We start from the raw sequence: 115,343 nt of genomic DNA, 5'->3' as shown, positions 1-115,343 counted from the left end.
TCTTCATTAAACAGTTGAACCCTATCCTGATCAAAATTATGAATTAAATTTCTTAGTTCCCCTATTTGAGGTAATCTAGTATCTGAAAAAATTTGATATGGTAATTTGTAATCCGGTATTGGATAATAAAATTTTGATTTCTCTAACCCTACATCTTTTAATATATTTAATAATTCATTCTTAGAAAATGTGCGTACCCTATTACTATCATAATACCCTTCTAATGAATCGAAAAATTTCCCTGTATGATCTTCACGTGCTCCTGCCCAATACTTTAAACCAAATCTATTTTCAATAGCTATAAATAATTTTCCATTTGGTTTCAATAAACTTTTTACATAAGTAAGTAATTCATGAAATGGTTTATTTGACTCTGAAAATGAAGGGGCATATTCCAAAACACCAATTAGTGTAATATAGTCGAATTTATGTTCGAATTCTATTTGGTTAAAATCACCAACAATAATTTCTACATTATCACAATCTTGATTTCGATATGAATTAATTAAAGAACGTCTTTTAGATAATTCTACACATGTTACATGTCCCGTTAATTTTGCTAATGTACTAGTTATTGCACCACATCCAGCCCCTATTTCTAAAACCTTACTATTTTTATCGAATGGGTACCATTCTATTATATTTCCTCGGTCTTTAGATAAATGATATAAAATTGGCCATCTCGAGTCATTCTCTAATATTTCATTATAATCTTGATTATTTTTAACTATCTCTAAAAGTTCATTTTCAATGTCTCCATCACTATAAAGATCTTGACCACTATAATAATTTAAATTTAATTTTACTTTTCCAATTTCCTCAATCACAATATCACCTATTTATTTAGTAGTAATTTCGACTTTCGAGTTAGGGTCAAAAAAACCTACTGTATTTTTCGATGAAACAACTTGAAATGCAATAACATCATACAATCTGTGATACACAACAAATTCTCCCTTTTGAAAACCTGTACATCCAAATGAAAGTAAATAATTCCCTCCCTGTAACGTTACTTGCTGTTCGAAACTTACTTCAATAATTTGTCCAGCTTTAACTTCTTTTGATGAAGCATTTTCTATCATTGTATTAGTTCCTGTGATTTCTGTTCCTTTTAAATCTTTAATTGTATAGGCAAAAATAGGATTTTCAATCGTTTCTTTAAATTGAACTCTCATTTTTATCGTACAACTTACATCTTTATTAATTGCAGATGTAAGTTCCTTGTAATCATCAAAGATGCCATAATCTATGATTTCAGCAGAATCATTACCATAATTCAACATTTCTGCATTTAGTGGATAAAAATCTTTCCACTCTTTATGTGAAGTAGAAGTTGTCTCTATAATACCTTCTTTTCCTTTATGCAAATTCACTACAACTTTTTTATAAATATCAACAGCTTCTTTAGCAGGATATATACCTAGCGAATTTCCTTGGTTTAAAACTAGAACATTATCACAATATTTAATTACACTACCTAAATCATGAGTTACTAACAATATTGTCTTTCCTTGATTACGGAACTCATCAATTTTTTTGTAACATTTAATTTGGAAAAACATATCGCCTACAGCAAGCGCTTCATCAACAATTAATATGTCAGCATCGACATTAATAGCCACAGCAAAAGCTAGTCGAACATACATACCACTTGAATAGGTTTTTACCGGTTGGTCAATAAAATCGCCAATATCTGCAAATTGTTCGATTTCAGCAAATCTTATATCCATTTCTTCTTTTGAAACCCCTAAAATTGAACCATTTAAATATACATTTTCTCGACCTGTATATTCTGGGTTGAATCCGCTCCCTAATTCTAATAAGGCTGCGACACGACCATTTACTATTACTTCACCCTCAGTTGGAGTTAAAGTATCTGCTAGCATTTGTAGTAATGTACTTTTACCTGAACCATTTTGACCTACTATGCCAAAAGTTTGACCTTTCTTTACATCGAAACTAATATCATTTAATGCATTAAACTCCCGATAATATTTTTTTTCACCAAAAGATAAGCTTTGTTTTAATCGATCTATCGGTTTTCCATATATTTGATATTCTTTAGATATTTTTCTTACGCTAATTGCAATATTATTATTACTAGAGGACATCTGCAAAACCCTTTCTTGTCTTTTTAAACCAAATATATCCACTTAATGCAAAGAGAATACCTAAAATGGTTCCAATAATTACCCAATCCCAATGAGGGAATTGTCCCCAAATTATCGTACGTCTTGCATCTTCTACAACATATGTAATTGGGTTTAACAAATAAACAAAATGAAATTCTTTTGGAATTACTGAAATAGGATAAAATATTGGACTCATAAACATTAAGGCAGGAAGTACCAATGCAATTAGTTGACCTACATCCTTTATATAAACTCCTAATGAAGAAAGAAACCAAGATAAGCCTAATGTAAATAAAATTAAAGGTAAAATAACTATAGGAAATAACAAAGCTGTAAAGTTAAAAGTCCCCATTAATACAAATAATGCAACAATTAATACTAAATAACTAATAAACGCTTGAAATAGTGCAGACCCTACCGCAACAATCGGCATGATTTCTAAAGGAAAAACAACCTTTTTCACATAATTCGGATTAGAAGTAATTAAAAAAGGCGATTTAGATATTACCTCTGAAAAAATATTAAAAACTAATAACCCAGCAAGTAACAATAAAGCAAATTCTACTTTACTTGTTTCTTCACCAGTTCCCCATTTCGCTTGGAAAACTACACTAAAAACAAATGTATAAATCACTAACATCATTAACGGAGTTATAAGAGACCATAAGATTCCTAAATAAGAGCCTTTATATCTATTTGATATCTCTCTTCTAGTAAATTGATTTATTAAAGACCTTTGAGTAAACATATATTTAATTTGTGATATAACAGACTTTATCATCTTTTGAACTCCTTGATAACATATCATTAGATTTGGCATATATAGAAATAAAGAATATATAGGAATCCCATTACAACACTATTTTATAGCATTTTTCATACTCCTTAATAATCTCTTCCATTACTGAAATATATTATTTAAAATGGGTAGACGCTTTAACGTTCTACCCATTAAAAATAATTTTCAAATTATTTTTAAACTATTTTTTCTTTTTCATTAATTGTTGAAATTCCAATTAAAAGACCGGCAACTATCCACAGTGGGGCTGCTGTACCAGGTAATGTATCATTAAATAGTGCTTGGAATAAAAATGCTAACCATGTAACACACAAAATGACACCAAAATCATATGTTGATTTATACCGAATAATAGCCTTCAAACTTCCAAAAACAGTAAACGAAATAATACTCATAAAACCAATAAACCCTAAAAAGCCCGTTCCATAAAGAGTACCTACATACATATTATGCGGCTTGTCTACTATAACTGTCTCTGTTTCTAAATTTGCCCTAGCATCAATGTTGTAATGAGGGAAATTATAAATAAGGGTATCTAATCCATATCCAAACAGGGGACGATCCATCGTTAAATTTAAAACATTCTCCCAAATATATACACGTCCAGAACCAGCACCGACACCCGTTTCAGGAATCACCGGCAATTCAAACTGTTTCTCCGCTGCATATGCTGTTGTGCCTGATAGTATTGAATTATTCCAATCATAATTTTGTGATGTAGAGGAAACTACATTTTCTACAGAGTATGGATTTTCAGAAATAAAGAAGCCTAATGTTTCATCCCAAATTTTCGGGTTTTTCACCGCTAAAGCATGCAAACTTATTGCACTAACTATACAAAAAACGGCTAATAATGAAATTGCCATTGTTTTCTTTTTCGATTTAACTAAAAGCCATAAAACAAATGGTATACAGCATAAAATTGTTAAAAAACCACTAGTAGATAACGCCATAAATACAATTAAAATCGCAGAAAAAGCGAATAATAGATTTACTATTCTACGTGTAGTATTTGTGTCTATTACAACCCAAGTAAGGTACATCATAACAAGAATTGCAAACGTTCCACTCATATAATTCCCGTGGTTTAACGTTCCCAGCAATACCGATCCTTCACTTAAATTTGCTCCTTCAGGTAAAAATAATGTAACTAACTTTTTTGCCCATGCATTTTGCAGCAAATCTTTACCGAAAAAGTTTAAAGTTATAATACATAAATTAATAAAAACAAAAGGATAAGTTGCGTATACTACATATTGAACAGCTTTCTTCGGATACTCAATATTCATCGCAATGAAGAATATTGCTAGATAGCATAACCAACTAATTGCACCATCTGAACGGTTGTATAAACCATTTAGTGCGATTGAAATATTCGGTGAAAAAATTGTCGACAATACAATCGCTACAGCAAATGCACCAATCGCATAATTCAATTTTGTTTTACGAATTTCACCATTCATAAACAAAATTTTCGATAAGAACATTAAACCTGCTATTACAGTAATAGTTAGTAATATTAGTGCCTTATAATATGTAAAGAGATCCCCTTTTACTCCACCAGTTAAGGCACCTAAATTTGTAATAAGCGGTGATTGTACTTCAATAACACTTGCCATCACGATTAATGGCACAAAGCCTATTACAATAAGAAGCAATCCAAAAATCCACTTATCCACGGATTTTTGTGATTGTAAATCTTCCTCTACATCATGATAAGCTACCTTTTCGTAGAACTTGCTCATTATTATGTACCTTCCTTTATTGCGGATTTTCGATTTGCGCTAGTAATGAAGCAACATGCTCTTGATAATTTGGCATTTCCTCTAATGTCCATGCCGATTCTTGACATCTCAGGAGTACAGTTTTTGCATCCTCATATCTTTCAGCAGCTACAAATACCTCGCCTAATTGGATCATGAACATCGCATCTTCAGCCTTATAAGGATTAATATCTAGCGTTTTTTGCATATATATTGCTGCCTGCTTTGCATCACCCTTATTAACAGAAATGATCGCCGCTAAATAATTTGCAATCTCCGAACTCGGCTCAGCCTTTAAAACCTGAGAAATGGCTTCCCATGCCCCTTCATAATTACCATCTGTTTGTAATTGTACGGCCTGACTATATAGTGCCTCATTCGTTGCAAATTCTTGGTCCTGCTTGCTAGCCATAACATTCGCCACAATCAGACCAACTACGACAAATGCCACCACGCCGGACAATATATATTTTCGTATTGGTTCAGTAAATGTCATCTAACTCTACCTTCCTTAATTTACGTCTTTTTTTCACATATGGTTATTATACTATAAATCGGCAAATACATGTAGGGTGACTTCTATATTAAGGATGGAAACATTACATATATAACACCAATCATTACATTCTATTCATAATATAGTTAATTGGCAACAAAAAAACTCGCAAAGAATATCTCCCCACGAGTAATATTTCATTCAGTTCATAACGAATCTTTAATATCAACAACTTCATAACATCCACGATTATTCTAATTCCTTGCTTAAAATCTATTACCAATGACCACCTACAATATTAAAAGTTCCTAAACGAATGATGTGCTGCTCACTTTGAATGGCTATGCTTGAGTAATGTCATCTCCCACACCAAATTCAGCTGTTTAACCCGATTCATCTCTGTAGTCTAATGACAAAGAAATAGAGTTTGAAGTATGCTCTTTTGAAATTATATTTCTAGGTAAACCTAAGTTCATACTATAAATATGGTGTAAGAGCGAGCTTATACATATGCACTGAAACATTTCAATTACTCTCCTTAGAATGCCCTGTCTTTCATCAAATGTCATGGCAATGAACTATTTGTAGGTATACAAAAAAACTAATCTGCACATCCATGCAAATCAGCTAAGCTATAATCAATCTATAAACAATCCACAACACCTGCTCCCCGTCACCTCACGCTTCGAACGCTACTAATCTTCCTTTAATAACACGGCAATTTGTTACAAAATAGGTTCCCATTCACATCTTACTCCCTTTGTATCAATTACACACTCCAATTTTGCAAGTTGACCTTCAATTGGATCTAAACCAATTGCTACAAAGAAACGATACGTTCTTATAGGATGCACATTCACAGCATACAAAATTTCTCCGTTTCAGTCCGAATATCCTCCCGCCACATCTTCCGTTCTTGCACAATATATTGAAGCATATAATTTTTATCCTCATTTTTCTTCATAACAAATGCCGTAATCATTGTCCCTAAATATGTAGAACTAAATACATTTCCAACGATTTTCAAATACATCCCAAACATTATATAAGCTCCCCTATATTACATACTATCAACTATATATACGTAGAGTTTTCAAATAAGAATTTCATTTACACTATATATCACTAAGCAATTACCGATATTGAGGCAGTAAACATATACTTCTCCAATATTTCGAACATGCAATATTCAAGTTGAAATTTCTGCGCTAGTATAACTAAAAAAGACTGTGACAAACCTAGTTAAACTAGATTTGTCAACAGTCAATATTAAATCGGTCGTTTTATAATCTATAAGATTAGTATTTACGAGCAAATGTTAAGCTTGAAGTTGTAGTAGGTGCATAAGTAGCTGTGTACTCACGACCGTCAACAACTAAAGTAACTACTTTGCCAGCTGTTAATGCTGGTGATAAAGTGAATGTTACAGTATCAGTAGATGTAACAGTTCCTGTTGTACCATTTACTGTAGCTAGGTTGATATTATTAGTACCAGCAGTAAATGTAATTGCAACCGTGTCACCAGAAGTTGTTGTTACTGTTGCAGCTTTTACTTGTGCGTTTTCAACAACTGCTGTTGGTACTGTGTAACCAGAAATTTGAGAAACTGGTTGAATTACTGATGCAGTAGCAATAGTAACACGAGTGATGATTGGAGCCACTCCAGCTGCATATTTAACAGTATTATCAGAATTTAAAATTTGGTTATTAGAAACAACTACGCCAGATACATACGCAACTAATTCCCCGATACGAGATTGAGCACCTGCAAAGTTAATGCGTTCATTTTTAAATAAATGAACATTCGCATTAGAGAAGTCTGAACCTACTAAATTAAATGTTTGTTGTGCATTTGTGTGAACATACGCATTACCATTTAATGTTAGATTATCAGCTGTGAATTTTTGTACGTTGATTTGACCTTGGTAGTTAGCGTTAGTACCGCCACCGCCAACATCAATTGAACCGTGTAACACTAAGTCTTTAAGAGTCACGTTGTCGTTGTTTACAACAACTTTTACTGGTAACTCTGATCCTGGTGTTGATGAACCAATTGTTTTACCATGGAAATTATAAGTTGCATTTAAATTAGTTAGGTAAATAGCTGCACCTGATTTAAATCCAATATGAGATTGACCTGCAGCTACACCCATTCTTACTGTTGTTGGGTTAGAGTCTTTAGCAAGAGTAAACGTTACTTCTGTATCAACTAAATTCGAACCTTGTACAGCATTATTGTGGCCTTCAAATGTTGACTCAGAAATAATAGTTCCTGCTTGGTTAAAGAATTGTGAATTTGATTCATAAGGTACATCTTTAACAGTTACACCATCATTTAATAATAATAATAAACGGTTATTAACTGTGTCTGTTGCAATTACGCGACCAGTGTATGGTACACCTGGTTGGATACCTTCAACGTTATTTAAGTTGAATACCGCAGAAGCTGTTAAGTTTTGTGGTAATGATGGAACATTAGCAGCACTAGCAGTTGCTGTTACTGTTGTACCACGAGTTGCTTTTACATATAATGTTGCGCGACCGTTAATGTCTGCATCAACAGTTAATAGACCAGTATTTGAGCTACCCATGTTGATATAACCACCTGGGATTGGTGTTGCACCCGGAAGTAATTTACCATCAGCACCTACTGAACTTGCTGCATATACTTCTGCACCAGCAAATGTAGATTGGAACTGGAATACTACACGTAAGTTAGATTGGTTGTAAGTGTTATATGGTTTTTTGTTTTGATCCACTGTTTGATATGTGAATGCAGCTAAGTCACCAACACTTACATTTTGAGCATCTTTACCATCTACAGTTAAGATAGCTGATTGTACAACTGCGTCACCGAAGTATGCGATGCCACCAACTTGTTGTAAATCATTTTTATCTAAACCAGCTTTGTCACCCGTTTCAGAGAATACAGTTGGTGTTGCGTATGCATCTTTTGCACCGATTAATGTAAATGCTACTTCACCTTTTGAATCTGTTGCAAGGTTTACAACATATTTTTCAGATTTGCTAGCATCATTTGTTAGAAGGTGAATTGAGTTAGCGTTTTTATCCACTAAGTACACAGCACTACCAGCTGCTCTTAAACCAGAACCGACATCTACAGAAACACGTACTTGTGTACCAGTTGGTGCAAGGTTACCCTTCTCATCTTTTAATACTGCTTTATAGTCACGACCACCAGTATTTACTAATGCATCCGCTAATTGAGCAGAAGCTGATTTTCCATTAGCAATATTGTAATAAGTGTGTACTGATTTTGTACCAGAGAATGCAGGGAAGTCACCAGTTGGGTTTCCTACTGTACCACGTACAAGAACGAAGCCAGTTGGCACTGTTTCACCAGTACGTAATGGGTTAGCTTGGTTGATGTAGCTTGCACCTGTTGGAAGTGTTGTACCTCTAGTAATCCAAGTAAGATTGTTTGCTGCATCACGAATTAAAATGCTATTAGATGTTGCATTTTCATATGTGTATGATGTAGCTGAACCTGCTGTAGCATATGCAGCTGCAAATTCAGTTCCAATAGAATCTAAAGCTAATTGTAAGTTTTGGATTTTACCGAATGCTAATTTTGGAGCTTCTGCAAATAATTCAGTTGTATTGAAGCGACCACGGTTACCTGTTGCATTTTGTGGATTTTCTTTGTTATCTACAAATACAACCGGTGTTACTTCAGCATTGTTACCTGTTAATGTAACGATTGCTTCACCGTTTTTATCAACTGCAACTTTTACAACTTTGATGCCTTGGCTTTGATCACCTAAAGAAGTTGTGAATTGTCCTGGGTAACCTAAGTTTCTGCCATTACCATCAATTACATCTACAGTTTTTACTGCTTTATCAGGTGTTACATCAATATTTTCTTTAAAAGCAATATTTACGTAATTACCTGCTGGGTATACTTGACCATTTTCAGTGAATGCAGCAGTATAGCCTTCTGTATGGTATAGAGCAGCTTTGATTTTATATTGCTTTTTAGCACCATTATTTACTGAGTTACCTGTAGTTACTTCAGAAATCGTTAATGGTTTAATAGATGCCCAGTATACTTTTGCAAATGAACGTACTGATGCTTTACCAGTTGCGTATGCTTGCACTTCATCAGATGAAGCGATTTGTTGGCTAGTTTGTGCATAACGAGTGTAAGAGTAAGTAGCGATACCCTCTTCATTAGTTGTTGCTTCAGCAATGATTGGTGCGTTTAATGTACCAGTGCTATTATCATTATAGTTATTGATAATGTTAAATGTAACTGGAATACCAGCTTTAGATTGACCTTCAGCTACAGTAACTTTTGCTTGTACAGTTACTTGGTTACCAACAACATCTTGTTGAGATTTTTGAACTACATCAATAGCAGTTGGGATTACAGCTGCTAAACCTTTGAACGAACCGATTTTTTCGTCATTTAAAGTTACAGTGTATTCTACATCAGCTGTTTGAGCAGATGTTGTTAATACAACAACTTTTTTGTTTGATTGTTTTACAGCTGCGTTGCTGATTTCTAAACCTTCAATAGCGAAGTCAAGAGCTTTAATATCAGTAACCTCTTCGTCAAATGTTACTTCAACAGTTGTGTTATTGATAGCTTTAACTGCAGCATCAACTTCAGCATTAATTACGTTTTCGATTGTACGGTGTAAGAATGAAGCGAATTGACCGCGAGTTACGCTGTCAGCTGGACGGAAGTTAGATACGTTAGTAATTTCAGCGTATTCTAATGCTACGATCGCGTTACGTTGCTCTGCAGAGAAAGCTTTGTCAAGGTCAGAAATTTCAGTAACGTGACCTGCTTCTTTGTATTCTGCTACTAGATCTACACCTGCGATTTCTTCAATAGCACGTACAATAACAACTGCCATTTGTTGACGTTGCATGTTTTGTGTGTAGTTTAATTTACCGTTTGAACCATTGAATACGCCTGCATCTTTAGCAAGTGCAGCATATTGCACTAGTTCTTCTTCAGCTGTTAGAGCTAAATCACTGAAGCGTTGTTCAGTTTTCCAGTCAGCTGGGATTTCTTGGCCTTGTGCTTCTAACCAACGACCTAACATTTTTACCACTTGTCCGCGGTTGATTGTTTGGTTTGGTTTGAATGTGCCGTCAGAGTATCCGTTAATGATACCTGCTTCAGATAGTGCGTTGATTGCTACTGCGTGGTCGCTGCCAGCAACGTCCTTGAATTCAGCTGCAGATGCAACTGGTACGATTGCAGATGCTACTAAAGTAGCTGTTGCAGCCGTTGCTACGAATTTTTTGTATTTCTTTGGTTGGTTAGCCATTGAAAAATTTCCTCCTCTTAAGTTCAAAAATTATGTTTACTCTACATAGTCATGCAGTAAATAAACAACTACACATAAAAGTATAGTTGTATCTCCAAAAGTTGTCAATCACATTTTAGGAAACTTCCATAAAATTTTCCGGAAAATATAGGATATCAACTCTCTTAATCTATTGTCGGCTATATATGAGTTTTTTTCAAGTATATTCATGTATTTTCTTTAACAAATTTTAGTTTACATTATTTTCTTTAATTATTTTTTCTCTTTACACACGAAAAAAGCTCAAGCATATATATGCTTGAGCTTTTTTCGCTTGGGCTACCAACCGTTTTTTCCTTGCAGGGAATTCTATTATTTCATAGAGGAAATTCCTATACACCTACAGTCTAACACTTTCCATTTCAAACAACAATACAATTTTTTAACTTTATTGCCGTTTTTTTCTTGATACTTCAAGTAAAAATAGTGGTAGTGCCATTTGACGCTTGATACGCTTAGGTTCTTTCAATAATCGATAAAACCATTCGAGGCCAAACTTTTGGAAAATTTCTGGTGCGCGTTTAACTGTTCCTGCTAATACATCAAACGATCCGCCGACACCTTGGTAAATTGTTGGGTGCAAATGATCGCGATTTGCGTTAATCCAGTTCTCTTGCTTTGGACTCCCCATTGCAACAAACAGTAAATCAGGCTTTGCTTCGTTAATACGATTAATGACCACCTGCTCGTCCTTTTCATAGCCGTCCTGTGTGCCGACTATTTTAATAGAAGGAAATAATGATTCAAGCTTTGCTTTTGCCGCATCTGCTACACCCGGCTTCCCTCCGTAAAGGAAAATCGGTTTACCTCGTTTGGCTGCTTCCTCGCAAAGTTTCATCATCATATCGACGCCCGTCACGCGTTCACGAATTTGCCCTTTTTGAATTTTTGAAGCGAGGATGACACCGATACCATCTGGAATTTGAAATTCCGCTTCGTTTAAGAGCTTTTTCAACGCTGGGTCTTCTTTTGCTTTAATGATTTTTTCAGGATTGATGGCCACAACGAGTGCTTTTTCTTTTTTCTCTATGCGCTCAAATGCCATGTCCATTAATTCGTCATAGCCTTCCGTGTTGACGTTGATGCCAAGTACTGTTTCTTTCATCCGTTTTTCGCATCCCCAAGTAAGTGGAACTCGAAGCCAGCTTGCTCCCAGTTTTCACGGCTTAGGCAGTTTTTCGTATCGAAGACGATTTTTGACTTCGTTTGGATTTCTGTTGCGTTAAGCGTTTTGAATTCATTATGATCCGTTAACACGACAATGATATCCGCATCTTTAGTTGCTTCCTCTAAGCTTTGCGTTTGTGTTACGTGTTTGTTTTCTTTTATGTGTGGATCGTAAGAAATCACATCTAAGCCTAGATTTTGTAGTTCATCTATGACAATTGTAGATGGACTTTCACGCATATCATCAACGTTCCCTTTGAAAGCTAGTCCAAGAACAGCAACCTTGCCACCTGCAATTTTGTTTTGATTTAAGATGGCTTGCGTTTTTTGTGCTGTGTAACTTGGCATACTGTCATTTGTATTACGGGCCATATGAATAATTTGTGCTTGCTCACCACCAAGTTCAACTAGGAACCAAGGGTCAACAGCGATACAGTGACCACCTACACCCGGTCCTGGGAAATGTACATTCACACGTGGGTGATAGTTTGCAAATTTAATGGCTTCCCAAATGTTAACGTCTAGTTTCTCAGCCATTTTTGCAAGCTCATTGGCAAATGCAATATTGACATCACGGTATGTGTTTTCCATTACTTTAACAAGTTCAGCAGTTGTCGCATCTGTTAAGTGAATTGTCCCTTTTACAAACGTTTCATATAGTTCCTTTGTTAACTCTGATGATTTTGCATCAATACCACCGACAATACGGTCGTTGTTCACCAATTCTTCAAAAACGCGACCTGGGATAACACGTTCTGGTGAATGTGATACAAACAGGTCAACACCGAATTCAAGGTTTGCTTTAATAAGCTCTGGTAGCATTACGTGCTCGACTGTTTTCGGTGGTACTGTTGATTCAAGAATCACGAGGTTTCCTTTTTTTACATAAGGTACGATTGATGCAGTCGCTTGACGTACATATTCTAAGTTCGCTGTATTGTCGGGATTGATCGGTGATGGTACAGCAACAATAAATACGTCCGCTTCTTGCGGTGTCGTTGATGCTGTTAGAAATCCTTCATCTACTGCTTTATTTAAACGCTCTTGCAAGCCTGTCTCTTCAATATGAAGCTTTTTCTCTTGAATACTTCTCACTGCTGCAGGGTTTACATCCACGCCGTGTACCTTTAGGCCATGATTGGCGAACATTACTGCCGTTGGTAAACCGATATAGCCAAGCCCAATAACACAAATTGATTTAGTCATCATCTATACTTCCTTTCGTTTCAAAAACGAGTTGATATTTTATGTGAGTGTTTCGAATGCAATCGCATTTGTTCTGCATTATAGTATACCTCTTTCAGGTGAAACTGTGAATAAATTTGTTGTTTCGTGGATTTAATCAGCGATTTTTTGGGGTCTATCGGCTATATTCGGACTTCTATCAGCGATTCTCCGGGGGCTATCAGCTATGTTTGGAGTTCTATCAGCGATTCTCCGGGGGCTATCAGCTATGTTTAGACTTCTATCAGCGATTCTCCGGTGGCCATCGGCTATCTTCACACTTCCTGTATAGACCCGATAAATTGTACTGCGTGTATTTGCCTGAGCCGCTTCGTGTCACACAAGATTTTTGCAAAATACGCTTCGCCACATCCTGACTGTCGATGTTCAAAAAGTAGCGACAGTCTTTATTCGTTATCGTATCACCAACGAGCATATAGTAATCCCGCAGTGCTCGCACATGCGCGTGTGAGCATACATACTGACATCGAGTGCAAATCCATCCCCTTTTCAGCTTTTGCATACCGTATTGACCACAATTTTCGCAGTAAATCCCTTTTTGCAGGTTCGCCACTTCGATATCATAGTATTCACAAAGTGGAAAAGGCGCCCGATCCCTTATATGTGACAAAATCATGTGCGTGATGTCGTTTACCGATTGCTGATATCTTCCCACAGAAAGTTTATGAAAATACAGCGGCAATTCCTTTGCCATCAAAATCGGTAAACCCTCACCCTCCCGATGAATAGTTACATTATTAAAAGGAAAAACAATAGCGCCATATATCGGCATTGAGATATGGTGTGCATCAAGAAACTGTTGCATTGCCAGTATATACTGCTCAAGTTGCACTTCTGGATGAGTAAACACAGCCGTGTCCCCTTTTTCCGTTGTGCGAATTACCTGGCGAGGATTGTTTTTGAAACGAACTTGCCCTCGAATGTTTTTGATTTCTAATAGGATGACTCCATTTGGTGTAATAACGAGAATATCGATTTGCATAGGGAGCGCTGTGGGAAGTATGACATTGTGAAGTACGTGGAAGTCATGAAGCGTTGAGAATTTTTGTAGCTCTTGCATGATGTAACGTTCGCCGAAATCACCCGCTTCTTTTATTTTCAATTCTTTCTGAAGTCTTTCGAACTGCGGATGTGTTGGGTGTAAACGCGCGATAAGTGCTTGTAGCCCTAGTATGAATGGTGATGAAGTGAACGGTTTGTCAATCAATATCATTTCTCCTTTTTCATTAACTATAGCAAGGATTGACATTGAATAAAACAGGTTGATTAATATTAAAAATTTGTCCATTTTCTCTATTACTTATGATAGAGATATTTCTAAATCATCAGCAATTATACACCTCTCGTTAGCAAAAAAAGAGGAAACTCCAAATAATATTGGGCTTCCTCACCTTCTTCCACTATCCAGTAACTTTAAAATGGCCTGTGCCTGTTGCATGTGCATTGCTAGTACATATTGACTCGCCTGCATTAAAATTTGTGCCTTCACCATACTCATCATTTCCTTCGCGATGTCGGCATCACGAATACGGGATTCCGCCTCCGTTAAATTTTCTGCGGTATTCATAGTTGCATTGTATGCATGCTCCAAACGATTTTGATAAGCACCTAGTCGCGATCGTTCTGTGGATACAAGCCCTAATGCCTTGTCCATTGTACCAATTGCTTTGTCTGCATCTTCTCGTGTAGCAATAGATATAGTATCATCAAGACCGAGTGCCCCTGCCCCCATATCATTAATGTACATCTCAATTGTCTGTCCAGCATTTGCACCAGCTTGAATTTTAAGTCCATCCGTTCCATAATCACCATTCAACAATTTCTTTGTGTTGAACTCCGTATCTCTTGATGTACGTTGGATTTCTTTTTTTAACTCCTGGAATTCAAGATTTAGCAGTTCACGGTCACTATCTGTTAACGTATCATTTGAAGCTTGAATCGCCAACTCACGCATCCGCTGTATCATGGCATGTGTTTCGTTGAGAGCACCTTCTGCTGTTTGCATAAGTGAAATGCCATCTTGAATATTTTTTGCCGCCATATTCAGCCCGCGAATCTGCGCTCGCATCTTTTCAGAAATAGCAAGACCTGCTGGATCATCCGCTGCACTATTAATACGGTAGCCTGACGAAATTCGTAGTAGCGACTTATTCATCGTATTGTAATGCCGATTCATATTACTTAAAATAGACATCCCTGTTGCCGACCATTTCCCAAGCATCTTCCCACTTCCTTAGACTTTATTATTTTTGTTTATATCGGCGCTCTCGATAACTATTACATACTTTTTTATCAATTTTTAACAGTTTTCCCGCACTTATAACTGATATTTCAACGTTCGTCAGCTTTTTTCAGCTCTCATTATCGCGATTTCAGCGTTCAACTGCTTTTTTCAGCTCTCATAACCGCCATTTCAGCGTTCAATTGCTTTTTTCAGCTCTCATATCTGTTTTTCTCCTAATCTATCTAAAAAAACAACTAAGAAGTTAAATAAAAGCACCCTATTTTTCTAATTAGAAAATGGGTGCTTGTTAGATTTGGTGTGTATTCAATTTTAGAATCCTCCGAGTTGCATGTTCTTTTGTGTTAGTATCTCGTAAAATAGTGCTTCATCATAATTCGATAGTGCTCGGTCAATCAGATAGTCAAAGTTTTTTTCTTCAATTTCCGCCAGAAGCTGGTCAATTTCGTACACAGGTACAGAGGACAGGACCGGTTCAGGTAGCTTTGGTGTAGCACTTTCAAGTATTGGTAATAGGTGTTCATGAACGTTTGTAATCAGTAATAGTTGGTAGAGAGGCAATCGAATAAACCGATTTCCTTTTTGAAATACGAATACTTCCGATAGGTTTTCGATTTGTTGCGAATGTAAATTGATGATCATCTCCTTCCCTTCAATCGGAATAAAGTGAAAAATTTCATCATCTTTTAATATGGAAAAGTATTGATAGGCAAAGACTAGACGCAACTTATCTCCTGTTACTTTTGTATAGAACGGTTTCATATATTGGACATGCATCATTTTTCATCCCTCCTAGTAATCTGATTATTCAGATTTTAACACATAAAAAAATATTTGTTAACTAGCTTTTCCCCTATTTACATCTTTCTAATCATTCGGCTTATCATGCGCGGGTTTTAAACGTATAATGGAGAGACAGTCTTTTTTTTGGAGGAGAGGTTTTGGCTTTGTCTATTTCACAATTGGCTAAGGAACATCAACAATTTATATTTACAAAATTGAAGGAGGCTGAGCAGCATCTACATCCCTCCTCTACGGAAGACGAGGAGCTCGTGCGTCGTGCTGTTTTTTCAGTACGTAATAAATCAGTTGCATTTGAGCGATTTAATCCTACAACTTCTACATTATATGCAGTCGTGCAGGATGTAAGACCAGCTTCGTTAGAAATTGATTTTGCTCGTGAAACTTTAACTTGTAGCTGCCCGCAGACAAATTGGTGTCGACACAAACTCGGTACATTGCTGGCACTTTATCAATATCTCGATTCTGTGCAAAATTGGTCAGGGGCATGGCGAGCACAAAAATCTGTACAATTGAAAACTCTTGCAGATGAACGTAGTCCTGAGAGTTGGCAAAGAATGGCGGATGAAGTGATGAAACGTTTGCTTCCGCCTGGTCGTGTACTTGAAGGGTACGGATTATCTGCTATTCGAACAGATGCATTAGAACGTCTTCGCCGGCACATGCCATTTGAGCGGGAATGGCAACCACTTTATAAATTATTTATGGAATTGACAATACTTAATACGATTTGGCGTCATTTAAATGAAACAGCCGGTCATTCTTTGGATACACCTTATATGAAATATTTTATAGAACAATGCATACACGGAATAGAGGATACATTTAGTGAATTCAATGCCCGCTCTCGGCTCTTTGCAACGGATCCTTTTTATGATGCACTGCAACAAATTGTACGTTCCCTACTAGTGGAGCGACAAGGGCTTTTTGCAAACCGTCTACAAATTTATATGCTCCTTTGGGCGGTGCTTTTTTACGAAAAACCGCGCCGTGAACAAGAACTAGCAGCAATACTAGCGTTAGAGGATGAAAATGCTGATGTATCTTTTCATGCGATTAAGCTCATGTTTTATGTATTGTTGCAAAAAGAAAATTTATTAATAGAAAGTATAACGAATTCATCTGTTGAAAATATGTATGACCTGTTTGAGCTTGCTACTTTTGCAAAACGTGCGGGTGAATCCTCTTCGCTTACAACGATTTTACGTGCGATGCTACCATTACTCGGTCCCTTTTTACAAGAGGTTGTACCAGTTACACAGCGGGCTCAATATGTACGAAATTTGCAGATGCTTTATGAAGAAATCGTATTAAATGAAGACGAAGAAGCTTCATTGTACAGTGCATTTGGTATGTATGGGCTACAGCCATTTTCGTTCTTCCTTATAAAAAAGGAACGTTATGAGGAATGGGCTGCCTTGCATCAAGTAAATTTATCTTCACTTTCTTATTTAGAAATGTGCGGGTTAAAAGATGTCATTAAAGAAGCCCCGAATACAGTCCTCCCCCTTTATCACGTATATGCGATGGCAGAGGTGGAACAAAAATCGCGCATGAATTATAAACAAGCAGTACGTATTTGGAAAAGTATGCGCAATGCTGCAAAACGTGCTGGTAAAACGTCTTATTTTGAAACATATATGCAAGCAATTCGTGGAGAATTTAAACGACTACGTGCTCTACAGGAAGAAATCGAGAAAGGAAATTTAGTATGACAACTTTAAGTAATGCCCCATCCTCGTTTATGAAAAAAATCAAACTCCATATCGAGGCAGTACGTGATGGCTATTTTGCGGTGCAGGGCTTTACAGCTGGTGGCGTACCGCTTGAGGCTGGTTCACTCATTTCTTCGCTTTTTTTCAAATACGAAGCGAATATTTACGGCTTGCTCGCTAATCGTACGGACTTATCTGTAGAAGTATCTACTGCTGAATTACTCGATATCTTTTCGATTCGCTATCAACATCCATTTATCGAATGGGCTGGTATGGATGAGAACAGTAACGCGTTATTAGAGCGTGTTGCGACATTGCAACAGCATTGGCAAGAGCCATCGCTTTGGGATCACGCTGTTATTGCTGATGATTTTTCATCACTATCATTTGATATTGAAAACATTGATAATGACTTACTTGAAACGGCCGTGTCACAAAAGTTCATGTCTGCAGGACTTTTCATATCAGATATACCGAAGCTACTGCCATTTTTCAAGCGCGGTGGTTGGCCGCTAGAGCAAGATAGACAGTCTGGGAACGTTAACGTATCACTTCGCTTAAGTGAGCCCGAGCCGGATTCTGACGTTTGGCTTCTTGAAACGGTACTCAGCTCTGCGACGACCAAAACCTATTGGACTCCTGCTGTACGGAAACGTATGTTACCGATACAAGAGGTATTACCTGCGAAATGGCAGGATGCCGCTCCAGACATCGAAATGCAACAGGCTCAAATTGTAGAATTACTGTCCATAGAGGATGTCCGTAGTGATCAGTTTATTTACCTGACGCTTGAAGATTTAGAAGTACGCGCATTTTTGCGTGAAGATTTAGCCAGACTTCAAGCACTTGGCTATGATGTTGTACTACCTGCTTGGTTAAAAGATTTGAAGCAGTCCAAGATGCATGTGCGTGTAAGTACTGGCAATGTTTCGACCAAAAAAGTGGCTGGACTCGATGATATTTTGACTTTTAAATGGCAATTTTCAATGAATGGCGAAACCATTTCAGCCGAGCAATTTAAAAAGCTGGTCGATGAAAAGCGTGAATTTATCCGTATTGGTACGGAGTGGTTCCGTGTCGATGCCAATTGGATGCAGGAAATGCGTGCGCTCATGCAAGAAGCTGAGGATGAGAGCTGGACGGTGCGCGAATTATTATTCCGTGAACTACCAGAGGATTTATCGCTTCCACTTGAAGAGGAAGATGCGGATGATGCAATGCGCGATGATCCTCTATTTGCCTTTGAATTACAAAAATCACTAAAATCTTATCTGGATCAATTACAAGAGAAAAAAGGCTTACCAACTGTTCCAACGCCCGCTTCTCTACAAGCGGAACTGCGACCTTACCAGCAGGAGGGATTTGAGTGGCTTGTCTTTATGCGTGAACAAAGCTTTGGTGCCTGCTTAGCCGATGATATGGGACTTGGCAAAACAGTGCAGCTTATTTCGTATTTACTTCATGTATATGAGACATCTGATGCAACACAGCCAACAATCATTATTTGCCCAACATCTGTACTTGGCAACTGGCAGAAGGAATTAGCTCGTTTTGCACCATCTTTATCGGTTTATACACATTATCAAGCAAATCGAGCAAAGGGTGCGGATTTCACACAGGTTATCGAGCGAAAGATGCCACAGGTCATACTCTCAACATATGGAACCGTGTCACAAGATACTGAGTTTTTGCAGGAGATTGACTGGACGGCAGTTGTACTCGATGAAGCTCAAAACATAAAAAATATGCAAACATTACAATCTCGTGCGATTCGCAAATTACAAGGTACACATCATATTGCTTTAACAGGTACACCTGTTGAAAATCGTTTATCTGAGTTATGGGCCATTTTTGATTTTATTCATAAAGGCTATTTAGGCAGCTTCGGACGCTTTAACGAAGAATTTATTTTGCCAATCGAACGCGATGAATCTGAAAACCATAAGCAAAAATTACGTGCTAAGATTCAGCCATTTTTACTACGCCGAACGAAGCGAGATCCGCATTTACAGCTTAATTTACCAGATAAACAGGAATCTAATGCGTACTGTCCATTAACAGCAGAGCAAGCATCATTATATGAAGGTTATATTTTAGAAACACTCGACCAATTAGAGACATTAACAGGCTTTCAGAAAAAAGGTCGTGTGCTAAAAATGCTAAGTAAGCTTAAACAATTATGTAATCACCCGGCCTTATATTTAAAGGAGCCGTTTGAGGATGCTGCTTCTATGCTCACACGCTCTGTAAAATTAGAGCGTATTGTACAGATGGCAGCTGAAATTGTGGACAATGGCGAACAGTGTCTGATTTTCACCCAATATATCGGGATGGGGCAACTGCTACAACATTGCTTTAGTGAATTGTACAATGTGGATGCGCCGTTTTTAACCGGTGCGATGCCAAAAGCACAGCGTGACCGATTGGTGGAGGCTTTTCAGGCGGGTGAGTTTCCAATTTTCATCTTGTCGTTAAAAGCTGGTGGTACTGGTCTTAACTTAACTGCTGCAAACCATGTATTACACGCCGATCGTTGGTGGAATCCTGCTGTCGAAAATCAAGCGACAGATAGAGCCTATCGAATCGGGCAAACCCAATTTGTACAAGTGCATAAATTCGTAACAATTGGCACAATTGAAGAAAAAATCGATAAAATGCTGGCGCAGAAATCTTTATTGTCAGAAGAATTGATTCAATCAAGCCAGTGGTTAACCGAACTCAATGATCATGAGCTTCGCGATTTAATGACTCTCGATTACAATGTAACAACTTAAAGGATATGCGCCAAGATATGAACAATCTTGGCGCTCTTTTAGTTGGCAATTTTTTGGAACAATGCTTCTTCTTCCTACTTACTTCATTTTAATATTTAGTTGTGAGAAATGCTCATCGCTGTGCGGTCTTCAGCAATGATGATGTTATTTTTGAAGCATCATTCCCTTCATTTAGTGTCATTACGGTTCAAGTTTCATCATCTACAATAGGAGAGTGGCGGATCAGAAAATTGTAATACTTGCTCCGTATGTATAGCATAGACAGCTATACTACTGGTAAATTAACTTCCTCCTGTGGCAGTACAAAGTCCTTTAAGTAATCGTGATCATTTCGCACTGATTGTGGCGGCAATACTGCATTGTCACTATCACGTGGCTTTAACTTGTAAAATCGGACATCTTCTACAACGACTTCGGTAATGTATACTTTTGCACTTTCTTCGTTGACAAATGATCGAGATTGGATCCTTCCATTTACACCAATTAACGACCCTTTTCCACAATATTTTACGATATGCTCTGCCAGTCTTCCCCATACTGTACAAAGAATAAAATCAGCTTCAATTTCGCCTCGGCTGTTTTTAAAATTGCGGTTAATGGCTAACGAAAAATGTGATTGTACACGTTTGCCGGAAAGTTCCCGTAACACAGGATCTTTCGTTAATCTCCCAACTAGTCCAACTTGATTTATACTATTCACCTCCCTTGCTTCTGATTAATCTCATCGTACAAGATAACCTTAAGATATGGCAAAAGTCGATTTTTAAAAATTCCCTACTTTTTCCTCAAGTAAAATATCAATTTGATGCATTTTATTTTTTAAAATTACGACAATAAGTTAATCAAACTTCATTCAACTGTAGGATGCAAAGCACTTTTGCGAAATATTAAATTTCGTATTTTTGGGTAATTACCCAAACATGTGCTTAACTTAAAAGAAAACTTACTATAAGTATAAGCACATGGAACGGAAGGCGGCGACTCCTGCGGGATAAGCGTGAATCTTGAGACCCCGCACGAAGCGCAGCGAAGGAGGAGGCTCAAGCCACGCCCGCGGAAAGCGTCCGCCTGAAGTGGAATGTGCTGCCAAGTACAGATTTTGGTGTAGAGCCTATTTTTTTATATGTTATACTTAAATGAATGAGCAACTCAGGAGGACTCTTAATGAAAACATTTAAAATGCTTTCCTTTGACCTTGTTACTGAGGATGGTATGCAAAACGTTCCACTTGTTGATGGCATTGTGATTAACCAGGAAAACAGCCATCAATCTTGGATTCTCGAGCTGTTTATCGAACAAAAATACCATTCTACTTTTAGTGATTTACTTGATAAAAATGCTGTTTTTGATGTACGCGCTGTTATTTCATTCCCTGAAAATGAACCCGCTCCCTTTCATGTTGCAGTCTATGCTGTTCAAGAAATTGGTGATCATTTGTCAGTACTTTTGAAAGGTACATTAAAGGCCAAACGTTCAAAATATGCTGAACAATTATTGGCCGAGCTACTCTCTGAAGGTGTCTCAGTAGAGGATTTGCTTAATCGCTTCGCGCGCGATATGAAAATTCGCCCTAAACTTAAAAATGATTGATTTATGCTTGTAACGACACGCTATAATTACGTGTCGTTATTTTTTTGTGAATTACTTTCACTCCAAGTACATTTTAGGGGCAATCCCCAATAACAAAAAAGAGCGACTCCAAATTACGGAATCACTCTCTTCAATCTCTAACGATTTATATTTTCGCCATCACGAACTTCTACGTTGTCTTCTCTAACCGCACCATTTGTACCATTCATATTTCCATTTGTGCCGTTGACATCAACATTAGAGTTCGGATTTGTTACTTCCGGAACTACTTCATTATTATTAATAGTACCATCATTGTTATCATTAACAGTGCCATTATTATTATCATTAACAGTACCGTTATTGTCATTTGGTGTTACAGCATCTTCCACATCATTGACACCATTTTCAATGTCATTTTTTACGTCCTCCATTGGGGTTTCCTCATTTGCATTATCATTACCCCAGTTGCAGCCGCCCAAGAACATGGTAGCAAGCATCATTGTGAACACTGGAATTTTCCACATAAAAAAACCTCCTTTCTCCTTTAGGTTCTATGTCACGCCCTACACGTATTGATGTGTATTTGTGATCCTACATAGATTGCCCGAGAAAAGAGGGAACTATCCGATTTTCTTTAAAACTATTTTTGTTTTTCTTTTAAAAGCTGTTCGATATAAGCTGCCTCTGCTTTACAATCGTAGCTATAGTTTGTACCTAGTTCTTTTTGTAGTGTTTCAATTTTTTCGATTTGTTTCGCTGTTGGTTCTTCATTTAAAATTTTCGCGATTACCTCGTCAATTTTTTTCGCCATTTCTTCATGAAATTCTGAATTCATCAAAATATCTGCTGGAATTTTATCCACCCAAGCTGCATTTTCGCGAAAATACGTTTGCCAACTTGCTATAAAATCCTCCATTGAGAAGTGGTCACCATTCCAATCAATACTTGCTAAATATGATTCAAAAGATGTAGAAATCGAACGTGTAATACTAATTTTAACTCCAGAAGACAATTGCTTATACATCTATTATAATCCTCCTACATTTTAAAGCCTCTTATTACATGTAATTTTAAATATCTAAATTATTCAACCTTTTTATTCTATAACCTTTACCCTATAAAAGCAAATTAGCCTAGTTTTGGTTGCTCTGGTCCAATTGCAAATAAAATATCTACTTCACATACAAGTTCGCCGTCTACTGTCGCAATACCGTGACCTTTTCCCATAGAACCTCGTAATTTGATAAATTCTACTTCCAATCGGAGCTGATCTCCAGGTACAACTTGACGCTTAATGCGGCAATTATCGATACCTGTTAAAAAGGCTAAACGTCCTTTAAACTGTTCGGCATTTAGTAATGCAACACCACCAACTTGAGCCAACGCTTCCACGATTAATACACCCGGCATCACAGGATAGCCTGGAAAATGTCCATTAAAAAAATCTTCGTTTATCGATACATTTTTTAAGCCAACTGCACGTTTACCTTCCTCTAATTCCACAATACGATCTACAAATAAAAATGGATTGCGATGTGGTAAAATTGCTTGGATTTGTTCTACTGTTAACATTCTTTTTCCCCCTAAAAAGTATGTATTTATGTGAAACGAAAAGTATGGTAAAGAATATAATTATTCTTTACCATTCATTATGTCAAAAATATGTTGCCATGTTCCTGGTTTTAAGACATCCATTGCTTTTCCTTCGCCAATCACGCTATAACCAACCATCGCACCTACTACAGCAGTACCCACGACTAAAAGTAGCACAAGTACAACACGTAACCAAATCGGTATTAATCGTATTTGTACCCATCGAACTTCTTGTTGCTCTTGATTCGAACGGTCCTTCTTTTCTTCTAGTGGCATATCAGTTGTAGATGTAGATGTCGGCGTTGAACGGCGACGTGAAACGTTTGTCATAAATTGTACTCCTTCATACTTAATAAACGTGAAAAAATGAGCACAGCTCTATCGGATACCATTTATAAGCCCTAACATTTGGTCTGCTAGTGTTACAGATCTAGCATTAAACTGATAAGAACGCTGTGTTTGAATTAAGTCTGTCATTTCTTTCGATACGTCCACGTTAGACATTTCAAGCATACCACTTTGCATGCCAATTTGCTGACGATTTGCTCCCTGTAACTCCGTTAACACTTCTGCTTGTGTATATCCAAGCTCTGCTAAATTATTCGGTAAGCCCACATATGTACCGGAAATATGCTCCATCAGCTGCGGCTTTTGGAATTCTGTTACTGCTAAGTCTGTCCGAATAACATCTCCGTTTGCATATGTTGCTTCTAATGTACCACCTTCACGTACAGCAAATCCAGTTACATTTTCTGGTAGAGTAATTGCTTGTCCCGTTGAATCAGCCACTGGATAACCATCCGCATTAACAACCATCACCGTACCATTATTTAGTGGTGATACGTAAAAATCACCCTGACGTGTATACACCGTTTGTGTACCATTTTCACCGGTTGGCATTAAAATATTAAAATACTGCTTTGGCTTATTGAAAGCGAAATCCAGATCACGATCTGTCTTTTGTAAAGATCCTTGTTTATGGTTCGTTTGAATTTGACCAAGCTTAGCACCGGCACCGTAACGGATACCTACAGGCGTTTGACGCTCAGCTGGGTCCAGTTTATCATTGCTGAATTGCTGATATAGCAACTCATTAAAAGTCGATTCCTGTGTTTTATAGCCATGCGTATTACTGTTAGCTATATTATTACTAATCATATCGAGTTTACTTTGAAGTTGTCCCATTGTATTTGTTGCGGTAATCATTGTACGTAGCATTCGAAAACGCCTCCCTATTGCTTATTATACTTTACCGATTTCGTTAACAGCCTTTTCCATGCTACGATCATAAGCCTGCAAGACTTTCTGGTTCGCCTCAAATGCTCGGTATGCCGTCATTAAATCCGTCATCGTACGTGAAGAATCTACATTGGATCCTTCTAAATAGTTTTGACGTAGTGTAAAGTTTACACCATCTGTACCATAAGCAGTCGGTAAATCCCCACCATCCTGCATGCGAAGTAAGCCGTTATCCTGTTTTTGTAGTATGTTTGGGTTCGCTGCATATGATACGCCAACACGTGCTACTTGCTGATTATTCACATAAATAGATCCATTTTCATCTAATTGGAAATCATCATTTTGCAATTGAATACGTTGCCCTGCATCTGATAACACATATAACCCTTGTGGATTTACTAAATAACCTTGGCCATCTAATGTAAAGTTCCCATTTCGTGTGTAGGCCTCGCCGCCCTCAGGATGTTCTAAGCGGAAGAAAATCGAACCTGTTACGCCGTCTTCATTTTGCGGTAAATAGCCATCAATTAATGCCATATCCGTTGTTAAATTTGTGCTATAAATTTGCCCCTGGACATAGTTGGGTGATGTTTCTTGCATATAAACACCTGTATTTAGCGCACCGACTTGACTCATATATTGCGAACCGGCTTGTTGACTTGCAGATGCGTTCGTTTTACCAACACTTGATAACAACATATCTGGGAATGAACGGATTGAGGACTGATCTGCTTTAAAGCCTGGTGTATTAGCATTTGCTAAGTTATTTGATAGTAATTCAGTTCTTCTTTGCTGAGCAATCATACCTGTTGCTACTGTATAAAACCCTTTAAACATAGGAATCACCTCGTCTTATTTTATCTCATATTTAGGCTAAAGCGCCAACCTTTCAAGTTCACTTCAATTCTTCAAGTGACAAGCGCTTGGCAAGGCTAGATGGGCTCAAGTAGGCTGCTTCTTAAAAACCTGCAGGTGGACGGTCAAAATTTTCAAGCATAATGCCTGTACCGATTGCTACACAATCCATTGGGTGCTCTGCAATAAACACAGGTACCTTTAACTCTTCAATTAGTAATTGATCTATACCGTGAAGTAACGCGCCACCACCGGTAATGATAACACCGCGATCGATAATATCTGCCGATAATTCTGGTGGTGTTTTTTCTAACACGTTTTTTGCAGATTGCACAATCAAAGCAACCGATTCATGTAGAGCGCGCTCAATTTCATCGGAATGAATGCTAATTGTACGCGGTAGACCTGACACCATATCACGACCCCGAATATCCATAGAATCGCTGCGACTACCTTTAAATACTGTACCGATTGTCATTTTAATCGCTTCAGCAGTACGCTCACCAATAAGCAATTTATATTCTTTTTTAATGTATTGTAAAATATCATTGTCAAACTCGTCACCAGCTACTTTAATAGACTCACTTGTGACAATATCGCCCATCGACAGCACTGCAATATCCGTCGTACCTCCACCAATATCAACAACCATATTGCCGCTCGGTTGAAAGATATCCATGCCTGCACCAATCGCAGCAACTTTTGGTTCTTCTTCTAAGTATACTTTTTTACCACCAGACTTTTCAGCAGCTTCACGAATAGCCTTTTGCTCGACACTCGTAATATTCGTTGGACAACATATTAAAATACGTGGCTTCGAAAAAAAGCCCTTTAAATCTAATTTATTTATAAAGTGTCTTAACATTGCTTCTGTTACGTCAAAATCAGCAATGACCCCATCACGTAATGGACGAATAGCTACAATATTACCAGGAGTACGTCCTACCATTTGGCGAGCCTCTTCCCCCACAGCTAGTACTTTATTTGTTTTTTTATCGATTGCCACCACAGATGGTTCATTTAGGACAATCCCTTTACCTTTTACGTGAATTAATACGTTCGCAGTTCCTAAGTCAATGCCAATATCTTTTGAAAACATTCAATTTTCTCCTTCCCACCAGTTCCAACTACATTACGTTCGATTTTATCTATTTATCTAGAATATTTTATCATAATCTACTGGTAATTTCACCTAAATTTCAAGGAAGATAATGTATACGAATAAAGTTACATACCCTTTTTCCTAAATTATGTACAAAGTGAGATGAAATGCTTCAGAAAAAGCAAAAAAAGAACGAATCATTCTTGACTCGCTCTTTCTTTCCATTTGTTCTTAGTTGCCTCTCCTCCACGAATATGGCGTACGGCCTTGTGGTAGGCAAGAATCTCTTTTACTTGCTCAGCTAATCCTTCGTGAATTGTTGGTAATCTTTCCGTCAGATCTTTGTGTACCGTACTTTTCGAATAACCTGTCATTTTCGCGAGGACACGCACAGTTTCACGCGTCTCAATCAATAATTCACCGAGGCGAATGCAGCGCTTCCGAATGTGCTCGTGCACGTTCTTCGTCCTTTCCACAAAATTTCACAAAATGGCTTGGGCATCTGAAGCTCGCCTGCGCATTTCTTCACCTTATGTAAGGATAAAGCCATTCAGAACAAAAATTGCATTTTACGAGTAAATTCGCCTTGGTGTATTTGGAGCTTTTAGCTTTATTCAGAGGGCGTAATGCCCTCTGAAACTTAGAAAGCTAAAAATGTTTTAGGATTAACATAGACTTCGTTTTCTAGCACTTCAAAATGCATATGAACACCAGCAGCCTGATTCCATTCATTTTCTGTTGCAGTAGCAATTGATTGTCCTTGTGTCACCTGATCGCCCTGCTTAACTAAAATGTCCTTCACAGAACTATAGTGCGTTTGCTGGCCATTTGGATGCTCCAGGATAATTTTATTGCCCGTAAATTCATCAAGCTTTACTTCTAGTACTTTCCCACTCAAAGCTGCAACAACTTCAAACTCTTCACCGTTCATCGCAAGTGAAACACCAGTAGATGTCGTAAATGTTTGGTTAAATACCATTAAAGCTTTTTCACGTACTTTTGCATCAGCTTTTACTTCATAAAACTCTTGTGAAATTTGCACTTTATCGAGATTTTCTTCCTTGAATGGATACTTCATTTTCTCAGTTCGTGCATTTGTTTCTACAACCGGGTTTGGCTCTACTTGTGCTAAATCTGGTAATGGTGCCTCTTCTACTTTTGTAACGAGTGCATTATAACCAAATAACATCACAGCTAGCATTATAGCTCCTCCAGCATATATAGCTGGCCAAAACCAAGGTTTTTTCTGCCATTGTCCTTTTTGAGAAGGTTGACTATTTTTGTCTTCTCTCATTTTCATCACCTCTAGTTGCAGTGTAAACAACTAGTAACTATTTTAAACATGCATCCACTTTTTTTATTTCTATTTGTTGGTAGTAGTGCTGTAAAATTTCCGTGGATGTACTACCATTACTTGCCATAGCTTCTGCGCCGTACTGACTCATACCAACTCCGTGACCATATCCTTTTGTACTTACATATACTTTCTGGGTACTTATATCAAACGAAAATTCAAAATCTGTTGAAGGAAGTTGCAATAGTGTCCTTACCTCTCGACCAGTCCATACATCATTCCCTAATTGAAGCTTCTCTACACGACCTGAAGCATTTAAAGTAAGTTGAACGCGTTTGAAGTCATTAGACTGCCATTTTACTTTCCATAATGCATTCCATTCATCTAATGAAAATTCTCGCATTGCAGCAAATTTCGGAGATGACTGATCAGACATACTTGCGACACTTTGCAAATAGGCTAACTCATTGCCGCTATACCCATAAGCACTTTCTGTTTTACCATTACTTGTTGAATGAAACATGGCAGTAATTAATTCACTATTATATAGGAGAACTTGTCCTTTCGTTTCTTCAATAGCTTCGACAATTTTCTTCTCATTTCCCAGGAAATCTGAATTCCAGTTGCTCTTTCTCTTCGTTTCATCATAGTAAACCTGCCTAGCTACAGTTGGAGCAATTGCCCTTTCGCCATAATTTGTCGTTTTCAATGCGTACGTTCGAGCAGCAATGGCCTGTGCCTTTAACGCCTCCTTATGAAAGGAAGCTGGCATTTCAGCTGCTACAACACCCGTAATGTATGTTTCAAGGGGAATCTTTTCAGATTGGCCTTCTACCTCAATAAAAATCTTGCAATCAGCATCTTCAGCCTTTTGAGGGCTCTCTTCTACTCGTCTCTCACCAAATGCCACTGGAAGTGCATATAATGCACCAACCATACAAAAAACGCCAATTGTCATTAACCATTTTTTCATAAGAAATAATATGCTATTTTCTCATGACATATGCGTAAGAATCTAGAAAATATAAAAAACCTCTACTATTATATATGTAGAGGTTTCCGTTTCAGCATAACTAAATTGCTATTTAAATAGTTGTTTGCGTAGATTTCCCCGGCACAACTTCAAGTGTTGTCACACGTTCAATATCTGCGCCTAATGCAGCTAACTTGCCATGGAAATCAACGTAGCCACGGTCTAAGTGATGAAGCTTCGTCACGCGTGTAATCCCTTCAGATACAAGACCTGCTAATACAAGTGCTGCTGCTGCACGTAAATCTGTAGCTGCCACTTCAGCACCTTGTAGCTTTGTTGGTCCTTCGATAAACACAGAGCGTCCTTCAATCTTCGACCCGGCATTCATACGTCTAAATTCTTCTACATGCATAAAACGATTTTCAAAAACAGTTTCTGTAATAATGCCAGTACCTTCAGCTGTTAGCAATAGTGCCATCATTTGAGACTGCATATCCGTAGGGAATCCAGGATGTGGCATCGTTTTAATGTCTACAGCTTTTAAGGGTTTTGTTACTCTTACTCGTAATCCTTCGTCTAATTCTATAATTTCAACGCCCATTTCACGCATTTTAGCAATTAATGCTGTCATATGCTCTGGTATAGCATTTTCAATCGTCACATCGCCCTTTGTAATTGCTGCTGCCACCATAAATGTACCAGCTTCAATACGGTCAGGAATAATGTAATGCTCCGTACCATACAATGTTTCAACGCCTTCAATTCGAACCGTATTTGTCCCCGCGCCAATGACACGACCACCCATACTATTAATAAAATTAGCAAGATCTACAATCTCAGGCTCTTTCGCCGCATTTTCAATAACTGTTGTACCTTTTGCTAAGGCTGCTGCTGTCATAATGTTTTCAGTTGCACCTACACTTGGGAAATCTAGATAAACATTTGCCCCTTGTAAACGGTCTTCTACCTTTGCCTCTACATAGCCATGTCCAAATGATATCTTCGCACCCATTGCTTCAAAACCTTTTAAATGTAATTCAATCGGTCGAGAACCAATTGCACAACCACCTGGCAATGCTACGCGTGCATACCCATTACGTGCAAGTAGTGAGCCCATGACTAAAATAGATGCGCGCATCTTACTTACATATTCAAACTGTGCTTCACTTGAAAGTTCTTTCGTTGCATCAATATATACTTCATTTGATTCAGGAATATATGTTACATCTGCATTTAAACTTTTAAGTACTTCATTAATTGTATAGACATCTGCTAAATTAGGGACTTCTTTAATTACATTCTCTCCCTTAGAAGCAAGTAACGCTGCTGCTAGGATCGGTAAAACTGCATTTTTAGCGCCTTCTACACGCACTGTTCCGTGTAACTTTTGACCGCCAGTCACTATTATTTTATCCACCGTACGTCCCTCCGAATTCAATCTCTCAACCTATGAAAATCTTATTTATCATAAGATGTATAATGTCATTTTTATAAACAAACAATTATATAGTACAATTTTTTTCACGCTCGTTCAAGCGCCCAAATCACTATTTTAAGTCATTTTTTGATATTTTGCTATTTATTTATTGTACGCACGTACTCTTTTTTTTGTGAATGTGAAAATAAAAGTAACAAATGGTTTATTTATTATATTTATCCAATAATTATTTGGTTGAAACGTGATTTTATTGATTTATTACTATATCTTTCCGTTAATCTAAATTTCTTACCGTTTTTATCACAATATTACTATTTGCTTTCTAGGGCCACACAGTTTTTTGTGTAGCCCTACAAAACATGTAATACTTTTATCCATTATACCAAGGTGTAATTGTATCTGCGGCTAACGCTTTCGGTACAAAAAACATCTGCTACTGTCGCATCAATTTCGTGCAAAAAACTGTGACAGACGCCAAAGGATTTAACATGATTCATGTCTGAACTTCTCCTGTGCTTTCGATACAAAAACGTTTAACGAATCATGTTAAAACAAGTACTGAAGTTGCCCTGACCAACCAGAAAATTGCAAGAAAAAATTCGACACGAGCGTGCCAATCGCAATGCTAAGTAAAATGTAGATCAACTGTATTTGGAATACTTTATTTTTTTTAAATAATTTCTCTACCATGAAGGCTTGCAAAGCGTAAAAAGTAATAGCAATAAAAAATAAATGTGACAAAATGCCAATTAAGGCCTCCTGCCCTACTGCTTCATAAATTTCCACGTAGTTTCCTCCATTTCAACCTATATTAAATTTCCCCAGGCTTTAACGTGATTCAGTAGTTTCTACATATCCACTGAACTGAACACTCAACTTGTATTCACCCCACCACTAATAGGGAAGAATTTTTATTGAATCATATTAAAAAACGGGCAGAACGAATCTGCCCGTTAAAAATTGAATTACATATTACCCTCACGAACGTTGATACGATTCAACGCACGTTTTAGAGCTAGCTCAGCACGTTGGAAATCAATGGAATCTTGTTTCTTTTGAATACGTCCTTCAGCGCGAGTTAACGCTTCTTTTGCACGAGTAAGATCGATGTCAGTTGCTGCTTCAGCAGAAGGAGCTAAAATCGAAATCTTCTCAGGACGAACTTCAATGAAACCACCGCTTACAGCTACAAGTTCAGTAGAACCGTCTTCTTTTTTAAGCTTCACTGCTCCAATAGCAAGTGGAGCTACCATAGGAATATGGCCTGCAAGAACACCAATTTCACCTGAAGTTGTTTTAGCGATAACCATTGTAACTTCAGAATCGTATACCGGGCCGTCGGGAGTGACAATATTGACTGTTACTGTCTTCATATTTTTTCCTCCTCGTCCCTAGTATTAAACCTCTACGCCCATGCTTTTCGCTTTTTCAACTACTTCATCAATAGATCCAACTAGACGGAAAGCATCTTCTGGTAAGTGATCCCATTTGCCATCAAGGATTTCCTTGAATGAACGAACAGTTTCTTTAACAGGTACATAAGAACCTTTTTGACCAGTGAATTGCTCCGCAACGTGGAAGTTTTGAGATAAGAAGAATTGAATACGACGAGCACGTTCTACTGTTTGTTTATCTTCATCAGATAACTCATCCATACCTAAGATTGCAATGATATCTTGTAATTCACGGTAACGTTGGATTGTACGTTGTACACTAGTAGCTACTGCGTAGTGCTCTACGCCTACGATTTCAGGTGATAATGCACGAGAAGTCGAAGCTAATGGGTCAACCGCAGGATAGATACCCATTTCAGATAATTTACGCTCAAGGTTAGTTGTTGCATCTAAGTGGGCGAAAGTTGTAGCCGGAGCCGGGTCAGTATAGTCATCGGCTGGTACGTAAATCGCTTGGATAGAAGTTACAGAACCTTTGTTAGTAGATGTGATACGCTCTTGTAATTTACCCATTTCAGTAGCAAGTGTTGGTTGGTAACCTACCGCAGAAGGCATACGACCTAATAGGGCAGAAACCTCAGAACCTGCTTGTGTGAAACGGAAGATATTGTCGATGAATAAAAGTACGTCTGCACCTTGCTCATCACGGAAGTATTCCGCCATTGTAAGACCAGTTAATGCTACACGCATACGTGCGCCTGGTGGCTCGTTCATTTGGCCGAATACCATCGCAGTTTGCTTAATAACGCCTGAATCGCTCATCTCGAAGAATAAGTCGTTCCCTTCACGAGTACGCTCACCTACACCAGCGAATACAGAGATACCTGAGTGCTCTTGTGCGATGTTATTGATTAGTTCTTGGATTAATACAGTTTTACCTACACCGGCACCACCGAATAGACCGATTTTACCACCTTTGATGTAAGGTGCTAATAAGTCTACTACTTTAATACCTGTTTCAAGGATTTCAACTGTAGTTGAAAGTTCGTCGAAAGTTGGTGCTTCGCGGTGAATTGAATCACGACGAGCATCTACAGGAATCTCTTCGCCTAAGTCGATTACTTCTCCTAGTACGTTAAATACGCGTCCTAGAGTTGCTTCACCAACTGGTACTGAGATAGCTTTTCCTGAGTCTGTTACTTCTGCTCCACGTTGTAAGCCATCAGTAGATGACATTGCAATTGTACGAACAGAATCATCTCCTAAATGAAGTGCAACTTCTAATGTTAGAGTTGTTGCTTCTTCATTCGGACGTTCAATCTTAACAGTTAATGCGTTATAGATTGCTGGTAATTGACCGTTGCTGAATTTTACGTCAACAACTGGACCCATTACTTGTTGAACGTGTCCTTTATTCATTACTGTGTACCCTCCTATCGTATTCTTATACGACATTGGGAAGCTTTAGCCTATTCTAAGGCTGCAGCTCCACCAACGATTTCTGTAATTTCTTGTGTAATAGCCGCTTGACGTGCACGGTTGTATTGCAATGATAAGTCTGAAATAAGATCAGAAGCATTATCTGTTGCACTTTTCATAGCCGTCATACGAGAAGCATGTTCACTTGCTTTTCCGTCTAAGATTGCGCCGTATACTAAGCTTTCCGCATATTGTGGAAGTAGTACTTCAAGAATTGCTTCACCAGATGGCTCAAATTCATAAGAAGCACTTGTGTTAGCAGGTGCGATATCCGTTAATGGAAGAAGTTTTTTCTCTGTCACATCGTTTTGAATAGCACTTACGAAGTGATTGTAGTACATATAAAGTTCATCATACGTACCATCAATGAACATACCAACAGCATTACGAGCGATTTCTTTAATATCAGCAAATGTAGGTTGGTCAGGAAGAGCAACAACACTGCTGACAACATTATGATCACGTTTTACAAAGTAATCACGAACAACACGACCTACTGCTAAAATCACGTATTCGTCTTTTGATTTATGACGCTCGTTAATTGTACGTTGTACTTGGCGAAGGATGCTTGAGTTATAAGCCCCTGCTAGACCACGGTCAGAACCAATAACTAAGTAAGCTGTTTTCTTTACAGGACGAGCAGTTAACATTGGATGCCCACTGTCTTTCGTACCTGTTGCGATAGCGCCAACTACGTCTTGGATTTTTTCCATGTAAGGAACGTACGCTTTAGCGTTTTGCTCTGCACGACGTAGTTTCGAAGAAGAAACCATCTGCATCGCTTTCGTAATTTGTCTCGTACTCTTTGTAGAATTAATACGACCTTTTATTTCGCGTAAGTTTACCACTGGTATTTCACCACCTTTTGTTTTTTAATCGAGATTCAACTAGCTTCGAACTTATTCAGATTTAGCGAAAGTTTTTTTGAATGCAGTTATTGCTGCTTCGTACTCAGCGTCTGATGCAAGTTCTTTAGTAGTACGAACATGATCTAAAACGTTAGTGTGGTTTGTATCTAACCAGCTTAAGAATTCTCTTTCGAAACGAACGATATCTTGTACTGGAATATCATCTAAATAGCCTTTAGTTAGTGCATAAAGGATTGCAACTTGTTTTTCAACTTTAAGTGGTTTGTTTAGGTCTTGTTTAAGAACTTCAACCGTACGTTTACCACGCTCAAGTTTAGCAAGTGTGATTTTATCTAAATCTGAACCAAATTGAGCAAATGATTCAAGCTCACGGAATGCAGCTAAGTCAAGACGTAGTGTACCCGCAACTTTTTTCATTGCTTTAATTTGAGCAGATCCACCAACACGTGATACAGAAAGACCGGCGTTAATCGCTGGACGTACACCTGAGTTGAATAAGTCAGATTGTAAGAAAATTTGTCCATCAGTGATTGAGATTACGTTAGTTGGGATGTATGCAGAGATATCCCCAGCTTGTGTCTCAACGAATGGAAGAGCTGTAATTGAACCGTTTTGATACGTTTCATTTAACTTAGCAGCACGTTCAAGTAAGCGGCTGTGTAAGTAGAATACGTCACCAGGATAAGCTTCACGACCTGGAGGACGCTTAAGAAGAAGTGAAAGTTCACGGTAAGCTGATGCTTGTTTAGAAAGATCATCATACACGATTAATACGTGTTTACCTTGTAACATGAATTCTTCTGCCATTGATACACCTGCAAATGGCGCTAAGTATAATAATGGAGCTGGTTGAGATGCAGCTGCAGTTACAACGATTGTGTAATCTAATGCACCGTTCTTACGGAAAGTTTCAACTACATTACGTACAGTTGATTCTTTTTGACCGATAGCAACGTAGATACAAATCATGTTTTCGCCAGCTTGGTTTAAGATAGTATCGATCGCTACAGAAGTTTTACCTACTTGGCGGTCACCAATGATTAACTCACGTTGACCACGACCGATTGGCACTAGAGCGTCAATCGCTTTGATACCTGTTTGTAATGGTTCGTGTACTGATTTACGAGCCATTACACCGAAAGCAGGGCTTTCGATTGGACGAGTTTTTGTAGTGTTGATAGGACCTAGTCCATCCACTGGTTGACCAAGTGGGTTTACAACACGGCCAATTAGTTCTTCACCAACTGGTACTTCCATAATACGACCTGTACGACGAACTTCATCGCCTTCTTTGATGTCTGTGTATGGACCTAGAATAACGATACCTACGTTACCTTCTTCTAAGTTTTGAGCCATACCCATAACACCGTTAGAGAACTCTAAAAGTTCTCCAGCCATGGCGTTGTCGAGGCCATGAGCAAGGGCGATACCGTCACCAATACGGATAACTGTACCAACTTCGCTTACTTTAAGCTCAGATTCGTAATTTTCAATCTGTTGTTTGATCAGCACGCTGATTTCTTCAGCTTTGATGCCCATGTAGTGTCACCTCTCACATTTCTAAGATATTAACCGATTAATTCACGTTTTAGACGTTCAAGTTTACTTACAACAGAGCTGTCATAAATGTGGTTACCGATTTGAATACGAATACCACCAATTAATGATGGGTCAATTTCGTTTGTAATTGTTAATGATTGTTTACCCACACGTTTTGCAAATGCAGCTGAGATGCTTTCGCTTTCTTCAGCTGAAAGAGCACGTGTTGAATAAACAGTAGCTTCTGCTGTGCCTTGAGCTTTAGCTGCAAGATCTACATACGCCTCTGTTAGGTTTTTCACTTCGTTAATACGTTTTTTCTCAACAAGAAGTTGGATTGTGTGTATAAACTCAGCTGTGCTACCTGCAAAGATTTCTGCTACCATTTGTTTTTTGCGTTCGATAGAGAACTTAGGGGCGCCTAAAAGTGTAAGAAGCTCTGGTGAACTTTCTAATACTTTTGTTAACTCCTTTAAGTCTGCTCCAACTTCAGCAAGAAGGTTTTTTTCTTGCGCTAGTTCGAAAAGCGCTAGAGCGTAACGTTTTGCTACAGTTGAATTACTCATTGAGCTTCCCCTGCCTTCGCAATCGTCTCTTCAATAAGAGCACGGTTGTCTGCCTCAGAAATTTCTTTGCTAAGGACTTTAGATGCTGCAAGTACAGATAATGAAACGACTTCTTCACGTACTGCTGCGATAGCTTTCTCTTTTTCATTCTCGATTTCACGTACAGCCGATTCTTTTAAGCGGTTAGCTTCATTGCGAGCTGTTGTAAGAATTTCTTCTTTTTGCAATTCGCCTTGTTTCTTAGCGCCTTCAACAATCGATTGTGCTTCAGTACGAGCTTCTTTAAGAAGGCTCTTTTGTTCTTCTAAATATTGATGAGAATCTTTGCGAGCTTTTTCAGCTGCTTCGATTTCACTAGCCACTAATTCTTCACGTTGTTGCATGATACCCATAAGTGGACCCCAAGCGAACTTTTTAAGTAGAACCATTAACGCTAGGAAGATGATTAACGTAGCAGCGATGTCGCCACTGTTAAATTTAGGTTCCACAGCGCTTGCACCTAGTACAAGATAATCTAAAAACACGATTGTTTCACTCCCTTCAAGAGCTTTGACTTCAACATAGTAATTTGTGAATATTGCTAGGAAATTTACCTATTTTAAAAAGCTATATATACACATAGCTTTTATCTGTTCCAAAATGAAGGGCGAAGTTTCATCAGGTGAATCCTACTTCGCCACTAACTAAAACTCAGTTTGCACTGAATTATTTGTTCATTACGATGAAAGCTACTACTACTGCGATGATCGGTAATGCTTCAACTAAAGCTACCCCGATGAACATTGTAGTTTGAAGAACGCCACGTGCTTCTGGTTGACGAGCGATACCTTCTACTGTTTTTGAAACGATAAGACCGTTACCAATACCTGCACCTAGTGCACCTAAACCGATTGCTATTGCTGCTGCTAATAAACCTAATGAACCTGTCATTGAATTATTTCCTCCTTGGAATTGTTTATTGTTTTTTGTTTTTCAAGCATTAAAATAGAGATTCTATCAATGCTTTATATTAATGGTCATCGCTCACTTTATGAGAAATATAAACCATTGTTAACATAGTGAAGATAAAGGCTTGGATTAAGCCGATAAAGATAGAGAAACCTTGCCATGCCATCATAGGAACGATTGCCCCTACAAAGCCAAGTGCACTAGATGTTGCTAAACCTGCAATTAACGTCAGTAAAATCTCACCTGCATAAATGTTACCGTAAAGACGTAGACCTAACGTTAACGTATTCGCAAATTCTTCAACAATTTTTAGTGGGAACATAAACGACATTGGTTTGAAGAATGTACCAACATAATGTCCTGTCCCTTTCATCTTAATACCGTAGTAATGAGACAGTACTAAAATCATAGTAGCTAACGTCATCGTAACTGTTGGGTCAGCTGTTGGTGATTTCCACCAAAGCGTATGTCCATAAACAATAGAGAATGGAAGACCTAATAAGTTAGATACGGCGATGAACATAATAAGCGTGATACCTAAAATGTGGAATCGGCCACCAGTTTTCCAGTCCATGTTGCTTTGAATGATATTCTTTACGAAATCCATAATCCATTCCATAAAGTTTTGCATACCAGTCGGCTTTAGCTTCAAGTTTCTAGTTGAGATAAAGGCAATTAAGAAAACGACAATCGCTGCAACTAGTAACATCATAACCGTTGATAAGTTAAAAGTTAAGAAACTGACTGGTGTCCATAACGGAGCTTCGTGATTCATTGTTATTTTTCACCTCTCTTTCTAATAATGCACATTAGTGGTTCCTTACATGAGATACAAATCTCTCGATAAAGAGAAAAACGTACGGAATCATTAGCCCTATGACCGTGCTAATTAAGTGAAAATAGTTTGGCAACGAAATGGCTATAGCGACTGCCGCTACACCTGATCCAAAGCGAAGCATTGTACCAAGAGAGCCTATTTTCTTCCCTTCACTAATGGAACGATCAAACTTGTCCATACGTCGAACTAAAATCCAAAAATTATACGTACCAAAGAATGCACCGATTGCGATGCCTGCAAATATAGTCTGATAGGACGTGAAGCCCCAGCCTAATGCGCAAAGTGCGAGCAAAAAAAATAACGCTCTCTTCTGCACAGCAAAAATGTGATGCAAATCTAGCATTGGTTTGTAGTCTCCTGAATCATTTTTTCGAGTAAAGAAACGTTTGCTGACCACTTTGTGAAATCAGAAAAGAGCAGTGAACAAACTACTCACAGCGTAAAAGTAATCGCAGTGTTACCTCGAAGTTACATCAGTAAAGTCCAAGAAAATATCTTACTACTCTTACTTATATCGGTGTTTAACCGAAACGCACAAAACGTTGCAAATCGACAATTTCGTTTCAACTGTCAATTTAGTAGAAACTTGATATAACAAGCGTTCCAACTGTACTATTAACGAATAGAAACCCTTGTCATTCTTACCCTTTGTAAGCATACAATAGGTGATATTTGAAGTCAATTAGTAAAGGAGAAAAACTTCACAACCACTATCTCCTTGTCAAATTCTTGACAAATTTGTGTATGAATTATTAAATTTAACATTTTCATTTTCGATATTTTGCAAAAAAAAGCTAACTTACGACATTATTTCGCTCGTAAATTAGCTTCATTATTAAAAAAAGTACTTTTGGTTCATTTTCAACCTTCGAACTAGTATATTACTTGCCTTTTTGTAAAAATTCTATTAGTGCACTTACAATACGTTCTGATGCATGCCCGTCCCCATAAGGATTCGAAGCTTTTGCCATTTCATCATATGCTTCTGTATCATTTAACAACTGCTTTGTTAATGTATAGATCGTTTCTTCTTCAGTACCCGCTAGTTTTAAAGTTCCCGCTGCAATACCTTCAGGACGTTCTGTTGTGTCGCGCAATACAAGTACTGGCTTACCTAGTGATGGTGCTTCTTCCTGCACGCCTCCAGAATCCGTTAAGATCATATACGAATTTGCCGCAAAGTTATGGAAATCAAATACTTCAAGTGGCTCAATTAAATGTACGCGCGTATTATCTCCTAAAATTTCATTGGCAATTTCACGTACAGCTGGATTCATATGTACCGGATATACCACTTGTACATCATCATGTTCAGCTAAAATACGTGTAATCGCCCGGAACATATGGCGCATCGGCTCACCTAAGTTTTCACGGCGATGTGCTGTCAATAAAATCATACGATCGCTACCCATTTCCTCAAGCACAGGGTGAGTGTAATTTTCACTGACAGTCGTTGCTAGAGCATCAATTGCCGTATTGCCAGTCACTATAATTGTGTCGGCATTTTTGTTTTCATCCAGTAAATTTTTCTTCGAGACTTCTGTAGGTGCAAAATGAAGATCTGCCATAACACCTGTTAGCTGACGGTTCATTTCCTCTGGGTATGGTGAATATTTATTCCAAGTACGAAGACCTGCTTCCACGTGTCCAATCGCAATTTGATTGTAAAACGCCGCTAAACTTGCGATAAAAGTTGTTGCAGTATCACCATGAACTAATACAATATCAGGCTGTGCCTCTTTCATAACTTTGTCGAGACCCTGTAATGCATTTGTTGTCACATCGATTAAAGTTTGACGGTCCTTCATGATATTTAAATCATAGTCTGGTGTAATGTTAAATGTATCTAACACTTGGTCAAGCATTTGGCGATGTTGCGCTGTTACGGTTACGATAGATTCAATTTGTTCAGGATGTTTTTGTAGTTCGAGCACAAGTGGCGCCATTTTAATAGCTTCTGGTCTCGTACCAAAAATCGTCATCACTTTCCACTTTTTCATCAAAACAATTTGCACCGTCCTTTGTTTTTCTATACTATGAAACGCCCTTCTAAATCGAAGGACGTTTCTTAAGATTATTTTGTTGCAAGTTTCTAAAGTTGGCCATCACAATAACGTTAGGAGGATTTCCGTTTTGGCTAGGCACTTTCCAAGGTACGCCCAGCCTCCACTACAATCACCAACATTGAAATATCAATATGCTCTTGTCCCGACTTTAGGTTAATGCTCTTATTATTTTGTACCGAATAAACGGTCCCCAGCATCGCCTAAACCTGGTACGATGTAGCCATGGTCATCTAGTTTTTCGTCAAGTGCAGCGATGTAAATATCTACATCTGGATGCTCTTCTTGAATAACTTTTACGCCTTCTGGAGCTGCGATTAAGCACATGAATTTAATGCTTTTCGCGCCACGTTTTTTCAGTGAGTTAATAGCTTCTATTGCAGAACCACCAGTTGCAAGCATTGGGTCAACAATAATGAAGTCGCGTTCTTCAACGTCTGCTGGAAGTTTTGCGTAGTATTCAACTGGTTTTAATGTTGCTGGATCACGGTAAAGACCAATATGACCCACTTTTGCAGCTGGAATTAACTTTAGTACACCATCAACCATGCCGATACCAGCACGTAAAATTGGTACGATGGCAAGTTTTTTACCCGAAAGTACTTTTGTTTTCGCTGTTGTAACTGGCGTTTCTATTTCGATTTCTTCTAATGGCATGTCGCGTGTTATTTCAAATGCCATTAGTGTTGCCACTTCGTCTACTAGCTCTCGGAACTCTTTTGTTCCTGTTTTCTTATCACGAATATAAGTTAACTTATGTTGGATTAATGGATGATCAAATACATATACTTTGCTCAAAGGGATTCGCTCCTAACAGTTCGGATTTCATTTTATCTAACCTAGTATAACAGAAAAAAGGAGGTGTCTCAAAAATTAATTCGAGATACTTCCTTATATATTTAGACAGCTATATTAAGTTAGATTTTATGCAATTTTCATATAATATTAAGCATCTAATATATCATTAAGCTGTTCTATCGACATCGGTTTATAATAGTAATAACCTTGTCCAATCTTACAGCCAAGTGTACGTAAAATTTCTACTTGCTCCTCTGATTCAATGCCTTCCGCTACAGACGTCATACCTAAATTTAAAGCAAGCTGAATAATTGAGCGGACAATAGCTAACGTTCCCGCATCGTGAATACCATTAATAAAACTACGATCAATTTTCAACTCCGCAAACGGTAACTTTTGTAAATAACTTAACGATGAAAAGCCTATCCCGAAATCATCGACCGACGTTTCAAATCCATAATTATTTAGTTCTCGAATAATCGTTAGGGCTGTTTGGAAATCCACTAATCCTATATTTTCGGTTACCTCTAATATTATATAATTCGGATCTATATCATATTTTCGTAGTAACTCGACAACGGACTTTACGAAATACGGATGGTAAAAATGATCTGGTGAAATATTTACGGCTACCTTTACTAAAGTTTTGCCTGAACTCTTTCTTTGCGAGAGCCACTGCAAAACAAGTTCTAATATTTGCAAATCGATTTCTCTCACTTTCCCTGCATTTTCTGCAACAGGGATAAAAACTTCCGGTGAGACAAATCCAAGTGTTGGCGAAATCCAACGAGCAAGTGCTTCTATACTTTGAATTTCACCTGTTTTCAAGTCTACTTTCGGCTGTAAATTAACGGAAATCTCTCTATTTTTAAGTGCATAAGATAAATGATTTAACACAGTCATTTGCTGTTCTAATTGATCATTTCGTTCTTTTGTAAAAATCTCTGTACGCGTACCTGGCTTTTTGCATGCATAGGATAAGGCACTATCCGCAAAACGAATCGCATCAGCGACTTTAATATCTTTACTAAATGGAGCAATACCCGTTTTCAAGGTAATGTATATTTGCTTATCACCTATGATAAAAGGTTTTTGAATTAGATCTCGAATACGAGCATCATAGTACATCATATTTTCTCGTGAGATTGTTCTCGAAATAATAAGACTGGAACTTGTAAAACGAGCGATATATTCATTTCTTTCATTTTTATTTTCGACGAAACGGCGTGCGATTTGGCGAAGCAGTTCATCTCCTGCTTCTCGTCCATATAACTCAACGATTTGATGAAATTCACTAGGCTTAATAATTTTAATGAATCCCTCTCGTCCTTGAGATTCAAATTTATCTAGTATATTTAAAAAACTATGTCGATTTGGCAAGCCTGTTGTTATATCTGTGTAGGCTAAATCCAAAATTTGCTTTTGCGTTTTCTCGTAAGTGTGCGCCAATGCCACAAGCGCAGCGATTTTATGGAACAACCCTACAAAGAAATCACGACTACTAGGATACGCATTGTAAAATATCGCAAACAACCCAATACAGTGCTGTTGCTGATTACGAATAGGCATAAACCATCCCGACTGTTTTTCCGTTAATATCGCATACTCTTTATGTGCATCAGGAATGTCTACAGTAGTTAAATCCTCTGCTATGATAAATTCATTGGCCTGCATAACCGTAATATAAAAATTTGTACGGTCACATACGGTAGGAATCTTATCTAGATTAGCATTCGAGGTGAATACTTGTAATTGACTTGTATCTCCCCTTGTTAATACCATACTAGAAACATTCGGCAAAAAAAATTCATCAAGGCCATTGCAAATAATACGCATCTTTTTCTCAAGCGAATTATCTTTCTCAATGGCTTCAAACATTGCCTTTCCAAGACGCGTTAAAAATTCCTCAGTATGATAGTAGGTAACATCTTTTACGAGTAGTAATACATATTCTGTTTCACACTCTTCATTTTGAAAAGGGAGCGCTTGTATCTCAGCCCAGAAAGGTGGTCTATTGTGGCTATTGTGATGTAACTTTGCTTGTATCATTGTACCGCAATCTAACTTCTCTTTAATTGTATCGACATCTGTTGTTTGCCCCTCGTTAGAAAGCAACGAAAAATAATCCATACCTTTTAATTTCGTAGCTGAAAAATTTGTCAGCTCACAAAAAGAGTCATTGCAGTGTAGAATACTATGATTAGCTTTGACATCGAAGACTACGTAACTTTTTTTAGAGTTCTCTCCTAATCTATAAATAGAAGCCAGTAAATAGTCATTTCGCTGAGTTATTTGTTGCATCATAACCCCCCCTTTCACAAATTCAAAAGTGTTTCTCTCTATTTTACATAAAAGTTCAGAATATTGTCTATATTTTTAAAAAATCTAACTTTTGAAGGACATATTTTGTCCTAATCATATTAAACTAATAAGATTCCCTACTATTTTTGTATAGCTAATAACACAATTCCCCTTAAAATTTAAGAAAAAATACTTCTGACAGTTATCAGAAGTATCTTTTCAATTCTATTAAATTATGCGTAAAGTGGATGTTTATCAGTTAAAGCTTTTACACGCTCTGATGCTTCTTTTTTCACTGCTTCATCTTCTGGATTTTTCAGAACTGATGCAATAATTTGGCCGACTTCTTTCATGTCTTCTTCCTTGAATCCACGAGAAGTAACAGCTGGAGTACCGATACGGACACCACTTGTTACGAATGGTGATTCTGTATCGTAAGGAATTGTGTTTTTGTTTGTAGTAATCCCTACTTCATCAAGTGCATGCTCTGCTACTTTACCAGTTAGACCAAGAGATTTAGCGTTTACTAATACTAAGTGGTTATCAGTACCACCCGAAACGATTTCAACACCTTCAGCGATTAACGTTTCTGCTAATACTTTGGCATTCGCTTTAATCTGTTTTGCATATTCTTTGAATTCAGGTTGTAATGCTTCTCCAAATGCTACAGCTTTTGCAGCGATTACGTGCATTAATGGACCACCTTGAATACCAGGGAATACTGATTTGTTTAATTTTTGTTCCCATTCTTTAGAAGCAAGAATTAAACCACCACGAGGGCCACGTAAAGTTTTATGTGTAGTTGATGTTACAAAATCAGCGTATGGTACTGGAGATTGATGTTCTCCAGCAGCTACTAAACCTGCGATATGTGCCATATCTACCATGAAGTATGCGCCTACTTCATCAGCGATTTCACGGAACTTAGAAAAGTCGATTGCACGTGGGTATGCAGATGCACCCGCAACGATTAATTTTGGTTTATGTTCTAATGCTTTTTGACGAACATCTTCATAGTCGATTACTTGTGTATCTTTTGTTACGCCGTATTCAACGAAGTTGTAAAGAATCCCTGAAAAGTTTACTGGTGAACCATGAGTTAAGTGACCACCGTGTGAAAGGTTCATACCTAGAACTGTATCACCTGGTTCTAAAATTGTATGGTACACAGCCATGTTTGCTTGTGCGCCTGAGTGAGGTTGAACATTCGCGTATTCTGCGCCAAAAATTTCTTTTACACGATCGCGTGCGATATCTTCTACAACATCTACATACTCACAGCCACCATAGTAACGTTTACCTGGGTAACCTTCAGCATATTTATTTGTAAGAACAGAACCTTGTGCTTCCATTACTGCTTCAGATACAAAGTTTTCAGATGCGATTAACTCGATATTTGCTTGTTGACGTTTCTTCTCCGCTAAAATCCCATCTAATACTGCTTTGTCTTGTACTGCTAAATTTTCGAATGCCATAATTATAAATCCTCCTAAGTAAATAGTTATTTAAATGTACTTCACAAGAATGTAGAAATTTCCTTACTTATATAATGCACGTTCGCCACCGATTAGTTTTGGACGTGTTGTTGCAATTGTGACAATCGCTTCTCCAATCGTATGTACAGATGTACGAACAGGAACAGCTACCGCTTTTAAATGCATTCCAATTAATGTCTGACCAATATCAATGCCTGCATGTGCACGTATTTCTTCTACAACAACTGGTTGTGAGAATTGTGTATACGCATATGCTGACATTGAACCACCTGCTGTGCGTACTGGTACAACAGCAACAGGTTCAAAACCAAAACTTTGTGCTGTTTTTGCTTCCATTGTAATAGCACGATTAATGTGCTCGCATCCTTGAAAGGCTAAATGTAGCTGATGTTTCTTTGCAAAAGTTTGTAGCGGTTCGAAAATAGCTTGTGCAGTTTCAATCGCGCCCGCTGTGCCAATTTTCTGACCAATCACTTCAGACGTAGAGCATCCCACGATAAAAATAGTATTTGATTGTAAAGTTACCTGCTCTTCGAATTCACTGAGTAACTGAGTCAATTGCGTTTGTATTTGCTGTACACTCACTAAACTCAGCTCCTTATTTTCACATTTATGTAGGCATTCACACCCTCATTCAAGGGCGTGAATGCACTTTTTTTACTTTTCTAATTCAGTTATTTTTTCTATGCGGCGTGTATGACGGCCACCTTCAAAATTTGTTTCAAGCCATGTTTGTGCGATTTCGCGCGCAAGACCTGGACCAATGACGCGTTCACCCATTGCTAAAACATTTGAATCATTATGGCAACGCGTTGCCTTTGCGCTAAATAAATCATGAACTAATGCACAACGAATACCTTTAATTTTGTTTGCAGCGATGGACATGCCAATCCCTGTTCCACAAATTAAAATACCCTTATCAAATTCCCCGCTTGCTACACCTTCAGTAACCGGCTTTGCATAGTCAGGATAGTCTACTGAATCATCAGATTGTGGACCAAAGTCTTCGTAGCTAATATTTAGCTCCTCTAACAGTTGCATAATCTCTCGACGTAAATTGTTGCCTCCGTGATCAGATGAAATTGCTATTCTCACTTGGTTCCCTCATTTCGAATTATAGTCAACATTAGTTTACCACTTTTCCTTAAATAATAACACGATTTTTCTTGCATATTTATGCTGTTTTCTCCTGAAAGACGAACGATTATTGTTTAATAGTTTAATAACGTTCATTTTTAACGTTATTTCGTGTAGATAATTTGGATATCTTATTGATAAAATTGCATTATGTATTTTTATCTGAGTATTCTACCATCTCTGTTTTTCTCAATTTTTTTGTTCTATTGGACTTATTATTGCAAAAAAATAATCGAATTCACTAGTATTTCTAATGAACTCGATCCTAATTTATGTTTCACGATCAAATTGCTGAATTACTTTAAATAACTCTTCTGATTGCTTTTTCAAACCATTTGCTAACTTTTCAACCTGTTCAATGGAATAGGCTTGTTCCTCAGTGGCACTTCGTACTTCTTGCGCTCCAGCAGACGTCTCCTCTGCAATCGCTGCGACCTCTTGTGATTGACGAGCCGTCGTTTCAATATTATTCATTTGTTTTTCAATTAACGTAGAAATTTCTACCACAGATGTAGCCATTTCATGGACACTAGAAGACATGTTCTCGACTGCTGCCGTTGTTTCAGAAACACGTTCAACTTCTTTAGTTGCAAAAGTTACTTGATGATTCATTTGCTGCACAACAACTTCCACATTTTGTTGCATGGATTGAATAAGCGATGTAATCCCCTTCACTGCCTTTGCACTTTCATCGGCTAGCCCTCTTACTTCTTCTGCTACAACAGCAAATCCCTTCCCATGATCACCTGCTCGCGCTGCTTCGATGGACGCATTTAATGCTAGTAAATTTGTTTGAGCTGCAATATCTCCAACTAGTCCAATAATTTTTTCAACTTGTCCAGCATTTTCTTCTAGTGTACGGATGCTTTTTAATGCTTCATTATTACCATCAGCAATTTGTCGAATGCTATTTACTAATATTTCAATTGCATTTGTTGTTGTCTTTAAATTATGTAAAATCTCTTTCGTCTGCGTAGCTGATTGTACCGCCCTTGAATTCACTTTTGTAGCAAGTTCTCTCACATCTTCAATAGCTTCTGCTGTTTCCTGTACTGCAACGGCTGAAGCCTCTGCACCAGCCGAAATGTGTTTGACTGTACGTGCAATCCCATCAGCTTTTTTAGAAGCAACTGCTGTTTCATCCGATAAATGGACAATAGATCGATTGGTTTCTTGGAAATTATGGTCAATACTTTCAATCATTTGACGCAAATTCAATACCATTAGCTGAAAAGCTTCAGCAACTGAACGAATCTCATCGTTTGTTCTTGGCATTGGTACATCTTTCCCTATTTTCCCTTCAGCTACTCTTGAAGCGGCATTTTCAAGCTGTTGCAGTGGTTTTACTAAAATGACACTGAAAATCGCCGCTAAAATCCCAGACCAAATAATTCCTAAAAGGTAAGTCACCACTTCAAATGATCTACGACTAATCTCGGGGAAAAAAGTTGGTTGTACAAATTCAATGAAAATAAAACTAACTGTATATGTTATTAAGGCAAGTATACTAACGAATAGTACGAGTTTACGTCTTAAACCAAATTGTTTTTTCATATAGCCTTCAATTCCCTTCGATTTTTTTAACCAACCTATCGATTAATTCATTTAGCTCTTGGAATGTTTGTTCATACATTATTTTAGTGCCACCATACGGATCGACAACATCTTGTAATTCAGTAGTTGATGTATATTCTTTTAACGTAAATACCTTTTGCTCTTCTGAAGGGAAATTAGCAATAATACTTTCTCGATGACTAGTTGTCATCGTTAATATTAAGTCTGCCCATTCAATTTCTGCACTTGATAATTGTGTTGCTTGATGTTGATGCATAATATTTGCTTCATCTAATACTAGCTTTGTATATGCGGACATTTCTGCATATGGAATCGCATATATACCTGCCGAGCGCACATTAATATTATCTATTTGTTTACCTTTCAAAATCGCTTCTGCCATCGGACTGCGACAAGTATTGCCGGTACAAACGAATAGTATATTCACACTTATCACCCTCCTGATTCAATTGATGTTATGTTACTGTCAAAATACTCATAATGATAAATACGATACCTGCAATGATTTGTAGATTTTTACCTAATATTCGTTGATTTTTTCTTGCAATTATTAATGCACCATACGAACAGATAAATGCACTGGCTCCAGCACTTATTATAAATATCATTTTTTCTACATTAAGCATACCAAAAGAAACACTTACTGAAAAGGTATCTAGGCTTGCAGTGATTGCTAATAATATCGGAGAAATCGGTCTTTTTTCATTATTATTAGAGAATAATAGTAATTGTAAGCCAATACAAAATAATAAAATGCTAGAAATCCATTGTCCCCAATCCAGTAGGAAACGAACGATGTAATTACCTAATTCAAATCCTAACAGCGGGAAAAGCATGTGTAGTGAAGCTGTCCACACTGATAATAATAAACGATATCTTACAGTCGGTAATAATACATATAGCCCAATCACATCAACGGACGTTAAAACTCCCGCAAGAATCCCCTGCAATAACGCACCCCTTCACTCCCTAATATTTTATCATTTTATGCTCAGTAATTCACGATTATCCTATAACGAGTCTGAAATAAGCACTACCTCCTCGGCAAATGACTTATAGACTGTCTAGACACAAAAATATCTTTTTTAAACAAAGGGACTACACCAAAACACGTACTTGCATTCTTTTAGCAATCAAGAAGCACCTTATGACATTCTACTAAAATATCTTCATTTATAAGTTTGCGCCAAATAATATTGCATTCACCTGACAAAAACAGCTGAAAAAGTATAAAAACAACTCAAAACAAAGCCATTTTCGCTCCTCTTATCACGCTGCAAAATAAAAAAACGGGACAATAAGCTCATACTCTTTTTGATAAAACAGGCTATAAAGATGCCGAATCCGCTTAATAAAATACATTTTTGATTCCTTTTCGCTTCCGAATGGATCATCTTGAAAGCACATGGCTCTTATAATATTGTTCCAACGACTCGATTGGCTGGTCTAAAAAATGATGCAAAAAAAAGAGGCACAAAAAAAGTAATTTCTTCATAAACATTCTAATACTTATTTGTTACTAGGATTTAGCGCTCTGGCATTCGCTTTCCGCGGGCAAGCGACGAGCCTGCTCCTACGCTTCGCTGAGGGCACTGAAAAAGTAATTTTCAATAAATTCTTTAACAAAAATATGACCTTAATGATTTTGCGCTCTAGCGTTCGCTTTCCGCAAGCACAGTGTAAGACGCAACCCTCGCTTCGCGCGGGAAGACATTCGCCGCCGCGCTAAATCCTTTCATACTATAGTAATGCTTCTGCAAAAAGTTACTATAAAAATTTTCTATTTAAGAGTTTTTCAGTGCCCTCGAAAAAGAGTAAAGAAGTTTTTCAGAAACACTTTATAACACATATATAATAAGGCGTTTATACGAAGTGTTGCCTCAGTATTCTTTTTAAAAATCAAGCAGTTTAAAAATCACATTTCTGAATTTAGATTACCAAACGGTCTTCGTTGATCTTTCTCAACCCGCATTTTTACATCAAAAATGCATCGAGGTCATTCTCGTTTTAACAGAGGAAATTCTGAAAGCAACTTAAACAAACTCGAATTTATTCAAACTATCGATTTTGATATACAACTTATTTTTAAATAAGCGCCAACTTAGGTCTTTAATCCCTTTTTGACACATATTTATTAATATGTTGTATATCAATTTTATCAAATAGACTTTTTAACGTTTGAAAAATATTCTACAAAAATTTGTTGTTCAGTATTTGCCTGTAGAAAAACAAATGCGACCTCACGATTTAGACCTCCTCGTTATCTACAGCCTGAAAATCTATAATTTCCTAACAATAAAATAAAAACTAGCCTATTCCAACAATGTGAAATAGGCTAGTTCTTATTTTATATGGTATACCATTTTCCAGCAGCAGCTTTTTCAAGTCTATTCATGATTGCTGCACCGACACCTTCTATTGATGTTGCGGTTGCTAAAATAATGGTTGCCTTCGTTTTATCACAAGCTCGCAATGCATGATAAAGCGCTGCACCCATTTCTTCTTTTACACCTTCTTCACCAATTGAAAAGAAATAATCGGCTTTGATTTGCGCAAAGTTATCGGGTGCTAAAAGCGCAACTTGTTGACCTTCAGTTTGTAGCTTTTGTATAGCTTGTGAAACTTTTTTCTCATTACACTCAATTAAGTAAACAGGAGCATTCGGTGCATAATGTGTATATTTCATACCAGGGGCTTTTGGTGTCGACGCCATGTTTTGTTCAACGTTTGTTGGCTGAATAACTGGTCCAATTGCTACTTCCAACATTTCCTTCGTAATACCACCTGGTCGTAAAATAACAGGAGGCTCATGTGTAACATCCAGTACCGTCGATTCAAAACCGATGCCTGTTGAACCACCGTCTAAAATGTATGGAATACGCCCTTGTAAATCTTCCTCTACATGAATGGCCTCCGTTGGACTTGGTTTCCCACTACGATTTGCACTCGGCGCAGCGAGTGGTTTTTTTATTTGCTGCAGCAACTGAAGCGCCACAGGATGGTCTGGCATGCGAATACCTACTGTATGTAGTCCGGCAGTCACACTTTTTGCCAATACATTTGGTTTTACTTTCATAACCAGAGTTAGAGGACCTGGCCAAAATAAATCCATGCATTTTTTTGCGACTTCCGGAATTTCTTCAATATAAAGCTCGACTTCTTCTTTCTCTCCAATATGGACAATGAGTGGATTATCTGAAGGACGCCCTTTTGCTTCAAAGATTTTTTTCACTGCCACGTCATCTGTTGCAACTGCACCTAAACCGTAAACCGTTTCCGTGGGGAAAGCTACGACCTCTCCAGTATTTAAGATATCCACAGCCTGTGTATAATTTATCTGACTATTCACATTACTATCCACAATTTTACGAATTGTTTTCACGATAATCCTCCCCTCTTTACTTCATTTTCATTGACTTACTCACACATTGTTAGTAACTTTCAGAAAATTGTGTATAAGTATTCTGTATTTGTATATAACTCAGTCGAAAAATCCTTTAATCCATTCCCAAATAAAAAAGGTAACAGGCTCTTCTTTTTCTTCTTCTTTCTCTTTTTCCGGCTCACAAACTGATGGGAAAATGCTACACCACCAGTTATCACCACGTCCATCGCCAATTTTCACAACAATAGATTGATAGACATTTTGTGGATAGATACTTGCATTTTGACGCTTCGGCGGAAATAAGTTATCCCCAATTGCAACTTGTGTATATAATTGAGGATAATTTTCCTTTATTTCTTTCTCAATTTGCTGTTTTAACACAACAAATTGCTCATTATCCACAGATTGTGCATTGGCTACCTGAAGAAAATAAGGTTTTAGACCTTCCACTAACTTCTCTTTCTCTAATTGATCAGCAGCCGTATTGCTATTGGCAATAACCCGAACACGAAAGTCACTTTCTTGTTCACTATCGCTAGTTTCCTTTGCTAACCCTACTAACTCTGGAATATATAGTATACATAGCTGTAACACTAACGCCAACAACACTAGTTTTACAAACGCTAGAAAAATATTTATTTTTGGAAATCTAACAATCTTATATTCATTTAACATAAAAATCCCTCCTTGCTCGACATTGTCGTCAAGAAAGAGATTTTTTATGCATCGATTTCACAAAAAACCATACGAGATTTTCCATTAATATCTTTTTCCACAGTCACTGTAGCTTGTGGAAAACTATCTTTGAAAAATTTTGCTACTTCCATACCTTGTGTATAACCAATTTCAAGACCGATAAGCCCCGGCTTATTCATCAAGGCTGGTAACTGCTCAGCTAATCTTCGATATAAAATTAGCCCATCCTCTTCCGCAAAAAGGGCACTATGTGGCTCATGTTCCAGTACCACACTAGACATTGCTTTTGCTTCATCAAAAGCAATGTATGGTGGGTTTGACAACACAATATCGAATTTTTCACCAGCAAGCGGTGCAGCTAAATCTCCAAGTCGAAAGTCAATATCAGCGTCTAATGCTTGTGCATTTTTTTTCGCTGTTACTAAAGCTGATGTTGATAAATCAGTCGCTACTACTGTCAGTTTTGGACATTCAAGTTTCATCGAAATGGCAATTGCCCCACTACCAGTCCCAATATCCGCAAGCTTAAGTTGTTGCTGACCAAATAATTTATTCATACGATTTATCGTACCTAGCACTAATTCCTCCGTTTCAGGACGAGGAATTAACACCGATTCATCAACTAAAAACGTACGTCCATAAAATTCTTCACGTCCAATACAATACTGCACTGGACGGCCACCTGCATGCTCTTCAATTAACGCAACAAACTGCTCAGCTTGTTCAGGTGTTAACTCATCGTACATATGCATCATTACACCTGAATAAGTTGTGCCAAGTACATACTGCATCACAATACGCGCCGCTGTTTCCTCAAAACCTTTTTCCACCAAAAAAGAAGAAGCCCAATTAAGGGCCTCAAATACTTGCTTATGCATCTTCATTCAGTCGTTCAAGCTTCGACGCTTGCTCCTCTAACATAAGTGCATCAATAATTTCGTCAAGTTTACCTTCTACGATTTGGTCTAACTTCTGAATTGTTAAACCAATACGGTGGTCAGTAACACGGTTTTGAGGATAATTGTATGTGCGAATACGTTCAGAGCGATCTCCTGTACCAACAGCTGATTTACGTACTGCATCAATTTCACTTTGTGCTTCGCGCATATACATATCTGCTACGCGCGCACGTAAAATCTTCATCGCTTTTTCACGGTTTTTAATCTGTGAACGCTCATCTTGCATCGATACAACCACACCTGTAGGTAAATGGATCATACGAACAGCTGACATCGTAGTATTTACCGATTGTCCACCGGCACCAGAAGACGCAAATGTATCGACACGAATATCTTTTTCATGAATTTCCACATCTACTTCTTCTACTTCTGGAAGGCATGCCACAGTAGCTGTAGAAGTGTGAATACGACCTTGCGATTCCGTTGCTGGTACACGCTGTACGCGGTGGGCACCGTTCTCGTACTTGAATTTTGAGTAAGCACCTTGTCCGTTAATCATGAAGATTACTTCTTTATAACCACCCATTGGATTTGGTGTTGCTTCCATCAAATCAATTTTCCAGTTCTGTGTTTCAGCATAACGAGAATACATACGGAATAAGTCTCCAGCAAAGATATTCGCCTCATCTCCACCAGCAGCACCACGAATCTCCATAATAACGTTTTTATTATCATTCGGATCTTTAGGAATTAATAATACGCGAAGTCTTTCTTCAAGCTCTTCTTGTTGTTCTTTTAAACTGTTGAACTCTTCCTTCACCATTTCGTGCATATCAGGATCTTTTTCATTGTCTAACATTTCACGCGCATCTGCTAATTGTGCTTTTACCTCTTTATACTCGCGGTAAGCATCTACCGTTTCTTGAATATCCGACTGTTCTTTCGAATAATCACGTAATTTTTTGTTATCATTTACGATATCTGGATCACTTAAAAGCTCATTAAGTCGTTCGTAGCGATCCTCTACTGCTTGCAGTCGATCAAACATGATCTTCACCTCTATCATTTAAATTATATAAATATAGCAATTTTAAGTATTCGCTTTACCTTAGTATAAGTAATTTTTTGCATGTATACTACTTTTTCATAAGTATCTTAGCTAAAGCACTTCTCCTATAGCGATGGATGTGCATGACACTTACGGCACACCGGATAATACGAATCATTACCACCGATCATAATTTGGTCACCTGTATAAACAGGTTCTCCGTTTTCATTCACACGTAAATTCATCGTCGCCTTTTTATGACAAAACCAACAGATGGTTTTCATTTCTTCAATTTTATCAGCATATGTCAGCATATACTGACTGCCCTCAAAAAGTTCATTTTGGAAGTCATTTTTCAAACCAAAGCCCATAACTGGAATACCCAATTCGTCCACGATATTCGCTAATTGCAGCACATGTGCTTTTTTCAAAAATTGTACTTCATCGACGAGTACGCAATATGGTTTTACCTCATTGTTTTTTACAAGCTCAAAAATATTTGTATCTTCATAAACAGGGATTGCCTGCTGACGTAAGCCAACACGACTTGATACATAACCGACCTCGTCGCGCGTATCTAACCCTGATGTAAATATCATCACTGGTTTTTTCTGTTCTTCATAGTTATGAGCAACCTTTAAAATCTCAATCGATTTTCCGCTATTCATTGCTCCGTGTTTAAAATACAACTGTGCCATTCTGTCTTCTCCCTTTCCTCGCATCACGCTGTGGGGTCATGGTAAGTGGTGGATGTTTTCATCAATTAGTCCTCGGCATTATTATACCTGCCGCTAACGCTTTGCATTCACGCAGAAAAACAATGCGTCCAGATTTTGAATTGTACTTAGGCCAACGTTAGGATGCCTCTTTCTAGCTTACAAAATCTATGACATCCGCCGAATGCTTCATTTTTATTCAGCGTTCGCTGCTAAATGAAGATGAAAAACATCCCAAAATGACCGCTAAATTTCTTAGACACTGAAAAAAATACCTGCCAAGCGCATGCTTGGCAGGTATTAAACTATTATTGTTCGTTTTTAAGACCGTATTTTTTGTTGAAACGATCAACACGTCCATCAGCAGACGCGAATTTTTGACGACCAGTGTAGAATGGGTGACATTCGTTGCAGAACTCGACAACGATGTTTTCTTTCACTGAACCAGTCTTGAAAGTATTACCACAAGAGCAAGATACTGTTGCTTCTTTGTAATCTGGGTGAATTCCTTGTTTCATATTCGTTTTCTCCTCTCGCCCTGAACCATCTGGAACAGAGTATTTTCGAACTGTGCCTTACGTAACCCGAATATGTCGGCTACATATGCACACGTTACATACTTTTAGAGTATAACATATCTATTTTATTATTTTCAAGAAAGAAAAATGATAAAAGTAATTTTTTTAATTCTTTTTGACATTTTTCATTATCTATCCACATACATAGCACTAATCATGAGCATCTAAGCCAACCATTTTTACTACGTACTATCATTACAAAAAATGCAATGGTGATTTCTTATTTATAAGAGACCTTTACCCTTAGTCGCTTTTTTCATATCTTCATTTAATTTCTCGAAAAATTCATCGTTCGATTTTGTTGTACGTAATTTTCTTAAGAAACGCTCTGAGAAATCGGAAGAATCCGAGAATGTTTTGCGAATTGCCCATAATTTTTCTAGCTGTTCTGGTTCAAGAAGTAATTCCTCTTTACGTGTTCCAGATCGGCGAATATCTAGAGCAGGGAAAATACGACGTTCCGCTAGATGGCGATCTAGATGCAACTCTAGGTTACCCGTTCCTTTAAATTCCTCATAAATGACTTCATCCATACGAGAACCTGTATCGACTAAAGCAGTAGCTAAAATTGTCAAGCTTCCACCTTCTTCAATATTACGTGCTGAACCGAAGAAACGCTTTGGACGATGGAAAGCAGCTGGGTCAATCCCCCCCGATAATGTACGGCCACTCGGTGGAATGACTAAGTTGTAAGCACGAGCAAGACGCGTAATAGAGTCCATTAAAATAATTACATCGCGCTTATGTTCAACTAAACGGCGTGCACGTTCTAATACGATTTCTGCAACTTTCACATGGTTTTCAGGCACTTCATCAAACGTCGAGCTTACAACATCCGCTTTTACAGATCGTTCAATATCCGTTACTTCTTCTGGACGCTCATCAATTAAAAGGACAATTAACTCTGCCTCTGGATAATTTGTCGTAATGGCATTTGCAATTTCTTTCAATAACGACGTTTTACCAGCTTTCGGAGGCGCTACGATTAAACCACGTTGACCAAAACCAACTGGTGCTACTAAGTCCATAATGCGTGTTGATATATTACCTTGGTTTGTTTCTAATTTAATATGACGATCTGGATATAATGGCGTTAAACCAGGGAAATGCACACGTTCTTTTGCAACTTCTGGATCCTCTCCATTTACAGCATCCACTTGTAGTAAACCATAGTAACGTTCATTTTCCTTCGGGGGACGTACTTTTCCAGAAACCTTGTCCCCGTTACGTAAGTCAAAACGGCGAATTTGTGATGCAGAAATATAAATATCTTCTTTACTTGGGGAGTAGTTAATTGGGCGAAGGAAACCAAAACCTTCTTGAGACACAATCTCGAGTACACCTTCCATGAAGAAAAATCCTTCTTGCTCTGAACGTGTTTTTAAGATGGCAAAAATTAATTCTTTTTTTGTTAGCTTGCTATAGTAAGAAATTTTATATTGTCGTGCAAGAGCATATAGCTCCTTTAGCGTCATATTCTCTAATTGCGAGATTGTCAAAGTAGACATAGACACAGCTCCAGTCTTATTAAAATGTTATTAGTTTGTTCAAATTGGAATACTCGTTGAAGTTTAGATAATCGAAGAATAATTTTAGAAGAAGATACCTAGCACACAAAAAAGCGTACTAGGTACTATTTTAGGTTAAAGCATGTTTTAACACTAGTATATTGAAGTTATTTTAAATAGCTTGGTTTTTTCTCTAGTGCGTGACGACCTTCGACAAAACGAACAGTACCTGATTTTGCACGCATAACAACTGAATGAGTTAATGCATAAGCACCTTTATATTGAACACCTTTTAAAAGCTCGCAATCTGTCACTGCTGTTGCAGCGAAAATAGCATCATCACCTTTAACAAGATCATCTAAATAAAGAACTTTATCTACATCGATACCCATCTTTTTACAACGCTCTAATTGTTCTTCATCTTCTGGAACTAACTTTGCTTGGAAATCTCCACCTAAGCATTTTAAGGCAACCGCAGAAATAACACCCTCTGGCGCACCGCCCATACCGAACATAATATCAATACCGGTTTCATCAAATGCTGTATTTATGGCAGCTCCAACATCGCCGTCCTGAATAAATTTAATACGAGCGCCAGCCTCACGAATTTCATCTACAATCGCTTGATGTCGTGGACGATCTAATAGCGTAGCAACTACGTCTGAAATGTCTTTATTTTTCGCCTTCGCTACTTGTAATAAGTTATAAGTAACAGATGCATTAATATCGACTTTACCAGCCGCTTCTGGTCCTACTGCAATTTTCTCCATGTACATATCTGGTGCATTTAGAAGATTACCTTTATCTGCAATTGCAAGAACTGTCATTGCGCCGTTTGTGCCTTTAGCGACAATATTTGTGCCTTCTAAAGGATCTACTGCGATATCAACGTTAGGACCACCATTGCGAAGACCAAGTTCTTCACCGATATAAAGCATTGGAGCTTCGTCCATTTCTCCTTCACCAATTACCACTGTAGCGTGCATTGGAATAGTATCGAACATAGCGCGCATAGCTGATGTTGCTGCATCATCTGCCTCAATTTTCAAACCACGCCCCATCCATTTCGCGGATGCGATTGCTGCTGCTTCTGTTACTCGTACTACTTCCATTGATAAACTGCGTTCCATTATTGTTTTGCCCCCCGTTATCGGTACTATCACCGAAACATTCAAAATTACTTCTATTGTAACACAACTATTTCCAAACGTTACCCACTCATTTTTCCTTTAGCTCGCCTGCACCGACCATTATTGTTTCACGTCGAATATCAGCGCCTAAATCACGTAATTTTTCAATAAGTGAGCTATAGCCGCGTTCAATATGATAAATATCATGAATTTCTGTTACACCTTCAGCTAGAAGGCCCGCAAGTACCAATGCTGCGCCAGCACGAAGATCTGTTGCCGTCACGGTTGACCCATGCAATTCGTTTGGTCCGGTTATAATAGCTGTATTACCCTCCACACGGGCGTTAGCGTTCATACGACGAAGCTCATCGATGTGTTTAAAGCGTGCTGAATAAATTGTATCTGTCACTTTCGAGGAGCCTAGCGCCTGTGTCATTAAGACAGAAAGTGGTTGCTGAATATCCGTTGGGAATCCAGGATACACTAACGTCTTTACATCTACTGCTTGTAGCTTTGCTAAATCCGTTTTCGGAATATAAATACTCTCGTCACCGATTTCAATTTTCACGCCCATTTCACGTAGTTTTGCCGTAATTGCCTCTAAGTGAAGTGGAATAACATTATCAATTGTAATACCATCACCTACTGCTGCTGCCATAATCATAAATGTCGCTGCTTCTATGCGGTCAGGAATAATCGTGTGCTCTGTGCCATGAAGCTCATCAACACCATCAATACGAATAACACTCGTACCCGCACCTTTAATATTAGCGCCCATATTTGTTAACAACGTGGCAACGTCAATAATTTCAGGTTCTTTTGCCGCATTTTCAATAATCGTACGTCCTTTTGCCCGTACAGCTGCTAGCATAATATTGATTGTTGCGCCTACACTCGCCACATCTAAATAAATTTTCGCTCCGATTAGTTCATCCGCACGTAAATAAATAGCGCCGTGTTCGTTTGTGATTTTGGCCCCAAGTGCTTCAAAGCCTTTAATATGTTGGTCAATTGGACGTGGACCTAAGAAACAGCCTCCAGGTAAACCAATAACAGCTTTTTTAAAACGTCCAAGCATCGCACCCATTAAATAATACGAGGCACGAAGCTTTTTTACATTACCATTTGGTAACGGTAGTGCAACCATTTCCGACGGGTCAATTACCATTTTCCCGTCCTCAAATGACACTTCACCACCTATTTCTTCCAATAGTGCTTTTAACGTCCAAGCATCAGAAATCTCTGGTATTCCTCCAATTGTCACTGGAGAGCTCGCCAAAATCGATGCAGGAATTAAGGCGACTGCACTATTTTTTGCACCACTTACTTTAATTGTACCTTTAAGACGATTTTCGCCAGTAATTTTATATACATCCATTTTGCGTTCTCCCTCATGATTGGAAAGTAAAATTTTTTCATAATTATCCATGCACTCACACCAAGTCATCTGCGTCGTTTTAAACCCTAGGGTATATACGCGCTTGAATGCGCTTTTCTTTATTTGTCTGACTATATATTCTTATTATTCGCTTTTTCTCTTATTCCAATCCGCTAAAAATCCTTCAATTCCTTTATCAGTTAATGGATGATGGAAAAGTTGTTTTAACACTTTGAAAGGCGTTGTAGAGATATGTGCTCCAGCAAGTGCTGCTGCAGTCACATGTTGCGGATGGCGAATTGAAGCTGCAATAATTTCTGTCTTAATATTATGGATTGTGAAAATATCAGCAATTGTTTCAATAAGTTCTACACCATTTTGACCAATATCATCTAAACGGCCGATAAATGGAGATACGTATGTAGCACCTGCACGAGCAGCCATTAACGCTTGATTTGCACTGAAAATTAACGTTACATTTGTTTTAATGCCTTTTTCTGAAAAGAATTTACACGCAGTTAGACCATCTGGTGTCATCGGTAATTTCACTGTGATATTCGGCGCGATTGCGGCTAATTCTAGCCCTTCTTTAATCATACCTTCTGCATCTAGAGCAATAACTTCACCACTAATTGAACCATCAACTAGCTCAGCAATTTCACGTAAACGATCATGGAAAGATACGTTTGCTTCTTTTGCTACTAATGACGGGTTTGTTGTAACTCCTGATAAAATCCCCCATGCATGTGCTTCTTTAATTTCTTCAAAATTCGCTGTATCAATAAAAAATTTCATATTATTTCCTCCTCAACCCATTTATCTTATATTATTAAATAACTGTTAATTAGTCGTTCTCTTAAAAACAAGAGAAGGTCGATTTAAGCATCAACACTTCTCTTATCGTACATAATATTCATCTTATGTTGTTTTAACATGTAAAACAAAAGTTACGCTTTTTGTGAGCTACCAAATTCACGCATCTTGCCAATTACTGTTGCTTTAATGGCATCACGCGCAGGGATTAAATATTTGCGTGGGTCGTATACTTTAGTATCATTTGCTAATACTTCACGAACCGCTTTTGTTGCCGCAATTTGGTTTTCAGTATTAACATTAATTTTTGCCGTTCCTAATGAGATAGAGCGTTGGATATCTTTTGTTGGGATACCAGTACCGCCATGTAATACTAATGGAAGTTCTGCTAATTTCGAAATTTCTTCCATTTCTTTAAAGCCAAGGTTTGGTTCACCTTGGTAAGGGCCATGAACTGAGCCTAATGCTGGTGCTAAGCAGTCAATGTTTGTAGCTTCTACAAGCTTTTTACATTCTGCTGGGTCTGCGTACATGATGCCGCCGATTACGCCATCTTCTTCGCCACCTACTGTGCCAAGTTCTGCTTCTACTGAAACACCTTTAGCATGTGCATATTCAACAACTTCAGAAGTGATTTTTACGTTTTCTTCAAATGAGTGATGTGAAGCGTCAATCATAACAGATGTGAAGCCAGCATCAATCGCTTCTTTACATTTAGCAAAACTTGAACCGTGGTCAAGGTGAATTGCTACTGGTACTGTAATATTATAGCTTTCAATTAATCCTTTTACCATGTGTACTACTGCGATAAATCCGCCCATGTATTTTCCAGCGCCTTCAGATACACCTAAAATAACCGGAGAGTTTTCTTCTTGTGCAGCAAGTAAAATTGCTTGTGTAAATTCAAGGTTGTTAATGTTGAATTGACCTACAGCATAACCTTCTGCTTTTGCCTTAATTAACATGTCTTTCATTGATACTAATGCCATTATAAAAATCCTCCTTGTAGGACTATTTTGTATTCGCAAATTTGCATTTCAATCATAGCAAAAATAGAGTACTCTGAAAAGTATTTTCAGTTCACACCTATTTTATGTACCAAAAGCGGAAAGATTGTACATGATTTTCTACGCGAGCATAGTTATGAGAAATATTTTCAGTTCTTTTATCTGCCAACAGCAACTAAAACAGGCTGTGCTTGTCACTGCCTGCGAGTTTAAACTTTTAAAATTTTATTGACTTCATCCCGTACTTCAAAAATATCAAAAGGCTTTGTAAAATAACGAATGGCACCTAAGCTAAGCGCCTCTTGCACAATATTAAGCTCTCCATATGCAGTCATCATAAATACTGGAAGCCCTGGCCATTTTTCTTTCAAACGTTTTAAAATCTCAATCCCATTCATTCCTGGTATTTTCATATCTAGTAAAACGCAATCCATCTCATGTTCCTCTGCAAAACTCAATGCTTCGATTCCATTTGCCGCTAGATATGTAGCATATCCCTCTTTTTTCATTACCTCATTTAAAAGCAAACGAATTCCCTGCTGATCATCAACAATTAGTAAACGTTTCACCTTCTATTCAGCCCCTCAGTAATTTATTTGTAATATTTTACCTGAATCTTTTCTTTATTGTATACTTCTCTAGTTATCGCTTAATACCTTCAAGTATTATATATTTTTTGTTTTTGATTTATATATTTCTCAAATATATAATATTAAAAGAGGTGGAAATATGTCGAAAATACTTACAACTCAATTGAGTGGTTTATTACAAAGAATAACACAAAACGAAGAAGAAGCAATTGAAGAAACTGCACGTTTGTTAGCTCAAGCTGGCATTGGTGCTGGTAATATCTATTTTGCTTGTTTTGGTGAAATGCAGGCAATTGAAGTAAATGCGCTCCACGGTGTAGAACGATTTACAAAATTATTACCCTGGACAAAAGATACTATATTGGAAGAAGCAGATCGTGTATGTATTTTCACACGAAGTGCATTTGACGAGGAGGCTCTTGCCCTTGCACAAAAATTAAATGATGATTTCATTCCATTTGCGGCAGTTGCTAGTGAAGTGTCGACTGTTGAAAATCCATTAGCTGATTTAGCATACACATATATTTCAACACGTATTCGAGGTGGACTGATACCAAATGATTTAGGCGAGAGAATTGTCGTACCACATACGATAGCTGCCCTTTTTATTTATGAAGCAATAAAAATGGCTTTTGATGAAATGCTAAACCTTGATGAAGAAGAACTATAAGTAATTTTAGATTGCTGGTTGATTGGAGTGAAGGCTGGGCGACTCCTGGGGGATTAGCGTCCCAGATGAGACCCTGGAGAGAGCGTAGCGAGTGAAGCGGCTCATCGGACGCCCCCCGGAAAGCGCCCAGCCGGAACGGAAATCAACCCCTCATTTCTGTAGTTAAAGGAGCTTTTAAGTACAGATTTTGCTGTAGAGACCATTTTTAAGAACGATTCATTCATGCAATTTCTATGGACTAGATACTTTATCAACAAAATTAAAGCTCACTTTCCCTATCTCTAAGGGAAAGTGAGCTTTTATATTGTCCTATATTATTTAAATGTTGCACCGATGAAGTCACGGAATAATGGTTGTGGACGGTTTGGACGAGACACAAACTCTGGGTGGAATTGACAAGCGACGAAGAAGTTTTTGTCTGGTAACTCGACTATTTCCACTAGTTTGTTGTCTGGGCTTGTACCTGAGAATACAAGACCTGCTGCTTCCATTGCTTCACGGTATTCATTATTGAATTCGTAACGGTGACGATGACGTTCATAAACAAGCTCTTTGCCATAAGCGTTGCTCGCTTTTGAACCTTCTTGTAATTTACATGGATATAAACCAAGACGTAATGTACCACCAAGGTCTACACCTTCGTTTTGATCTGGTAAGAAATCAATAATTGGATATTGCGTCTCAGAGTCAAGCTCTGTAGAGTGTGCACCTTGTAAACCTAATACATTACGTGCGAATTCTACTGTTGCCAACTGCATACCAAGACAAATACCTAAGAATGGTACATCATTTTCACGTGCATATTGTGTTGCAAGAATTTTCCCTTCAACACCACGGTCACCAAATCCACCTGGCACTAAAATTGCATCTGACTCTTTTAGTAATGAAGCAACATTCTCTGCAGTTATATGCTCTGCATTGATCCAATCAATTTCGATATCTGAGTTGAACGCATAGCCTGCATGTTTCAATGCTTCTACAACAGAAATATAGGCATCTTGCAGCTCTACGTATTTACCAACTAATGCAATTTTACGTTTATTCGGTAAGTTTTTCACTTTTTCTACAAGGTCACGCCATTCTTCCATGTCAGCCTCTGGTGCTTCGATGCCAAAATGGTCAAGAACGATGTCATCAAAGTCTTGTGCATGTAAGTTTAGTGGTACTTCATATAAGTGCTCTGCATCACGAGATTCAATAATTTCATGTGGCTGCACGTCACAGAATAATGCTAATTTTTCTTTCATTTCTTCTGGCACTTCTTGCTCTGTACGTACAACAATGATATTTGGTTGAATACCTAGAGCACGTAATTCTTTTACAGAATGTTGTGTTGGTTTCGTTTTTAACTCACCAGCTGCTTTAATGTATGGAATTAACGTACAGTGTACGTACATAACATTGTCATGGCCAAGATTTGTTTTCATTTGGCGAATTGCTTCAAGGAATGGTAGTGATTCGATATCCCCTACAGTTCCGCCTACTTCTGTAATCACAACGTCTGCATTTGTTTCACGGCCCGCACGTTGAATACGCTCTTTGATTTCATTCGTAATATGAGGAATTACTTGTACTGTTCCACCGTTATAATCACCGCGGCGTTCTTTTTGTAGAACTGTTTGGTACACACGACCAGAAGTCACAGTTGAGTGTTTTCCTAAGTTAATGTCGATGAAACGCTCGTAGTGACCTAAGTCTAAGTCAGCCTCAGCGCCGTCATCTGTTACAAACACCTCACCATGTTGATAAGGACTCATTGTACCTGGGTCGATATTGATGTATGGATCAAATTTTTGGATTGTTACTTCTAATCCACGGTTTTTTAGTAAACGTCCTAGAGATGCTGCAACAATCCCTTTTCCAAGTGATGATACAACCCCACCTGTTACGAAAATATACTTAGTCATGAAAAAATTCCTCCTTAATTAATCTAAAATAGCTATTAAAAATAAGAAAAGCCGAGAATGTATGCAAATAGCACATGCAATTCGAAGCTGTAAAAGTTTCTATCTCTTTAATACTTTCCTTTTTAAGAAAAGCGCATTCGCGCCCGAAACGAAAGTAAACGTACTCCCCCTTTCGTCAGGGGTCGCTTCGCTCACTCGAACGTCGTCGTTAATGCCTAAACTCAAATGAAAAGTATACTTTCTTATTTTTTTAAAAAATAAAAAACGCCCCTCCTGCATAGGTTTGCAGGGGGAGCGTATTAAATACACGGTCAATCTCCTCTTTTAAGGAGCCCAAGTAAAAGATTAAACGGAACTAGGAAAGAAGTCAAGATTTTTTACTTCAAGTACAAAAAAGATAAAAACTAAGTTGCATTTGAATAATTAAATTTCTTCCTCAAGTTCATCTTCTACTTCAAATTCTTCTTCGATAAAGTCTTCATCGATTACTTCGATTTCTTCAATTTCTTCGATTACTTCAATCTCTTCAATCTCTTCTTCATCATCAAAATCGATATCTACTTTTTCTTCATCAAGTTCTTCTTCAACGAATTCTTCGTAGTCTTCATCAAAGTCGATTTCTTCTTCATCTAAATCAAGATCATCGTCATCGTCTCCAACGACAGATTTAGCTTTTTTCTTGTGCGTCTTCACAGAAGGAGCTGTTTCTTCTTCAATTTGTTCTACTTTAAACCATTCACGTAAGCCCCAACCATTTTCTTGGTTGTATAAAAAGCGGCCGTCAATGTTCAGGTCAGTGTAAAATTGTAGTAAACGTCTTTTAATTTCTGCGTCTTTTAAACCTGTTAATTCTTTAAGAATTGTTAGTAAATCATTTAATGGAATTGAAGTGCGTTTTTCTTCTAAAATTGCATGCGTTAAATCAATTAACGACTCTTCAGCTAATTGTTCTTTTGTCATTTCACGAAAATTCAATTCGTGCACGTCCTTTCCCTCATCACATTTAGGATGTTTAAAATTAAATGGTGCTTTATTAGAAAATCATATAAAAAGCGCGCATTTTAATATGCTGCGCAAAAGTAACCTTCCATACCATAAGCATAATACCCATTATATACAAAGTTTTAACCTCTTAGCTAGCTTCAATTACTGTTTTTTATATTAATCATTATTTTAATACCTACGTAAAATAAATAAATCGACAATAATAGCAAAGGAATTGCGCCAATTTGCTTATTATACAGGAAAATTGCCCCCAATACTAAAGCTAAAATGATAATGTAGTGAATAATGGATTTCACCCTCTACTGCGCCCCCTTTGTTTGTCATTTATATTATAACGAAAATGAAAAGCAGTGCCTAATCGAATGACTAGACACTGATAAAATATAGAAACATTCTACATTAACTAGTTGAAATTGTAATATATAAAAACCGTATTAGGATTTGTTTTTACATATTACGTCGGAATTGACCGCCTACCTCATATAAAGCATTCGTAATTTGTCCTAAACTTGCTACTTTTACTGTGTTCATCAGCTCTTCAAAAATATTACCATTGTTTATAGCAATTGTCTGTAAGCGATTAAGTGCCGCTTCCAATTCTGCATTATGCTGTTGCCAGAAACTTTGTAAATTACGAATTTGCGTTTCTTTTTCTTCCGTAGACGCACGTGCAATTTCCATATTATCTATTGCATCAGCAGTTGGTGGATTTGGATTTAGGTAAGTATTCACACCAATAATCGGTAATTCACCTGAGTGCTTCAACATTTCATAATGCATGGATTCCTCTTGAATTTTACCACGTTGGTATTGAGTCTCCATCGCGCCTAGAACACCACCGCGGTCATTAATGCGGTCGAACTCCTCTAGCACTGCTTCTTCAATCAAGTCTGTTAATTCTTCTACTATAAAGGCACCTTGTAATGGATTCTCATTTTTCGCTAAGCCATGCTCTTTCGTAATAATCATTTGAATTGCCATGGCACGGCGAACAGATTCTTCTGTTGGTGTAGTAATCGCTTCATCGTAAGCATTTGTATGCAAGGAATTACAGTTATCCTGTAGCGCCATTAACGCCTGCAACGTTGTACGAATATCATTAAAGTCAATTTCCTGAGCGTGTAAACTACGACCCGAAGTTTGTATATGATACTTCAGCTTTTGTGCTCGCTCATTCGCACCGTATTTATCACGCATGACAACTGCCCAAATTCGACGCGCCACTCGACCGATTACCGTATATTCTGGGTCAAGTCCATTTGAGAAGAAGAAGGATAAGTTAGGCGCAAAATCATCGATATTCATGCCGCGACTTAAATAGTACTCAACATACGTAAAGCCATTTGAAAGTGTAAATGCTAACTGCGAAATTGGATTTGCACCGGCTTCTGCAATATGATAGCCAGAAATCGATACCGAATAATAATTACGCACCTTTTGATCGATAAAGTATTGCTGAATGTCACCCATCATACGCAACGCAAATTCAGTCGAGAAAATACATGTATTTTGCCCTTGATCTTCTTTTAAAATATCAGCTTGTACTGTTCCACGTACTACTTGCATTGTACGTGTTCGTACGTCAGTAAATTCTTCCATTGTCAATGTGCGACCAAGTTCTTCTTCGCGCAATTTCACTTGCTGATCAATCGCTGTATTCATAAACATAGCTAGAATTATTGGTGCTGGCCCGTTAATCGTCATCGAAACAGATGTAGATGGTGCACAAAGGTCAAAGCCTGCATATAGCTTTTTCATATCCTCTAGCGTACAAATCGATACACCTGATTCCCCAACCTTACCGTATATATCTGGACGATGATTTGGATCCTCACCGTATAAAGTCACCGAATCAAATGCGGTTGATAGACGCTTTGCATCGTCGTCTTTCGATAAGTAATGGAAGCGCTTATTTGTACGTTCTGGCGTCCCTTCACCGGCAAATTGCCTTTTCGGATCTTCGCCTTCACGTTTAAACTGGAATACACCAGCGGTAAACGGAAATTCACCTGGTACATTTTCACGATATACCCAGCGTAAAATTTCACCATAGTCAACGAACTTTGGCAAGACAACCCTTGGGATTTTCGTGCCGGAAAGGCTTGTCGTCGTTAAAATCGTACGAATTTCTTTATCACGGACTTTCGTGACAAATTCATCGCCAGTATACGCTTCTTTTAATTTTTGCCAATTATCTAATATACGCTTCGATTCTGCTGTTAATTCATCTCTGACACCTTCCGCTAAAGATGTAAGAGATGCGACAAGTGCATCATCTGCTGCTTTTTCCTTTACAGCTGTAATCGCACCTTCTAATTGGAATAAGCGACGTGCAAAGCCCACTTGCTGTTCCGATTTTTTATGATAACCACGTACTGTATCCGTAATTTCACGTAAATAGTAGCGACGATCATTTGGAATAATGACATCCTGCTTTTGTGTTTTGGCGAATTGTTCATAACTCGTTTCCCAATTGCTACCCGTTTTTTCGTTAATCTTAGCTACTAACGCTGCAAATAAAGCATTCGTCCCTTTATCATTAAACTGGCTTGCAATCGTGCCATAAACCGGCATGCTATCAATCGGCGTATCCCATAACTCACGAGAGCGTTGAAACTGTTTTTGTACTTGACGCAATGCATCCTCTGAGCCTTTACGTTCAAATTTATTGATGGCAATGATATCAGCAAAATCAATCATATCGATTTTTTCAAGTTGTGTTGGTGCACCGAATTCACTCGTCATGACATACATAGACAAATCTGTGTATTTCGTAATTTCTGCATCTCCCTGACCAATACCGCTTGTCTCTACAATGATCAAATCATAACCAACAGCTCGAACAACATCTAACACATCTCCAATTGAAGCTGATAACTCTGTTCGCGAGCCACGTGTTGCCAAGCTTCGCATATACACACGGTTATTGAAAATTGCATTCATACGAATACGATCGCCTAGTAATGCCCCACCCGTTTTTTGCTTTGTCGGGTCGACGGAAAGAATGGCCACTCGTTTATCAGGAAATTCTTTTAGAAAACGACGAATAAGCTCATCTGTTAACGAAGATTTCCCTGCGCCACCTGTTCCTGTAATACCAAGAATCGGTGTGCCTTTCGAACGTTTACGTACTTCTTCTAACATCGCTTTCGTTTCTTCATCATCATTTGATTCGGCCGCGGTAATTAAATTTGCTAATAACTCAGGTGTTTCCGTGCTTAAAGCGTCTAACTTTTCCGCGTAATCGCCTGTCGCTGTTGGGAAATCCGAGCCCTTAATTTGTTCATTGATCATCCCTTGTAACCCTAGCACGCGCCCGTCTTCTGGCGAGAATATACCTGAAATACCATACGCATGCAGCTCTTTAATTTCACGCGGTAAAATAACACCGCCCCCACCGCCGTAAATCTTAATATGCGGTGCCCCTTTTTCATGCAGTAAATCATACATATATTTGAAGTATTCCATATGCCCACCTTGATACGAAGACACCGCTATACCTTGTGCATCCTCTTGAATCGCAGCATTGACGACTTCCTCTACCGAGCGGTTATGTCCTAAATGGATAACCTCTACTCCACTCGATTGTAAAATGCGTCGCATAATATTAACCGAAGCATCGTGCCCATCAAAAAGACTTGATGCTGTTACAAAGCGAACATGATTTATCGGACGATGTACTTCTACCTTTGTCATATGAAATCCCCACTTTCTCCCGTTAGTGAATTTACTCTGTCGTTGAAAAAAGAGCGCGTTGCTCAACACACTATTAATGGCTCATCACCATAACGTGGAGTTGATTTCCGTTCCGGTTGGCGCTCTTTAAATCGGATGTCATCTCCGATCTTTGGTAATGAACCCACCAATTGATAAATAGCCGGCAATTGCAATGTAGCACTATGCAATTACCGGCTTATCTCTTAGTAATACTTAAGTTAAAACCCCTTAATGCCAGAAATGAACAATGTCGTTTGCATTTCAATATACTCATCGAGCGTATGCTGACGGTGAAGAGCCCATTTACGGAATGCCCAACTTTGTCCTTGGACGACTAAACTATTCGCGGCCATATGAATCTGCTTATCTGTCATTGAAATTTCCCCTGACTGCACACAACGTTTAAGTAAACGCTCTACGACAGCTACAATTTCAAATTCCTTACTAAATACATAGGCTTGTGCTTCCTTCGATAAGGATTTCGTCTCTTGATACATTATTGTTAATTCATCGAGCATGCCATCTACTTGTAAAAAGTATTCTCGAATGGCTGATTTTAGGTCATCAACTGTACCTTCTTTAATTTCAAAATTTGCTAAACGACCCATCGACTGCTTATATATGCTATCGCAAACGAGATAAAGTACATCTTCTTTTGTGCGAATATATTCATAGAGTGTACCAATACTGAACCCCGCCGCCTTAGCAATTTCTCTCGTTGTCGCACGATGAAAGCCTTTTTCTTTAAATAACTTTATAGCACCTTGAATCATCTGTTCTCGACGAACGGCAATAAGACTTTCATCTTTTACAGTGGACTGGACTTGAGGCCCTTTTGTTTTATCGACCATATATTATTTAGTCAACATACGCGAGATAACAAGACGTTGAATTTCTTGCGTACCTTCGTATATTTGAGTTATTTTCGCATCACGCATGTAGCGCTCAACTGGATAGTCTTTCGTATAACCATAGCCACCAAATACTTGAACAGCTTCTACCGTTACATTCATTGCTGTGTCACCAGCCATTAATTTCGCCATTGCCGATGCTTTACCATATGGTAAGTTATTTGACTCTAACCAAGCTGCTTGATATGTTAGGAGCCTTGATGCTTCGATAGATGTTGCCATGTCTGCTAATTTAAAAGCTACCCCTTGATTTGCTACAATTGGCTTGCCGAATTGCACACGTTCTTTTGCATAATCAACAGATGCATCAAGTGCACCTTGTGCAATACCAACTGCTTGTGCAGCGATACCATTACGTCCACCATCTAGTGTCGTCATTGCGATTTTAAAGCCATCACCCTCTGCACCAAGTAAGTTTTCCTTTGGCACACGACAATTATCGAAAATAATTTCAGTCGTTGGTGATGAACGGATGCCTAGTTTCTTTTCTTTTTTCCCAACTGAGAAGCCTTCAAAGCCAGCTTCAACGATGAATGCGGATGTACCGTTTTTCGCCTCTGGATCAGTTACCGCAAATACGATATATGTATCTGCTACCCCACCATTTGTGATAAAGATCTTAGAACCATTTAAAATATAATCATCACCATCACGTTTAGCGTATGTCTTCATACCGCCTGCATCTGAGCCTGAACTTGCCTCTGTTAAGCCATAAGCGCCGATATGTTTGCCCTCTGCCATTGGACGAAGGTATTTTTGCTTTTGCTCCTCATTGCCGTATTTATATACTGGCCAGCCTGCTAAAGATGTATGTGCCGATAATGTTACCCCTGTTGACGCACATACACGTGATAATTCTTCTACTGCAATGACGTATGCAAGATAGTCAAAGCCTGCGCCACCATACTCTTCTGGCCACGGAATACCCGTTAATCCTAGCTCCGCCATTTTGTCGAAAATACCACGGTCGAATTCTTCGTGTTCGTCACGTGACTCTGCAGTTGGGGCTACCTCATTAACTGCGAAGTCGCGAATCATTTCACGCAATTGCTCATGTTCTTCAGATAATTGAAAATTCATTGGTCATATCCCCTTTTATTTAAGTAAGTGTTTGCTAATAACAAGTTTTTGAATTTCGCTAGTACCTTCATAAATTTCAGTTACCTTCGCATCGCGGAAAAAGCGTTCCACTGGGTAATCCTTTGTGTAGCCATAGCCACCAAAGATTTGAACAGCTTCGATTGCTGTTTGCACCGCTGTGCGTGACGCAAGAAGCTTCGCCATCGACGCCTCTTGCCCGCACGGTAAACCTTTAGAACGTAAATCAGCAGCTTTGTACACAAGTAGCTTTGCCGCTTCCACCGCAGTCGCCATATCTGCAAGCTTAAAACCAATTCCTTGTTGTACTGCAATCGGCTTACCAAATTGCACGCGTTCTTTCGCATAAGCAGTTGCCGCTTCAAGTGCCGCCTCTGCAATACCTAAAGACTGTGCGGCAATACCTATACGACCTACATCTAAATTGGCCATCGCGATTTTAAAGCCTTCTCCTTCTGCTCCAAGGAGATTGCTCACTGGCACTCGGCAATTATCAAACGTCAGCTGCACCGTACGTGAACCATGTAAACCCATTTTCTTTTCGTCTTTCCCAATGACTAAGCCCGGTGTTCCCTTTTCAACGATAAATGCTGAAATACCACGTGTTTTTGCCTCTGTATTAGTGGAAGCAAAGACGATATATACATCTGCTTCACCACCATTTGTAACGAACACCTTCGAACCGTTAATGACATAATCATTGCCATCTTTTTTCGCTTTCGATTGTAACGATCCCGCATCTGAACCTGCACTAGGTTCCGTTAAACAAAATGCTCCTAAAAACTCGCCTGAGGCAAGCTTTGATACATAACGTTGTTTTTGCTCGTCATTTCCAAAATAAATAATTGGATTTGTGCCAACTGACGTATGTACAGATAAAATAACACCCATTACCGCACTAACTTTTGATAGTTCATGAATGGCAAGTATATATGATGTAAAATCCATCGCCGAGCCACCAAATTCCTCTGGAGCTGTAATCCCCATTAAGCCAAGTTCGCCCATTTGTGTTAGCAACTCACGCGGAAACTCCCCAGCTTCCATATGCTCTACCCATGGTTCAATCTTTTCTTTCGCAAAATCACGCACCATATCACGCATCATGATTTGCTCTTCTGTAAACTGTAAAAGCATCTATGTCACCCCTCTTTGTTGTCACGTAAAAAATCCCATCCCCATAGGATTATTACTCGTAAATGTAGAAGCCTCTACCAGATTTCTTCCCAAGCCAGCCTGCTGCCACGTATTTACGTAACAATGGACAAGGACGATACTTACTATCTCCTAAGCCTTCATGTAAAATTTCCATAATCGATAAACATGTATCTAAGCCAATAAAATCAGCTAGTGTAAGTGGCCCCATTGGATGATTCATACCCAGTTTCATTACGTCATCAATGGCCTCTTTTGTCGCAACGCCTTCATATAATGCATATACCGCTTCATTAATCATTGGCAGTAAGATACGATTCGCGATGAAACCAGGGAAATCATTCACTTCCACAGGTGTTTTCGATAATTTCACTGTCATTTCTTCAACTTCTTTGTACACATCATCAGCGGTTGCCAATCCGCGAATAATTTCAACCAGCTTCATCACAGGCACAGGGTTCATAAAGTGCATGCCAATTACTTGCTCTGGACGATTTGTTACAGCTGCAATTTCCGTAATTGGTAAGGATGATGTGTTTGTTGCTAATATCGCATGGGCCGGTGCTAGTTTATCTAGTTGCTTAAAAATAGATTGCTTGATCTCCATATTTTCTACAGCTGCTTCGATAATAATATCCACTTCACTAGCATCCTGTAAGTCTAGTGACATTGTAATACGACCTAAAATAGCTACTTTTTCTTCTTCGGTTTTACGGCCTTTTTCAACGTCACGTGTTAAGTTTTTTGTAATAACTCCTAAACCACGCTCGAAAAATTCTTGCTTCATATCATTAAGTTTCACGTCATAACCAGCCTGTGCACAAACTTGCGCAATACCAGAACCCATTTGTCCGGCACCAATGACCATTACTTTTTGAATTCCCATCATGCATTGCCCCCTGTTTTTGGTACTTCAATCATAATAGCGTCACCTTGTCCGCCGCCTGAGCAAATCGCTGCAATACCAATGCCACCACCACGGCGTTTTAACTCATGCGCAAGTGTCAAAATAATGCGTGCACCAGATGCTCCAATTGGATGACCTAGTGCCACTGCGCCACCGTTAACATTTACTTTTTCTGGGTTAAGTTTCGCAAGCTGATTGCTAACTAGTGCAACTGCTGCAAAAGCTTCGTTGATTTCAATCAAATCAATATCAACTAATGTTTTACCCGTCTTTTCTAGAAGCTTATTAATAACAAGCCCCGGTGTTTGTGGGAAATTCTTTGGTTCAACACCAATCTCCGCATGACCAAGTACAACTGCAAGTGTTTCTTTGCCTTCACGCTGTGCTCGCTCCTCACTCATTAACACAAAGGCACATGCTCCATCATTAACGCCTGGTGCGTTACCTGCTGTGATTGTACCGTCCTTCTCGAATGCTGGTTTTAGATTTGCTAGCGCTTCCAAAGATGTACTAGCTCTAGGTGCCTCATCAACCTTAAATAGAAGTGGTTCGCCTTTTCGCTGCGGTATTTCTACAGGCACGATTTCCTCTGCAAAATAACCCTTTTCAATCGCTGTTAATGCTCGTTCATGACTTCTCACAGACCAAGCATCTTGCTCCTCACGGCTTAATGAGAATTCAGTGGCAGTCGAGTTGCCATAGCTCCCCATATGTGGTCTTGCTATATCAAACGCACATGATAGTCCATCATAAATCATACCATCCACCAATTTCGAATCACCCATACGTAAACCCGTACGACCATTTAATAAATAATAAGGTGCATTGGACATCGATTCCATACCACCAGCAACAATCACTTCCTCGTCCCCTAAACGAATTAACTGATCCGCTAGTGTTACGGCACGCATACCTGAAGCACAAACTTTATTAATCGTTTCTGTTTTCACTTCCGCCGCCAAACCTGCCTTAATAGCTGCCTGCCTTGATGGTATTTGTCCCTGACCTGCCTGCAATACTGTGCCTAAAATTACTTCGTCTACTGCCTCAGGTGCAACACTTGCTCTTTCTAGTGCTCCTTTAACGGCAACTGCTCCAAGGTCGCTAGCGCTTAACGAACTTAGGCTACCATTAAATTTCCCAAATGCTGTTCGTGCACCTGCTAAAATAACTGTTCTATTCAAGCAAAACACCCCTTTTGTTTTACATTGATCGATAAGCACTTAATCATTAATGACTGAACGCTCGCTCAACTGATTTCAATGAAAAATGGGAGTCATTAATTAAACTCCCATCTCTACTTAGTTATATTTTACAAAACAAATATTTATTTCGCAATTTAAATTTTTCAGATAACGATAATATTCCTTTAATTACCGCTGTATATCTGCGTTTAACTCTATATTTTCGTTTCCTTCTGTACTATCAACCGACGCAACAACCTCTTGTATCGATTCTTCTTCTGGCACTTTCTCAACAACTTTTACTTTTTCGCCAAATACTGAACGCTCTAATAATTCCGCTACGTCGTATGTGCTAATTGTATCCTCTACCTCTTTCGCTTTCGTCCCATCTTCAAGCATCGTTAAGCAGTATGGACAGCCTGAAGAAATAACTGAAGCGTTAGTTTCTAATGCTTGTTCTGTACGTGCAACATTAATGCGGTTTCCAACATGCTCTTCCATCCACATTAATCCACCACCAGCACCACAGCACATTGCTGATTCGCGGTTTCGTTCCATTTCAACAAGTTTCACACCTGGAATACCTCGTAAAATTTCACGCGGTGCGTCGTACACGTCATTGTAACGACCTAAGTAACAAGAATCATGGAAGACAATTGTTTCATCAACCTCATAATTCATTGCTAGACGATTTTCTTCAATCAGTTGATTTAAAACTTCAGTATGATGATATACTTCACCTCTCCAGCCGAAGTCTTGGTATTCATTTTTGAAAATATTATAGGCATGTGGGTCAATCGTGACGATTTTCTTCACATCATTTTTCTCAAACTCATCGATATTCGCCGTCGCTAATTCTTGGAATAAGAACTCATTTCCAAGACGACGTGGTGTATCCCCAGAGTTTTTCTCCTTGTTGCCTAAAATAGCGAATTTCACGCCTGCTTCGTTTAGTAATCGACAAAACGCAAGCGCAATTTTTTGTGATCGGTTATCAAACGCACCCATCGAACCTACCCATAGTAGATATTCCATTTCCTCGCCTGATTTTTTCAATTCCTTTACCGTCGGAATATTGATAGACGGATCAATATCGCGCCAATTTTCTTTTTCTTTACGGTTTAAGCCCCATGGATTGCCTTGTCGTTCGATGTTTGTCATTGCGCGTTGTGCATCAGGGTTTACTTTTCCTTCTGTCATCGTTAAGTAACGACGAAGGTCAATAATTTTATCGACATGCTCATTCATTACTGGACACTGATCTTCACAGTTACGGCAAGTCGTACATGCCCAAATCTCTTCTTCTGTAATAACATCACCGATTAATGATGGGCTATAAATGTCCTCAATTACCGTGCCTTCAGCACCCGCTGCCATCGCAAGTTGATTGCCTTTTGTATTCGTGAACATTTGGTACGGCACCCATGGCTTTTGCTTTGTCACAACAGCTCCTGTGAATGTTAGATGATCACGTAATTTCACGATTAAGTCCATTGGTGACAGCATCTTTCCTGTACCTGTTGCTGGACACATATTTGTACAGCGTCCACATTCTACGCAAGAGTATAAATCTAGCATTTGCTTTTGCGTGAAATCTTGAATACGACCAACACCGATTGACGGGATGTCGTCTTCACTTTCTGCATTTTCGCCGGCTTCTTCTAGCGCTTCAAAATCGATTGGCACTAATGTACCTGTACGGTCTAATCGATTCATATAAACGTTCAACATACTTGTAATCAAATGGAAATGCTTAGATTGTGGTACATAGATTAAGAATGTTAATAGGATCAGTAAATGCGCCCACCACATCACATAAAATACTCCCGCTGCTACGGATTTTGGCAAGAATCCAAAAATAGCGGCTATGCCTGATGCTACAGGCTCGGTATACGTTAAGCCCTCACCATGCCAAATTAACCCCATACCATTTGCAATTAATGTGGAAACCATTAATCCACCAATGAAAATTAACACAAGTCCATTCTTCCAACCACGTTTTAAACGGACTAACTTTTCTACATAACGACGGTAGAATGCCCACACCACAGCTATTAAAATCATTAACACCACTAGCTCTTGCGTGAATGTGAACACACCATAGAAAATACCAAGTGGTAGATGTGACTCTGGTGCTAATCCCTTCCAAATTAAATCAATGGCTCCTAATTGCACCATTAAAAAGCCATAGAAGAACATCACGTGGATTAAACCGCTTTTCGCGTCCTTTAGTAGCTTATTTTGACCAAGCACATTGACCATTAAATACCGAATGCGTTCGCTAATGCTTTCATCAAATTCAACCTTTTTCCCCAGTTGCACATACTTGTATCGTGTTTTTAACAAGTAAATAAATAATCCAGCTGCATACAATACAACAGCGACTGTCAACACACTGTTTGCGATTAATAATGGACTCATTATTAGTCCCCCCTTTTGAATCTAGTGAATCCCTCTTTGTATTAAATTTGCTAGTTCATACGTAAATGTATATCGTTTTACCATTATATTCACATTCTAATAATGAATGAGCATTCAGTCAACATAAAAATATAAATATTTCTGATAATTCACTATTATATAGTTCACATATAAAAAAACTACCCTGAAAAATGATCATTTTCCAGGGTAGTTTTTTAAATTATTTAAAGACCTTTGCACTTCGAACGTACTCTACGTCTGCAACTTTTAATCGTGCATTCACAACACGTGCTGCTGCGAATAAATAATCCGATAAGCGGTTTAAGTATTTTTGTACAATTGCTGGTACATCTTCAACCGCCTTCATTAACGTAACCATTTGACGCTCTGCTCGGCGCGCTACTGTACGTGCAATGTGTAACGTTGCGGCCGCCGGTGCACCTCCAGGTAAAATGAAACGCTCTAACGGCGGGGCCTCTTCCGTCAAGACATCGATACGGGCCTCCATTGCTTCAATCGGTGCTTCTGTTAATTTATAATGACGTTCCTTCATCACATTTGCAAGGTCGCCACCACCATCAAAAAGCTCATGCTGAATCGTTTCTAAATCACTTAAAATATCCTTAAATAATTCACGATCTAACTCGCTCATCGCCTTGCCGATAAAAGAATTCAGTTCATCAATTGTACCGTATGTTTCCACACGTAAGTTGTCTTTATCTACGCGACCGCCAATAATGCTCGTTTTTCCCGTGTCGCCTGTTTTCGTGTAAAGTTTCATTCCTCTCATCTCCTAAGCTTTCGTTTTATAGTTGTGAATGGCTTGCACTGTCGTTTCAAAAACACCTCTGCCAATAACTTTTCCTACCTCAGTTATTGGACCACCATATATCATTTCTTTCCCTCTTTGTGTTGCTGCTATGAGGAGGCTATCAGTTGCAGTTCCTGTCGCAACGGTATTCGTTCGCTTGTCACGAATATCTTCCGTTTGTAATGCCTTTGTCTTCGCCTCGTTAGCCGTCATCATTGCTTGGAAAAATGCTTCTTCCGATAGACAGCCATTAATTATGACCCATGTGTTAATGGTACCCACATAGGGCTGATCTTGACGTTCATGTGTACGCGATACATCTACAGCATTGCCAACACCAGCTGTTACCATGACAAACACACTCCCAAAGTCGGTTTTGTATTCGTTCAAGGCAACCATGTTTGTAGAAACAGCTGTAAGCATCACGACTGTTCCCGTCAAAGAAAAGTTCTCTCTTTGTAAAAATCCAGCTACTTCTTGCTTTACATTGTTTATGATGTAATCACCTGGTACGGAGCGGTTTAAAAAGCATTCATACCAGCCAATACCTGGATTATGAACAGCTGAAGAAATTGTTTTTAACGGGATTTCTGACTTTAACTGAATAAAATCTTCTACTACTGTAAAATTTTCTTTCGTAATGACTGCTCGTGGTTGATGTTCACTGGTTGCAGGCATCATTGTAATTTGTGGCTTTGGAATTTCCGGATGTGAATACGTCGTTACTCGTGCCTGGTAGACTTCCTCAATTTGAGAGGCAATTAACACCTCATGCGGTGCACCTATTGCACGCATTTGCCCATCCTCCATTAATAATAACTCATCACAGTATAACGAAGCTAAGTTCATGTCATGTAACACCATCACTACCGTTAACCCACATTCAACTGCTTCTTTACGTACCATATCTAGTATTTGTCGTTGATGCGCAATATCCAAATGGTTCGTCGGTTCATCTAATAATAGCACTTCTGCTGTTTGAGCTAACGCTTGTGCTACAAAAACACGTTGCTGCTCCCCGCCCGATAAAAATTCCATCGGTGTATTCTCATAGCGTAAGACACCTGTTTGCGCCATTGCATGTTGTACGGCTTGCTCATCTTTATCTGACCAGCTAGAGAAAAAGCCCGTTTGATGCGGATATCTACCAAGTGAAACTGCTTCACGCACCGAATTCGAAAAAGCATTTGCATGAAGCTGTGGCAGGACCGCCATTTTCTTTGCTAATGCACGAGCATTATAAGTTTTTATATTTTTTCTATCTAACAAAACCGAGCCACTAGTTGCGGGCAGGATACCACTCATTACTTTTAGCAACGTCGATTTCCCGCTTCCATTTGGACCTAAAATGCCTAGCACTTTCCCCTTCTCAACCGTGAAACTTACATTTTTGACAATCGGTACGTCACCATAACCACCTGATAACTGTTCCACTGTAATCATGCGCGACCCCCCTTACTTCTGCGTTGTTTATAGAAAATATACGAGAAGACTGGCGCCCCAATAAACGCTGTAATGACACCAATTGGGAGCTCACGCGGCATAATAATAGTACGTGCTACTAAATCACAAATAATGAGTAACGTTGCGCCATTTAAAAACGATAACGGCAATAAATGACGATGGTCCGAGCCCCAGATCATACGTGTCATATGAGGAACAACGAGTCCCACAAAGCCAATTGTGCCAGATACAGCAACAGCTGCCCCCGTTAACATTGAACCACCTGCTAATATTAAATATTTACTGCGTTTTACATTCACACCTAGATGCTTCGCTCGCTCTTCACCGTACAATAACGCATTTAACTCACGTCTTTGCGTCCATAGCATCACCGAACCTATCACAACAAACGGCGCAATCATTTGTACATATGGCCAGCCGCGCATTGATACAGACCCGAGCAACCAACCAATAATTTGGCGTAACTCCTCACCCGTTAACGCTACCATTAACGAAATGAGGGAACCTAAAAATGAACTAAAAATAACCCCTGTTAAAATCAACGTTTCCATTTTCAGAGAACGATCTACAAGCCGTGCAAAACCCATAACAGCTACCATCGTCAATACCGCACCAATCATACTAAATGTTGGAAGTGTGTAAATACCCACAACTGGAATGGATATACCGAAAAACAAAGTCATTACTGCCCCAACCGATGCACCCGAAGAAACACCTAATGTATATGGATCGGCAAGTGGGTTTTTTAGTAGTCCTTGGAATGCTGCCCCTGCAATTGCAAGTGATGCCCCGACAAGTCCTGCAAGTACCACGCGTGGCATACGAATTTTCCATAGAATATTTGCTGCTGTTTCATCTGCCGCTCTATTCCAGAGCACTTCAAAGGGTATGTTGACTGAACCTATGGATACACCACACCAAATGCTGACTAGTAAGAGCGTAATTGCCGTTATATAAGCTAAGGCTGTTCTACTCACGCGAATACCTCAAGTCTATCTGCTGAACGGGGTACTTCAGTTTGCTGATTTAATTTTACTTCTTCTTTATTACATGCCGTGAGTAAGCCAATTGTTAAAAATGCAGATAATCCTATTTCCCAATACTTTTTCACTCTTGAATCCTCCTAATAATAAGGGAGCGCGTACTTTATCGCCCTGTTTTGTGATTTATCGATACACTTTGGCATTTTATCGCCCTACTTCGTGAATTTATCGCCCACATTTTCAAATTTATCGACATCCACCTTACAAAACATAAAAAAGCCCCTCGTCTAGAAAAAACGAGAGGCGATGCTTGCACAATATTACGGTCGCAAAAAATCACCACCCTATCCTCGTAGGTTGTTAGTGTTGCTCTATAAAGGCAGGTCTCCTGGCTCGTGCTACTAACGCTTTTTCATGCCTTCCCAAAAATTTTTCAGTGGCATCGGTTGAAAAAACTCACACTTACAGTGGCGGGACCGCATCGGAATTACACCGATTTCCCTTTTCACTTTATCCTTTGCAGATAAAGAACCTTTATCATTTTATTCAATCTTTTCTTATTATACATGAAAATAGAATTATACAACGATAAAAAATAGGGACTCTAATTTAGAGCCCCTACACACTACATTATGTCTTCAAAATACTGTACGGTTTTCATTGGTGCACCCATTTCACGTAACGCCCACGTATCCTCTAAATAAACATCTGCTAACTTTTCATACTTACCGCCAAACTTTACTGCCCATTCAACAGCTACTACACTTTCATACATATGTGCCATTTTCTTAGCAACTTGTTTTGCTTCAAAAGTTTTCATTGCCTCATCTAATTTACTAAATTTGTTCAGTTGTACAGTGAGTTTCTCAAGTTGACTATGAACTATTTCAACTAATTGATTCGTTTCAAGCTTTTCTAGTCGTTTCTTCATAGTATTTATAAACAACTCATGCGCATTAAATTTGTCTACTAGGCGAATTAATTCTAACGCCATGATATTCGCTGTGCCCTCCCAAACCGTTAGCACTTGAGCATCCCGCAATAAACGAGGTGTAACAAAATCTTCAATATAGCCATTCCCGCCATGCAACTCAATGGCCTCACTTGCATAATGCACAGCTTGCTCTGCTGTTTCTTTTTTAATGATAGCAATATATAAACGGTTCAGGACAATGTCTTGCTCGCTACCTTGACCACTTGTCACACTATCATACAATTGAATCAAGTCAAATACAGTGGCTACCTCTACGTGTAGCTTTGCTGCAAACTTCCCTAATGAATCCTTAATCATTGGATATTGTGTTAAAGGCTGACCAAATGCATGGCGATTGGTTACATAATGCTTCGCTTCTAAAAAGCCTCGACGCATAATACCAATTGAAGAAATTGCATTACTAATACGCGACAAGTTTAGTGCCTCCAGCATATAATAAATTCCTTTATTCGGGTCGCCAACGACATAAGCAATTGCCCCATCGAACTCAACCTCACCTGATGGTACTGCTTTAACGCCCAGTTTATCCTTTAAACGGCGAATGCGTAAATGATTAACTGCGCCATCCTCACTACGCCAAGGTACTGCAAACAAGGTTAAACCTTTCGATCCTTTTGGAGCATCTTCCATACGCGCTAATACCATCGCTACTCCGCACATACCAGCATTTGAAGCAAAATACTTCTCTCCGTATAAACGATAGCTTCCCCCATCCTGCACAGCTTTTACCACATTCGCCCCGACATCCGAGCCTCCCTGCCGTTCCGTTAAAAACGTCGCACCCTCATAAAGTTCTGTATCTCCAGTTGCACATACATGCGGTAAAAATCGTTCTTTCACCTCATCACTCGCATAATGATCAAGTAAATAAGCTGTTGCCATCGTTAATGTTACAGGACAATAAAATCCAGGCTCTGCATGTGACAGCAAGTAACCTTGTGCAAAGCTATACACATAATTCCCTTTTCTACCTAGCTGCGGAATTTCCTTATGCACATAGCCAACAATTCCTGTATTGTACGTTTCTTCAATTGTTTTTTTATAACCCTCATTCACCCAAATCTCTGACACTTCTTCACCATACTGATCATAACGCAGTAAACGAGGCTCCCCCTCACGATCTGTATGCTTCGCTCGCACATCAATATCACCTGCACAAAGTTCACCCAAATCCGTTAATTCACGCTTTGCATATGTTAAAAATTCTTCATCTAGCATCATTTCTAATAGTTTATGCAATGTCTCATCATTCGTAAAAAAATTGGTTGTTCGTGCTACTTCCTGCTGCAATACTTTCATGCTAGCTCACCTCTTGTCCCTTCAACGACTGTTTTAAAATTTTGCCCGCTGCATTTCGCGGAAGTGCCTCCACGCATTCAAAAATACGAGGAATTTTATATTTTGCTAAATGCTCCTCTAAGTAAGCTTCAAGTGCGTCTTTATCAATTTCTACCTTTGAAGCATAGACCGCTTTTACTGTCTCTCCCCACTGTGGATGTGGCACACCGATAACTGCCACTTCAAAAATACCTTCGTAGCTTAATAGACAATCTTCAATTTCTTTCGGATAAATATTTACCCCGCCTGAAATGATAACGTCCTTTTTACGATCTACAATCCAAATATAACCGTCCTCATCGAAGCGGGCTAAATCGCCAGAGCGTAGCCATCCATCTATAAACACCGCCTTAGTCGCTACTTCGTCCTTGTAATAGCCCTTCATATTCCCTTCACCATACAAGGCGATTTCACCAATCTCACCGACTGGCACATCTTCACCATTCTCATCAACAATTCTGAGCTCTGTACCAAACGGGGCACGATTACCAATACTCCCTGCTTTCTGCGTATGTTCCTTTCCAAACATTATTGCCCCACTAGGCCCAGCCTCTGTTAAGCCGTAAACACTTGTTAAATTGTCTGTTTGGAATGCATTTTGAATAAAAGGAATTTCACTTTGCGACAATGGCGCACCACCGTAAACCCACCATTTCATCGACGTCAAATCAGCTGTTTGTAACCTCGGTATTTGCGCTGTTAATAAGTACGCTACAGGTGCGCCAAAGAAATGTGTCGTCTTTTCTTGCTCGATCATGTCGATGAATAAATCTGGTGTAAACGTTGGTGTTAGTACATTTGTTGCCCCCACTAACATACCCGCCATCAAAAACAAATGTAATGGTGCTGAATGTGTTAATGGCATCATCAGTAATATGCGACTTTCCGGTTTGACTTCCATTTCAATTGCAATCATTTGTGCGACGGTTAATATATTTCGATAGCTAAAAAGTACACCCTTAGGCTTACCTGTTGTTCCAGATGTATATAAAATTGTAGAATCATTTTCCTCATTCAATTGGCAGTTAATTGTTTGTGAACTAGCTTCTTGGATAAGTGCATCGTAACTAAGCCATCCGTCTTTCACTTGGCCAGTTTTAATCTTAAGTGTAACAGCTGAAATACTTTCGACTGTTGCAAAAATAGCCTCATGAGCAATAATGGCTTTTGCATCTGCATGCTGTACGACATATTCTACTTCTGATAATGTAAATTTCGCGTTGACAGGTACTACAACAGCACCAATACGTTGAATAGCAAAATAACTTACGACAAACTCCAATACATTTGGCATAAAAATAACTACTTTATCACCTGTTTCGATCCCTCGCTCCAGTAAAACATGACTAAAGCGTGTCACTTGTTCATCCAGTTGACGATAAGAAATTCTTCTTCCATGACAAATAATAGCTTCATTCATTGGATACTTTCGGGCATTACGGGCTAATAAATTTGAACTATTCATCTAGCATCTCTCCCTTTAAAGTAGTTAACTTTTCACTAAACATGTCATGCATTTGTTGCAATTCGCTTTTCATTTGCGTAAGCTCCGCTATTTTTTCATCAATCTCGTGCATTTTTTGCTCGCCATATGCGACAGTGCGCTCTAATTGTTGAACACCAGTACGATCCAAATCAAATAACAGCACCATCTCTTTTATCTCATCTAACGAAAAACCAAAACGTTTACCTCGGAAAATCAACTTTAGTTTTGCCATTTCTTTTTTTGAAAAGGTTCGTTGGTTGGCATTTGAACGATCGGGTCTGAGTAATCCGAGTTCTTCATAATATCGAATTGTACGGGTCGAAACCTTAAATTGTTTGGCTATCTCTTGAATCGTTTTCATGTCATCCCCCTTCTCAATTGACCTCAGTATACCATTGACGTTAACGTCAATAACAACAAGGAAATTGATTAAAAGAGAAATTAACAACATTAAAGAGTTTTTATGTAGTTCTATCCATTACTTTAGCCTCTCTTTCTGTCTCACTCTAAAATCAAAAAAAACAGTTTCCGATTTTTCATCAGAAACTGTTTTGATATTTTCGTTCTTACATTTTTTCTGGCGCAGATACACCAATTAAGCGTAATGCATTTGCAAGCGTTGTGCGTACTGCTGTTATTAGTGCTAGACGTGCTTCAGTTAATTCTTTGTTCGTAGCATCTAGTACTTTTTCTGCATTGTAGAAACTGTGGAAAGTTGCAGCAGTTTCTTGAATGTAGTTCGCGATACGGTGCGGTGTGCGATGTTTCGCTGCATCTGCTACGACTTTCGGGAAGTCGCCCACTTTTTTCAGTAGATCAATTTCTTTTTCTGCCACTAACAGATTTAAGTTGTCTGTTGAAGCTGCAAAGCCTTGCTCACTCGCTGAACGCAAAATTGAAGAAATACGAGCGTGTGCATATTGCGCATAGTACACAGGGTTTTCATTTGATTGCGATACTGCAAGGTCAAGGTCAAAGTCCATATGAGAATCGCCTGCTGTTTTCACAAAGAAGTAACGTACAGCATCTAAGCCTACTTCTTCTACAAGTTCGCGCATTGTTACAGCGTTACCTGTACGTTTACTCATTTTGAATTTTTCGCCGTTTTTATACAGTTGCACCATTTGAATAATTTCCACTTCAAGTGTTTCACGGTCGTAGCCTAGTGCTTGGATTGCCGCTTTCATACGTGGAATATAACCATGGTGGTCAGCGCCCCAAATATTAATTAATTTATCGAAGCCACGTACAATTTTGTCCTGGTGGTACGCAATATCTGGTGTCAGGTATGTGAATGAGCCGTCGTTTTTAATAAGTACGCGGTCTTTGTCATCACCAAATGTTGTTGAACGGAACCAAGTTGCACCGTCTTCTTCAAATACGTGACCATTCGCTTTTAATTTATCTAATGCCACTTCAATTTTACCGTTACCGTATAATGAAGTTTCAGAATACCAAACATCAAAGTTTACACGGAAGTTCGCAAGGTCTGTTTTTAATTTATCTAATTCTAAAGCAAGACCGTGTTGACGGAAGAATGCAAAACGTTCTTCTTCAGGTTTATCTAAAATTGTAGCACCGTACTCTTCTGCTAATTTACCAGCAATATTGATAATATCAGCACCATGATAGCCATCTTCAGGCATTGTAGCATCCATTCCTAAAGCTTGCTTATAGCGTGCTTCAAGAGAATACGCAAGGTTATTAATTTGGTTCCCTGCATCGTTAATGTAGTATTCACGAGATACCACATAACCTGCCATATCTAAAACGTTACATAATGAATCCCCTACAGATGCTCCGCGCGCGTGGCCTAGGTGAAGGTCACCAGTTGGATTTGCTGATACGAATTCTACTTGCACTTTTTCTCCAGCACCTGCAGTAGAGCGACCATAGTCTGCTCCTTGCTCAAGTACAGCCGTTACTACGCCTGCAAGGAAATCTTTACGTACAGTAATGTTCATGAAGCCAGGGCCCGCAATATCGATTTTCTCGATATCCGTGCCTTCTGTTTCGATGTTTGCTAAAATAGCTTCTGCAATCGCGCGAGGTGGTTTTTTTGCTAATTTCGTTAGTTGCATGGCGATATTTGTAGCATAGTCACCGTTTGCTTTATCTTTTGGTGTTTCAAGATGAATATTTAACTCTGTGCCTGCTTCAACTAGGCCTGCTTTTTCTACTGCCTGCGCAATCGCATCTTTAATGGCTTGCTGTACTTGTTCTACTGCGTTCATCATTGTACCTCCGTAAATGTAATGTCTAATGTATAATTCCCAACGGACTGCCCACTCATCAGTAAGTCATACTGTACAAAAAAATCTCCGCTTACTTCTTGTCGTGTAAACGTCATTTTTTTCGTTTGAATAACGAGTGGTACCGAACCGAATTCACTTTCATAATGCCCAAATTGTTGTTCAAAAATGTTCAATGGTAGGCGCATTTTGACTGCCCCAGCGCGCATAATGAGTGCTTGCTCTTCGCCGAGTTTCATCGTTGTGCGGATTGTTTTATCCTCTTGCACCTCTTCATATTTCAAATACATACTACCTGCTTTTTCAAGTAGATGGCCATTTAACCACATTTCAAATGTTTCGGACTCCCCATCAATCGGACGAATCGTAGAAATGAGCTTAATGTTCACCTGCGATTTTGCTTCGTTCGCCATCATGGATAGCTCCTTCTATATCTTTTTACTATAACCTTCTTATTATAGGATGAATGTGTATCGTTTTTCAAGAAGGAAGTGAATGCTACACAAAGCATTAGATTTAAATTGAGTAGCTTTATCACGACATACTAAAAAAGTGCTCCATCGTGAAAACACAACGGAACACTTTCTTCTTTAATTATTTCAGCCATCCTAAAATGGCATGGATGCACATTACAGCATACACAATTAAATAAATTCGAGTAATTCCAAACCATGCAAGATAACGTATACAAAAGCACATATTTGGGGCTATTTAAAAGCTATTCGAGTGTGTGTATAGGTGTGTGAGTGAGATTATGGCGATTAGCTTCAATCTTTTTTTGTTGGTCAATTATAAGAATAGCCTCTTACATAAAATAACCCTCCCTAAGTTATTGTGGAGGGCAACAGTCATAATCTTTATGTACTAATTAACTACAGTTAGCACAAAGATGATCTCGTCGATTCTCTCCATTAAACGTGCAACAGTTCCCTAAACAACCTCTAGTTGAATCATTTGAGCGGATAATTCATAGGCGTTATGACTATTTTCTTGTACGGCCGTTTCTAATAAGGATTGTGAATTTTGCTGCATATCCTCATACAGCTAAAAGTGTTTTTTATTTTGGTCATAATAAAAAGTAACCACATTGTTAGCAGCTACTTAGATTATATTAATTATTCAGACATGTTTAAGCAGATTAAATGATTAGTTTCAATTTTCAAAGCATCATGCTCACTCTCCCAATGGATTTAAGCATTCTAACGCGAGACATTAGTATAGGACACGTTACTAATTAAATCAGGTATAATTAAAGATTTTTTTAATAACATAATAACTATTAAGACCACCCATCACTGAGTGGCCTTTTATGGTTTATTTAACTGGAGAACTCGTTTATTTTAGTTACCATCTTGTTTATCATCTTCTTGTTGTTCAGAAGGTTCTTCAGTTGGATCTGGCTCCTGTTCATCCATTTGGTTTTCATCTTCTTGTTGTTCAGAAGGTTCTTCAGTTAGATCTGGCTCCTGTTCATCCATTTGGTTTTCATCTTCTTGTTGTTCAGAAGGTTCTTCAGTTGGATCTGGCTCCTGTTCATCATCAGGTGTTCCACATCCAAATAATAATCCTGTAGAAAGTACTGCTGTAAATGTACCTATAAGTAATTTTTTCATGTATTCACATTCTCCTCATTCTAAGGAAATTTCATTCCCCATTATTTAATTATTTCTTGTATCTCCAGTCCATTACATATGCCCTTTCAACAAGTTACGTAAACATTAAAGTTTGTAAAGGGGAATCGCTATGAACATAAGTGTGACTAAACCCTTTTTTCCAATTCCTAAAGTTCGTAGCGTTACCACTCCAGCCAAGTCTCCAAGTTTGGTCTATTACATATTTCCGAACGACTATCACGCACATTGAAACGGTATGCGTAGAGGGACCTTTGGGACAGTCCCTAAAGGTGCAGCATTCGACAATCTAGCCATTATCGCATATTGCTACTAAAAAAATGGGATACTTAAATTGTCATCTTGCTTTTTTGCGTAATGAAATGCTTACTTAATAGCATTTATTTCTTCCATTGTATTGACAGATATTAACGCTAACAATACAGTTATATTATTATTTCAGAATTTTCAATTAACTAACGGGAATGAGGGGTACTCATGTTGACACTTGAAAGCATTCAGGCTGCCAAAAGAAAACTTGCACCTTATATTTACGAAACACCAGTTATTCGCTTACAAGGACTCGACGAGGTTTTAGGTTGCAATGTTTATATAAAAGCAGAGAATATGCAAAAAACTAACTCATTCAAATTGCGTGGCGCCCTCAATAAAATGCTGGCTATGCCAATTGACCAATTACAAAAAGGAGTTGTTGCCGCTTCATCCGGTAATCATGGTAAAGGGGTTGCCTACGCTGCAAAGCTATTAAATATTCATGCGACAATCGTTTTACCTGATACAGCACCGATCGTTAAAGTAGAGGGCATACGCGCACTTGGTGCACATGTTATACAATGTAAGCTTGCCGAAAGACATATAGTTACAGAAAGACTAAGTTCAGAACACGGTTACTCCATCATCCATCCTTACGATGATTTTGATATTATGGCGGGACAAGGAACTGCAGGTTTAGAAATTTTAGCACAACTTCCTGAAGTCGATAAAATTGTTGTGCCAATTGGTGGTGGTGGTCTGATTAGTGGTATAGCGACCGCTATAAAATCTTTGGCACCAAATGTTAAAGTAATTGGTGCGGAACCTGCCGTCATTTCACGCTATGCAAAAAGCTTACAAGCAAACGAAAGGTTACTCTTGGAGGAACAACAATCTCTGGCAGATGCGCTCTTAACATTACAACCTGGTGAGCGAAACTTTCCAATTGTTCAAAAGCTTGTCGATGAAGTTGTTAGCGTAGATGAAATTTCTTTACATAATGGTATGCAAACATTGCTACTTGATGGGAAAATATTAGCAGAACCTTCCTCGGCGATTGTAATAGGCGCCGCACTTCAGGGTATTTTACCAACTTCAAAAAAAGAAAATGTATGCTTCCTGATTTCAGGTGGCAATGTTGGATTAAATCAATTAATAAATTTATAAGGGGTCAGTCAAATGAAACAAATATCTATAGATAAAGAGCCTATCGGGCATTACACGCTGGGAATGATTAGTAACGGAAATTTGTATATTTCTGGTCAAACATCAGCAGATCCAGCTACTGGGAAACCTGCAAAAGGAGGTATTCAAGCCGAAACGTTAATGGCCCTCCAAAAAATGGAGGTCGTACTACTTGCAAGCAATCTCACAAAAGAAGCTGTTGTCATGTGCAGAGTCTATGTTACCTCTGCAGATTTATGGGGAGAAGTGAACGAAGCCTACGCAACCTTTTTCGGGGATCATAAACCAGCACGTGCCATTATCCCGATTAAAGAATTAAGTAATGGCTGCTTAATTGAATTAGAGGCTATTGCAGAACTACAAGCATAATATAAAGGGTGTCCCAGTGTATTTTTCAATGGGACACCCTTTTATATTATTCAGCAAATTTTTTGTACCAAAAGCGTCAGGAACAATTATGCCGAGGCATAATTGATTTTTATTATTTCACCCAACCTAAAATCATTTCTCGTAATAATTTTGATGCTGTATTAGCTGTCATTTCAGATGAATCGTAAATTGGCGCTACCTCTACAAGATCAAAGCCAACTACATTCACACCGCTTGCTGCAATTGCATGAATAGATGCTAATAATTCTTTTGATGTAATACCACCGCAATCCACAGTACCAGTACCTGGAGCGTGTGCTGGGTCTAAAACGTCAATATCAATCGTTATGTACACATTGCGTCCTGCTAGTGTTGGTAATACTTCTTTTAAAGGCTCTAGCACTTCAAATTTTGAAATGTGCATTCCGTTTTCCTTTGCCCATTCAAATTCTTCCTTCATTCCTGAACGAATCCCAAACGAGTATACATTTTTCGGCCCGATATGCTCAGCAATTTTACGAATTGGCGTTGAGTGAGAAAGTGGCTCTCCTTCATATTCAACACGTAAATCTGTATGTGCATCAAAATGGATGATAGCAAGGTCATCATATTTTGCAGATACAGCTTTCATCACAGGCCATGACACTAAATGTTCTCCACCCATGCCAACAGGTATTTTGCCATCTTCTAAAAGCTTCACGATGAATTTTTCAATTTCATCTAAAGAACGTTGAGCATTTCCAAATGGAAGTGGTATATCCCCTGCATCGAAATATTTTACTTCCTCTAAATCACGGTCTAAATATGGGCTGTACTCTTCTAGACCAATCGATACTTCTCGAATCCGTTGTGGGCCAAAGCGTGAGCCTGGACGATAACTCACTGTCCAATCCATTGGCATACCGTAAATAACGGCTTGTGCATCCTCATAAGTAGGATGACTTTTTATAAAAACATTTCCTGAATAAGCTTCATCAAATCGCATTTTTAGTCCTCCATTAAAGCCTGATCATAGTCAGATTCATATATTTTCTAATTCAACATTGTCACAGAGCAGGAAACCTTCTTGCCCGTTTTCACGTATACTATATTGGAAAAGCTACTAAAATTCGTGTAATATCTACAACTGCGACGTTTTTGTCGAAAGATAGATTATTTAAACGTTGAATAGTGATTTCCAATCAGTACAAAAAAAGTATAGATGTTTTTGAACAAAGTGCAATAGTTTTTATGCATATTTTCGATTAAATGAGAATGTTCAGACACATACTGAAGCTAAATTGTTAGAAAACGAGGTGAAGTAGGATGAAAAGAAAAAGCTATCAACGTAAGCAAAAGCGTGTGAAACGAACACGTAAAGCACTTACACTTTTTGTCGCCTTTGCATCTGCAATTATTGTAGCATTTGTAGCAATACGCATATATGTTCAATTAGCTGGTGCGCCTCCATTAACAGTACCAAAAGCGTCTATTTTCTTAGACGAGAGCGAAAATCATATCGGCGACCACTTTACTAGTGAACGTCGTTATTGGGTAGATCTCGATGAAATGTCACCCTATTTAAAAACGGCAGTAGTAGCTGTCGAGGATAAAGATTTTTATGAGCATAATGGCTTTGACTTCTCTCGTATTGCTGGGGCTATTTTAGTTGATATTAAAGCTGGTAGTAAAGTGCAAGGTGCGAGTACCATTACACAACAATACGCACGCAACTTGTATTTAACACATGAAAAATCTTGGACACGTAAATTAAATGAAGCTCTTTATGCATATAGATTAGAAGTCTTTTATGATAAGGACGAGATACTAGAGGGTTATTTAAATACTGTGTATTACGGGCATGGTATGTATGGGGTAGAAGCAGCAAGTCGCTACTATTTCAGTAAGTCTGCGAGTGATTTAACGCTTGCGGAAGCAGCCATGCTCACGGGTGTACCAAAAGGACCAAGCCTATACTCACCTATCGTGAACTTTGAAAAGGCAACAAATCGCCAGCATGTAATTTTAAGTCTAATGGCTGAACAGGGCGTTATTACAGAAGCAGAAAAAACACGTGCCCAACAAGAACAAATCGTGCTGAAAAATGATAAGTGGGTAGCTGCTAAATCAGTTGCTCCCTATTTTCTAGATGTTGCTTGGCAAGAAGCGAGTGAGCTACTAAAATCAAAAAATCTCGATATTAGTGAAGGCGGCTGGACGATTCAAACAACGCTGAACAGAGCCCATCAAAAAGCAGCTGAAGAAGCTGTCGCTGATAATATGCCCGATACTGATCTACAAGCCGCATTTGTCAGTATGGAATCGAATACAGGTGCAGTGACAGCACTTGTCGGTGGTCGTGATTATGCAGCAAGTTCCTTTAACCGAGTAACACAAGCAAAACGTCAGCCTGGCTCAACGATTAAACCAATTCTGTATGCGGCAGCACTTGAAAACGGATATACACCATTAACGTTCCTAGACGTTAAGGAAACTACATTCACCTATGATAAAGGCCGCAAAACATATGCACCGAAAAACGTTAATGGAAAATTTGCTGATCATGATATGTCCATGGCCCAAGCAATTGCTATTTCCGATAATATTTATGCCGTCAAAACATTAGAAGATATCGGCTTTAAAACGTTCCATGAGATGGCTAGTCGCTTTGATGTTAATGTTGGTACCGAAGACAATTTATCGACTGCCCTTGGCACAGCCGAAACAACACTATACCAAATGACGAACGCTTATAATATTCTAGCGTCGCAAGGTCAAAAAATAGCACCAACAACTATTGTTTCTATTAAAGATGCCGATGGTAACATCATTTATGAAAACAAAGAAGTCGAAAAAGCAACAGAACCTGTACTTTCAAAAAAGGACGCATATATACTCACAGAGATGATGACGGGAATGTTCGATCCTGTATTCAGCGATTACTCCCCTGCAACGGGAATTGCCATTCGCTCTCGTATGACACATACGTATGCAGCAAAATCAGGTTCTACAAATAGTGACCAGTGGCTGATTGGCTATACACCCAACTTAACTGCAGGTGTTTGGAATGGTTACGACCAAGGCAAAAATCTTTCTGCCAAAGAAGACATGGCCGCTACAAAACAAATATGGATTGATTTTATGGAAACGGTAAATAGCGGGACGAAAAATCAGGACTTCACAAAGCCAAAAGGTGTTAAAGGCGTTGTCGTTGATATTGAAACAGGTAAGCTTGCAAGCGATGCATGTCCTAAACAGCGCCTAGTGTACTTAAATTCTGAAGATGTTCCAACAGAAAAATGTTCGAATTTCGATGTTTTAGATAGTAGTACGTGGGGTGAAATTTGGAATATGTTACCTTTTTCTCTTTTTAAAGGTGATAATAAAAATGAACAATAAGTGTAGCCTTATGCGTTCTAGTATACGAAACCTCACGACAAAATTGTTATACGAAATTTCAAAAGCGACCTCGATGGCGTGATGCGCTATTAGTCTTGACGTAATATAAACTAAAAAGAAAAGCTTTCTCTTCCCCGGAGACGTGTCCGTGGGAACAGAAAGCTTTTCTTTTTTTATGGCCAACGGAAAGGATGAGAATCATGGGGCATTCGGCTTGGGTAATTCAAATGCCGCATAGCGCTCATCACTATTCGCGAGACCAAGTGTCCTAGCTTACTAAAATGTAAGCTCTGCTTCAAGTGTACTTTTTTTCAGAGACAGTTTCAACCACATATCGAAAGCGATTGCAAAATGTCACAGATTGTTCAATCATTGGGACTTATTTATACAGATAAGTCTTGACGCAACTGTTCTGCACTGCGCTTCCACATATCTGGATTATGACCTTCTAGGAAGTTCGTCAGTATCTTTTTAGACGGTTCATCCATATGTTCAACAATTATATGGCGCTTCATCGATTTATCCATTTTATTGACGTGATCAGCTAATATCTTATAGCCACGGCGCTTCTCACGATTGACAACCATTTCACACGCAGTAACCCCTGCATAGTATGGGCCATCTTCTTTATGGTCAATGGTAACCCATACTAACCAGTACGCTTTACCACCCTCTGAATCCTCACGGTTTGTTGTAAATTTAATACCTCGTTCAATATCACTACGTGCATGCATCGCACCAATTTCAATCGACGCCTTGCCCTCTTCTATATCGATAATGACTGGTGAAACGTTTTCGAGTGAAAGAGAACCGACACCAAATCCTTTATGGCCGTCTGTTGGGTCATTCTTTATTATTGTAAAGCCTATTTTTTGTTTTGGTTTTTCTTCTTTTGTCATACTCTAATTCCCTCCATTCTGCTATTATTTAAATATACACCAAAATACCATTAAGGGGGCTATATAATGCCATATGTAACAGTGAAAATGATTGAAGGTCGCACAGAAGAACAAAAACGTGCACTTGTCAAAGAAGTAACGGAAGCCGTTTCTCGAACAGTCAACGCACCAGTAGAAAACGTTACTGTTTTTATCGAAGAAATGTCTAAAAACCATTACGGTGTTGCCGGCGTTCGCTTTAGTGATAAATAATCTATTATTGTAGGTAGAGCGATTTAGCTCTACCTTTTTTTAATGTTCATGTCGATAAAATTCAAAAGTAAGGCGATAAATCACTAATCCATGTCGATAAACACACTAAGGAGGTGCTGCAAGGTGAATAAATTCAAAAATACGTTACTAATTTGTGTGCTTATCCTCGGTCTTATACTCATCTTCATTAATCCCATTCAAAACTTCATCATTGCACATTTGAGTGATCGATTAAATACAACTGAGTACACTTCAGAAGATTTACAAATCAATTTAGAGAAGGAAGCAGATTTTGATTTTGAAGCGGTTCAATCTTTGTCCATTACAGAAGTATTAAAAGCCCAAGCATCAATCGATAAACTTCCTGTGATCGGTAGCATCGTCATCCCTGAAGTACAATTGCAATTACCAATTCTAAAAGGGGTTGGCCAAACTGCACTCGCTGTCGGAGCTGGCACGATGAAGCCTACTCAACAATTAGGTAAAGGTAACTACGCATTAGCCAGCCATTATTTCGAGGGCAAAGATATCTTGTTTGGACCTCTCTATCGGACTAAGATAGGTGATGCGATTTACTTAACAGATTTAACAAATATCTATGAATACAAACTGTCCGTGAAAAAAGTAATCGAAGCAACAGATGTCTATGTCATTGAAGATACAGAAAACACTATTTTAACACTAATTACATGCACAGAAGACGGCGAACAGCGACTCATGGTGCAAGCTGACTTCGTTAAACAGTATCCAATGAATGAAGCACCTGAAGAGCTTTCTTAAGCATTTTCAGCAGATTAGGAATACATATGAGGTTAGAGTCATTCTAAAGTTCAACTAGTAAGGATAATTGATTTTTATTAATGCTTTTAGTTGTTTGGTATCGGTGATTCTTGATGAAACAGCAAAAAACGCTCCTTGAGAATTTCTTCTCTTGGAGCGTTTTTTAGCTTGTTATTTTGTTTCAGCGTTACGACGGCGTAGGAAGAATACGCTTCCCGCTACTAGTAATAATCCAATAGCAATCATACCTGTTTGGTCTGCTCCATTTGTTTGTGGTAGCTTACCTTTTGCAAGCTGTGCTTCCATTTGCTTTGCAGCTGCTTTTATCTTATCAATATCAACCGATTTGCCCACTGCCAACTGATCTTCTTTTGAAAGTTGAGAGTATTTGTTTAGGAAGTCTTTGTACTTATCTAGAGTACTTTGACTCGGCGTTGTTGTTGCATTGTAAGGTGGTAATTTTTTGCCTTGGTCAATAATTTCTTGTACAGATGTACCACCGTTCGAATTTCCAGGAGTACCTGTAGTTGTATTCCCTGGATTCGTTGGATTTTCTGAACCTGGGTTACCCGGTGTTGGATTCACTGGGTTTTCTGGATCTGGGTTACCTGGGTTTGGATTCACCGGCTTCTCTGGATCTGGGTTACCTGGGTTTGGATTCACCGGCTTCTCTGGATCTGGGTTACCTGGGTTTGGATTCACCGGCTTCTCTGGATCTGGGTTACCTGGGTTTGGATTCACCGGCTTCTCTGGATCTGGGTTACCTGGGTTTGGATTCACCGGCTTCTCTGGATCTGGGTTACCTGGGTTTGGATTCACCGGCTTCTCTGGATCTGGGTTACCTGGGTTTGGATTCACCGGCTTCTCTGGATCTGGGTTACCTGGGTTTGGATTCACCGGCTTCTCTGGATCTGGGTTACCTGGGTTTGGATTCACCGGCTTCTCTGGATCTGGGTTACCTGGGTTTGGATTCACCGGCTTCTCTGGATCTGGGTTACCTGGGTTTGGATTCACCGGCTTCTCTGGATCTGGGTTACCTGGGTTTGGATTCACCGGCTTCTCTGGATCTGGGTTACCTGGGTTTGGATTCACCGGCTTCTCTGGATCTGGGTTACCTGGGTTTGGATTCACCGGCTTCTCTGGATCTGGGTTACCTGGGTTTGGATTCACCGGTTTCTCTGGATCTGGATTACCCGGTGTTGGGTTTTCTGGATTCACTGGTTTTTCTGGATCCGGATTACCTGGTGTTGGGTTTTCTGGATTCACTGGTTTTTCTGGATCCGGATTACCTGGTGTTGGATTCTCTGGATTTACTGGTGGTTCTGTTGGAGGTGGTGTCCAACCACCGCCTCCACCGCCAGTTGGTGGTTTCACAGTTGCTGAACATGTGTCAGTAACCGTAATATAATTGATGTATACGTTACCTTCATATACGTAGTAAACACCTGGCTCTACAGTATAAGGTACTGTTGCTACACCTTTTCCATCTGTCTTTGTAGTTGCCACTGGATTGCCTTTTCCATCCTTAATTGTTACATCTACATTAGGACGAGGATTACCATTCACATCTTGAACTGTTAATGTGAAAATTGGACAAGAATATTCTGGAACTTGAATTTCCGCTCCACAAATACCATCAATATAGCTAACTGTTATATCACCAAGCTTAACGCCTGCTTCGTTAAATACTGTGTAGCTTTGACCTTCTAATAATTTTGCCTTATCCTCAAAGACAATTTTACCTTTTGCATCAGTTTTTCCTGTTTCGATTACTCGACCTGTTTGGTCTTTAATTGTCACTTTTACATTTTCCCCAACAGGAGCTAATTTTTTATCATTCACTGTTAATGTGAATGCTGGACAAGCAGCTTTAGTAACTGTACCTTTACAATCTTTTGTGTACGTTACTTTTACATTATTAATTACCTCACCGATTGAACCATCTGGATTTACCTCATTAACCGTTACATTTCCTGGTAATTGAGTCGTTGGTAATTTAATTTTACCATCTGAATCTGTCGTATAAGTTGTTTCAGTACCCGCTTCATCTTTCACAATAACATCCGTATTTACTTTAGGCGTTACCCCATCTGGATTGATAACTGTAATTTCAAAAGCTGTACATACTTTAGGATATTGTACTTTGCCCTGACATTCTCCATCTTTATAGCTCACTTTTACAGTGCCTAGAATTTTTGATGGATCCTTTGTGTCTTTAACCGTATATTGACCAGGAACGGTTTCAGACGGCAATGTTACTTGACCTTCATCATTTGCTGTTAGATCAAGGGTCTTAGTAGTAATTACATCTGTAGAAGCATCTTTAACATCTACCTCTACACTAACTTTAGCATCTTTTTTCACGTTGCCATCTTCATCTCTTACAGTAATAGTGAAGACTGAACATGCATTTGACGGAGGTGGTTGAACTTCTACCTGGCAAAGACCTGCTCTGAAATCTACATCAATTTCTTTTAATAGCACATCTTCTTTATCATGTACATAGTACTTACCTGGAGTCGTCGTGCTTGGTAACGTTACTTGACCATTAGTAGAACCCGTCGTTAGAGTTGCTATAATAACTTTGTTACTATCTTTAATCGTTACTTCTTTATTTGTATCAAGTACACCATTTACGTCTTTTACTGTAATGGTGAAGACTGGACAAGCAGCTGCTAGGCTTACTTCATCCTGACACTCGCCTGCGTTAAAGCTAACTTTAATCGTACCTAACTTTTCCTTACCTTTATAAACATCATAAGTTCCTGCAGTAATTGACCCTGAAGGTAATTTGCCTAGACCGCTCTCATCAATCGCCACAGTTGCCTTTATATTACCTGTAGAATCTTTAAAATCCACAGTAATATTCTTTCTTACATCACCAGTTTGATCTTTCACTGAAAATGTAAAGTTTGGACATGAAGCACCGGTGTTTACCTCATTTTTAATCTTTACAACTCCTAGCCCCGATTCTGGTGTAAAAGTTATATCCATTGGATTAGGAGAAATAGTTTTATATCCCTCTGGAGCCTTTGTTTCTTTAACTTTGTAAGTCTTAATCACATATGAACCTTTTGTAATAGCTACACCATTTGCATCTGTGACTAGCTTTTCTAATTCAACAGCACCTGAAGCATTATAAAGTGTGAATTCAGCTCCTGCTAGTGGCTTATCATTATTACCTACTTTAATAATTTTCAACTTACCCTTACCATTCGTAGCACCACCACCAGCCGCAAGCCATTGAATGTTAAATTTTTCACCATCAGCTTTCTGTCCACTTGTTGATGATTGACCAGCAAATGTTACCTTATTAGAAAGCTCTGAGTTGTGTTCACCCATAATAAATGAGTTGTATACTAAAATATATGGTTTTTCTATTGCTTTGTTAAATGTTAATGTGAACGTTTTACCATTTGGGTCTATATTTAAGTAATACTCTGCATTTAGATCTGTAGTAGACAGCGTTACCTTTCCACTGCTTGGTGGTGTAACACTATTAACATCCCCAACATCTCCATTATCTACTTCATACAGACTAAATGACTCTTCAACTAATTTTGAATCTCCAGAAATCGTATCTGTAATAGTAGGCTTTATAGGATTTTTAGGATCAGTAAGATCTACTGGAATATACGATTGACTTGGGTTAATCGTTACTTTCCATTTCGCTAAATCCTCTTCTGCACCAGTGCCTTGTTGAGCAGCCTTTAGAACATACTTATCACCATGTGGAGGTTTAACCTCTAGAGATTCATTTACAGAAATCTCATCTTCACCATCTTTTAAAGTGGCTTTATTTTTATACTCTTTTAGAACCTGCTCACCTTTAAGACTTGTTTTATACGTTATACGGTACGCATCAGAAGTGTTGCCCAGTGTATATTTGAATCCATTTTCTTTAGGCACTAATCCAGTACAATCGTTCCCTTCACAAACCGTCGTGCTATCCTTAATAGGATTTTGTCCGTCGGGATTTGTACCTGTACCAAGAGTTAGTTTCTCTACTTTAAATGAATCTTCTTGAAATATTTGTCCTGGTGTGAACGCGTCTTCTATAACTCCATTTGTTAGCGAATTTAAATTGTAGTTTGTAATAATTGTCCATGTGATTTCTTTTTCTTTTACATTATATGTCCCCGATTTAACACCATTATCTTTAGTATAATCACCTGGTTTAACTGGCTGTACTTGATCTTTTACTCCAATACCTGTAAAACCATTAGTAGGGTCCTTTACACCAATTCTTGCTGTATTTTTGTATGGCCCTGTATTTTTAGTAGGGTCAAATGTTGTAACATACGTAATTTCTTTTTTATCAGATAAAGAACCCCAACTAATTTCAAATCCTTTTGTCGTTTTAGGTTCAGTATCAGATAAATTATTGTTAGCATCAAGTAATTGAATATCACCATCATCTGCTCCAACAATACTTGATTTTTGCAGAGTTAGATTTTGATTTTCAAAATCATCTTGTATCACGACATCCTTCATTATTGCCTTGTCTTCGTTCACGATTAATTTCCATGTGATTTCCTTTGCTTGATAATCAATATTCACCATAGATTTTGTTAATACTACTTGTTTTACATCTGCTGTATTAGATTTACTGTTCCCATACGAATTTTTTACAGTATTTGAAACTACACCGTTCTCCATAGCTCGACCATCAAGCTTTGTTTTATAGATGACTTTATATGCTGCCGTGCCAGCAGGTAAATTAATCGTGAATTGACCTGTTCCCGGAGAATCTTTTGTCACATAGACTTCAGGATCCGAAAGGTTTATTTCACTTACAAATTCACCATCTTGGTTTACTATACCTTTTTCAATTCTATCTATTTTTTCATAGGTATGGTCACTTCCTGGGGTATCTATCAATACACCATCCATATTTTTTTGAGTGTAGTTATATTGAACTTCCCATGTTATCGTACCATCTGCTGAGTTATACTTACCTTTTTCTTTCTTTAAAGATTCATTGAAATTCAAACCATTCACAATTTCTTCGTCTGATTCTTTTTTTACTCCAGCATCAAGCAATTGCGCTGAATTTTCAAAACTCTGTTGCCCTTCAAAATCTCCTACAACCTTTGTTGTATACGTCACTTGATAGGCATTATTAGTTGCACCTAAATCAATTTTTAGTACTTCTCCTGTTGTAGGATCACCCGAAACAGTTGGATTTGAAATAGCAGGTGGAATTGGAGAAAGAGTGACATCGTCTCCCACTGTAATGTTACCCGCTGGACTCACTTTTAGTTTATTAACTTTAATGGTAGCTTGATCAAATTTTAATCCTTTAGGTAATGTGTCTACAAATTGAGCATCACTTAATGAAGCCTCTTTTTTATTAAACTTAACTGTCCACGAGATTTCTTCAGGATTTCTAAGACGATCTGCTGAACCAAGCTTATCCATACCATCTTTAACAGGGCTTTCGAATTTCAAGGGAATTTCTTTAATAGCTATTCCGTTAAATTTAAATGGAATTGTTACATCCGTAGAATTACCTAGCTCATTTTCATCAAAGCCACGAGCAACAAAGAAGTTACCCTCTAATCCATTTGGATCCACTATAAATTTAAATGTCACCTGACCTTCAGGTGTGATATTAAAGATTCCTACATTACCACTAATACCTGTTAAAGAACCATCCTGAGCTAGAGCATCTTTAAATTGCTCAGGTAGCTGGAATGTAAACGTATCACCAGATGTTGTAGTAGATACTTTCCAATTAAACTCAATATAGGCGATATCACTAACTTTAGGTTTCGTCTTACTTAGTTCTTCTGCCTCTGGAGGAATCACACCATTTACAGCACTTTTATTCCATAACTTAACATCAGTAATGATGTTCTCCAAAATTTGATTGTCCAATGGCACTACATTTAATGGTTTAACCTCGTTCTTTGGTACAATCACATCAGCTGAATCATCACTTGTTACAACTACATCAGCTCCTCCAAGACCAGCTCCAGCATCTGGAGTTGGCGGTGCTACAGGAGGTATAACCTCATCAGCAAACACTGAAATCGGCGATAGCACTGTTTGGAACACTAGTAGCATCGTTAGAATAGCGATATTTAGTTTTTTCTTCATTTTTCTCTCCTGACTAAGGCCAGAACTAACAAATTTGTCGACGATGCTAATCTCTTAAGTAAAGGTAAATGATTATACAAACTATCATATGTTAGTCTTTGCTCCCTATATTTTTATCGTCTCTTCGAATACACGTTTTTCTAAAAGGAACTACTTAGAAGCAAGTTATCTTGATGTATGTAAAGCCATGAGGTGCATAGCTGCATGTATTCGTATTTAATTTTATTGTGCCGAAGATAAATTGCCCCATCCCCTTTCAGTTTTTCTCTCCATTACATAGATTAGCATTAAACATCTTCTGAACAACCGTTCTAAAGCACTCACCATTATGGATTTTACTATTAAAATAAGTATATCGATCTTAAAATGCTAAAAAAGTAATTTATAGTTTTATCGACGGTTTATACACATTTAACAGTGTTATCTGAAATTATCTTCAAAATAATTACTATATATAGAAAAATTATTCATTTAAAATATATAAATGGTAATAACCGAACTTATTTTTTTGTGAACACTCGCACCGAATACCCTTTTGTCTAACTCGCATATGTGCTATCAATTTTGTCTCTAGAACCATTCAGGTGAAATATAAACCCTTAATTCTCATAAAATAAAAACAGTGTTATGCACACATGGTGCATAACACTGTCAATTCCCTTGTAATATCATACATATTTTCTTTTTCACATCATGATGCGTGCTTGTATCCTCTAGGAAATCCATAGGGAAATAGATTTTGTGATCGCGCTTCATTTTTCCTGAAATAGAATCGACTATAATGGATTCCGTCGATAATTCACGCAGCTCTCCGTTTTTCATTTCTAGGAAAATCGGAACGCGCACGTTTTCCTCACCTGGTCGATAAAAATCATACGGTAAGTCCGCTGTCGTATCATGCACTAAATAGTATTCCGGATTCAAACCTGCTTGTCTGAATAACGCTTGAAGCTTTTGGTACTTGTCCAGTTCAGCACATGGATCTAAGTCTATATATTGGAAAAGTTTACGATTCACAAAACGACGACTTAAATCACTAAGAATTTCATCGTCTTCCTTCATCCAAAATTGAAAATATGTAAAGAGTATACTTTCATCCAATGATAGATAATCCTCTAGCGTTATATCATTTTTAAAAAATGCTTTAAAATGGGTCGGCTCATGCTTAAACTTATAGCCTTCCATACTCAGTTGTTTTGCACGTTTTAATATGTTATTCAACACGACTTCCGCACTGCGTGATACCGGATGGAAGTAAACTTGTAAATACATTTGATAGCGGCTCATTATATAATCTTCTACTGCATGCATCCCAGTCGATTTAATGACCACTTGATTTTCCCGAGGACGCATAACCCGTAGTATACGTTCCATATCGAAATGTCCGTAACTTACTCCTGTAAAATAAGCATCTCGTTGTAAATAGTCCATGCGATCAGCATCAATTTGGCTCGAAATTAGGCTGACGACCAGCTTGTTCGGGTATGTTTTTTCTATCACTTGGGATACTTTCTCTGGAAAATCTGGTGCCACTTTTCTCAGGACTGCATTTACCTCTGTATCGCCAAGAAGTATTTGTCTCGTATAGTATTCATGATCGAGTTCAAACACATTTTCAAATGCATGTGAAAATGGACCATGCCCTAAATCATGTAAAAGTGCTGCACAAAGCACTAGTAGTCTTTCGCTTTCATCCCATTCTGGACGACCTACAAAAATATCATCGACAATGCGGCGTATTATTTCATAGACGCCCAGTGAGTGATTAAAACGGCTATGCTCAGCACCATGAAACACCAAAAAGGTCGTGCCTAGCTGACGAATCCTACGTAAACGTTGAAATTCTCGTGTACCCACTAAATCCCAAATCGCCTGGTCTCTCACATGAACATAGCGATGCACAGGATCTTTAAACACTTTTTCCTCTTGCAATTTTGCTTCTGCATAATGTGTCATTTGCATTGCACCCCATTTCATTTTCTGTATTTCTTCTATTATATGAAATAAATGGCCACTTTACACGGATTTCTATGGATAATCATAAGTTAAAGTAGCTATAGGTGCAAAATTTCGTCCATAAAAAAACTACCTTCATCTAAGTGAAGATAGCATTTTATCATTTGCTTTTTAATTTTGTTAATACTTTTTCCATAAGCTCATCCTCAGTTAGTGCTGCGACAGGTCTACTATTTACAAAGGTAAATGTTTTTTTACGACCTGGGCCACAATATGAGTGACAGCCAATTTCGATGGTTGCATCAGGATCGATTCCCTTTAATTTTGGAATTAACGTTTTTAAGTTAACGGCCTGACATTCATCGCAAACTTTAAATTCGTTTGCCATTTAGTCAACAACCCTTTCTATATAGTATTTTTTACATACAAAAATGATTAAATGTGCGTACTACATTCACATAGTTAAGTATGTAGAACACGTACAAACCTACAACCGGTATTGTATCCTACTTTTCACCTTGCATTCAAGCATAATTCATTCTACATAGATGAATAAAAGGTTAAAAGATTGGTCATGATAGAAATACATAAAGAAAGTTCTATTATGGTAGGAGGATAAAAGATGAGTAAAGTAAGACAAGATGCTTGGTTAGAAGAAAACGATGAATTATTAGCAGATGCGGTGATTCGTCACGTAACAGAAGGTAGTACACAGTTAAATGCATTTGAAGAAGCTGGTGATGCACTGAATCGTACCGCAGCTGCATGTGGTTTTCGTTGGAATGCCGTTGTACGTAAGGTTTTTGAAGAGCAATTAGCTGAGGCGAAAAAAGAAAGAAAAGAAAGAATGCGAGTTTTAGGAGCACCAGCAAGACGTCGTTCTTCTAATATGTTTACAGTAAGTGCAGATACAGAGGGCAAATCGATTCCTCTTTCTGCGTTATCACTTGATATTGTAATAGCCTATTTACTACGTTTACAGCATTCTGGTGAGTTAAATAATGAGTCTACAAAATGGCGTCAACTCGTGCATGTTACATCTGAGAAAAATAAAAAACTAGAGAAAACAATCACACAGTTAGAAGAAGAAAATAGAGCGATTCGAAAAGACTATGAGCAGTTTGTTCAAATTATGAACCGCGCTAGACGTCTAGTGACACTAGATGAAGAGGAAGAGCGAGTTGCACCTGTATTTAAAATGGAGAAAAACGGTAATCTCGTTGCAAGCAGTCCTGCTTTTCAACCAGAAAATGGCGATGCGCTTAGTTAGCGGCATCGCCTCTTTTTATCTTCATTCAGAGGAAAACTCCCACCTCTATAGCTATTGAGATGAATGTAGGTTTAGCATCTTTTGTGGGAGTCCAAACACCGGCTGAATAGTGGAACTCTGGCTAAGAACGCCGCATCCTGCGGCAACGCCTGAGTGACCAACATCCTGTTGGCCCAATGCCTCCGGCAGATGTCACAGTTGTTTTTTGCGCGAAAGCGTAGCGACAGCAGCAGATTTTGAAATTAGTAGGATGTTAGCCTAATTACGTCGCATCCATGCGACAACGGCTAACTGACCTGCATCACGCAGGCCTAAGCACAATTCAAAATCTGGACGCAATGTTTTTCTGTGCGAAAGCGAAGCGTCAGCAACAATTCCTCCAAGGCGGAATTGATAATTTACAGTGCTAACATTTTTTCATTTCTCTCTAAAATCCGTTGTAAATAAAATGCATATAATGCTAGTTCTTCATCATGTAGTGGCTCCGCTCTGACTTCATCTGTAAAACCGTGTAACACTTGCTGCAAGCGAACCATGACTGCCTCCACAGTAAGCATTGGGTCAATCAATTCACTTAGAGATGCCATTACCTCTGGCACAATTTGTGGATACGCAAATTTCGTTTCCTCATTTTGCAAGCTTTCCTCGTAAAAATCTCGGATAAGTTCTGCACGTTTGGCACCGCTACCTTCAATACATAAATAGATTTGAACAGCAACACCTTGCCGTAAACGACGTTGTGAAATACCTGCAAACTTTTTACCATCAACACTTAAATCATATGAACCTGGACAATAAGAGCCGACAATCTCATACGCTTCAATTTTCTCTGCTACTTCAGGGAAAAGCGCCTTTACAAAAGCGACCATCACGTCATAGCCAGCATTAATGCTAAGTGATTCTGTTTGCTCTGATAACACAATCGAAATATTGAGCACACCTGCATCAAGTACAACAGCTAGACCACCAGAATTTCGGACGATTGGATGATAACCTTTCGTTTGCAGTAATTTCATCCCCTGTTGTACATATGGCAGACGATGATCTTGTATACCGAGCACAACTGAGGCATCGTGAACCCACGTACGTACTGTTGGTGGAGACTCAAGTTGCCCAACTAATTGGCATAATGTATCATCCATCGCAAATGACTCTAGTGGAGAGCTATTTTTCGCGCTAATCGATTGGTCATAAAAACGCCAGATCGGTTGTTGTAAACTATTTTTCATATAGTCGTACTCCTTATTCACTTCTCTCACTTTTAGCATACCGCATCTACTACAGGTGTCAAATTCGTGAAATCGCTAGCATGACCTTATTGTTTTAACACAAACTATGATAAACTTACTTGTGAATGATTATCAATTAGAAGGAGTGTATTGAATTATGAATGAAGCAGCAATTACGTTAGATGGTTGGTACGCTTTACATGAATTCCGCTCAATGGATTGGGCTTCTTGGAAACTAGTTTCTTCTGAAGAACGTCAAGCAGCGGTTGAAGAATTTATCACTTATTTAGACAAATTAAATGAGGCAGATGTGGCTAAGACTGGCGCACACGCATTTTATGCAATTGTAGGTCAAAAAGCCGACTTTATGATTATGACTTTACGTGAAACAATGGACGAGCTACAAGAACTAGAAGCTGAGTTCAACAAATTAGCCATTGCTGATTTTACAATTCCTACATATTCTTATGTATCAGTTGTTGAGCTTTCAAACTATTTAGCTGGTGATTCAGACGAAGATCCATATCAAAATGCACATGTACGCGCACGTCTATATCCAGAACTTCCACGTTCTAAATACGTGTGCTTCTACCCAATGGATAAACGTCGTCAAGGCAATGACAACTGGTATATGCTACCGATGGAAGAACGTAAAGGATTAATGCGTTCACATGGTATGATTGGTCGTGGCTACGCAGGTAAAGTGAAACAAATTATTACAGGTTCTGTTGGCTTTGACGATCACGAGTGGGGCGTAACACTATTTGCGGATGATGTATTACAATTCAAAAAGCTAGTATACGAAATGCGTTTCGACGAAGTATCTGCTCGCTACGGTGAGTTTGGTTCATTCTTCGTAGGTAACCTACTTGATAATGAAAAATTAGTGAAATTCCTAACTGTATAATGTAACAAAAGCGCGAATCCAAAGTAATGGACTCGCGCTTTTCTTTGTAGATTCAGGCTCCCTCTTCCTCATCAATGTCTGCTTTTAATATAAGAATGATTATATGAATAAAAACCCCAGTCAACACCATTAGCAAAAATAAATACCAATTGTGCGGTTGATCGTAGTAATCCGCTATTCCAAGGGCTATAAATGCACTTGTGAAAATCGCTATAAATATACCAAAAGTATTCATTGAAACACCCCTTCAAGTACGTACGTCAGTTGTTGTCAGTAATAGTATGGGACAATAGAATTTCTATATACTTGTTAGAAGTGAGTATTTTCATTTTTTGTAATAAAATTTTAACAAAAAAGAGGTAAACATCATCTATAAACCTAATGATGTTTACCTAATCCTCATTATTCATGAATTTTCGTCCTTTACTTTTAAAATTAAAATAATTGTATGAATGAAGAAACCGACGATGACAATTAATATAAAGAGATACCAATGGAGTGGCTGACCATACAAGTCTCCTACAATAAATGCCACAATTGCACTTAATAAAATGGCAATCCACATACCAATTTTCATTATTCTCACCTCACATGCTATTGAATAAACATGCAAAAAAACCTTTTAAAACCCATTCGATTTTCTTTAGCTATATTCCCTCCTATCCCTAGAAAAATCTTAAATGTAATTAAACAACTTCGTTCTCACTAAAAAGCCCATTATTTTTATAATATGCTCGCACCATCCAAAAAGTGATTATACTTTCTCTCTTAAAATAAACATGTCTAAGGTATTGTCCTGCATATACTGACTGCGAGGGGGTATGAAAATCGCTGTTATTAAAACGAATGACGCACAAACAGCTTTACTTGCTCGGTTAATGCGTGCTGAAGCAGAAGGTGAAGGCGAACTAGGTATGCTTATGGTCGGCAATGTTGGTGTCAATCGTGTACGAGCAGATTGTCTAGATTTTACAGACATTCGAACAATTGAGGATATGGTTTATCAGAGTCCCGGCGGTTTTGAGGCAGTGACACAAAGTTATTTTTATCAGCGTGCACGTGAGCAAGATATTAGATTAGCCAAAAGAGTGATAAATGGTGAGAGATTCCACCCTGCTACTCGGTCACTTTGGTTTTTCAGACCAGAGGGAGACTGCCCTGCGCAATGGTACGGTCAGTGGAATTCAGGTCGTTACAAATCACACTGCTTTTTCTCGCCAACTGAAGAAGATTGCCCTCAAATATAACTGAAAGAAGGTTGTTATTATGATGCCTTACTATTGGACACCGACAACACAGCAGCAAATGACACCACCCCAAGGACCGATTCCAAGCGGACGGCCACCCGTACGAGAGGAATCGTATATTGAAAATATTTTACGTCTGAATCGAGGAAAACCGGGTACTTTCCACTTTTCTTTCGAACATGCAATCGAACCAGGTAAAAACACAAAGGTAGTACGTGGTGTTGTCGAGGCTGCTGGCCGAGATCATGTTATTTTGCGTGAAGCTAAATCCAATCACCGCTTCTTATTCCCGATGATTTATTTTGATTTCGCTGAGTACGATGAAGAAATGAATTATTTCAATCAAGGTTCGTAACATAAAAAATCAGCGAGAGTTTAACTTCTCGCTGACTTTTTTAATTATTTTCTTTTAGATATTCTAATGTCGCTTTTCCTAATGTTTTTGCAGCAATAAGCATGGCACGCTCATCAAAATCAAAACGTGCATGATGATGTGGATAAGCAGTTTCCCACTCTGGCTTTTTAGCTCCTGTGAAGAAAAATGTACCAGGTACTTTTTCTAAATAATAGGCAAAGTCTTCGCCAATCATAAATGGAGGGCACGTAATAACCTTTTCTACACCTGGCACATCTACTGCAAGTTCTGCTACAAAATCTGTTTCCCTCTTATGGTTATACACAGGTGGATAACCTCTTGTGTATTGATATTCATAGGTAGCACCAAAAGCAAGGCAAGTAGCTTTTAGTACTGCCTCAAGTTCCCTCTCCATTTGTATACGGACTTGCTCCTCAAATGTTCGGACAGTTCCCGTTAATACAACACGTTCCGCGATAACATTGAATGGATTAATGGCCTCAAAATGTCCAATTGTTAGTACCGCTGATTTCAATGGATCAATACGGCGTGATACGAGTTGTTGGACATTCATCACAAATTGAGAAGCTAGGACAACTGCATCAATAGAATGATGTGGCTCTGCGCCATGGCCCCCTTTTCCTTGTAACACAATATCGACTTTATCAGCAGCAGCCATTATTGCGCCATCACGTACTAAAATTTCACCAAGTGGCGTTGGTGCCCATAAATGTGTACCAAAAATAACATCCACGCCATCTAAACATCCATCCTCAATCATTGGCTTCGCTCCACCTGGCGCAATTTCCTCCGCATGTTGATGAATGAAGACCACAGTACCCGCAAGTTCATCTTTCATCGCATTAAGTACCTTTGCAAGTCCAAGTAACGTTGCCGTATGCCCATCATGTCCACACGCATGCATTTTCCCCGCTACTTTTGATTTGTATGGCACTTCATTTTCTTCCTGAATGGCAAGCGCGTCAAAATCTGCACGCAACGCAACCGTTTTTCCAGGCTTTGCTCCTCGTAATATTGCAACAACTCCACGTCCACCAACCTGTTCACGTACTTCATGTCCCAGTGCTCGGTGAAAAGCTGCCACATAGGCAGGTGTTTCAACTTCTTCAAATGAGATTTCAGGATATTCATGTAAGTGACGGCGGATTGCTACCATCTCTTCATAGTTTCCATCGAGTAACGCAAATAATTTTTCCATATGTACAAGCCTTCTTTCTTATTTCTAACTCTTTTGATAATTATAGCGCACCTTAAAAATTCTTACAAAAACAATACGGATTGAACTTTGGTGAATGAGAATAAAAAAACCTTCTCCGCATAACAGTACGAAAAAGGTAATCTATTATTATCTTGCATGTTTCATAGCTGCTAGTATAATACATACCCAGCCCGTTAAAAATAAGACACCACCAATTGGCGTAATGGCACCAAGCACTTTAATACCGCTAAGTGCTAACACATATAAACTTCCCGAGAAAAATACAATCCCAAGGTTAAAGACAATACCTGCCACGTTTAATTGCTTAACTTCTCCTAGTATCTTACTACTCATTAATAGACCAATCACAAGTAAGCCTGTTGCATGGAACATTTGATATTGCACCGCTTTGTTCCAAATATCTTGACCATAAGCATCTAATATACCATCTAAAGCATGTGCACCAAATGCACCGAGTGCCACTGCTAAAAACCCATGAAGTGCACCAGTTACGATAAATCTTTTCATCTTATTTATACCTACCTTATATATAGTTAGAAGTCAAAAAGCGAATCGCCGTTTGCTCCGTCTTCCTCATCCATTTTCGCTGTGTATAGTACTTGTTGCGTTGGACCTTGCGTCAACATTTGCGGGATATGCTTAGGTTGTGTTTTTGAAGTTTCTATTGATTGTGTTAGCACAACGTCACACAATGCCCGAACAGCTGTTAATGATTCTCTCATCTGTTGTTCACTTGCTGCTTTCTTCGCTTCATCTAATTGTTTTTCAAGTTGCTGTAGTACTGCTTGATAGGAAATCATCGTTTGCCCTCGCTTTCTGCTTTCGACACAAATTTCATGCAATCCATACCAGAGGATTGCTTCACTACAACGGATGGAAGCTGTTTCGTTTTGAAGCCATAAGCTGCGCAGCCACGTGGATTTTGAGGATCCCACGTTACTTTAAAATTTTTGCACTTAAAGCAATCAATTCGCATAGTTGCTCCCTCTCTTTCATGTTTCACTGTACCATGATTACTAGGCACTTAAAAGTAAACGATTTGTGGCAATCTACTATTAATTGCTCCTCTATGAAGATAAACACCAGTCAATTGGTTGTTCACCCCAAGCCTCTAATTGCGCATTGATCTTTGAATACGGTTTACTTCCGAAAAAACCACGATATGCACTTAGCGGACTCGGATGTGGCGCTTCAAAAATGACATGTTGCTCAGAATATTTTAAAATAAGCTGCTTTTTTTGTTGTGCAGGTTTGCCCCATAAAACAAATATTATTGGTCGTTTTCTTGCCGCAAGCTTTTCAATTACAGCATCCGTAAACTGCTCCCAACCTTGCCCTTTATGAGAATTCGCTTGGCCCGCTCGTACTGTCAATACTGTATTTAACAGCATAACCCCTTGCTCCGCCCATTTTGTTAACGTACCATCCTTGGGAATTGAACAGCCTACATCATCTTGTAATTCCTTCAGCATATTGCGTAAGCTTGGCGGATGTGGGATTCCTGGCTTCACTGAAAAACTTAAGCCATGTGCCTGATCTGGTCCATGATATGGATCTTGTCCTAAAATAACGACCTTCACATCACGATAAGCTGTCGTTGAAAAGGCATTTAACACGTCGTCCATGGGGGGGTAAATCGTTTGAGTGGAAAATTCATGCGCTACAAATTGGCGTAATGCCAGATAATATGGTTTTTCTAATTCATCAGCAAGTATCAATTGCCAATCATTCGGGAAAAATTGTTGCATCACTACATTAAGCCCCTTTCTCTCCTTACAAAGGTACAAAAATTCTTCACTGAATTCAAGGCTTATTGTAAACTGACCTTATAAAAATGTTCATTTCTGACTATTTTTATAGAATCAGAATCAGACTATACTAGATGAAATTCTATCATCCTAAAGGAGATTTTTCACATGGCTCTTAAAAAGACATTAACAATCGCTGGTTCAGATACATCTGGCGGCGCAGGCATGCAAGCCGACCTTAAAACATTCCAAGAGCATGGTACATACGGAATGGTTGCACTCACTGTAGTCGTAACGATGGATCCAAACGGCTGGTCACATAATGTAACACCATTACCAACAGAGCTTTTACAAAAACAAATTGATACGGCACTTTCAACAGGCATTGATGCAGTGAAAACTGGCATGCTTTCAACAGAAGAAATTATCCGCATTGCTGGTGATGCTATTGCTAAATCTGGCACAACAAACGTTGTAATCGACCCTGTAATGATCTGTAAAGGTGATGACGAAGTGCTAAACCCAGGCAACACTGACGCTATGGTGAAATACTTATTACCACTTGCAGCAGTGACAACACCTAACCTGTTCGAGGCAGGTCAATTAGCGGGCACAGGTACACCAAAAACAATTGACGACATGAAAGTTGCAGCTCGTAAAATCCATGAGCTTGGGGCGAAGGCAGTTGTTATTAAAGGCGGAAAAGCTCTTGCCACAGAAAAAGCAACTGACCTATTCTTTGACGGTGAAACATTCTACTTATTAGAATCTGACAAAGTTGCTTCTACTTATAACCACGGTGCAGGCTGTACATTTGCCGCTTCTGTTACAGCAAACCTTGCAAACGGCCTTACTGTCAAAGAAGCTGTAATTGAAGCAAAAGAATTTGTATCAGCTGCCATTGCAAACGGCTGGGCATTAAATGACTATGTTGGCCCTGTAATGCACGGCGCAAAATCACGCTTCGGTGCACCAGAAGTAACAGTAACTGAAATCTAATTGTAATTTCGAGAATATGAGTTGAGGTATCCTATAATGATGTAGATTGCTCAACTTCAGGGGCTAGTCGCTCAACATCAAGAGTAGGTCGCTCAACTTCAGGGGTAAGTCGCTCAACATCAAGGGTAAGTCGCTCAACATCAAGGGTAACCCGCTCAACATCAAGGGTAAACCGCTCAACATCAAGGGTAGGCCGCTCAACATCAAGGGTAAGTCGCTCAACATCAAGGCTAAGTCGCTCAACATCAAGGCTAAGTCGCTCAACATCAAGGGTAACCCGCTCAACATCAAGGGTAAACCGCTCAACATCAAGGGTAGGCCGCTCAACATCAAGGGTAAGTCGCTCAACATCAAGGCTAAGTCGCTCAACATCAAGGCTAAGTCGCTCAACATCAAGGGTAACCCGCTCAACATCAAGGGTAAACCGCTCAACATCAAGGGTAGGCCGCTCAACATCAAGGGTAAGTCGCTCAACATCAAGGCTAAGTCGCTCAACATCAAGGCTAAGTCGCTCAACATCAAGGGTAACCCGCTCAACATCAAGGGTAAACCGCTCAACATCAAGGGTAGGCCGCTCAACATCAAGGGTAAGTCGCTCAACATCAAGGCTAAGTCGCTCAACATCAAGGCTAAGTCGCTCAACATCAAGGGTAAGCCGCTCAACATCAAGGGTAAGTCGCTCAACATCAAGGGTAAGTCGCGCAACATCTAGGGTATCCCGCTCAACATCAAGGGTAAACCGCTCAACGTCAAGGGTAGGCCGCTCAACATCAAGGGTAAGTCGCTCAACATCAAGGGTAAGTCGCGCAACATCTAGGGTATCCCGCTCAACATCAAGGGTAAACCGCTCAACGTCAAGGGTAGGCCGCTCAACATCAAGGGTAAGTCGCTCAACATCAAGGGTAAGTCGCGCAACATCTAGGGTATCCCGCTCAACATCAAGGGTAAACCGCTCAACGTCAAGGGTAGGCCGCTCAACATCAAGGGTAAGTCGCTCAACATCAATTGTAAGTCGCTCCACATCAAGGGTAACCCGCTCAACATCAAGGGTAGGCCGCTCAACATCAGAAAATATTCAAAAGGAATTTACTTACTTATTAAGCTTCATAAAAAAAGGCGTCTGGCAATCAAAATACATGATTGCTAGACGCCTTTTTAAAAATAATTTTCCATATGTTCGAGTCGATAGTCCCATGGGTCGTTCATGGAAATGAAAGTTGCCAGTGCTTTACTTTCCTTTTTACGGTCAGTTCGTATCCTTGCGCGCTCTGGTGCCGTTTCGTGTAATTTTGTTTCTTCCACGGTCTCTGGAATGACTTGAGGGACTGGAGAAGGTCGATTATTTTCATCCAACGCAACAAAAGTTAATAGTGCGGTTGCTGAAACCTTTCGTTCGCCTGTTTTCAAATTTTCTGAAATAACCTTCACGAACACTTCCATCGATGATGTGCCTGTCCATGTGACATAAGACTCGAAATACACAGAGTCTGTCGGACGAATTGGATTCAAAAAATCGACAGAATCGGTTGAAGCTGTGACGCAGTCTCTACGACTATGTTTTGCAGCCGAAATCGAGGCAACTTGGTCGATATCGCTCATCAAACGACCCCCGAAAAGCGTATTATGATTGTTAACATCGTTTGGAAAAACACGACTTGTACGCATTACTCTCGATTCCCTACAGTACTTAAACTTTTTCTCCATCGCATTTCCCCCTCAAAATAGCATAATCTTCATTTCTATTATAATGCTATATTTTTCTAGAAAAATCAATTTTATTCATCGAATATTACAAATATACATAAATCCTAAAAGAAAATGGACAAGATACCTCACCGCTTCCCCCTCCATATACTAATCATAAATGGGAGGGATTTTTATGAAAAAAAATCATTCAACGGAAACACATGAGGATTCTACGCTAGAATCTACTGCATTAACGGCTGCCAAAGTTGAAGTTTTAGCTTCCGTATTGTTAACATTCGGTTATTCACTGTCTACTCTTGCTACGATATTGTCTTTAGAGGAAGAAGAAGAAGCTGTACAGTTAGAAAACGAGCGTTCACAAGACCAAAACAAACAGTACAAACAAATGTATAAACAATTACAACATGTTAACAATCGTTTAGATTCCATTGAACGAAAACTTAATCGTAATTAAAAAAGATACATACAACAAAAAAAGAGCGTGCCTCCTAAGGGATTATGGCACATCCTTTTCTGTGGTGAAAATGAAACTTCAACAAGCAAAAGCCACGATTCTCTCGTCATAAAAGAGAGAATCGTGGCTTTTTTACTATATTAAAAGTACTTTTTCACTTCTTCATACTCTTCTGCTGTAAACACTTTAGATTTCGTGATAAAGTGCATTTCCTCCACACTATCTAAAGAAAAGCTTGCACCTCTACCCGCCAGCGCATCAATAATCAATTGTGTATGTTTGAAATACTCATATTGTGCTCTGTGAATGTAAAATGGAACGTCACCTATTGTACCAAGATAGATATCGTTGTCGCCAAGCTTAAAATCTCCATCTACATAGCACATCGGTACAGAGCCATCACAGCATCCACCTGATTGATAAAACATGATAGCTCCATGTCTGCTCTTAATAAGCCCTACCAATTCCAAAGCCTCTTTTGTTGCAATCACACGTTCTACCATGTTCTTACCCATCCTTTCGACTTAGAAGAAACCTTGTGCTTCTTTTTTATAATCAACTAGTAAACATTTAGTTTGTTGATAGTGATCAAGCATCATTGCGTGATTTTCACGGCCAATACCTGAAAGTTTAAAACCACCAAATGCAGCACCAGCAGGGTATTGGTGATACGTATTTGTCCATACACGGCCAGCTTGGATAGCACGACCAGCACGGTATGCAGTGTCACCAGAACGTGACCAAACACCAGCACCTAAACCGTATTCTGTATCATTTGCGATTTCAATTGCCTCATCAAAGTCTTTAAATGTTGTAACACCCAGTACTGGACCAAAGATTTCTTCTTGGAAGATACGCATTTTGTTGTGACCTTTGAAAACTGTTGGTTTAATGTAGTTACCACCAGCTAAGTCGCCTTCAAGTATATTTTCTTCACCGCCGATTAAACATTCAGCGCCTTCTTCTTTACCTAATTGTAAGTAAGACATGATTTTTTGTTTTTGTTGCTCGGAAGCTTGGGCACCCATCATTACTTCTGTATCAAGTGGGTTACCAATTTTAATTGCTTTTACGCGTTCTAATGCACGTTCGATGAATTGATCGTAAATCGATTCATGAATAAGTGCACGTGAAGGACAAGTACAAATTTCACCTGAATTTAGGGCGAACATGACAAATCCTTCAATTGCTTTATTTAAATATTCATCATCAGCTGCCATTACGTCTTCAAAAAATACGTTTGGTGATTTACCACCAAGCTCTAATGTTACTGGAATAATGTTTTCTGTTGCGTATTGCATAATTTGACGGCCTACTGCAGTTGAACCTGTGAAGGCAATTTTAGCGATACGTTTATTTGTTGCGAGCGCTTTACCAACTTCAATACCAAAGCCATTTACGATGTTTAAAACACCTTTTGGCAAGATATCTTGAATTGTTTCGATTAAAACTAGTAAAGAAACCGGTGTTTGCTCAGCTGGTTTCATGACGATACAGTTACCTGCCGCTAATGCTGGCGCTATTTTCCACGCTGCCATTAAAATTGGGAAGTTCCAAGGAATGATTTGTCCAACAACGCCTAGTGGTTCTTGGAAATGGTAAGCGACTGTGTCGTTATCTAATTGTGATGTACGCCCTTCTTGTGCTCGAATGACACCTGCGAAGTAACGGAAGTGGTCTACTGCTAAAGGAATATCAGCGTTTAATGTTTCACGCACTGCTTTACCGTTGTCCCATGTTTCAGCAACAGCAATCATTTCTAAGTTTTCTTCAATGCGGTCAGCAATTTT

At 38.7% G+C, this 115,343-nt stretch carries 106 protein-coding genes and 1 riboswitch (2 of these 107 cut by a window edge); of the genes, 15 read left to right on the top strand and 91 right to left on the bottom strand.

Annotated elements, in window-relative coordinates; translation table 11 throughout:
* The 12 genes from AEA09_RS17835 to AEA09_RS17780 form a co-directional block, all read right to left on the bottom strand.
* On the bottom strand, positions 1-827 hold the 5' portion of the coding sequence (locus tag AEA09_RS17835; protein WP_053585299.1) for a class I SAM-dependent methyltransferase. 76 nt of this gene lie to the left of the window's left edge; only the first 827 of its 903 coding nucleotides appear in the window; it begins with the start codon at positions 825-827; the stop codon falls past the left edge of the window.
* A 12-nt stretch (positions 828-839) separates the two neighbouring features.
* Positions 840-2,111 carry an ABC transporter ATP-binding protein gene (locus AEA09_RS17830; protein ID WP_053585298.1) on the bottom strand — a complete coding sequence of 424 codons (1,272 nt, stop codon included), beginning with the start codon at positions 2,109-2,111 and terminating at the stop codon, positions 840-842.
* Positions 2,101-2,913: an ABC transporter permease gene (locus tag AEA09_RS17825; protein WP_053585297.1), complete on the bottom strand. Its 813-nt coding sequence runs from the start codon at positions 2,911-2,913 to the stop codon at positions 2,101-2,103. Before AEA09_RS17825 ends, AEA09_RS17830 begins: the two co-directional genes overlap by 11 nt.
* A gap of 194 nt (positions 2,914-3,107) precedes the next feature.
* Entirely contained in the window at positions 3,108-4,676 is a 1,569-nt protein-coding gene (locus tag AEA09_RS17820) for an O-antigen ligase family protein (RefSeq protein WP_053585296.1), read from the bottom strand.
* Between the two features lie 16 nt (positions 4,677-4,692).
* On the bottom strand, positions 4,693-5,190 hold the full coding sequence (locus tag AEA09_RS17815) for a tetratricopeptide repeat protein (RefSeq protein ID WP_053585295.1): 498 nt from the start codon (positions 5,188-5,190) through the stop codon (positions 4,693-4,695).
* Positions 5,191-6,046: 856 nt separating this feature from the next.
* On the bottom strand, positions 6,047-6,232 hold the full coding sequence (locus AEA09_RS17810; protein WP_053585294.1) for a hypothetical protein: 186 nt from the start codon (positions 6,230-6,232) through the stop codon (positions 6,047-6,049).
* A 256-nt stretch (positions 6,233-6,488) separates the two neighbouring features.
* Positions 6,489-10,493: an S-layer homology domain-containing protein gene (locus AEA09_RS17805; RefSeq protein ID WP_053585293.1), complete on the bottom strand. Its 4,005-nt coding sequence runs from the start codon at positions 10,491-10,493 to the stop codon at positions 6,489-6,491.
* A gap of 427 nt (positions 10,494-10,920) precedes the next feature.
* Complete coding sequence (locus tag AEA09_RS17800; protein ID WP_053585292.1) at positions 10,921-11,637, bottom strand: WecB/TagA/CpsF family glycosyltransferase; 717 nt, start codon at positions 11,635-11,637, stop codon at positions 10,921-10,923.
* Positions 11,634-12,905: a nucleotide sugar dehydrogenase gene (locus AEA09_RS17795; protein ID WP_053585291.1), complete on the bottom strand. Its 1,272-nt coding sequence runs from the start codon at positions 12,903-12,905 to the stop codon at positions 11,634-11,636. Before AEA09_RS17795 ends, AEA09_RS17800 begins: the two co-directional genes overlap by 4 nt.
* 262 nt (positions 12,906-13,167) lie before the next feature.
* On the bottom strand, positions 13,168-14,151 hold the full coding sequence (locus AEA09_RS17790) for a nuclease-related domain-containing protein (protein ID WP_053585290.1): 984 nt from the start codon (positions 14,149-14,151) through the stop codon (positions 13,168-13,170).
* Between the two features lie 180 nt (positions 14,152-14,331).
* Positions 14,332-15,165 carry a flagellin N-terminal helical domain-containing protein gene (locus AEA09_RS17785; RefSeq protein ID WP_053585289.1) on the bottom strand — a complete coding sequence of 278 codons (834 nt, stop codon included), beginning with the start codon at positions 15,163-15,165 and terminating at the stop codon, positions 14,332-14,334.
* Between the two features lie 333 nt (positions 15,166-15,498).
* Entirely contained in the window at positions 15,499-15,966 is a 468-nt protein-coding gene (locus AEA09_RS17780) for a hypothetical protein (protein ID WP_053585288.1), read from the bottom strand.
* A gap of 161 nt (positions 15,967-16,127) precedes the next feature.
* Here AEA09_RS17780 and AEA09_RS17775 point away from each other — a divergent pair, with 161 nt between their 5' ends.
* Both AEA09_RS17775 and AEA09_RS17770 read left to right on the top strand, forming a co-directional pair.
* Positions 16,128-17,702, top strand: coding sequence for a hypothetical protein (locus AEA09_RS17775; RefSeq protein ID WP_053585287.1), 1,575 nt, complete (start codon positions 16,128-16,130; stop codon positions 17,700-17,702).
* Entirely contained in the window at positions 17,699-20,476 is a 2,778-nt protein-coding gene (locus tag AEA09_RS17770) for a DEAD/DEAH box helicase (protein ID WP_053585286.1), read from the top strand. Before AEA09_RS17775 ends, AEA09_RS17770 begins: the two co-directional genes overlap by 4 nt.
* A gap of 265 nt (positions 20,477-20,741) precedes the next feature.
* On the opposite strand, the gene AEA09_RS17765 is transcribed toward AEA09_RS17770, so the two are convergent.
* Positions 20,742-21,176: a single-stranded DNA-binding protein gene (locus AEA09_RS17765; RefSeq protein WP_245622899.1), complete on the bottom strand. Its 435-nt coding sequence runs from the start codon at positions 21,174-21,176 to the stop codon at positions 20,742-20,744.
* Between the two features lie 464 nt (positions 21,177-21,640).
* Between AEA09_RS17765 and AEA09_RS17760 the strand changes: the two genes are divergently transcribed.
* Complete coding sequence (locus AEA09_RS17760; RefSeq protein WP_053585285.1) at positions 21,641-22,066, top strand: YwpF family protein; 426 nt, start codon at positions 21,641-21,643, stop codon at positions 22,064-22,066.
* 137 nt (positions 22,067-22,203) lie between these two features.
* Here the strand turns inward: AEA09_RS17760 and AEA09_RS17755 are convergent, their stop codons facing one another.
* The 42 genes from AEA09_RS17755 to AEA09_RS17550 form a co-directional block, all read right to left on the bottom strand.
* On the bottom strand, positions 22,204-22,572 hold the full coding sequence (locus tag AEA09_RS17755) for a hypothetical protein (RefSeq protein ID WP_053585284.1): 369 nt from the start codon (positions 22,570-22,572) through the stop codon (positions 22,204-22,206).
* A 116-nt stretch (positions 22,573-22,688) separates the two neighbouring features.
* Positions 22,689-23,072 (bottom strand): hypothetical protein, encoded by a 384-nt coding sequence (locus AEA09_RS17750; protein WP_053585283.1) that lies wholly within the window; start codon positions 23,070-23,072, stop codon positions 22,689-22,691.
* Between the two features lie 104 nt (positions 23,073-23,176).
* Positions 23,177-23,620: a 3-hydroxyacyl-ACP dehydratase FabZ gene (gene fabZ / locus AEA09_RS17745; RefSeq protein ID WP_053585282.1), complete on the bottom strand. Its 444-nt coding sequence runs from the start codon at positions 23,618-23,620 to the stop codon at positions 23,177-23,179.
* A 60-nt stretch (positions 23,621-23,680) separates the two neighbouring features.
* The gene (locus AEA09_RS17740; protein WP_053585281.1) at positions 23,681-23,971 is read right to left on the bottom strand and encodes a DNA-directed RNA polymerase subunit beta; all 291 of its coding nucleotides are present in this window, start codon (positions 23,969-23,971) and stop codon (positions 23,681-23,683) included.
* A gap of 48 nt (positions 23,972-24,019) precedes the next feature.
* Positions 24,020-24,859 carry a flagellar hook-basal body protein gene (locus AEA09_RS17735; protein ID WP_053585280.1) on the bottom strand — a complete coding sequence of 280 codons (840 nt, stop codon included), beginning with the start codon at positions 24,857-24,859 and terminating at the stop codon, positions 24,020-24,022.
* Between the two features lie 24 nt (positions 24,860-24,883).
* The gene (locus tag AEA09_RS17730; RefSeq protein ID WP_053585279.1) at positions 24,884-25,717 is read right to left on the bottom strand and encodes a flagellar hook-basal body protein; all 834 of its coding nucleotides are present in this window, start codon (positions 25,715-25,717) and stop codon (positions 24,884-24,886) included.
* Positions 25,718-25,838: 121 nt separating this feature from the next.
* A complete protein-coding gene (mreB, locus tag AEA09_RS17725) occupies positions 25,839-26,834 on the bottom strand; it encodes a rod shape-determining protein (protein ID WP_053585278.1) in 996 nt (331 codons plus the stop codon).
* 200 nt (positions 26,835-27,034) lie between these two features.
* On the bottom strand, positions 27,035-27,295 hold the full coding sequence (locus AEA09_RS17720) for a sporulation transcriptional regulator SpoIIID (protein WP_010858004.1): 261 nt from the start codon (positions 27,293-27,295) through the stop codon (positions 27,035-27,037).
* 182 nt (positions 27,296-27,477) lie between these two features.
* Entirely contained in the window at positions 27,478-28,131 is a 654-nt protein-coding gene (locus AEA09_RS17715; RefSeq protein ID WP_053585277.1) for a M23 family metallopeptidase, read from the bottom strand.
* 37 nt (positions 28,132-28,168) lie between these two features.
* Positions 28,169-29,104 carry a stage II sporulation protein D gene (spoIID, locus tag AEA09_RS17710; RefSeq protein WP_053585276.1) on the bottom strand — a complete coding sequence of 312 codons (936 nt, stop codon included), beginning with the start codon at positions 29,102-29,104 and terminating at the stop codon, positions 28,169-28,171.
* A 112-nt stretch (positions 29,105-29,216) separates the two neighbouring features.
* On the bottom strand, positions 29,217-30,521 hold the full coding sequence (gene murA / locus AEA09_RS17705) for a UDP-N-acetylglucosamine 1-carboxyvinyltransferase (protein WP_053585275.1): 1,305 nt from the start codon (positions 30,519-30,521) through the stop codon (positions 29,217-29,219).
* A gap of 567 nt (positions 30,522-31,088) precedes the next feature.
* Entirely contained in the window at positions 31,089-31,328 is a 240-nt protein-coding gene (locus AEA09_RS17700; RefSeq protein WP_053585274.1) for a DUF1146 family protein, read from the bottom strand.
* 179 nt (positions 31,329-31,507) lie between these two features.
* Positions 31,508-31,915: a F0F1 ATP synthase subunit epsilon gene (locus AEA09_RS17695; protein WP_053585273.1), complete on the bottom strand. Its 408-nt coding sequence runs from the start codon at positions 31,913-31,915 to the stop codon at positions 31,508-31,510.
* Positions 31,916-31,939: 24 nt separating this feature from the next.
* Entirely contained in the window at positions 31,940-33,355 is a 1,416-nt protein-coding gene (gene atpD / locus AEA09_RS17690) for a F0F1 ATP synthase subunit beta (protein WP_053585272.1), read from the bottom strand.
* Positions 33,356-33,405: 50 nt separating this feature from the next.
* On the bottom strand, positions 33,406-34,263 hold the full coding sequence (atpG, locus tag AEA09_RS17685; RefSeq protein WP_053585271.1) for an ATP synthase F1 subunit gamma: 858 nt from the start codon (positions 34,261-34,263) through the stop codon (positions 33,406-33,408).
* A 51-nt stretch (positions 34,264-34,314) separates the two neighbouring features.
* Positions 34,315-35,823, bottom strand: coding sequence for a F0F1 ATP synthase subunit alpha (gene atpA, locus AEA09_RS17680; protein WP_053585270.1), 1,509 nt, complete (start codon positions 35,821-35,823; stop codon positions 34,315-34,317).
* Positions 35,824-35,852: 29 nt separating this feature from the next.
* The gene (locus AEA09_RS17675; RefSeq protein WP_053585269.1) at positions 35,853-36,389 is read right to left on the bottom strand and encodes a F0F1 ATP synthase subunit delta; all 537 of its coding nucleotides are present in this window, start codon (positions 36,387-36,389) and stop codon (positions 35,853-35,855) included.
* On the bottom strand, positions 36,386-36,913 hold the full coding sequence (gene atpF, locus AEA09_RS17670) for a F0F1 ATP synthase subunit B (protein WP_053585268.1): 528 nt from the start codon (positions 36,911-36,913) through the stop codon (positions 36,386-36,388). The genes AEA09_RS17675 and atpF overlap by 4 nt, the downstream gene beginning before the upstream one ends.
* A gap of 181 nt (positions 36,914-37,094) precedes the next feature.
* On the bottom strand, positions 37,095-37,319 hold the full coding sequence (atpE, locus tag AEA09_RS17665) for a F0F1 ATP synthase subunit C (protein WP_004269474.1): 225 nt from the start codon (positions 37,317-37,319) through the stop codon (positions 37,095-37,097).
* A gap of 79 nt (positions 37,320-37,398) precedes the next feature.
* Positions 37,399-38,112, bottom strand: a complete 714-nt coding sequence (gene atpB / locus AEA09_RS17660; RefSeq protein ID WP_053585267.1) for a F0F1 ATP synthase subunit A — start codon at positions 38,110-38,112, stop codon at positions 37,399-37,401.
* Positions 38,113-38,146: 34 nt separating this feature from the next.
* On the bottom strand, positions 38,147-38,518 hold the full coding sequence (locus AEA09_RS17655; RefSeq protein ID WP_053585266.1) for an ATP synthase subunit I: 372 nt from the start codon (positions 38,516-38,518) through the stop codon (positions 38,147-38,149).
* A gap of 538 nt (positions 38,519-39,056) precedes the next feature.
* Positions 39,057-40,178, bottom strand: a complete 1,122-nt coding sequence (gene wecB, locus AEA09_RS17650; protein WP_053585463.1) for a non-hydrolyzing UDP-N-acetylglucosamine 2-epimerase — start codon at positions 40,176-40,178, stop codon at positions 39,057-39,059.
* Positions 40,179-40,406: 228 nt separating this feature from the next.
* On the bottom strand, positions 40,407-41,036 hold the full coding sequence (gene upp, locus AEA09_RS17645) for a uracil phosphoribosyltransferase (protein WP_053585265.1): 630 nt from the start codon (positions 41,034-41,036) through the stop codon (positions 40,407-40,409).
* A 147-nt stretch (positions 41,037-41,183) separates the two neighbouring features.
* Entirely contained in the window at positions 41,184-43,340 is a 2,157-nt protein-coding gene (locus AEA09_RS17640) for a bifunctional diguanylate cyclase/phosphodiesterase (RefSeq protein ID WP_053585264.1), read from the bottom strand.
* Positions 43,341-43,570: 230 nt separating this feature from the next.
* A complete protein-coding gene (gene glyA / locus AEA09_RS17635; RefSeq protein ID WP_053585263.1) occupies positions 43,571-44,812 on the bottom strand; it encodes a serine hydroxymethyltransferase in 1,242 nt (413 codons plus the stop codon).
* A gap of 63 nt (positions 44,813-44,875) precedes the next feature.
* Positions 44,876-45,418 (bottom strand): TIGR01440 family protein, encoded by a 543-nt coding sequence (locus AEA09_RS17630; protein WP_053585262.1) that lies wholly within the window; start codon positions 45,416-45,418, stop codon positions 44,876-44,878.
* Between the two features lie 72 nt (positions 45,419-45,490).
* Positions 45,491-45,928, bottom strand: coding sequence for a ribose 5-phosphate isomerase B (gene rpiB / locus AEA09_RS17625; protein WP_053585261.1), 438 nt, complete (start codon positions 45,926-45,928; stop codon positions 45,491-45,493).
* A gap of 312 nt (positions 45,929-46,240) precedes the next feature.
* On the bottom strand, positions 46,241-47,524 hold the full coding sequence (locus tag AEA09_RS17620) for a methyl-accepting chemotaxis protein (protein WP_053585260.1): 1,284 nt from the start codon (positions 47,522-47,524) through the stop codon (positions 46,241-46,243).
* A 7-nt stretch (positions 47,525-47,531) separates the two neighbouring features.
* Positions 47,532-47,972 carry a low molecular weight protein arginine phosphatase gene (locus AEA09_RS17615; protein WP_053585259.1) on the bottom strand — a complete coding sequence of 147 codons (441 nt, stop codon included), beginning with the start codon at positions 47,970-47,972 and terminating at the stop codon, positions 47,532-47,534.
* Positions 47,973-48,000: 28 nt separating this feature from the next.
* Positions 48,001-48,495 carry a manganese efflux pump MntP gene (locus AEA09_RS17610; protein WP_053585258.1) on the bottom strand — a complete coding sequence of 165 codons (495 nt, stop codon included), beginning with the start codon at positions 48,493-48,495 and terminating at the stop codon, positions 48,001-48,003.
* A gap of 1,397 nt (positions 48,496-49,892) precedes the next feature.
* Entirely contained in the window at positions 49,893-50,927 is a 1,035-nt protein-coding gene (locus AEA09_RS17605; protein WP_053585257.1) for an L-threonylcarbamoyladenylate synthase, read from the bottom strand.
* Positions 50,928-51,026: 99 nt separating this feature from the next.
* On the bottom strand, positions 51,027-51,605 hold the full coding sequence (locus AEA09_RS17600; RefSeq protein ID WP_053585256.1) for a stage II sporulation protein R: 579 nt from the start codon (positions 51,603-51,605) through the stop codon (positions 51,027-51,029).
* A gap of 44 nt (positions 51,606-51,649) precedes the next feature.
* The gene (gene prmC, locus AEA09_RS17595; RefSeq protein ID WP_053585255.1) at positions 51,650-52,510 is read right to left on the bottom strand and encodes a peptide chain release factor N(5)-glutamine methyltransferase; all 861 of its coding nucleotides are present in this window, start codon (positions 52,508-52,510) and stop codon (positions 51,650-51,652) included.
* A complete protein-coding gene (gene prfA / locus AEA09_RS17590) occupies positions 52,497-53,573 on the bottom strand; it encodes a peptide chain release factor 1 (protein ID WP_053585254.1) in 1,077 nt (358 codons plus the stop codon). Before prfA ends, prmC begins: the two co-directional genes overlap by 14 nt.
* A 125-nt stretch (positions 53,574-53,698) precedes the next feature.
* Entirely contained in the window at positions 53,699-54,271 is a 573-nt protein-coding gene (locus AEA09_RS17585) for a thymidine kinase (RefSeq protein WP_053585253.1), read from the bottom strand.
* A gap of 326 nt (positions 54,272-54,597) precedes the next feature.
* On the bottom strand, positions 54,598-54,807 hold the full coding sequence (rpmE, locus tag AEA09_RS17580) for a 50S ribosomal protein L31 (RefSeq protein WP_053585252.1): 210 nt from the start codon (positions 54,805-54,807) through the stop codon (positions 54,598-54,600).
* Positions 54,808-55,091: 284 nt separating this feature from the next.
* Complete coding sequence (gene rho / locus AEA09_RS17575; protein WP_053585251.1) at positions 55,092-56,375, bottom strand: transcription termination factor Rho; 1,284 nt, start codon at positions 56,373-56,375, stop codon at positions 55,092-55,094.
* Positions 56,376-56,542: 167 nt separating this feature from the next.
* Entirely contained in the window at positions 56,543-57,505 is a 963-nt protein-coding gene (gene glpX / locus AEA09_RS17570; RefSeq protein ID WP_053585250.1) for a class II fructose-bisphosphatase, read from the bottom strand.
* A gap of 88 nt (positions 57,506-57,593) precedes the next feature.
* A complete protein-coding gene (locus tag AEA09_RS17565) occupies positions 57,594-58,883 on the bottom strand; it encodes a UDP-N-acetylglucosamine 1-carboxyvinyltransferase (protein WP_053585462.1) in 1,290 nt (429 codons plus the stop codon).
* Between the two features lie 144 nt (positions 58,884-59,027).
* A complete protein-coding gene (gene fsa / locus AEA09_RS17560; RefSeq protein ID WP_053585249.1) occupies positions 59,028-59,678 on the bottom strand; it encodes a fructose-6-phosphate aldolase in 651 nt (216 codons plus the stop codon).
* A gap of 152 nt (positions 59,679-59,830) precedes the next feature.
* Positions 59,831-60,685, bottom strand: coding sequence for a class II fructose-bisphosphate aldolase (locus AEA09_RS17555; RefSeq protein WP_053585248.1), 855 nt, complete (start codon positions 60,683-60,685; stop codon positions 59,831-59,833).
* Positions 60,686-60,912: 227 nt separating this feature from the next.
* A complete protein-coding gene (locus AEA09_RS17550; RefSeq protein WP_082332719.1) occupies positions 60,913-61,272 on the bottom strand; it encodes a response regulator in 360 nt (119 codons plus the stop codon).
* Positions 61,273-61,432: 160 nt separating this feature from the next.
* Here AEA09_RS17550 and AEA09_RS17545 point away from each other — a divergent pair, with 160 nt between their 5' ends.
* Complete coding sequence (locus AEA09_RS17545) at positions 61,433-61,963, top strand: DUF2529 family protein (RefSeq protein WP_053585247.1); 531 nt, start codon at positions 61,433-61,435, stop codon at positions 61,961-61,963.
* Positions 61,964-62,277: 314 nt separating this feature from the next.
* On the opposite strand, the gene AEA09_RS17540 is transcribed toward AEA09_RS17545, so the two are convergent.
* From AEA09_RS17540 to AEA09_RS17450, 19 genes are all read right to left on the bottom strand, one after another.
* Positions 62,278-63,870, bottom strand: coding sequence for a CTP synthase (locus AEA09_RS17540; RefSeq protein WP_053585246.1), 1,593 nt, complete (start codon positions 63,868-63,870; stop codon positions 62,278-62,280).
* A 423-nt stretch (positions 63,871-64,293) separates the two neighbouring features.
* Positions 64,294-64,845 carry a DNA-directed RNA polymerase subunit delta gene (gene rpoE, locus AEA09_RS17530; RefSeq protein WP_211263273.1) on the bottom strand — a complete coding sequence of 184 codons (552 nt, stop codon included), beginning with the start codon at positions 64,843-64,845 and terminating at the stop codon, positions 64,294-64,296.
* Positions 64,846-65,322: 477 nt separating this feature from the next.
* Entirely contained in the window at positions 65,323-68,571 is a 3,249-nt protein-coding gene (icmF, locus tag AEA09_RS17525) for a fused isobutyryl-CoA mutase/GTPase IcmF (protein WP_053585243.1), read from the bottom strand.
* Between the two features lie 239 nt (positions 68,572-68,810).
* On the bottom strand, positions 68,811-69,443 hold the full coding sequence (locus AEA09_RS17520) for a TetR/AcrR family transcriptional regulator (RefSeq protein ID WP_053585242.1): 633 nt from the start codon (positions 69,441-69,443) through the stop codon (positions 68,811-68,813).
* A 3-nt stretch (positions 69,444-69,446) separates the two neighbouring features.
* Complete coding sequence (locus AEA09_RS17515) at positions 69,447-70,583, bottom strand: acyl-CoA dehydrogenase (protein WP_053585241.1); 1,137 nt, start codon at positions 70,581-70,583, stop codon at positions 69,447-69,449.
* A 15-nt stretch (positions 70,584-70,598) separates the two neighbouring features.
* Positions 70,599-71,735, bottom strand: coding sequence for an acyl-CoA dehydrogenase (locus AEA09_RS17510; protein WP_053585240.1), 1,137 nt, complete (start codon positions 71,733-71,735; stop codon positions 70,599-70,601).
* Positions 71,736-71,787: 52 nt separating this feature from the next.
* Positions 71,788-72,639, bottom strand: coding sequence for a 3-hydroxybutyryl-CoA dehydrogenase (locus tag AEA09_RS17505; protein WP_053585239.1), 852 nt, complete (start codon positions 72,637-72,639; stop codon positions 71,788-71,790).
* Positions 72,639-73,844, bottom strand: a complete 1,206-nt coding sequence (locus AEA09_RS17500; RefSeq protein ID WP_053585238.1) for an acetyl-CoA C-acetyltransferase — start codon at positions 73,842-73,844, stop codon at positions 72,639-72,641. The genes AEA09_RS17505 and AEA09_RS17500 overlap by 1 nt, the downstream gene beginning before the upstream one ends.
* Before the next feature lie 189 nt (positions 73,845-74,033).
* A complete protein-coding gene (locus tag AEA09_RS17495; protein WP_053585237.1) occupies positions 74,034-76,265 on the bottom strand; it encodes a heterodisulfide reductase-related iron-sulfur binding cluster in 2,232 nt (743 codons plus the stop codon).
* A gap of 220 nt (positions 76,266-76,485) precedes the next feature.
* Entirely contained in the window at positions 76,486-77,046 is a 561-nt protein-coding gene (locus AEA09_RS17490) for a cob(I)yrinic acid a,c-diamide adenosyltransferase (RefSeq protein ID WP_053585236.1), read from the bottom strand.
* 12 nt (positions 77,047-77,058) lie between these two features.
* Positions 77,059-78,519 carry an adenosylcobinamide amidohydrolase gene (locus tag AEA09_RS17485; RefSeq protein ID WP_053585235.1) on the bottom strand — a complete coding sequence of 487 codons (1,461 nt, stop codon included), beginning with the start codon at positions 78,517-78,519 and terminating at the stop codon, positions 77,059-77,061.
* Positions 78,516-79,517 carry a FecCD family ABC transporter permease gene (locus AEA09_RS17480; protein ID WP_053585234.1) on the bottom strand — a complete coding sequence of 334 codons (1,002 nt, stop codon included), beginning with the start codon at positions 79,515-79,517 and terminating at the stop codon, positions 78,516-78,518. Before AEA09_RS17480 ends, AEA09_RS17485 begins: the two co-directional genes overlap by 4 nt.
* Positions 79,514-79,651: a hypothetical protein gene (locus AEA09_RS20030; protein ID WP_156312231.1), complete on the bottom strand. Its 138-nt coding sequence runs from the start codon at positions 79,649-79,651 to the stop codon at positions 79,514-79,516. Before AEA09_RS20030 ends, AEA09_RS17480 begins: the two co-directional genes overlap by 4 nt.
* Positions 79,652-79,884: 233 nt before the next feature.
* Positions 79,885-80,074: riboswitch (cobalamin riboswitch) on the bottom strand.
* Between the two features lie 74 nt (positions 80,075-80,148).
* Positions 80,149-81,816 carry an acyl-CoA dehydrogenase family protein gene (locus tag AEA09_RS17475; RefSeq protein ID WP_053585233.1) on the bottom strand — a complete coding sequence of 556 codons (1,668 nt, stop codon included), beginning with the start codon at positions 81,814-81,816 and terminating at the stop codon, positions 80,149-80,151.
* A 1-nt stretch (position 81,817) separates the two neighbouring features.
* Positions 81,818-83,320: a class I adenylate-forming enzyme family protein gene (locus AEA09_RS17470; protein WP_053585232.1), complete on the bottom strand. Its 1,503-nt coding sequence runs from the start codon at positions 83,318-83,320 to the stop codon at positions 81,818-81,820.
* A complete protein-coding gene (locus tag AEA09_RS17465) occupies positions 83,313-83,702 on the bottom strand; it encodes a MerR family transcriptional regulator (protein WP_053585231.1) in 390 nt (129 codons plus the stop codon). The genes AEA09_RS17470 and AEA09_RS17465 overlap by 8 nt, the downstream gene beginning before the upstream one ends.
* Before the next feature lie 205 nt (positions 83,703-83,907).
* Positions 83,908-85,575, bottom strand: a complete 1,668-nt coding sequence (gene argS, locus AEA09_RS17460; RefSeq protein ID WP_053585230.1) for an arginine--tRNA ligase — start codon at positions 85,573-85,575, stop codon at positions 83,908-83,910.
* Positions 85,575-86,006, bottom strand: coding sequence for a YwiB family protein (locus AEA09_RS17455; protein WP_053585229.1), 432 nt, complete (start codon positions 86,004-86,006; stop codon positions 85,575-85,577). Before AEA09_RS17455 ends, argS begins: the two co-directional genes overlap by 1 nt.
* Before the next feature lie 927 nt (positions 86,007-86,933).
* Positions 86,934-87,206: a hypothetical protein gene (locus AEA09_RS17450; protein WP_053585228.1), complete on the bottom strand. Its 273-nt coding sequence runs from the start codon at positions 87,204-87,206 to the stop codon at positions 86,934-86,936.
* 495 nt (positions 87,207-87,701) lie between these two features.
* Between AEA09_RS17450 and AEA09_RS17445 the strand changes: the two genes are divergently transcribed.
* Positions 87,702-88,643 carry a threonine/serine dehydratase family protein gene (locus AEA09_RS17445; RefSeq protein ID WP_053585227.1) on the top strand — a complete coding sequence of 314 codons (942 nt, stop codon included), beginning with the start codon at positions 87,702-87,704 and terminating at the stop codon, positions 88,641-88,643.
* A gap of 12 nt (positions 88,644-88,655) precedes the next feature.
* A complete protein-coding gene (locus AEA09_RS17440; RefSeq protein WP_053585226.1) occupies positions 88,656-89,030 on the top strand; it encodes a RidA family protein in 375 nt (124 codons plus the stop codon).
* 112 nt (positions 89,031-89,142) lie between these two features.
* Here the strand turns inward: AEA09_RS17440 and speB are convergent, their stop codons facing one another.
* Positions 89,143-90,015 carry an agmatinase gene (gene speB, locus AEA09_RS17435; RefSeq protein ID WP_053585225.1) on the bottom strand — a complete coding sequence of 291 codons (873 nt, stop codon included), beginning with the start codon at positions 90,013-90,015 and terminating at the stop codon, positions 89,143-89,145.
* 320 nt (positions 90,016-90,335) lie between these two features.
* Between speB and AEA09_RS17430 the strand changes: the two genes are divergently transcribed.
* Complete coding sequence (locus AEA09_RS17430; RefSeq protein WP_053585224.1) at positions 90,336-92,408, top strand: transglycosylase domain-containing protein; 2,073 nt, start codon at positions 90,336-90,338, stop codon at positions 92,406-92,408.
* A 383-nt stretch (positions 92,409-92,791) separates the two neighbouring features.
* Here AEA09_RS17430 and AEA09_RS17425 read toward each other — a convergent pair whose 3' ends face one another.
* Positions 92,792-93,307 (bottom strand): YwhD family protein, encoded by a 516-nt coding sequence (locus tag AEA09_RS17425; protein ID WP_053585223.1) that lies wholly within the window; start codon positions 93,305-93,307, stop codon positions 92,792-92,794.
* A gap of 66 nt (positions 93,308-93,373) precedes the next feature.
* Between AEA09_RS17425 and AEA09_RS17420 the strand changes: the two genes are divergently transcribed.
* On the top strand, positions 93,374-93,559 hold the full coding sequence (locus tag AEA09_RS17420) for a 2-hydroxymuconate tautomerase (RefSeq protein WP_024362848.1): 186 nt from the start codon (positions 93,374-93,376) through the stop codon (positions 93,557-93,559).
* A gap of 123 nt (positions 93,560-93,682) precedes the next feature.
* Positions 93,683-94,339: a class A sortase gene (locus tag AEA09_RS17415; protein ID WP_082332717.1), complete on the top strand. Its 657-nt coding sequence runs from the start codon at positions 93,683-93,685 to the stop codon at positions 94,337-94,339.
* Positions 94,340-94,510: 171 nt separating this feature from the next.
* Here the strand turns inward: AEA09_RS17415 and AEA09_RS17410 are convergent, their stop codons facing one another.
* From AEA09_RS17410 to AEA09_RS17400, 3 genes are all read right to left on the bottom strand, one after another.
* Positions 94,511-100,441 (bottom strand): collagen binding domain-containing protein, encoded by a 5,931-nt coding sequence (locus tag AEA09_RS17410; RefSeq protein WP_053585221.1) that lies wholly within the window; start codon positions 100,439-100,441, stop codon positions 94,511-94,513.
* Between the two features lie 651 nt (positions 100,442-101,092).
* On the bottom strand, positions 101,093-102,403 hold the full coding sequence (locus AEA09_RS17405) for an HD domain-containing protein (protein ID WP_053585460.1): 1,311 nt from the start codon (positions 102,401-102,403) through the stop codon (positions 101,093-101,095).
* Between the two features lie 154 nt (positions 102,404-102,557).
* Positions 102,558-102,785, bottom strand: a complete 228-nt coding sequence (locus AEA09_RS17400) for a YuzB family protein (RefSeq protein ID WP_053585220.1) — start codon at positions 102,783-102,785, stop codon at positions 102,558-102,560.
* Between the two features lie 234 nt (positions 102,786-103,019).
* Between AEA09_RS17400 and AEA09_RS17395 the strand changes: the two genes are divergently transcribed.
* On the top strand, positions 103,020-103,667 hold the full coding sequence (locus AEA09_RS17395; protein WP_053585219.1) for a transcriptional regulator: 648 nt from the start codon (positions 103,020-103,022) through the stop codon (positions 103,665-103,667).
* A gap of 398 nt (positions 103,668-104,065) precedes the next feature.
* On the opposite strand, the gene lipL is transcribed toward AEA09_RS17395, so the two are convergent.
* Positions 104,066-104,896, bottom strand: coding sequence for an octanoyl-[GcvH]:protein N-octanoyltransferase (gene lipL / locus AEA09_RS17390; protein WP_053585218.1), 831 nt, complete (start codon positions 104,894-104,896; stop codon positions 104,066-104,068).
* A 157-nt stretch (positions 104,897-105,053) separates the two neighbouring features.
* On the opposite strand from lipL, the gene hemQ reads away from it, so the two are divergent.
* A complete protein-coding gene (gene hemQ / locus AEA09_RS17385) occupies positions 105,054-105,803 on the top strand; it encodes a hydrogen peroxide-dependent heme synthase (protein WP_053585217.1) in 750 nt (249 codons plus the stop codon).
* A 52-nt stretch (positions 105,804-105,855) separates the two neighbouring features.
* On the opposite strand, the gene AEA09_RS17380 is transcribed toward hemQ, so the two are convergent.
* On the bottom strand, positions 105,856-106,038 hold the full coding sequence (locus AEA09_RS17380) for a hypothetical protein (RefSeq protein WP_053585216.1): 183 nt from the start codon (positions 106,036-106,038) through the stop codon (positions 105,856-105,858).
* 171 nt (positions 106,039-106,209) lie between these two features.
* Complete coding sequence (locus tag AEA09_RS20140; protein WP_169778093.1) at positions 106,210-106,380, bottom strand: hypothetical protein; 171 nt, start codon at positions 106,378-106,380, stop codon at positions 106,210-106,212.
* Between the two features lie 244 nt (positions 106,381-106,624).
* On the opposite strand from AEA09_RS20140, the gene AEA09_RS17375 reads away from it, so the two are divergent.
* A complete protein-coding gene (locus AEA09_RS17375) occupies positions 106,625-107,050 on the top strand; it encodes a cell wall hydrolase (RefSeq protein ID WP_053585215.1) in 426 nt (141 codons plus the stop codon).
* Positions 107,051-107,069: 19 nt separating this feature from the next.
* On the top strand, positions 107,070-107,405 hold the full coding sequence (gerQ, locus tag AEA09_RS17370; protein WP_053585214.1) for a spore coat protein GerQ: 336 nt from the start codon (positions 107,070-107,072) through the stop codon (positions 107,403-107,405).
* Between the two features lie 40 nt (positions 107,406-107,445).
* On the opposite strand, the gene AEA09_RS17365 is transcribed toward gerQ, so the two are convergent.
* The 5 genes from AEA09_RS17365 to AEA09_RS17345 all read right to left on the bottom strand — a co-directional run bounded on the left by AEA09_RS17365 (position 107,446) and on the right by AEA09_RS17345 (position 110,393).
* Positions 107,446-108,624, bottom strand: coding sequence for a M20 family metallopeptidase (locus AEA09_RS17365; RefSeq protein WP_053585213.1), 1,179 nt, complete (start codon positions 108,622-108,624; stop codon positions 107,446-107,448).
* 147 nt (positions 108,625-108,771) lie between these two features.
* Positions 108,772-109,152 carry a DUF423 domain-containing protein gene (locus AEA09_RS17360; protein WP_053585212.1) on the bottom strand — a complete coding sequence of 127 codons (381 nt, stop codon included), beginning with the start codon at positions 109,150-109,152 and terminating at the stop codon, positions 108,772-108,774.
* A 26-nt stretch (positions 109,153-109,178) separates the two neighbouring features.
* The gene (locus AEA09_RS17355) at positions 109,179-109,445 is read right to left on the bottom strand and encodes a YwdI family protein (protein WP_053585211.1); all 267 of its coding nucleotides are present in this window, start codon (positions 109,443-109,445) and stop codon (positions 109,179-109,181) included.
* The gene (locus AEA09_RS17350; protein WP_053585210.1) at positions 109,442-109,621 is read right to left on the bottom strand and encodes a hypothetical protein; all 180 of its coding nucleotides are present in this window, start codon (positions 109,619-109,621) and stop codon (positions 109,442-109,444) included. Before AEA09_RS17350 ends, AEA09_RS17355 begins: the two co-directional genes overlap by 4 nt.
* A 91-nt stretch (positions 109,622-109,712) precedes the next feature.
* A complete protein-coding gene (locus AEA09_RS17345; protein ID WP_053585459.1) occupies positions 109,713-110,393 on the bottom strand; it encodes a uracil-DNA glycosylase in 681 nt (226 codons plus the stop codon).
* A 168-nt stretch (positions 110,394-110,561) separates the two neighbouring features.
* Between AEA09_RS17345 and thiD the strand changes: the two genes are divergently transcribed.
* Complete coding sequence (gene thiD, locus AEA09_RS17340) at positions 110,562-111,392, top strand: bifunctional hydroxymethylpyrimidine kinase/phosphomethylpyrimidine kinase (RefSeq protein ID WP_053585209.1); 831 nt, start codon at positions 110,562-110,564, stop codon at positions 111,390-111,392.
* Positions 111,393-111,423: 31 nt separating this feature from the next.
* Here thiD and AEA09_RS20170 read toward each other — a convergent pair whose 3' ends face one another.
* Both AEA09_RS20170 and AEA09_RS17330 read right to left on the bottom strand, forming a co-directional pair.
* Positions 111,424-112,413: a translocation/assembly module TamB domain-containing protein gene (locus tag AEA09_RS20170; RefSeq protein WP_053585208.1), complete on the bottom strand. Its 990-nt coding sequence runs from the start codon at positions 112,411-112,413 to the stop codon at positions 111,424-111,426.
* 134 nt (positions 112,414-112,547) lie between these two features.
* The gene (locus tag AEA09_RS17330; RefSeq protein WP_053585207.1) at positions 112,548-113,096 is read right to left on the bottom strand and encodes an acyl-CoA thioesterase; all 549 of its coding nucleotides are present in this window, start codon (positions 113,094-113,096) and stop codon (positions 112,548-112,550) included.
* 175 nt (positions 113,097-113,271) lie between these two features.
* Between AEA09_RS17330 and AEA09_RS17325 the strand changes: the two genes are divergently transcribed.
* Complete coding sequence (locus tag AEA09_RS17325) at positions 113,272-113,553, top strand: hypothetical protein (RefSeq protein ID WP_053585206.1); 282 nt, start codon at positions 113,272-113,274, stop codon at positions 113,551-113,553.
* A 140-nt stretch (positions 113,554-113,693) separates the two neighbouring features.
* Here AEA09_RS17325 and AEA09_RS17320 read toward each other — a convergent pair whose 3' ends face one another.
* Complete coding sequence (locus tag AEA09_RS17320) at positions 113,694-114,056, bottom strand: DUF779 domain-containing protein (protein WP_053585205.1); 363 nt, start codon at positions 114,054-114,056, stop codon at positions 113,694-113,696.
* 21 nt (positions 114,057-114,077) lie between these two features.
* Positions 114,078-115,343: the 3' portion of an acetaldehyde dehydrogenase ExaC gene (exaC, locus tag AEA09_RS17315; protein WP_053585204.1), read on the bottom strand. The gene runs 255 nt beyond the window's last position; only the last 1,266 of its 1,521 coding nucleotides appear in the window; the start codon falls outside the window, past its right edge; it ends in the stop codon at positions 114,078-114,080.

The organism is Lysinibacillus contaminans (genome assembly GCF_001278945.1).
GTDB classification, from domain to species: Bacteria; Bacillota; Bacilli; order Bacillales_A; family Planococcaceae; genus Lysinibacillus; species Lysinibacillus contaminans.
This window is presented reverse-complemented; position numbering and strand designations above follow the sequence as displayed.

Coding starts and splice junctions, on each gene's coding strand:
- AEA09_RS17830 (WP_053585298.1), bottom strand. CDS start 2,111: ATGTCCTCTAGTAATAATAATATTGCAATTAGCGTAAGAAAAATATCT.
- AEA09_RS17825 (WP_053585297.1), bottom strand. CDS start 2,913: ATGATAAAGTCTGTTATATCACAAATTAAATATATGTTTACTCAAAGG.
- AEA09_RS17820 (WP_053585296.1), bottom strand. CDS start 4,676: ATGAGCAAGTTCTACGAAAAGGTAGCTTATCATGATGTAGAGGAAGAT.
- AEA09_RS17815 (WP_053585295.1), bottom strand. CDS start 5,190: ATGACATTTACTGAACCAATACGAAAATATATATTGTCCGGCGTGGTG.
- AEA09_RS17810 (WP_053585294.1), bottom strand. CDS start 6,232: ATGTTTGGGATGTATTTGAAAATCGTTGGAAATGTATTTAGTTCTACA.
- AEA09_RS17805 (WP_053585293.1), bottom strand. CDS start 10,493: ATGGCTAACCAACCAAAGAAATACAAAAAATTCGTAGCAACGGCTGCA.
- AEA09_RS17800 (WP_053585292.1), bottom strand. CDS start 11,637: ATGAAAGAAACAGTACTTGGCATCAACGTCAACACGGAAGGCTATGAC.
- AEA09_RS17795 (WP_053585291.1), bottom strand. CDS start 12,905: ATGACTAAATCAATTTGTGTTATTGGGCTTGGCTATATCGGTTTACCA.
- AEA09_RS17785 (WP_053585289.1), bottom strand. CDS start 15,165: ATGCTTGGGAAATGGTCGGCAACAGGGATGTCTATTTTAAGTAATATG.
- AEA09_RS17780 (WP_053585288.1), bottom strand. CDS start 15,966: ATGATGCATGTCCAATATATGAAACCGTTCTATACAAAAGTAACAGGA.
- AEA09_RS17770 (WP_053585286.1), top strand. CDS start 17,699: ATGACAACTTTAAGTAATGCCCCATCCTCGTTTATGAAAAAAATCAAA.
- AEA09_RS17760 (WP_053585285.1), top strand. CDS start 21,641: ATGAAAACATTTAAAATGCTTTCCTTTGACCTTGTTACTGAGGATGGT.
- AEA09_RS17755 (WP_053585284.1), bottom strand. CDS start 22,572: ATGTGGAAAATTCCAGTGTTCACAATGATGCTTGCTACCATGTTCTTG.
- AEA09_RS17750 (WP_053585283.1), bottom strand. CDS start 23,072: ATGTATAAGCAATTGTCTTCTGGAGTTAAAATTAGTATTACACGTTCG.
- fabZ (WP_053585282.1), bottom strand. CDS start 23,620: ATGTTAACAGTAGAACAAATCCAAGCAATTTTACCACATCGCAATCCA.
- AEA09_RS17740 (WP_053585281.1), bottom strand. CDS start 23,971: ATGACAAACGTTTCACGTCGCCGTTCAACGCCGACATCTACATCTACA.
- AEA09_RS17735 (WP_053585280.1), bottom strand. CDS start 24,859: ATGCTACGTACAATGATTACCGCAACAAATACAATGGGACAACTTCAA.
- AEA09_RS17730 (WP_053585279.1), bottom strand. CDS start 25,717: ATGTTTAAAGGGTTTTATACAGTAGCAACAGGTATGATTGCTCAGCAA.
- mreB (WP_053585278.1), bottom strand. CDS start 26,834: ATGTTTTCAAAAGATATTGGCATTGACTTAGGAACTGCGAACGTATTA.
- AEA09_RS17715 (WP_053585277.1), bottom strand. CDS start 28,131: ATGAGAGAAGACAAAAATAGTCAACCTTCTCAAAAAGGACAATGGCAG.
- spoIID (WP_053585276.1), bottom strand. CDS start 29,104: ATGAAAAAATGGTTAATGACAATTGGCGTTTTTTGTATGGTTGGTGCA.
- AEA09_RS17695 (WP_053585273.1), bottom strand. CDS start 31,915: ATGAAGACAGTAACAGTCAATATTGTCACTCCCGACGGCCCGGTATAC.
- atpD (WP_053585272.1), bottom strand. CDS start 33,355: ATGAATAAAGGACACGTTCAACAAGTAATGGGTCCAGTTGTTGACGTA.
- atpA (WP_053585270.1), bottom strand. CDS start 35,823: ATGGGCATCAAAGCTGAAGAAATCAGCGTGCTGATCAAACAACAGATT.
- AEA09_RS17675 (WP_053585269.1), bottom strand. CDS start 36,389: ATGAGTAATTCAACTGTAGCAAAACGTTACGCTCTAGCGCTTTTCGAA.
- atpE (WP_004269474.1), bottom strand. CDS start 37,319: ATGACAGGTTCATTAGGTTTATTAGCAGCAGCAATAGCAATCGGTTTA.
- atpB (WP_053585267.1), bottom strand. CDS start 38,112: ATGAATCACGAAGCTCCGTTATGGACACCAGTCAGTTTCTTAACTTTT.
- AEA09_RS17655 (WP_053585266.1), bottom strand. CDS start 38,518: ATGCTAGATTTGCATCACATTTTTGCTGTGCAGAAGAGAGCGTTATTT.
- AEA09_RS17640 (WP_053585264.1), bottom strand. CDS start 43,340: ATGATGCAACAAATAACTCAGCGAAATGACTATTTACTGGCTTCTATT.
- glyA (WP_053585263.1), bottom strand. CDS start 44,812: ATGGCATTCGAAAATTTAGCAGTACAAGACAAAGCAGTATTAGATGGG.
- AEA09_RS17620 (WP_053585260.1), bottom strand. CDS start 47,524: ATGAAAAAACAATTTGGTTTAAGACGTAAACTCGTACTATTCGTTAGT.
- AEA09_RS17600 (WP_053585256.1), bottom strand. CDS start 51,605: ATGTTAAATGAATATAAGATTGTTAGATTTCCAAAAATAAATATTTTT.
- prmC (WP_053585255.1), bottom strand. CDS start 52,510: ATGAAGATGCATAAGCAAGTATTTGAGGCCCTTAATTGGGCTTCTTCT.
- prfA (WP_053585254.1), bottom strand. CDS start 53,573: ATGTTTGATCGACTGCAAGCAGTAGAGGATCGCTACGAACGACTTAAT.
- AEA09_RS17585 (WP_053585253.1), bottom strand. CDS start 54,271: ATGGCACAGTTGTATTTTAAACACGGAGCAATGAATAGCGGAAAATCG.
- rpmE (WP_053585252.1), bottom strand. CDS start 54,807: ATGAAACAAGGAATTCACCCAGATTACAAAGAAGCAACAGTATCTTGC.
- rho (WP_053585251.1), bottom strand. CDS start 56,375: ATGTCTACTTTGACAATCTCGCAATTAGAGAATATGACGCTAAAGGAG.
- glpX (WP_053585250.1), bottom strand. CDS start 57,505: ATGGAACGCAGTTTATCAATGGAAGTAGTACGAGTAACAGAAGCAGCA.
- AEA09_RS17565 (WP_053585462.1), bottom strand. CDS start 58,883: ATGGATGTATATAAAATTACTGGCGAAAATCGTCTTAAAGGTACAATT.
- fsa (WP_053585249.1), bottom strand. CDS start 59,678: ATGAAATTTTTTATTGATACAGCGAATTTTGAAGAAATTAAAGAAGCA.
- AEA09_RS17555 (WP_053585248.1), bottom strand. CDS start 60,685: ATGGCATTAGTATCAATGAAAGACATGTTAATTAAGGCAAAAGCAGAA.
- AEA09_RS17545 (WP_053585247.1), top strand. CDS start 61,433: ATGTCGAAAATACTTACAACTCAATTGAGTGGTTTATTACAAAGAATA.
- AEA09_RS17540 (WP_053585246.1), bottom strand. CDS start 63,870: ATGACTAAGTATATTTTCGTAACAGGTGGGGTTGTATCATCACTTGGA.
- icmF (WP_053585243.1), bottom strand. CDS start 68,571: ATGACAAAGGTAGAAGTACATCGTCCGATAAATCATGTTCGCTTTGTA.
- AEA09_RS17520 (WP_053585242.1), bottom strand. CDS start 69,443: ATGGTCGATAAAACAAAAGGGCCTCAAGTCCAGTCCACTGTAAAAGAT.
- AEA09_RS17515 (WP_053585241.1), bottom strand. CDS start 70,583: ATGAATTTTCAATTATCTGAAGAACATGAGCAATTGCGTGAAATGATT.
- AEA09_RS17510 (WP_053585240.1), bottom strand. CDS start 71,735: ATGCTTTTACAGTTTACAGAAGAGCAAATCATGATGCGTGATATGGTG.
- AEA09_RS17505 (WP_053585239.1), bottom strand. CDS start 72,639: ATGGGAATTCAAAAAGTAATGGTCATTGGTGCCGGACAAATGGGTTCT.
- AEA09_RS17495 (WP_053585237.1), bottom strand. CDS start 76,265: ATGAGTCCATTATTAATCGCAAACAGTGTGTTGACAGTCGCTGTTGTA.
- AEA09_RS17490 (WP_053585236.1), bottom strand. CDS start 77,046: ATGAAACTTTACACGAAAACAGGCGACACGGGAAAAACGAGCATTATT.
- AEA09_RS17485 (WP_053585235.1), bottom strand. CDS start 78,519: ATGATTACAGTGGAACAGTTATCAGGTGGTTATGGTGACGTACCGATT.
- AEA09_RS17475 (WP_053585233.1), bottom strand. CDS start 81,816: ATGAAAGTATTGCAGCAGGAAGTAGCACGAACAACCAATTTTTTTACG.
- AEA09_RS17470 (WP_053585232.1), bottom strand. CDS start 83,320: ATGAATAGTTCAAATTTATTAGCCCGTAATGCCCGAAAGTATCCAATG.
- AEA09_RS17465 (WP_053585231.1), bottom strand. CDS start 83,702: ATGAAAACGATTCAAGAGATAGCCAAACAATTTAAGGTTTCGACCCGT.
- argS (WP_053585230.1), bottom strand. CDS start 85,575: ATGAACGCAGTAGAACAAGTACAGCAAGCCATTAAAGATGCGATTGCG.
- AEA09_RS17455 (WP_053585229.1), bottom strand. CDS start 86,006: ATGGCGAACGAAGCAAAATCGCAGGTGAACATTAAGCTCATTTCTACG.
- AEA09_RS17450 (WP_053585228.1), bottom strand. CDS start 87,206: ATGAAAAAATTACTTATAGGTACATTTACAGCAGTACTTTCTACAGGA.
- AEA09_RS17445 (WP_053585227.1), top strand. CDS start 87,702: ATGTTGACACTTGAAAGCATTCAGGCTGCCAAAAGAAAACTTGCACCT.
- AEA09_RS17440 (WP_053585226.1), top strand. CDS start 88,656: ATGAAACAAATATCTATAGATAAAGAGCCTATCGGGCATTACACGCTG.
- speB (WP_053585225.1), bottom strand. CDS start 90,015: ATGCGATTTGATGAAGCTTATTCAGGAAATGTTTTTATAAAAAGTCAT.
- AEA09_RS17430 (WP_053585224.1), top strand. CDS start 90,336: ATGAAAAGAAAAAGCTATCAACGTAAGCAAAAGCGTGTGAAACGAACA.
- AEA09_RS17425 (WP_053585223.1), bottom strand. CDS start 93,307: ATGACAAAAGAAGAAAAACCAAAACAAAAAATAGGCTTTACAATAATA.
- AEA09_RS17420 (WP_024362848.1), top strand. CDS start 93,374: ATGCCATATGTAACAGTGAAAATGATTGAAGGTCGCACAGAAGAACAA.
- AEA09_RS17410 (WP_053585221.1), bottom strand. CDS start 100,441: ATGAAGAAAAAACTAAATATCGCTATTCTAACGATGCTACTAGTGTTC.
- AEA09_RS17405 (WP_053585460.1), bottom strand. CDS start 102,403: ATGCAAATGACACATTATGCAGAAGCAAAATTGCAAGAGGAAAAAGTG.
- AEA09_RS17400 (WP_053585220.1), bottom strand. CDS start 102,785: ATGGCAAACGAATTTAAAGTTTGCGATGAATGTCAGGCCGTTAACTTA.
- AEA09_RS17395 (WP_053585219.1), top strand. CDS start 103,020: ATGAGTAAAGTAAGACAAGATGCTTGGTTAGAAGAAAACGATGAATTA.
- lipL (WP_053585218.1), bottom strand. CDS start 104,896: ATGAAAAATAGTTTACAACAACCGATCTGGCGTTTTTATGACCAATCG.
- hemQ (WP_053585217.1), top strand. CDS start 105,054: ATGAATGAAGCAGCAATTACGTTAGATGGTTGGTACGCTTTACATGAA.
- AEA09_RS17380 (WP_053585216.1), bottom strand. CDS start 106,038: ATGAATACTTTTGGTATATTTATAGCGATTTTCACAAGTGCATTTATA.
- AEA09_RS20140 (WP_169778093.1), bottom strand. CDS start 106,380: ATGAAAATTGGTATGTGGATTGCCATTTTATTAAGTGCAATTGTGGCA.
- AEA09_RS17375 (WP_053585215.1), top strand. CDS start 106,625: ATGAAAATCGCTGTTATTAAAACGAATGACGCACAAACAGCTTTACTT.
- gerQ (WP_053585214.1), top strand. CDS start 107,070: ATGATGCCTTACTATTGGACACCGACAACACAGCAGCAAATGACACCA.
- AEA09_RS17365 (WP_053585213.1), bottom strand. CDS start 108,624: ATGGAAAAATTATTTGCGTTACTCGATGGAAACTATGAAGAGATGGTA.
- AEA09_RS17360 (WP_053585212.1), bottom strand. CDS start 109,152: ATGAAAAGATTTATCGTAACTGGTGCACTTCATGGGTTTTTAGCAGTG.
- AEA09_RS17355 (WP_053585211.1), bottom strand. CDS start 109,445: ATGATTTCCTATCAAGCAGTACTACAGCAACTTGAAAAACAATTAGAT.
- AEA09_RS17350 (WP_053585210.1), bottom strand. CDS start 109,621: ATGCGAATTGATTGCTTTAAGTGCAAAAATTTTAAAGTAACGTGGGAT.
- AEA09_RS17345 (WP_053585459.1), bottom strand. CDS start 110,393: ATGCAACAATTTTTCCCGAATGATTGGCAATTGATACTTGCTGATGAA.
- thiD (WP_053585209.1), top strand. CDS start 110,562: ATGGCTCTTAAAAAGACATTAACAATCGCTGGTTCAGATACATCTGGC.
- AEA09_RS17330 (WP_053585207.1), bottom strand. CDS start 113,096: ATGGAGAAAAAGTTTAAGTACTGTAGGGAATCGAGAGTAATGCGTACA.
- AEA09_RS17325 (WP_053585206.1), top strand. CDS start 113,272: ATGAAAAAAAATCATTCAACGGAAACACATGAGGATTCTACGCTAGAA.
- AEA09_RS17320 (WP_053585205.1), bottom strand. CDS start 114,056: ATGGTAGAACGTGTGATTGCAACAAAAGAGGCTTTGGAATTGGTAGGG.